Genomic DNA, 112,232 nt, shown 5'->3' on the forward strand with positions numbered 1-112,232 from the left:
TTGCTGCAACAGCGCGTCTTCATCGCGCAAATCCGCCTGCTGCGCGAAGCAACTGGTGGAAAACGTGACCAGAAAGGCAAGTGCCGCAACGGTACCTTTGAGATTGTGGATTGCAATGCTCATAACAATAGTCAGTGTAGCGTTGCGACCGGGGATGTCCATTCACGGCGCACTAACAAAATGAGGAAAAGCATGAGCGAGATTCTTGAAAAGGCAGCAGCCGCGCTGAATGAAAAACTGGAAGGCGGCGCGTTTGATGCTTCGGCCAAGTTTGCAATCGCCGATCTGGGCGCAATCGTTCTGGATTCTGACGGTGCCCGTGTCAGCGACGATGACGCTGATGTCACCATGAGCGCCGACGCCGACACGTTCGAACAAATCCTCAGCGGTGAACTGAACCCCACCGGTGCGTTCATGTCCGGTAAATTGACCATTGACGGCGACATGGGCGTTGCGATGAAGCTTGCGTCGGTGTTGGCCTGATGGAATTGACGCCGGCCCCTTTCTTTGAAGACGTGGCCGGCGGTCCCGCCGGTGGGAATGCCCATTGGGTGATGACCTCGGACCAGATTCGAATCCGCGTTGGCCATTGGCTGCCTGAAGGCGAAGCACAGGGCACCGTGCTGATGTTTCCCGGTCGAACCGAATACATCGAAAAATACGGAAGCACCGCTGCCGAGTTCATCCAACGCGGTTTTGCCATGCTTGCTGTTGATTGGCGTGGTCAGGGACTGGCAGATCGCTTGCTGGACGACCCTCGTGTCGGACATGTCGATCAGTTTACAGACTATCAGCGCGACGTTCAGGCCACGCTTGACCTTGCCCGAACGCTTGATCTGCCGAAGCCCTGGTTCGTAATCGGACACTCGATGGGGGGTGCCATTGGGTTGCGCGCCGTGATTGAGCAGAAGTGCTTTGCAGCCTGCGCCTTCACCGGTCCGATGTGGGGCATTTTCTTTACCCCGGTTATGAAACCCCTCAGCCGCGTAACGGCCTATTGGGGCACAGCGCTTGGTCTTGGCGAAAAAACGCCACCAACCACAACGCTGGAAAGCTATGTTCTGTCGCAACCCTTCGAGGGCAATATGCTGACCCGCGATCCGGCGATGTTTCGGATGATGCAGGATCAATTGAAAGCCCATCCTGAATTGGCGCTTGGGGCACCCTCGAATCTTTGGTTGCGCGAATCGCTGGACGAATGTGTCTGGCTGATGGAGCAGCCCGCACCTGACACACCTGGCCTGACCTTCCTTGGCAGCCATGAACAAATCGTCGACCGCAAGGCCATACGCGCGCGCATGAAAAACTGGCCAAACGGTACACTCGTAGAAATCCCAGACGGCGAACACGAAGTGCTCATGGAGGCCCCTGATGTACGCGGGCCGGTTCTGGATCAGTTGGCCGCGCATTTTCTGTCCAATCGAACCAGTTAAACTGCGATCCGAAAACCCTGCTTCCGTCTGGCCTCTTGTTGGACTGGCCGCTTGTGATCTGCGCGCACCAGCCCTAGATGTTTGCAAAAGCTATCTACAAAAGGTGATCCATGCGCGACCTTCCCTTTCCTGTCCGAGACGCAAACGCAATGGGCGGTGCCGACAATCTTGGCAACCTTCCGGAATGGGATCTGAGCGATCTCTACACCTCGGAAGACGCACCCGAGCTTGAGCGCGACTTGGGCTGGCTGGAAGGCGAATGCGCCGCCTTTGCCGCAGACTACGAAGGCAAACTGGCCGATCTGGACGCAGACGGCTTGCTGGCCTGTGTGTTGCGCAACGAAAAGATCAACTCCATTGCCGGCCGCATCATGTCCTTTGCCGGTCTGCGCTATTATCAACTGACCACGGATGCCGAGCGCGCCAAGTTCCTGTCGGACATGCAGGAAAAAATCACGATCTTCACCACGCCGCTTGTGTTTTTCACGCTAGAACTCAACCGTATCGACGATGACGTGCTCAAGGCGCATTTCGACGCCAATGCCGATCTGGCCCGTTATGAGCCCGTTTTCCGCCGCATCCGTGCGATGAAGCCCTATCAACTATCCGATGAGCTGGAAAAGTTCCTGCACGACTTGGGCGTTGTCGGCGATGCGTGGGAACGTCTGTTTGATGAAACCATAGCCGGGCTGACCTTTGACGTTAATGGCGAAGAACTGAACATCGAAGGCACCCTGAACCTGTTGACCGAGCAGGATCGCGCCAAGCGTGAAGCGGCCGCGCGGGAACTGGCATCGGTGTTTCAGGACAATATCAAGACCTTTGCCCGTGTCCACAACACCCAAGCCAAGGAAAAGGAAATCGTCGACCGTTGGCGCAACATGCCCAGCGCGCAAACCGGGCGTCACCTGTCGAACGATGTAGAGCCCGAAGTGGTCGAAGCGCTGCGCGAGGCGGTTGTGGCCGCCTACCCCAAGCTGAGCCACCGTTATTATGAGCTGAAGCGTAAATGGCTGGGTCTTGACGTGATGCAGGTCTGGGACCGCAACGCGCCACTGCCTATGGAAGACTCGCGTGTTGTCAATTGGGACGAGGCGGAAAAGACCGTCATGGACGCTTACAATGCCTTCGATCCACGCATGGGAGAGATCGCATCGCCCTTCTTCTCAAAGGGCTGGATTGATGCAGCGGTGAAACCCGGCAAAGCGCCGGGTGCTTTTGCCCACCCGACAGTCACTGACGTCCACCCCTATGTGATGCTCAACTATCTGGGCAAACCGCGCGACGTGATGACACTTGCACACGAGCTGGGCCATGGCGTGCATCAGGTGCTGGCCGCCGATCAGGGTGAGATGCTGTCCTCAACCCCGCTGACACTTGCTGAAACAGCGTCTGTCTTTGGCGAAATGCTGACCTTCCGCAAAATGCTGGAACAAGCCGAAACCCAAGAGCAACGCAAAGTCCTGCTGGCCGGTAAGGTCGAGGACATGATCAACACAGTGGTCCGCCAGATCGCCTTCTACGACTTCGAATGCAAGCTGCATGCGGCCCGTCGCGAAGGCGAACTGACCCCGGATGATATCAACGCCCTGTGGATGAGCGTTCAGGCCGAAAGCCTCGGCCCCGCGTTTGAATTCATGGACGGGTACGAGACGTTCTGGGCCTATATCCCCCACTTTGTGCATTCGCCCTTCTACGTTTACGCCTATGCCTTCGGCGATGGCCTCGTGAACGCGCTGTATTCTGTTTACGAAAGCGGCGCGGACGGGTTCGAAGACAAGTATTTCGAAATGTTGCGCGCCGGTGGGTCCAAACATCACAAAGAGCTTCTGGCCCCGTTCGGCCTTGACGCAAGCGATCCAAAATTCTGGGACAAAGGTCTGTCGATGATCTCGGGCTTTATTGATGAGCTGGAAGCGATGGAGGGGTGATTGCACTCCAACCTTTGAACCGCAATGAGGCAAATCGGGTCGCGGGTATCACGCTGCGGCCCGATCAGTTAAAATTCGCGGGTACTGTAGAAGAAGCTTTGGCCGAGCCTGCGGAACGGTTCGATCTCCATCAAATAATGCTGAACCAACGCCCTGTGGGCCTGTTCAAAATCGATCGCTTTTACTGGCAAGACTATCCTTTTGCCTCTCAAAACGATCTTGGATTAAGGGCTGTTATCCTCGACCATAGCGTTCAGGGCCAAGGGCATGGAACCGCCGCCATGCGCGAGTTGAGGACATACCTGCCTGCATTGTATCCGAAGGCGAACGCTCTGTTTTTGACCGTTAACCTCGAAAATCCCGTTGCCGTCGCTGTGTATCGCCGCGCTGGTTTCGAAGAGACCGGAGATATCTGGCCTCATGGCGAGGCCGGGCCCCAATACATAATGTCCCTGCCCTTATCAGCAACGGCAGTGTAGCGACGAACACCTATTCCGCTTTCTTCATTGATGTCAGAAAGATAGCCCCTACGATCAGCGTCGCCCCCACGATGGCATGCGGCGTGATTGTTGCGCCCAAAAACAAGGCCGAATTTACAAAAGTAAACACGACCGAAGCTGCAAATAGCAAAGTCGCTGTCAAAGTCGAAACCCGCGCGGCGGCCTCGTACCAAAGATAGTAGGCCAACGCGGTTGGCAGTACACCCAACAAGATCAAAAACAAAACGTCGTTAGCCGTTGGTATTTGCAATGAAAAGGCGGCCATTGGTATCAGCAATACTCCTGAACAAAGGAAAATGCCGAACAGGAAATTCAGTCTCTCTCCTGTTGATTTCGAACTGCGCATTGCACGGCTGCTGGAAATTAGAAACACGGCCCAACTGAGGCCCGCACCGATTTCCAGAAGATCACCGAACAACGGTTCGCCACCCCCCTGAAAATCCCGGTAAACTGTTAAAAAAACGCCAAAAATTGCAAGTGCCGTCGCCAAAACGTCTATGCGCGTCACCTTCGTATCTGCAAAGAAATAGAGGAAAACCAGAACAAAGAACGGCGCGGTATTCTCGAGCACCATCGCATTTGCCGCTCCTGTGTGCTCAAGGCCAATATGGAACAGGATGTAGTTGACCACAGTCGCCAGTACCGCCAGACGGAAATTCCAATCGCCCAGTTGGATCGACACAGAAACCCGCATCACCCGCAACATGCAATAAATCGCCAGAGCGGCGATAAACAGGCGTGTGACAGCAATCTGTAATCCGCCCAGATCACTTGTTAGATAGCGCACGATGACACTGTGCGTGCCCCAAAGGAACGCCGCCAGAAACCCCAGGACCAGACCGTTTTGCATCAGTTTGGTTCCGAGCATCACTGAGCCGCACTTACTTTAGCTGGCTGTCTTTAGAGCCCCGGCGGTTCATTCCGCCCCGAACTTTAGTCACGCCATCGCGGTCTTGCTGGCAATCCAGACACAGCTTAACGCCCGGCAGCGCAGCGCGTCGCTTTTCCGGAATCGGCTCTTCACACTCCGCACAATGGGTCAGGCTTTCGCCGACGGGGCGCTTCTGAGCTTGCATCCGCGCCAGTTCGTCCGAAATCGAAGCTTCGATTTGTTCGCTTACCGCTCCATCGCGTGCCCAGCCACCTGCCATGGGTTTCCTCCTGAAACATGGAACAACAGGATAGCCGAGCCCCTAGGCGCTGAGCAAGTTACAGCGACACCGCGTCTTCAAATACACGATCAATCACCTCTTGCGTGCCGCGCGAAAACTCTAGTGGGCAGGGATAATCCGCACCATCCCGGATCGACCGGCAGAACGCTTCTACCTGCAATTTGTAATGGTTTGCCGCTGGGAACCTGTTGACTTGAACTTCAAGACCTGGGCGGTGCAGCTCTACCCGTGCCTCGCCAAACACACGCGCATTGAAAGGCGTTGTCAGACGGATCAGACCACCCTCGCCATGAAACACCATTTCCTGATGAGGGTGCATTCGGATGGACACGTAGGCCGAATATGTAAAGCCAGGGAATTGGGCGCGGATTTCGGTAAAGGTGTCTATGTCGTTCTGCCAGCGGATTGCAGATTGAACCGCCACAGGCTCTGCCCCAGTGGCAAAGCGCGCGCCGCCGATGACGTAGACACCAATGTCCCGCAATCCGCCGCCGCCCGTTTCGGCCCGGTTGCGGATGTTCCCCGTGTCCGCCCGATTGTCAAAACTGAACGCGCCGGTCACATGCACCAAATTCCCGATGGCACCATCGGCGATCAGATCACGTGCCAGCTGCCACTGGGGGTGATGCACAATCATATAGGCTTCGGCCGCAAGCACCCCTGTCTGGTCGCGCTTGGCGATCAGTTGGTCAAACTCAGCGGCCTTCATGGTCATTGGTTTTTCGCACAGTACATGTTTACCGGCGTCCATTGCCCTTAGACTCCACTCGACATGCATGTGGTTCGGCAAGGGGATATAGACCGCGTCGATGCCGGGATCTGACAGCAAAGCCTCGTAGCTGTTCAATACGCTGAGGTCCGGGCAAAAGGACAGAAATGGATTTGCCTTTGCTGCGTCAGATGTTGCCAATGCAGCCAAACGAGCACCACTTGCTGCATGTATTGCCGGAGCCATATGCTCGCGCGCGAATTTCGCGGCCCCCAAAACGCCAAACTGAACAGGCTGTTGCATCGCACTCTCCATCCGTTTCTGTATGACCTCTCTGCCGCTTTTGACGTTCGCGAGTCAATTCACGGGTCGATCCGGTCACATAGATCAACGGTCCATAACGAATTTTCAAAGGGGTAAAACGAAACCAGCCCGCAGAGATTGCGGGCTGGTGTTTAGCTCAGCTGGTTGCCAGCATGCCTTTTTCGCGGGCAAGGTCCCGCATCTTCTTTTGCAGTTTCTCAAACGCGCGCACTTCGATCTGGCGAATACGTTCGCGGCTGACGTTATACTGCGTGCTCAGCTCTTCCAGAGTCACCGGCTGATCCATCAACCGGCGCTGAGTCAGGATGTCCTTTTCCCGATCGTTCAGCACATCCAGAGCAGCAGTCAGCAACTCGCGGCGTGCTTCCAGTTCGTCGCGCGCTTCATAGTCGCCCGCCTGATCGGCATCTTCATCTTCCAGCCAATCCTGCCATTGCATCGTGCCTTCACCTTCGGACCCCACGGTCGCGTTCAGCGAGGCATCCCCACCGGACATACGGCGGTTCATGCTGATGACTTCTTCTTCGGTCACGCCCAGATCATTGGCGATCTGTTTGACGTTTTCAGGACGCAGGTCGCCCTCTTCCAACGCGCCGATACGGGCCTTGGCCTTGCGCAGGTTGAAGAACAGCTTTTTCTGAGCCGAGGTTGTACCCAGCTTCACCAATGACCACGACCGCAGGATATATTCCTGGATCGAGGCACGAATCCACCACATGGCGTAGGTTGCCAGGCGGAAGCCTTTTTCAGGGTCAAACCGTTTCACCGCCTGCATCAGGCCGACATTCGCCTCGGAGATCACTTCGGCCTGCGGCAGTCCGTAGCCGCGATAGCCCATAGCGATTTTGGCCGCCAGACGCAGGTGAGATGTCACCATCTTATGTGCGGCTTCAGTATCCTGCTCTTCGACCCAGCGCTTGGCCAGCATGTATTCTTCTTCCGGCTCCAACAGAGGAAACTTGCGAATTTCCTGCATATAACGATTCAGGCCGCCCTCGGGCGTCGGTGCGGGGAGATTTGCGTAATTTGCCATTATGATGTCCCTCCGACAAATGTTTAAGTCTTTAACATAGGATATGGGTAAGGAACCCTGCCTATTCAAGAGGTGCTGTTATCAGTCTGAAATTAAACTTCTGTTAAGGGAAGATAAGAAACTCTTTCTCACGGGACTTTGCTTATTGTGACACTGGTGTGCGCAGCCCTGCAATCAGGGATTTCATGTCCTGCGGAAGGTCGACCTCGAACCGCAGGTTTTCGCCGGTCACCGGGTGTTCGAACCCCAAAACCGCTGCATGAAGGGCCTGACGCGGGAAATCGCGGACAGATTCAGCCGCCGCAACCGAAAACGCCTTGGCAGACAGCTTGCGCTTGCCGCCGTAAACCGGGTCTCCGACCAGCCCATGTCCTGCATGAGCCATATGGACCCGGATCTGATGGGTGCGTCCGGTTTCCAGCCAGCATTCGATCAGAGCCAGTCCTGCGGGTGTACCAAAACTCTCAACAACCCGTGCACGCGTTACTGCGTGGCGACCCCCATGGAAGAGAACAGCCTGCCTCTGACGGTCGGTCTTGTGGCGCGCAAGCTGCGTTGTCACACGCATGATGTTGCCGGGTTCGAAATTGACCCCTTTGACACCGCGCAAACGTGGATCGTTGGCGTCCGGCACCCCGTAGCACACGGCGCGGTAATACCGCTCGACGCTGTGATCGGCAAACTGCGCAGCCAAACCGTGATGCGCTGCATCCGATTTGGCCACCACCAAAAGGCCACTGGTTTCCTTGTCGATGCGATGCACGATGCCCGGGCGCTTGACCCCACCAACACCTGACAGATCATCCCCGCAATGGTGCAGCAGCGCGTTTACCAGCGTACCGCTGGGCGAACCCGGCGCGGGATGTACGACCATGCCTGCGGGCTTGTTCACAACAATCACATCCGCATCTTCAAAAACGACCTCAAGCGGGATGTCTTCGGGGCCGATATGGCTGTCTTCGGCCTCGGCCACGACAATGGTAATCTGCGCCCCTTCCGCAACTTTTGCCTTAGGGTCACGTGCCTCGCGCCCGTCGATCTGAACCGCACCCTCTTCGATCAAGCGCGCTAACCGGGTGCGCGACAGGTTTTCACCATCTGGCACATCCCTTGAAAGCGCCTTATCAAGGCGTGACGGCGGATCAGCCGCGATCTGAAACTCAATCTGGCGGGTGCCCATGACTGTCCCTTCCGAACCCCAAGAACCGCAGGAAACACCGCAGCTGCGATTGCTGCGGCGGATGGTCATGTTGTTGACCGCGGTGATGATTGGCGGGGTTCTAGTGACATTCGCCCTGATTGTCATCCGCCTATCGGACCGCACACCCACCCTTCCGGATCAGATCGAGTTGCCGGACGGTGCGAAGGCCCAGGCGCTGACCATCGGCTCTAACTGGTACGCGGTTGTCACGGATGACAACCGTGTTCTGATCTTTGACAAAACGACCGGAAAGCTGCGTCAGGAAATAGTGGTCGAGTAAGCAAGGGCGAACGCCTTGCCCCCATACCAGATTTGGCATGCAGCTTAATTTTCGTTCGGGAACAACGACGTACCAACCCACGCCGCGCCCAATCGCTGATCCAGCGCGTCTGACCGTATTTTCAGTTTTCCGACAAGCGGAGACAGAGTAACCTCGCGCAGGCAGATCCTTTCCCCCACCAAGCTCAAATCTACTCTGGCAAATTCGACGTCTTGCGCCAGAGCTTCTGCGATCCCGACCATCTCGTCGAATTGCGCGGGCCGCGGCTCTGTGTCCGAACTGGTTGGGAAAAACAACTCATCTGGTCGGAATGTATAGTCTCGGTCGTGCAGCATCTGAATGCGTCCGCGCCCCCGGTCACGGTCGACCTGCACCAAATGAACACAGCCAGCGATCACCCAGAACTTCCAATCGGTGACTGTGTGTTCACCGGCTGTCAGATCTTCCTCAAGACAATAGTTGGGCTGCCGGGTAACGCGCCACCAGTCCCCGGTCCAGAACCCTTCCGGCGTTTTGGTTTTGTGCCACGCGGCCATCTGATTGTTTGCCGCGTCGCGCTCAGCGTCATCCAGCGGAAGCGACACGCCAATCCTGTGCGCAACGCTGGCCGAGCCTTTCAGGCTGTATTCACCGGGCTCGTCAGAAAGCGCTTCAGGCAGGGTCGGTATGTGTGAATGCCATACACGCCTCGGCACAGTCAGACCGTCCGGCACCTGCTCCACTGTTTTGTCTTGTTCTGCAACAAACGCGTCGGGAACTGCACCAAACAGCTTCATCACCAACAGCTTTTCGGAAAAGGTTTTCGGCGCGCAGAGATCAGGTAGACGGCGGTGGCTTTCGGCATAGTTGAACAGCGACATGGCAAGCGCATTCAGACGCGCAGCCTCACTGCCGTAGTGATCCCAGCCACGCAGACGGCCCGGACGGGGCAGATCATTCCCGCCATAGAGATTGTCAGAATGGATCCTGTCCAGCTCTGCCTGCGCGACTTTCAAATAGTCTTCTCTGTCTGACAGCAGGGCCGTAGACATTGCACCGCCTGTGGCTTTTCGGATGTCTTCTGTTGTTGGCCGTAACGCGGGCAGGTCGGCCGGAAACTCGATCGGTTTGGGCCCCTTTCTGCCATGGCGCGGCAGAGGCGCATCGCTTGCTCGGATGCCCAGGTTTCGCAAGCGTCTGTCCAGGAAAGAATGCCTTTTGATGCCATTTGCGATCCACCACCGCATCCGGCGACCCCACAGGTGCACTGCAAGAGTGTCGTCCTTGATGTATGTCTTTCTGAACTCTCGGACGTGAATATCGTTGGCTTGCCCGGCCTGACGGAACGGCAACGGATAAAACACCGGGATTGGACTGGCATTTTTCAGTTCGTCATGTTGGCGCAGATACCATGTCATGACACCCGGTCCGTAAACGCTGTGCTCCTGATCCGAAGCATGCGGCAACTCGCCGGCGCGCTTCATCCGCTCAAGCTCTGCCCGTTCATCACCTTCGACCCAGGGACGGATCGGGTAAGGATCATTGCTGTACTCAATATACGCGTCCAGTGCCGGACTGTTCGAGGGCAGCCGCATCACGGCATTACAGATCGTGTCTCTGTTGAAGTAGCCAAAGATGTGATCAGCCCAAGGGATCGGAGACAGTGCCACCACATCCGTATCGCACCACAGGAAATCCGTCTTTTTCATCAACTGCAATCTGAAGATGTCAGATTGCGGAACCGGCGTTTTGAACTGGTTGTTCATGATGAACTGTTTCGGCTCATGCACTTCGTTGGCCGATACCAATTCAACGCCAGACGGTACGTTTTCGACCTGCCCATAGTGAAACAAAACCAGCCTGTGGCCCTGTTCGATAAAGGACAGCATGCACATCTGTTCCAGAAAACTCAGACGGCCTTCCATCCAGAGCATCCCAATCGTCGGAAGAGAGCGATCCGCAACCATAGTTTTTTCTCCGAGGGGTGATCTGTTAGGTTTCTGGCGTCTGTTCACCGGATGCAGGGGTGGGCTCTGCCGAAAGCCGCTCCCGCACAATGCGGTCTTTTTTGACAAACTCCACCGCCGGTTTTGCCAGCAGTTTCTGGTACAGTTCGTTGTAATCTGGCTGTTTCAGAAGATCGTTGATCAGCGCCTTGTGCCAGCGGAAAGACTTTCTGTGTAACCGTTTAAGCCGGTCATCCGCTCGAAACTCCTCTAACACCGCGTCAACCTCATCCTTGTATCGCAGGATAGTGTCATCCGTTGCGCCGCCGCGGTTCCAGCGATCCCAATAGTCCGTACCAAGCGTCTGAGATGAGTGGTTCGCCCTGCCCCGACTTCGTTTAGCCAGGTAAGCTTGAGTAGACCGTACCGCATAGTGATTTATTTGCGCGATTTCAAAGCCAAAGGGTGGCGAGACGTGATTGCCAAAAGGCGCGGGTTCTTTGGCATGCCCTCCGGGCACAGAACGGAAAACTGCCGCCTGATACTCGGCCCGGGGATGAGGGTTGTGAAGCCCATAGCGTAAATAGACTTCACCTTGCCGGAACATGGATTTCACAAAACGGCGCCCTGCCCCACCCTGTTCATAGTCCAACTCACCGTCAAAGAATTGCTGCGTCACAGGCGTATCACGCATCACGTGCCGACCGTTGTTCGAAAAAATCTTCCACGGAATCGAGATGACATCGACCCCCGGTGTCGCTTCGATCAGGTCGTCCAGCTTGTTATTGCCGACGTGAATGTTCAGGAACTCGTCCGCGTCGCCCACGTAAATCCACTTGGCCTCTTTCACGACCGGCAGACGGCGCGCCTGTCTGAGAGCGGACCGGTGAATCCCACCTGTTCCAACGCGGTTTTTGTGAAACTCGACATGGCCCAAGTCCTGCAAACGGCGAAGTATTTGGTTTGTGCCGTCCGTACAATCGTTGGTGTAGACAATGATCCGGTCGAACCCCAAAACCTTGTGATGGGCGACCCATTCCAGAATATAGGGCCCCTCGTTCTTCATCGCGGTGATGAGGATTTTTTCAGGCTTAACCATCGCTGCCACTCAATCCCGTCGCTTAACTGGCCTGCCCTTTGCTGTCATCCTGCGGAACAATCTTTTCAATGGCGATCTGAGCACCGGCAATTGCCCGGATGCGCAACGCGCGTGGATACTTGCCAAGAAACTCGTTCACCGCCCGGATGACGCCATCACCCCACCAGCCCCGACGGTGGTAGTCATCAAAGGCCATGATCCCACCAGGTTTGATCTTGGGAAACAGTGCCGCCAGATCGGCGGTCACGCCTTCATAAGAGTGGTCGCCATCGACATAGGCAAACGAGATGCTTTCGTCATCAAACAGTTCAAGCGCAGGCACCGAGAAATCCCGGATGATACCGACCTTGCCCTCTTCAATCTCTTTTTCGAACGACTTGACCACTTTCTGGAAGATGGCCTCCATCTTTTCGTCTTCGGTCCGGCCAACAAATGCGGTTGTGTGCGACTCTTCCCCGATGTGTTTCCAAGGATCGATAAGAAACAGCTGACTGGGCTCAATCAGTTTGAGAATGGTCGGCGAGAACTCTCCTTGCCAGACACCGATTTCAACTGCGACACCTCCTTTTGGAAGGCGCGACAGAAACGTGCGGCGGATTGCATCCTTGGTGTTCTTGCGCTTGGTTGCCTTGTCGGCCTGCGGCTTTTCCTTACGCCCCGGCGCGGCACCAATGATCTGGGGTTCGTTTGCCATCTCAACCTCGTTCTGTGTTCGAAGCAGGCATCAAAACGATGCGACCACCCCACTTTGTTCTTTTCTAGATCGCTACCACGACAACAGCGCAAGAGCCAGAAGCTTAGGTTATTCTTTATCGAGCGGGGGCAATTTGTCGATCCCAAGCCACGGTGGCTCTAAGCTGGTTATTCTGTAGGACCCGGCATTGCCCGCCAGGAACCGGTTGATCGCAGCAGACATCCCCGAATACGACCCCTTGCCGCGCCTGTAAGACGTGAAGGCGATGCTGCCACCCGGCGCAAGCACCCTGTCGATCCGTCTCAGCAATTGAAGCATAACGCGTTCGGCGCGAACGCCACGAATGACGACGACGCCAATGCTTTGATCTTTGAACAGTTTCAACATCAAGGCCGGCATCGCCCTGTACACACGCAACTTTCCCGACAGAATGGGCTCGCGGAAATACTCGAGAAACGCATAGAACGCGCGGTCAAGCGCCTGCGCGCCCTCATCTTGGGTCGTGTCCGGGCAGGCAAACCCGTTCCAGGACAAGCCCCAAGGCGCAATTACGGTCAATTGCGCAACAGTACCCAAATCCAGTATTTCCTGGACGATTTCTGGTTCAACCTGCCCGATCAGGACCCAGGATTTCTTTCCGCTGATCGACTTCAGGAATTTCTTGCGTTGCTTTGCCGTTCTTTCAACTTCCTTAGGTGTTTGCGGCAAAAAACTGGGATCTCTTGGATCAAACGGCAGATCGACCTGTTTCGGGTCAGTGATCTTGGCGTGTTCTGTCTTAGCCTGTTCACAATCCATTGGCGTGTCCAGGGCATCAAGCCGAACAAACCACGGGTAATTCAGCGTCTTATTGTTCGAGATTATCGCCATTTGCCCGATCCGGTTCCATTTCGCGACCTGCGCAAAACTGACCTCGGGGTCTTTGTACACTTCCACATCGAACGAAGTGTTGGCTTCTTCCAGGACCCCCAAATCCAAGGCTTTCAGGTTCTGGCCGCTGCGGAAATTCTGATACCTCCGAATAAAGCTCTTGGCGGCGTCGGTTTGGCGAACCGTGGCAATCCGGGACTTATGAAACTCAACAGCCTGTTCGTGGAGGTTTCGCAAGATTTCGTCCTGACACAGGCGTTCATATGCGTGACGCATACGGTCCAGCTTGGACAGAACTGACCGTTCCTCGACATCATTGAAGCAATGCATGTGCCAATAGGCCTGTCCGGTCGCCTCCATCTTGGGATGAAACGCCGTTGTGTTCACATCCCCGCGAAGCCGCTTCATCAGATAGCTTTCGATGGACCTGACGGCATAGTGGTTCATACGAAACAACGAAGTTCCAAAGGCCGCACCAGTTGTTGTAAACGCCCAGCCACGCCGACGCATTGCAGGTGGTAGCGGATCGCCGTCACCATCGACCCAAGCGAAGTTTTCAACTTTACCCTTGATCGGACCGCGCGGTCGATGCGTGTTGACCAAACGATAAGATCCATTGTTGCGGATCAGAGATTTGAACGCGCGCAAATTCTGCGGCATGACCATGCCCATCTCGCCGGCGCGCGTGAACTGTTCAATTACGAACTTGTCTTCGAACTCGACAATCCCGTTGTGCCCAAACATCTGCCATAGCGCCGCAAAACCATCTGCATGTGGCAACGTTCGGAAAAGATCGTCCAGCGTGCCTTCGCCGACGCGAATATCGAAGAATTCATCAACATCACACACCAGAATCCACTCGGCCTCGGACGACCAGGGATGCTTCATTGCGTTGGCATAAGCCGAGGCTTGCGGCCCGTGTTTCCACGGTCCCGGATTGTCGATATGCGCCAGAAAACCAAGCCCTTCACACCGTTTGAGGATCGCATCCGTACCATCCGAGCAGTCGTTCGAGTTGACGATGAAATGTGTGAAACCGATCGATTGGTAGTAGGCAATCCACTCGAGAATGAAAGGGCCTTCATCTTTCATCGTGGAAATGACTAATCTCATCAACGCATCCCGCAATCATGGCCCCGGCATTCAGAGATGCAGGAAAAACGCATCCGAGCAAAGGCATAGCTCGCATCCCTGAACAGGGCTGTGTTACGGGCCGTGGATTGGCAATGCAAGTGGGCAGCAGCTTGTTGCCCTTTCAGACGTCACAACCGTGTCCGAAGCGCACGTGCCTGGCAGCTTGCGAAAATGAGCGTGCCACAGGATTAAGGTATGATTTGGTGCGGTCGAGATGCATTGAAGACTTGAACACGCATAATTCTGACCGCTTCAGGTTGCCTCAAGAATTCTACTAAACCACTGCAAAACATAAAATTGTGCTTTCCATTCGCGTCAGAGCGGTTCACTGCGTCTCACACTATAAGGTGGACCAGAGGGTGAACCAATGCCAGCACTCAACAAGCTATCATCATTGCAGGTAAAGAATGCCCCACCCGGCAAATACTCGGACGGCGGGGGCCTCTGGTTACACAAAAAAGATGGTGATGACGGCAAGTGGTTCCTTCGGGTCCATGTCCACGGGCGTCGCAGAGAGATGGGTTTGGGCGCTCTGTCAGCCGTATCTTTGAAGGAAGCGCGCGAGGAAGCCGAGAAATGGCGACCCATAGCCCGCAAAGGCAAAGACCCCATCAAAGAACAAGAACGGATACGCCGGGAAGCTGCTTAGACCGATCACGCCTTGACCGTGATCGCGAAAGAAACCTTCAGGAAACTTCAGAGAGGCGAATACGCCGGATCTCGCATCAGATCAAATTTCGAGAAGAAGCTTACGGCTCTTTCTCCGAGTTGTTGCCGCCGGGTAGGCACTGAGAACGGACAAAGTAGGCCAAAAGCAAAAAAGGATGAACGTCTGATGAACGAGCTCGCGGATCTATTTTAACCAGCAAAATGAAAAACTCAGGGCGTTCTAATGTATTTTTCATCAGCAGCCTAGTCTCAAAAACGATCCACATATGCAGTTTTTTAACCGATATTCGCCGCTCGACCTTCCGACATTTCAACCATTTCGACGGCCTTGTCTATCAAGAACAACGCCTCCATCTTGGTTTTGGCTTTAAGCATAACTTCTTCGCTAACTTGGAAGCCAATTGGCCGACCTGAAGTGGTGTCACTGGAAATTTCTTTCAATGCTTCCGGAAGCGGAGCTCCCAACTGGTCCACGCTCAAATTAATTTGATTGTCGTAGATCACCAAGAACACGCCATTTCCCCAATAGGTCGCCACTTTACGCCCTTCCTGACTAGCTGACAGAACCGCTGTACCAGCTAAAGTCATGGCACTTCGGAATTCACTGACCGTGCTCTTCTCAAAGAGTTGTTCGGCGCCTATGCATTTCACCGCCACAAGCTTTGCAGCCATGGAGTGCATCGTTGAAAGCTGATTTACGTAGTTCTCAAATTCAGCTAACCCAATGAAACCGGGCAAATCTCCGAAACATTGCGGATCACTTAAGCGAACGTCCGGACTATTACCAAAACACAACTCAAAATCCGCTTCAGCTTCCAGCACTTCGATTGCGGCTCTGCGTTCCGCTGCCATTCTATAGGCGTCAGATAACCTCTGCTTCAGATCAGAGAACTCAAAAGGCTTTGTAACGTAGTCCGTCGCCCCAACTCCGAATGCTTCGTCGATGTACTCTTTTTGCACCATGGCGGTCACCATGATAATGGGCGTGTACGTGTATTCTGGTAATTTTCGCACTTCTTCGCAAAGAGTTATGCCATTCATTTGCGGCATCTGCACATCCAGTAGCAAGCAGTCGAACGCTTCGTTAGGTCGTGACAGTATTTCAATGGCCTCTGGCCCACTTCTGGCGGTGACGACGTCTTTATAACCGAACGCGTCTAGAACTCTATCTAGCAACTCCAGGATGCTAGGATCGTCGTCTACAGCAAGTATACGCATAACTTTTCACCAACCTTTTACATCTCACCAAACGTTGGGCATTGCAGACTTCAGGCAACGGTTGGCTCGCGAATGATACACTCAGGGTTTTCTCAGCCTCTCTTACGAAGGCGGCAAAACGGTGACATAAGGTGGGCTTCCTTATGTCTGTGCATTTTTTTAATTTGTACAATTCTTCCCGTGCGAGAGCGCATACTGAAAAGCAAATCTCTCCAATTCTTGATGCCGTTCTATCTTTGCTCCTATCAGCCGTCACGACGGCCTCGAAATACTATCGGATAGCTAAACCGCGCCTGATCCATCGAGAATTTGAAAAGAATACATAAGAGAAGCTGTATTTTTTCAAAGTGTTGCCAGACATAGGAAAAAAAACTGAACCTGCGGAAGAAAATAGAAGGCAAGAACTTTCTAGAGTTTTTGGTCAGTCAGCGAAGGTAACCAAAGGAAGGGAGGAGATTTAGACACACCTATCCATCTATTCGGGCAACTACCGCATAGGGTTGTGGACTAGCTGAGTTAAATCTTGCCATAAGTGTGTCAGAAATATGAGTAAAATATGGACCAACCACTCAGGTATAAGCAGACATACCCGGTCCCGGAAAAGCTTCCGGAACTAACACCTGCTAACGGCACTTCAGACGCACCAAATACTTTGGCGCGACTAGAAATTTTTGCTGTCAACAGCAGTCCGCCAATGCCACGTGGTAATATTGGCCATATTCGCGCGACTACACTTAATTTTCGCAATATTTCCGAGCATGGCACCCTTCTGACAAAATACCTTGAAACCAGAAAATCAATTTTCATTGACCAGTTAAAGTGGCAAGTTGGTGAAGCTGACGGGATGGAATTTGACCAATACGACACGCCAGCCTGTCGATGGGTTGTGTTGCATGAATTCGGTGAGGTCTTAGGAGGTGTGCGACTTCTGCCCACGACCGCAGAGTGCGGGGTATATAGTTATATGCTGCGCGACGCGCAAAGAGGTATCCTTAAAGGAATACCATCTGACGTTCTATTTATTGACGCCCCGGTAAAGCGCTCTGTTTGGGAAGCTTCCCGTTTCTTCGTGGCAAAGGATGTTGCATCGTCACGCAGGCTTCCGGTTCAACAAGAGTTGTTTCACCAGATGACTACTGTCGCGATGGAAGGTGGTGCAACCAGCATCCTGGGCATCGTCCCCTCAGTCTGGGCGCGGTGGTCACGGCGACTGGGCATCAATGCCTCGCCTGTCGGCGCAAAGTTTTCCATCGATGGCACCATCAGTCAGTCGGTTTTATTTAATATCCACAAGTAAATGGAACACCTCACCCACTAGATTGTCTTATTTGCTCTTGGACGCCCGACGCATATTTCATTGCAACCAAGGTTGATTTTAAGACTATTGGGAAAACTCGGCTGTGTTGCATTTTCGTGGGGTTTCCAGAGTCGATGCGTAGACTTCCAACCGTTGTTCAATCCCGTAGTTTTGCGATCGTAGACTGCCCTTTCGCGCCAACAGATTGCCGAAAAAATAAGGTTAAGAGAAAGCGACGCTAGCTCACAACAATAACTGGCAATTCGTTGTTGAGGCCGTTGGCGGCAAATAAAGGTCAAGAAAAAGCCCCTTTCTACGAAGACTTTCTCCATTTTTGCCGCTGTTTCGACCCACTCTCCTCATAAGTTTATCCCGTTATGAGGATATCGACGGTTCACCAGTTATGAGACATTCCACATTTGGCAGTGATCGGTTCCAAAGAAATTTAGAGCATCGAGCGCAAAGAAAGACCGCACTTACTGTACTGGCGGTTGATGATGATCCTGACATTTTGAAATTGCTCCAGTCAGCACTTCCTGAACTCGAAAACTGCAATGTGGCTGCTGCCAGTTCAGCTGATGAAGCGCTTGGGATGATAGAAGCAGCAGAATCCCCGTTCGACTGTCTGCTTGTTGACATTCAGATGCCTGGAACCTCAGGGATAGAGTTGCTTTCACAAATCCGAAACCTGCCGGAAAATCTGGAAACACCTGTCATAATGCTGACTGCACTGGATGACAGGCACAACATCGAGAAGGCATTTTTAGAAGGCGCATTTGATTATGTAACTAAACCCTTCGACTTCTTTGAATTGCGCAGCCGTATGAACGCTGCTCACCTTCTGATGATGGAAAGAAAGAAAACCCAATCCTCATCGGCGTCGATAGAAAATCTTCGCAGTGAATTGGATTTCAACCAGAAATTCAATTTCAAGGATCCTTTGTCTATCGACGAGCAGGAACAATGCTTGGGGTATATCGAATTCGACAACTATGTCCAGCAGCTTTCACGGAGGCGTCGATTTGACACCTGGGTCACCGCAATCAAATTTCGTGACGCCGAGTATCACTTTGATCTGAAGAATTTTGGTGATTTTCGGCGATCTGTTTCCGACATTGGATTCTGCATTGAAAGAACAACACAGGCTGCTGGAGGAATCTATTCCTATCGCGGGAGCGGCGTATTTCTTGTTGTTACACATGGGCGGGAACACACCCAGAATATTCCGACCGAAGCTTTCCTAAACCAAGAACTAGGGACTGTTCTCAGCAACCGCTGCGCATCTGTCCATCTTAAAGTAGTGAAAGGTACACCGGTATCGCTTCGTTCTATTACGAAGGTTGGAGCGTTCGCCTCTTTGGACATGGCTATCAAAAAAGTGAATTATCGTGAGGCCGATCTCAGAAAGGGTCTGGTTACAACCTCTTCCACATTTTCAGAGCCCACCCCGCATCGCAAAGAAATGGTCAACGATAGATTGTTTGATGTAGTCTTGCGTGAGCTGTACGGCGATAACACTTACCTCACTCGCCGGCAGTAAGCTAATTCTATCGCCAAGCCTGACGTCGAACAAAGGTCAGGCACTGGAGTTTAGATATCAACTTTATTCGCGAACCCGTTCGGCATTGAGGATGAGTGGGCCACTGGTACGCATGGTGAATGTCAAAACTGGTTCCGGTAATTCAGACTCTGTAATCGAGAAATTTATTCGACGGAGCACCGAAGCCATAAGTACCATGATTTCAGTTTCAGCGTACTGAGCACCAATGCAGATTCTTGGACCATCTCCAAACGGAATGTACTGACCTCGAGGTAGTGTAGATCCCAAGAACCGTTCCGGTCGATAGTGGTCAGGAGCATCCCATAGTTTTTCGTTTCTGTGCAAAGAGTAAACTGGGAAGAACAGCGCGTCACCATTTGCAATCTTTACCCCTTTGATTTCAAGGTCGGCAATTGCGTCTCTAGCAAAGAACGCGGCTGAAGGGTAAAGCCGCAGCGTCTCTTTTACATGGGCGCGCAGGAGTGGCATTGCCTCCAGATCAGAAAACTCCATTGGACCTTTTGGGCGTACCGACCGAATTTCTTGTCTAACCATAGCTTGCATATCTTGGTGCAACGCCAGCAGATAATACCCCCAGGCCAGAGCGTTGGCGGAAGTCTCATGACCAGCGACGACAAAGGTTAAAAGGTTGTCAACGGTTGTCGCTTCATCCTCGAAATCTGTTTTCAACGCCTCAATCATGAAATCGAGGAAATCCTGTGGCTCGCTGCGGCATTCGGAGCGACGCTGATCAATAACCTGTCTGGCAAGGTTCCGCATATTAGTGACCGGGGCCAGGCTGCGTAGCCAATTCTTGCGCGGCACCCACTTTGGCAAACCCATTAAATCGAAAAGAGACAAATCAGAGATGTACTCAAAATACTTGATCAGCCCCACGCGTATTTGCTCTGAACTGACTTTCTTGTTACCCGAAAAAATCACCCTGGAAATATTCGTCAACGTTGACGCAGGCGCAATTTGTGCAACATCTACGGGGCCTTCGTGTTCCGCCAATGAATCTGCAATCTCGAAACCAGTCTCTGCAAAATGCCGAGCCAGAACCGGGAGGTTCCTGGCGGCGAATAGTGGAGAATACCTACGCCGCTGCTGACGCCACTTTTCCCCTTCAGAGAGTATCAACCCGTTGCCTACAGCCGATCCAATAATGTCTTTAGTGAACTTGGCTTTAGGAAACGAACGACCCTGCCCGACAAGTAACTCGGTTATTATTTCAGGATCGCAGATATAGTGTATGTTCAAGGGCCCACGAACATAAGTTTCACGCAGAGTTTCGGCCGGGATGACTTCAAACATGTTTCGACCAGCGGACCTTGCAAACTGAAGCAGTGTCACCGGCTTTTTTGCAAGCCGAGCCGAAACAGGAGCGACTGCGCCCTGCCCCAACTTCGTAAATTCAACTGCAGTCAAACCCCAACCCTTTTAGATTTTCTCCTTCTTTCTGGCACATTAAGATAAAAAAAATTGCACTTAGCAACGAGATCGTCAATTTTGGGCGCCTCACACTGCATTTGCGCAACAAAAATTTTTCAACCTCTCACACCAGAATCTTGCGTGAAACGCCAACAATCACGGTGGCCTGCAAAGGATTAGCGCCAAACTGTGAACCCAATTCAGACCAACTAAGTCCTCATTGTGCCGCTAATGGTACTGTCCAAGCGCGAAAAACGAAGACATCTAGATGACAGCCATCGACGCCAATCTGCCGGACCGGGACTCTGGTGAAACGGAAAACCGGCTTCTGCAAAACATCAAAGATTATACTGCCATGAGCTTTGCGCTTCTGTGGCAGCGGCAGGCTATTTATCTGGCCACGACCATTTTGACTGCGTTCTTCTTCGATCCCATTAACGCCATGCTGTTCTACGGGACAATCCTAATTTGCGAAGCGCAAGATTTATTGCTGGCCAAACGCGTACCGCGCTTAAAGCCAGATCAGCACAAAGCAATTAGTATGATGGTTGTTTGGATTCTGTTGAATACGATCCTCAGCGCAACTGCAATCTGCCTGTATGCTGTTTCAGTTGCTTTCGCACAGCCCGCCGGTGGTCACTTTACTCCAATGTTCTTCTTGTTTGCTGCGGCGTTGTTTGCAGCAATGAACAACCATCAGTTTCTGTGGGCAATGATTATCCGTCTGACCATGTACGGCGTATCGTTCATGTTGATTGTCGTCAAGGATATCTGGATCGAACGCCCCGAGCTTTCATCTGAGCTCTGGCTGCACTTCTTCACCGTTATCTTTGTAATGTACTTTCTGATTGACTGTTCGATGGTGTTTCTGAAGCTCTATCGCAGGAATTTGGAACAACTTGAAAAGCTCAAAGCAGAGCACGAAAGAACAAAGGCGGCCTACATTGCGAAAACTCAGTTCATATCGACAGTTAGCCATGAACTGCGTACGCCTCTCACTTCGATCAAGGGATCACTTGACCTAATCAACACAGGCGCATTGGGTGAAGCTCCAGAATCAATGCAAAGCCTCATTCATTTAGCAGGTAAAAACTGCGAACGGCTCGCATCCCTAATCAATGATGTGCTGGACATTCAAAAAATGGAAGCGGGCGAGATGAACTACCGTGAAGGAATTGTTGATGTACATGCGCTGACTCAGGAAGCGATTGCCTGTAACATGGGATACACCAGTGCTCACAACGTAGAAATTGTAGAAGACTTGAGGGGAAACAATGATCTGTACGTTAAAGGTGATGCCTCCCGCCTTCTTCAGGTGTTGGCCAACATTATCTCAAACGCAGCTAAATTCTCCCTTGATGGTGGCGAGATAACCGTCGGATGCGAGAAAGTCGGCGGGAATATTCGCCTCTTCGTCAAAGACCATGGCATCGGGATTCCTGAGGGGTTCCATGACAAAGTTTTCGATCGCTTTTCTCAGATAGACTCCTCCGATGAACGTCACGCAGGCGGTACCGGACTCGGGATGCACATTTCAAAGGAAATTGTTGAGCATTTTGGCGGAACAATAGACTACAGCAGCAAACTTGGTGAAGGCACAGAGTTCTTTATTATGTTCCCCGCGATAAACGGGCACGAGGTAGATTCCGCCGGAGCCGAGCACACCTCACTACCGTGCACCGCGCAATCCAAGCAAATTTAGCCGAATCCCACTAATCAAGTCACCGTGCTTTTTCGAAGGAACCCCATGATTTTAGCGCGGATTTTTCGCCGTACATTTAACGCCAAAATTACATGACCTCATGGCAAGCTCGAATCCGCCTGCGGTAAAATGAGGGAGCCTGCATATTGCCAATGCAACTCCAAAAAAAAGAAAATGCTGTTCCGGTCATGAGATCGGAACAGCACACTCGTTACCAGATACATTTCCGAAGATGCAGTAGATTCACAACTTTCGGCAAATAGGCCTACTACTTGCAGGCCGCGATACTTCCACGAACATCATAAAGAATGAGCTGTCCAAGCACCGAGAATTTCTCGTGTTTTGTTCGTTTTAGTAGTTCTAATTGATGTAAACCGGAAACAAAGAAGCCAATGACCGCCGGACTGTCAACATATTCAGCTTCTTCATCGATTCATACCCCCATGTATCGGAAAGGTTTCAAAATGACCGAGCAGCCCTGCCCCACGACCGACCAAGCCCAACCCGATACCGAAGTTGTACATTCACCTGCAACAATGGTCCGGCAATCTGGTCGCCTCCGCTCAGAGCAACAGTGGGAAATTGTCAGACAACTACTGCACCCGATGTTGATGCAGAACTATTTCGGCCAAGCCATTGCCGATGCGTTCGGAATTTCCGTTGATACAGCATACAGATGGAAGCGGAGACTGTTGGATGACCTGCGCAAGGAAGCGGTATCCATGCAGCCACGAGACTTCGTGATGGAGAGCGTGTCCTCTCTCCGGCAAGTGCGTGCCGAAGCATGGGCCGGTTATCAAACAGCAAGCGACGCTAAAGAAAAGCGCGCCTTGGGTGCGTTACCCTCATCCTCGGCAAACTCAGGCAGTTCTCCTATGGCCTCTTCTAAGGCGTTACTCTGTCGTGCCTTCTCTTTGGCTTCGGCTTCTTCGGCCTCACGTTTCTTGTCCTCAGAGTTCAGGAACCTGTGGGCTTCTGCCAACCAACTTGCCCTAGGCTCAGAGCGAGAGATGACCTCACCAGAGGCAGGGTCAATCTCCGGGACACCGTAGGTCAGACCGTCGAGGAACTTCTCCCTCAGCAGAATGCGACCCTTGAGTCTCCCCTGATGGTGCCCCTTAGGAAGGGCGTGAACTAAAACTTTCATCTAACGGGCACGTGACCTTAAGCACCTTATTTATATGGTGAGAAGTGACCCCCAGGAGAGTTCATCTCTCCCCGTTTTTTTCCGCTACCAACTAGGACCAACCTACAGTGGGGGCCTTCAAGGGAAACAAAGGGACTGTCTGAAGATAGCACGCCTAGCAGACGTATTCAGAAGATAAACTGTGCCGTGCGGTCAGAATCTTTCTTTGCCGAAAGTACAGCTCATTCAATCTCGACTAGGAATGAATGAACCCATTCACGCTCATCATTCCAAGTTGGACTTAAAACCGTTTCTGTCTCTGTTAGAGACGGGAGAATTTGTGAATAAAATGATGCAGTTCGTTCGTTTACGCCTCCCCAATTATTGGGCTGACCTCGTGCCCAGTTTGTGTAAGAAATAGGCTCTCCATTCATCCAACTCCAACCACCAGACGGCTCTGGTGCCCCGTGTTTTTGGAATAGGCCTATTGTTGGTCCAATCCACGCTGATCCACTATCGCCAAGCACCCAGAACTTTGCATCACTGGTGGAGAGATCAAAGGCAAAGCTGTTTTCTTCACTTGATGAAATCGCGGCTAGATAACCGTTCGCTTGTTTCGAAAGTCGAACAGCATCGGACCACGGGGTTGAACCATTTGCCAAAACAGCAACATACAAGTGGTCATTAAAGTAACTGAAGGCAAACTCCATTCCTTCAAATACGGTAGCAACGCGACTTAGGCGCTGATCGTCTGTGAGAACCGAAAACACCTCTGGGTGCCGTATCATGGCTTTGCGGCGATTTGCTATGACATTATCCCAATCGGCACCCAGAATTCGCATTGGAACTCCTAGGGCACTAGCGGTGTCAGCGCATAGTATACCCGTCTCGGGGAGGCCGTGGTCCAACTGAAAATCAGCCAATGCCATCCTAGTGTTTACTCCAAAAATACCGGGGTCATATTCTACTAGGTAGTTTTCTTCAGTAAGTCGCTGTTGAGCATCACGCGCCATTTGTTCCAGGCGAAATTCCAAGTCCGGTAGATCACCACTAGAAGAAACAACCCAGAAGATGGGCCCTGCAAGCAGAATTGCCACTAAGGCTAGTACTGTCATGCCCGGTCGCGTGAAACGTCTAGACAGTTTCTTAGTTTCACTGTTCTGCAAATTGACTGGAAGAACTGAATAAACACGAACCGGAGACGCGATGTTCTTTAGTTTTTTCTTCCCAAGCGACTGATAGTCGACCTGCACTTGGTTCTTAAGCAGGTCGTAGGCTGCGCCAGAAATCACTAAACCCCCAGCGGGAGCAATGCTTTCGAGCCTAGCCGCCACGTTGACGCCGTCTCCAAAAATGTCACCGTCATCGAAGATTACATCCCCAAGGTTGACGGCCATGCGGTAGCTGATTTTTTTCGAAGCTTCGCGACCTTCTTCTCGTGCACTGATTTCTTGTTGAAGGTGTATGGCGCACTGAACGGCTTCGACTACAGAGGAAAACTCCGCTAGTAATCCATCGCCGGTGAACTTGATTATGTTGCCATTAAACTTCGAAATTGACGGCTCTATCAGCTCTAGTCGGTATCTCTTTTGCCGGGTTAGCGTCCCCTCCTCATCTGTTTCCACTAATCGGCTAAAGCCGACCATGTCACAGGCTAAAATTGCTGCAATCCGCCGTTCCAAGCGAGAAGACCTCCAACACAAATACTAATGCCTAGGATTCAATCTTCAGAACCCGGCAGTTCAACGAGTTTTCATTTTACTTTGGAAATGTGAAAACTGCAGTTCGGCTATTTCCAAAACGATGATCGTGCCAAAAGTAAGACAGCTCTCGATAACTAAAGACGCGCGACCTGTTCTTAGGCAATAAAGGGTCTCGTACGAAAACAACCTGACGGTTGTCATCAAATCCTGTTACCACAAAAGTGTGGCCATCATCTTGGTGAACATCAATTAACACCGGCATTCCCTTGGAGAGGTGCTTCTTAATCTGCTTAAGACCAGAGTTAAAGCCAGCGCTTGTCTTCGGAAAACTGCGAATTTTCCACTTGTAACCGAATTGCCTGAGAGCATGATCAAGATCTACAAAGTAAGTGAATTCAACGTTTCTGAGGTTCGGAGGCTTGTGGTCCTCAGCCAGCTTCTTTAGCTGAGTGGGATTTGCTTTTTCACCATAGTAACGGATAACCATTGCGGCAGAAGTGGGCACACACAGGTAGGGCTTTTGCTTGATGTGGGGTACATCCAATCGCACATAGCTTTTTGACATATCTGGCGGTGGAAGACTTCGATGTGCGACTGACCCGTCACGCCATGATAACTCAGCAAAGACATTAGCAGGCGCAAAAACAAGTACTGTAACCAGAAAAGAAACTGTAAGCAGGCTCCTGAATATACACGCGCTCAGAGCAGCGCACACATTTACCCTTTTTTCTGTCTCAAAAAATTTTGGCACAAGCATAAACGACTAACTTTCGAAAATGGCGGTAGTGTCTGATTAACAGTACCAAATATGCTCGAAAGCACAAATAGAGTAGGAAATGTGGCTATGGTTGAGTTCATGTCTGAAACAGCCAATACGGCAGGACAACGGCCTAATAACCAACTTAAAGTCCCGCTTTCACGCCCCACCTAGCGAACTCTCGAAGCCGTGCCTCACGTCCCCCATATGTATTCTCTGCTACCGATTGGGCGGAATGCCCAAGGTAACCATGACGCACCTCAACAGGTGCACCTGCGTCCCTCAGCTTATCGCTTGCTCTGTGTCGAAGCCCGTGGACCTTCATGCGCTTGTCGTCAGTGTTCTTTCTAACAGCTTTCATCAAAGCCGCAGAGGCAGCCGTAGGGCCTCCGTCACGGCCATAAGAAGGGAATAAAGGCTGGTTACCCTTATGCCCCTCAACACGCTCCCTGAGGCTGTCTGAGGCTATTGGAACGTACCTGTCACTGTTGCTGTTCTTGATGCCGTTTATTTCGTTCGGGGTGATAAGGATGGATGGAGTTTCCCCTGTCAGGTCCACATCGCTGATGCGCAGACCGCAGGCTTCGCCTAGGCGCATCCCGGTACCCTTCAGCACCCGCCACATAACAGGAAGGTCTTTGCTGCGACCACCCTCCAAGGTCTTTTGCACGGCGTCGACAACGCTGTCTGGTAGCGGGACGTTCTTATCCAGTGAGCTAACCTGTTCCTTAGGCCAAGGCAGACGCTCGAAATGGTTTCGCTCAGATGGTATCTCCAATTCCCTGACAGCATGGTTGTAGGCAGCGGCTACTATGATCACCTCACGTTGACACGACTTCAGGGCCAGAGGTTGTCCGTAGGCTTTCTTGAGGCCAAGCAGATGGTCCATAAAGCTACGCGCAGTCTGGCGGTCGATACTCTCAATGCTCACATCTTCAAGGGGCTTGCCTAGGGCGTCCTTCAGTCGGCCAAAGGTGCGGTCAATTCTCACCATCGCCTTTCGGTCTTCGGCCAAACCTTTGTCCTTTGCATAGGTGTCTCGCATGTCGGCCAGCGAGGGCTTCGGGGGCTCTCGATTAGGGTTCAGGACAGCCGCTACCACTTCTGGGTCCTCTCCACGGGCAGCCAGACTGTGCCCCACTACACCACGGGTCCAGCTATCTTCCGGGTCCAACCCTTGAACACCCTCCATGTATTGCTCTGCTAGGCGCTGGGTATCGATGAACTTCTGAGTGGCCGACCTGTTATCAACCTCAGGGTGCCGCCTAAGGGTGTCCTCAACAATGGCGTCAAAATTTCCTAGGTGAAACTGATACTCGCGCTGAAAGGCGGCTCCATCACGTGCCTTAATGTGCTTCTGGTAAGCGTCCTCACCAAGAATTTCGCGCACCCTCTTTGGCCACCTTCTGCGGAAACGCCACTGAGTGTCACTGATTTGGTCTACGTATTTGATAGTCAATTCAAAGGCCATTGTGTGCTGTCCGTGTGTGCTGTTTGCGTTATGCGACACACTCGGAAAATGCTGAATGCCCTTGTTTATAAGGCCAAAAACCAACTGATCAAGCTAGTTCTGGTGCGGTCGAGAAGACTCGAACTTCCACGGGAGTTACCCCACAGCGACCTCAACGCTGCGCGTCTACCAATTCCGCCACGACCGCACTGCCAGTGACTTGGTAGAGCGGCGTATAGACGTTGGCGCGCGCGATGTGAAGAGGCAAAAACGCTCTGGTTTAAATTACCGCGCAGCAGACCTATCTAGCTGAATGATCACCACACATCCGATCTGACAGGAACCCGAAATGACCTCAACCGAGAACCGCCCTATTGTACAGATCGACATCGTTTCAGACGTGGTTTGCCCGTGGTGCATTGTTGGCTTCAAACAATTGGACACGGCCTTGCAGCAAATGGGTGTTTTGGCCCGGCTGCGCTGGCATCCGTTCGAGTTGAACCCGAATATGCCACGCGAAGGTCAAAACCTGCGCGACCATATCATGGAGAAATACGGAACCACCGCCGAACAAAGCCAGCAAGCGCGGGACAGGCTCACGTCGATTGGCGCAGAGTTGGGGTTTACGTTCAACTTCGGCGACGAAAGCCGGATGGTGAATACGTTTGCCGCACATCAGTTGCTGGATTGGGCAGAAGGGCAAGGTCGACAACACCCGCTGAAACTTGCCCTATTTGATGCGTACTTTACCCGGCAGAAGGACGTCTCGGACACTGAGGTCTTGCTGGATGCCGTTCGATCAGTCGGGCTTGATGCGGAAGCTGCTCGGCAAGCGCTTGAAAGTGGCAAACACACGGGCCCCGTTCGCGAGAAACAGCAATTCTGGACCAGCCGAGGTATTTCCGGCGTACCGTCCATGGTGTTTGGCGGAAAATACCTGCTGACTGGGGCGCAAGGGACCGAAACCTATGCGCAAGTCTTGCAACGATGCCTGTCCGAGGCCGCCTGACCCCTTCCCCTGACCGCTATGGGCGGATATGAGGCCGGCATGGAATGGAAAATCACCGATGGTCTGACCAGCTATGACGACGCCGTGGCCTTCATGGAGGCCCGCGTCGCAGGGATCGCGCGTGGCGACGCTGAAGAATGCGTTTGGCTGCTGGAACATCCGCCCCTTTACACCGCAGGCACCTCAGCCAAGATTGAGGACCTGACCGATCCTGACCGGTTTCCGGTCTATGAAAGCAAGCGCGGCGGCGAATACACTTATCACGGGCCCGGTCAGCGTGTGGCCTATGTCATGCTGGATCTCAACAGGCGTGGACGCGATGTACGCCAGTTTGTGAAGCAGTTGGAGACCTGGGTGATCTCGGCGCTGGCTGAATTCAATGTACGCGGTGAGATTCGCGACGGGCGCGTTGGTGTTTGGGTCCGCCGCGATGACAAGCCGCTGACAGTGACCGGCAAGCCAGCAGAAGATAAGATCGCGGCCATCGGCCTGCGCCTGCGCAAATGGGTCAGCTTTCACGGCATCTCGGTTAACGTGGAACCGGATCTGGAGCATTTCTCAGGCATCGTGCCGTGTGGCATAACTGAGTATGGCGTGACCTCTCTGGTTGATCTGGGGCTTCCCGTCACTATGGCTGATCTTGATGCAGCTTTGGAGAAGACGTTTACTGAGGTCTTTGGCTCAAAAGACGCGTGAAAACCCCATCGAACCGCAAGGCGAATCGGTGTTAGCGCGCAAGTATCAGAACAATATGCTCAGGCGAATGGCTCTGTTTCCGAAGCCTTACGCAATTAACCCTGAATGCCCTGGGTTTATCAGTTTCTTCAGCTAATTTTTAACTCTTTTAGATACAAAGGGACCGTTAACGAGTAATATGAAACTGCCAATCAAGAGTGAGTGGTATGTTAACCGGTGATCCAGGGCTCGCCCTCGAAATCCGAGAAGTGTTTGGTTACGAGTCTGCCGTTCCGACCCCAAATCGGAACGGCAATTCTCTTTCCCCTGCCTGATAGACGACTGAACTTCGCGCCCCTTTAAAGAGTGCTGGTCAAAAATCCGTCGCAGGCGTAAAACTGAAACCCAGCTTTACAAAGCAGCTTTGATCTTTTCGGCGTGCTGCGCGATCTGTTCGAAGTCGCCCATGTTCCCCGGCGGGCGCATCGACACGCCTTCGTGACGCGGCAGAACGTGAAAATGAAGGTGGAAGACCTCTTGCCCGCCTGCCGCTTCATTGAACTGTTGGATCGTCACCCCATCCGCATCAAATGCCGCCTTGGCGGCCTGCGCCATTTTTTGAACGGTATTCATCACCGCCGCCAGTTGCTCGGGCGTGGCATCCAGAACATTGCGACATGGGGTTTTCGGAATCACAAGCAAATGACCATCGGATCGCGGCATGATGTCCATAAACGCCAGCGTCTCGTCATCCTCGTACACACGGGTCGAGGGGATCTCATTGCGCAGGATTTTGGCAAAGATGTTGTCTGGATCGTAGTCAGCCATATTCAGTCTCCGGATTGCGGGTGTCGGCGTAGTTCTGAGACGCCAGTTCATGACGGTCAAGGCGGATATCTGCCAAGCGCCTGTTTCAACCCGGTGCTTATGGCTTGAAAACCGGGCGAGCATCCCCAGATAGATGCCGTTCGAGGCCTGAAAATCGCGGGGCAGCCCCCTGCCCGCGACAATTAATCTTGATCCAGATCAAACTCGGCCATTGAAGGTGCTCTCTTCGCAATCTAAAACCAGCAGGAATCCCGCGCGTTGGAGAGGTCCGACTGCGCGGTGTAGTTGCAACAGGAGGCACCTATAATGGCAGACGCAGCCATTCATGGTCACGACCATGAAGACGAGCGCAGCTTTTTCCAGCGCTGGTTCATGTCGACCAACCACAAGGACATCGGGATTCTGTACCTGATCGTTTCGGCCCTGGCCGGTCTGATCTCGGTGGCGATGACCGTTTACATGCGGCTCGAGCTGATGCACCCGGGCGTTCAGTACATGTGTCTGGAAGGCTTCATGGCCGACCCATGTACCCCCAACGGGCATCTGTGGAACGTTATGATCACCTATCACGGTGTTCTGATGATGTTCTTCGTGGTCATTCCCGCCCTGTTCGGCGGATTTGGCAACTATTTCATGCCGTTGCAGATTGGCGCGCCGGATATGGCGTTCCCGCGGATGAACAACCTGTCCTTCTGGCTGTATGTCGCCGGTACGTCGCTGGGTGTGGCCTCGCTGCTCAGCCCCGGCGGTAACGACCAGCTTGGTTCGGGCGTCGGCTGGGTTCTGTATCCGCCGCTGTCCACGACCGAGGGCGGCATGTCCATGGACCTTGCGATCTTTGCCGTGCACGTATCGGGCGCCTCCTCGATCCTCGGCGCGATCAACATGATCACCACCTTTCTGAACATGCGTGCCCCGGGCATGACCCTGTTCAAGGTGCCGCTGTTCAGCTGGTCGATCTTCGTCACGTCGTGGCTGATTCTGCTGTCGCTGCCGGTTCTGGCAGGCGCGATCACCATGTTGCTGATGGACCGCAACTTCGGCTTCACCTTCTTTGACCCGGCCGGTGGTGGTGACCCGATCCTGTATCAGCACATTCTGTGGTTCTTCGGCCACCCAGAAGTGTACATCGTGATCCTGCCCGGCTTTGGCATCATCAGCCACGTCATTGCGACCTTCGCGCGCAAGCCGATCTTCGGCTACCTGCCGATGGTCTGGGCGATCATCGCGATTGGTGTTCTGGGCTTCGTCGTGTGGGCGCACCACATGTACACCGTTGGCATGTCGCTGCGTCAGCAGGCTTATTTCATGCTGGCCACGATGGTCATCGCGGTTCCGACAGGCGTTAAGGTCTTCTCGTGGATTGCGACCATGTGGGGCGGCTCGATCGAGTTCAAAACTCCGATGCTGTTTGCCTTTGGCTTCCTTTTCCTGTTCACCGTTGGTGGTGTGACCGGTGTGGTTCTGTCGCAGGCTGGTGTCGACCGTGCCTATCACGACACCTACTACGTCGTGGCCCACTTCCACTACGTGATGAGCTTGGGTGCTGTCTTCGCGATCTTCGCTGGCGTGTACTTCTACTTCTCGAAGATGACAGGCCGTCAGTATTCCGAGTTCTGGGGCAAGGTTCACTTCTGGATGTTCTTCATTGGCGCCAACCTGACCTTCTTCCCGCAGCACTTCCTGGGCCGTCAAGGCATGCCGCGCCGCTACATCGACTACCCCGAGGCATTCGCCCAGTGGAACTTCGTATCGTCGATTGGTGCGTTCATCTCGTTCGCCTCGTTCCTGCTGTTCTTCGGCATTGTGTTCTACGCCCTGTTCCGTGGCGCGAAAGAGACGCGTCCGAACCCGTGGAACGAATACGCCGACACACTGGAATGGACCCTGCCCTCGCCGCCGCCCGAACACACGTTCGAGCAGCTGCCCAAGCAGGAAGACTGGGACAAGGGCCACGCGCACTAACCCCAACATGATCCAAAGAAACCCCGCCCAAGTGGCGGGGTTTTTCTTTGCGCGTGCTTCACGTTCGCCAATTGCAGCAAAATCAGGTATCATATGCAGGCAAGACAGCCGGAGGGTCGTCTATGCCTGAAATCGACTTTTGGTACTCTATCGGCAGCACCTATACCTACCTCACCGTGATGCGTTTGGATGAGTGGTGTGCCGAACACGACGCCACCGTAAACTGGCGCCCCTTCAACGTGCGCACTGTCATGTCGGCCCAGCAGAACGTTCCCTTTGCAGGCAAACCCGTGAAATCAGCCTATATGTGGCGCGACATTGAGCGGCGCTGTGCCAAGTACCACATTCATGCCAAACTGCCCGCGCCCTACCCGGTCTCAGACTTGGCTTTGGCCAATCAGGTCGCCGTTCTGGGAATGAAAGAAGGATGGGGCAAATCCTTTACCCAGGCTTTGTACCGCATCTGGTTCGAGGAAGGTATCGAAGCCGGAAGCGAAAGCGCCCTGTCCGAGGCTTTGTTGCGCTGTCAGCAAGATCCACGCTTGGCGCTGGGACGAGCCCGCAGCGCAGACGTCATTGCAACGCTTGAGGCTGAAACGGAAACGGCCGTGAAACTGGGTGTATTTGGCGCGCCAAGCTTTGTTGTCCGGCAAGAAGTGTTCTGGGGAGATGACCGTTTGGACGATGCCCTGTCCTGGGCCCGTGTCGGGCACGTCATCTGATCAAAACCCGTCGACACAAGAACGTCCTGCGCTATGTTCGCGATATGCCGTATACATGGAATCAGACGTCCGAAACGGAACAAGAGCTGCGCCTGTGGCCGCACAACTCTCTGCCTCCGCGCGGAGCTATGATCACTATACTTTCGGTGTTCCTGTTTGGCCTAATCCCCTTGCTGGCCATGCTGGGGTCCGTGGTTCTGTGGGGGCTGTTACCCTTTCTTCTGATCACGGTGTTTGGCCTTTGGCTGGCCATTCAGACCAACTATCGCGCACGCAGCGTTTTCGAGGTTTTGACGCTGTCTGATACGCAAGCGCATCTGGTGCATTACACACCCGGCAAAGACCAGCAGGAATGGTCCTGCAACCGCTTTTGGGCAAGGACGGAAATGCACGAGAAAGGTGGACCCGTCCCCCACTATGTCACGCTTGTTGGAGATGGGCGCGAGGTCGAGATCGGTTCGTTTTTATCGGAAGATGAGCGGATAACGCTGTATGACGAACTCAGCACAAGACTGCGCGAACCGGTCGCGCAGTAGGTCATCGTTCATTTTGATGTCTCAGCAGTTGCCATTTGATGCGGCGCAGAGGTGATCTTTGACCATCGGGCCAACTTTGCCAAAATCCATCTGTCCGGTGTAACGAGTCTTCAACTCGCCCATGACTTTGCCCATGTCTCGGATGGATCCGGCCCCGGTTGCGGTGATCGCAGTCTGAATCGCCTTTGACACCTCGTCATCATCCAGCTGCTTGGGCAGAAATTCCTCGATGACCGCAACTTCCTGCATCTCTCGTTCGGCCAGATCCAAACGGCCGCCTTCTTCATAGGCACGCGCGCTTTCTTTGCGTTGCTTGGTCATTTTACCAAGGATTTCAAGCACCTCAGCGTCACCGCAGCCTTTGACTTCTTCGTTGTCCAAGGCGCGCGCCGCGATATCGCGGTCCTTGATGGCCGCGTTGATCAACCGCAACGTCGACAGACGCTCGGCTGCTTTGTCCTTCATTGCTTGCTTCAGGGCGGCATTCACCCGTGATCGCATGTCCATTTGGTTTGTCCATCCCCATGACAACGGAACCCCGACCATATCTAAACAAAAAGCCTGACACAACAGGGAGCGAATACCCCTAAGTCATTGAAAAACAACCATAGCCAAAAATTTGAACAGACTTGACCCAAGCGCCCAACCCCCTTAGGTATGCGCCGGTTTACCTTGCAGGAGAGTCGCGCCATGGCCCAGAACGCCCCGTCCAAGCCCACCGCATGTCTGGCATTGGCCGATGGGACATTGTTTTACGGCATAGGCTTTGGTGCCACCGGACAAACAGTGGCCGAGTTGTGTTTTAACACAGCCATGACCGGGTATCAGGAAATCATGACCGACCCATCTTATGCCGGTCAGATCGTGACATTCACCTTCCCGCATATCGGCAATGTCGGCGTGAACCCTGAAGATGACGAAACCAATGATCCGGTTGCTGCAGGCATGGTCGTTAAATGGGACCCGACCGAGCCTTCGAACTGGCGTTCGGCCGAAGAGCTTAAAGGTTGGCTGGCCCGTCGCGGTCGCATCGCCATCGGCGGCGTCGATACCCGCCGTCTGACACGTGCCATCCGCCAGCAAGGCGCGCCGCATGTCGCTCTGGCTCATGACCCCGAGGGCAATTTTGACATCGAAGCGCTGGTGGCAGCCGCTCGTGGATTTGCCGGCCTGGAGGGCATGGACCTGGCCAAGGACGTAACCTGTGCTCAAAGCTATCGCTGGGACGAAATGCGTTGGGCCTGGCCTGACGGGTACACGCGTCAGGAAGCCCCTGCGCACAAGGTTGTGGCCGTCGATTACGGTGCGAAACGCAACATTCTGCGCTGCCTTGCGTCTGCGGGATGTGATGTGACGGTTCTACCTGCAACGGCAACTGCTGCCGAAGTGCTGGCCCACCAGCCCGATGGTGTGTTCCTGTCAAACGGTCCCGGTGATCCGGCGGCGACCGGGGAATACGCCGTACCGATGATCAAAGAGATTCTGGACACCACAGATCTGCCTGTTTTCGGTATCTGCCTTGGCCACCAGATGCTAGCGCTGGCCTTGGGCGGCCAGACGGTCAAGATGAACCACGGCCACCACGGCGCAAACCACCCGGTCAAGGATCTGGACACCGGCAAAGTTGAGATCACATCGATGAACCACGGCTTTGCAGTTGATGCTCAGTCCCTGCCAGACGGCGTTGTAGAGACCCACCGGTCGCTGTTTGACGGCTCGAACTGCGGTATCCGCATGACAGACCGGCCTGTTTATTCGGTTCAGTATCACCCGGAAGCGTCCCCCGGACCTCAGGACAGTTTCTATCTGTTTGAGCGCTTCGCCGACGCCATGGAAAAGAAAAAGCAAAGCGCATAACACTCAAACTGTGCAGTGTTAACGGCACGTTAACCTTGATTGAACAACCCTGAGCACGGGTAACTGTGCCAGGGTTCTTTTTATGATTGAGCTAAATCTCCAAAATTTCACAACCGCGTCTCCAATCCCAGCCCCCGGATTTCGAAAACCGCTGGGCACCTGTCTGGTAGAAGGCGGAACTCTGACACAGTCGGAACTTGACCACGCCTTGCATTTGCAATCCCAGCAAAACGCGCCTTTGGGCGAAATTTTGGTGAGTGAAGGGTTTGCCACCAGGCAAGACGTCCTGAACGCCTTGTCTGTCCAGTCCGGTTGGCAGATTGCGGACTTGGAACAGATCCCGCCTATGCCGGGGCTGTGCGACCTGAAACCGGTAGGTTTTTGGTTGAAACACAACGTGATTCCGTGGATGCGGGTTGGCCCGCTCCTGTTGGTTGCGACCGCGCGTCCGGATCGGTTTCCAGCTGTCACAAACAACATGCGGGATTGCGACTACACGATCATTCCAGTTCTTGCGGCTTCTGATCAGATCGACCGCACTATTGCCCGACAGTTTTCACGCCCTTTGGCCGAGGCTGCAGAAACACGGGTTGATGCGGATCAAAGTTGCCGCAACTGGACGATTGGGTCGCGCATCGTACCGTCTGTTTCAGCGCTTGGAATTATTGCGTTGTTTTTTGCTTTCCCGTGGTTTGGGATGGCGACCCTGCTTGCCGCGGCTGTGGGAACTTTAATTCTCTTTGCTGTTCTTCGCCTTGCCGGTACTTTTGCCTATTTGCGCCACAGCTTTCGTCAGAAGCCAGAAGCGTCTGATGCAGCCATCCCGTTACGCCAGCCCTGCGTCTCAATCATGGTGCCACTGTACAAAGAGCGCGAGATTGCGAATGCGCTTGTGCACCGGTTGAAACGACTGACCTACCCCAAGGCGCTTCTGGACGTCATCTTGGTCCTGGAAGAAAAGGACGAAGTCACGCGCGCAACTCTGGCGCAAGTGGATCTGCCCAGTTGGATGCGGATCGTCGAGGTGCCCGAATTGGGCAGGCTGACCACCAAACCACGTGCCATGAACTATGCTTTGGACTTTTGCCGAGGCGACTATGTTGGCGTCTGGGATGCCGAAGACGCGCCGCAACCGGATCAGATCGAACGGGTGGTCGCACATTTCACGCTGGCCGCTCCGCAGGTCGTGTGTCTTCAGGGCAGCCTTGACTACTACAACCCGCGCACAAACTGGCGCTCTCGCTGCTTCACCATCGAATACAACAGTTGGTTTCGCATCATCCTGCCGGGAATTGCGCGTATGGGACTTGTCGTTCCACTGGGTGGGACCACCTTTTTCTTTCGTCGAGACAAGCTGTTGGAATTGGGCGGCTGGGATGCCCACAACGTGACCGAAGATGCCGATCTTGGCGTGCGGCTGTGCCGGGCCGGATACCGGACCGAACTGGTGGACACCACAACTTATGAAGAAGCAAATTTTCGCGCCTGGCCTTGGGTGAAGCAGCGTTCACGCTGGCTCAAGGGTTTCATGGTAACGTATCTCGTGCACATGCGATCCCCTCAGAAACTGCTGCGCGATCTGGGTGTCGCGCAGTTTCTAGGGTTTCAGGCGTTTTTTCTGGGCACGTTGGGGCAATTCTTACTGGCCCCTGTGTTATGGCTTTTCTGGCTGTCGACGCTGGGTTTGGTTAATCCAATGGCGCAAGTTGTTCCACAACAGGTAGCTACCGCACTTATAATTCTGTTTTTGACAACCGAGGCGCTGAGTGTTTGCGTCGGATGCATTGCCGTCTGGGCGCGCGAGCGGCGGTTTTTGTTGCCCTGGGTTCCAACCATGGCTCTGTACTACCCGTTGGGCGTGGTTGCCGCCTACAAAGCTTTGTGGGAACTGGCGACGAATCCCTTCTTCTGGGACAAAACCCAACATGGGCAAGCCAGCGAAGATCAGCCGCTGGCCTGATACTTATTTGTCGCGCAGGCTTGCATCCTGTTTCAGTCGCGTCATGAACGCGATCGAGATATGGTCCTTCAGTGCCCGTGCTGCGGCCTCTTCATCCCTTGCGGCAATGGCTTCGACAATGCCCTTATGTTCACTTTGGGCGATTTCTCCACGCCCCTGCACCGCCAGTGAGGTCGTTGCCATCAGAGCCATTGTCCGGTGCACAAGATCAAGTTGCTGCACCAGATAGCGGTTATGAGATGCCAGATGGATCTGCTCATGAAAGCGCCGGTTCGCGCGCGACAAGGCTGATGGGTCATCAACCAGTTTGTCGTCTTCGATGACCATCTCCTGCAGAACCTTGATCTCTTCTTCGGTCGCATGTTTGGCCGCGAGGCTCGCAGCCAACCCCTCCAGTTCCCGACGTACGATATACAGCTCAGCCATCTGGTTGTGATCCAGCGAGGCAACAATCAGCGACCGCCCGTCCCGTTCCAGCAGTGACTGTGTCTCAAGCCGCTGCAGCGCTTCGCGGATCGGCGTCCGTGACACTCCGAACCGTTCGGCCAGCTCGCTTTCCACCAGACGATCACCGGGCTTGTAGACACCCACATCGATAGCTTCGAGTATCAGGCTGTAGGCATCCTTGGTGGGGGATCGGGTCTGGCTCATGGGGTTCATTATCTCCTCGTTCGGACATGTCTATCCGTCCAAAGGGGGAACGATCAAGTAGAGCATTGAAAACATCGCGCCCGCGCCCTACACCCTGCTTATGGTCAAACCGGCTTTTTCTCATGTCACACAGTGGGTGTTCGATCTGGACAATACCCTTTACCCGCCACACATGCGTCTGTTCGATCAGATCGAAGTTCTGATGACGGATTATGTCATGCGGGCCATAGGTGTAGAGCAGGCCGAAGCGGACCGTTTGCGGGCGCATTACTGGCGCGAATACGGCACCACGCTGGCCGGATTGATGGCCGAACATGATCTGGACCCGGACCCGTATCTGCACGCCGTTCATCAAGTGGACATGAGCCATATGGACCCGGATGCGGCCTTGGCCGACCACATTCGCGCCCTGCCCGGGCGACGTATTGTCTATACCAACGGCAGCGCTCCTTACGCCGAACGGGTGCTTGAGGCGCGCGGCCTTTCCGGACTGTTCGATGCAATCTATGGCGTGGAACATGCAGGTTATCGGCCAAAGCCCGAAAAAGCAGCCTTTGAGGCCATCTTTGCCCAGGATGGTATCCAAGCTGAAAAAGCTGCCATGTTCGAGGATGATCCGCGCAATCTGGCGGCGCCGCACGAGATGGGAATGCGGACTGTGCACGTGGCGCCTGACCCGCATGACGCCGATCACATCCACCATCACACGGACGATTTGACGGCGTTTCTGGCCCGCCTGCGATAGGCTGTCACACTGCGACGATCCGCACATTCTGCACCTGCATCCTCGTCCCTATATGCACATCAGCGACGAACAGATGGAGACCTAAATGACCGCGATCGAGATGACCGGCCGCCTGCCGATGTGGCAGCGCCTTTTCTTTGCAATCCCTGTATTCGGGTGGCTGGCCCGCGATGCGGTCAATGGCAAGGCCGAAGATCTGTATTACACCGCCGGTGCGATTTTCAGCATGTGGGGCTGTTCCATCATGTTGTTCGGCCTGCCCGGTCTCTTCATACCTGCCCTGATGATGGTGCCGGTGATGTTTTTGATTCTCGTCCTGATTTCGCGGGGCTGAGGCACGGGACAGGATGTCACTTGGCGCTTGGGGTCGAACCGAACTAGGTTCTGCCCAAACCGATGAGAGGCGCCATGACTGACAGCTGTGACATCCTGATTTCCGGCGGTGGCATCGCCGGCCTGACCGCAGCAGCGGTTTTCGGAACAGCAGGCTTTGACGTGATCTGCGTGGACCCGACCCCTCCGATCACTGAGCGGGATGTGGACGGTTCAGACCTGCGCACCACCGCCTTTCTGCAGCCTGCGCACGGATTGCTCGAACAGTGCGGGCTTTGGGCGCGTCTGGACGCCCATGCAGCGCCTTTGCAAATCATGCGTATCGTAGACGCAGGCGGAGACGTGCCCGAACCGCGCGTTGTACGCGATTTCAATGCCGCCGACATTTCCGATCAGCCCTTTGGCTGGAACCTGCCCAACTGGCTTCTGCGCCGGGAAATGGTGGCGCGACTGGCAGACTTTCCCAATGTCGATTTCCGCCCCGACACAGCTACAACCAGCCTGTTCACGCGGACCGCCGAAGCCCGCGTTGGGCTGAGCGATGGCAGCCGCGTCCGGTGTAAACTGGTTCTCGCAGCCGATGGCCGCAATTCACCGATGCGAGAGGCCGCAGGAATATCGGTTCACACAACACGGTACGGGCAAAAAGCGCTGGCTTTTGCGGTGACCCACCCCATTCCACACGACAACGTCTCGACTGAAATTCACAGATCCGGTGGGCCGTTCACGCTAGTCCCCTTGCCCGATTGGCAGGGACAGCCATCCTCAGCCATTGTCTGGATGGAGCGTGGTCCGAAGGCCATCGACCTTCTGAACCTCGAGCCTGAAGCATTTGAGGCCGCTATGACCGAACGGTCCTGCGGGTTGTTTGGCCCATTGAAGCTGGCGTCGCGCCGGACGATCTGGCCGATCATCAGCCAGTCGGCGGAACGATTGTCTGGCGAACGCATTGCCATAATGGCCGAGGCCGCGCATGTTGTGCCGCCGATTGGCGCTCAGGGGTTGAACATGTCTTTGGGTGATCTGCGCTGCCTGATGGATCTGGCGCAAGCCCGCCCCGAAGGGCTGGGCGATGCTCAGATGCTGGACGCTTATCACAAGGCCCGCCATACCGAGGTCGAAATGCGGGTTAAGGGCATCGACCTGTTGAACCGCGCCTCGATGATCGAGGCGCGTCCGTTGCGCGATGCACGGGCCATGGGGTTGAGCGCGCTCTATTCCCTGCCGCCCGTACGCAAGACGTTGATGCAGATGGGCCTTGGCGTTCGCTAAGGCCCGGTCAGTTTACAGAACCTGATCCAACACCCGTTTCAAACGCGCGATGGTGCCATCCACATCGTAGAGCTTGTCCAGCCCGAACAGACCCAGTCGGAAGGTGCTGAACCCTTCGGGCTCATCACATTGCAGGGGCACGCCAGCAGCAATCTGCATCCCCAACGCCGCAAATTTCTTGCCGTTCTGAATGTCGGGGTCCGAAGTATAGCTGACGACAACGCCGGGCGCGCCAAAACCATCTGCAGCTACTGAAACGATGCCTTTGTCCTTCAACATGGACCGCACACCGTCACCCAGTGCCCATTGCGCCTCACGCAGTTTCTCGAACCCGTAATCTTTGGTCTCTGCCATGGTATCGCGGAAGGCCAACAACGCGTCGGTCGGCATCGTTGCGTGATAAGCATGACCGCCATTTTCATAGGCCTGCATGATCTGACGCCACTTTTTCAGATCCACTGCAAAACTGTCGGAGTCTGTTTCCTGTAAACGAGCTTCGCCCCGCTCGGATAGCATGACAAGGCCAGCACAAGGCGATGCGCTCCACCCTTTCTGGGGGGCAGAAATCAGAACATCGACGCCTGTCGCCCGCATATCCACCCAAGCGCACCCAGATGCGATACAATCCAACACCATCAGCGCACCAACCTCATGCGCGGCCGCTGCCAAAGCGGTCACATAATCATCAGGCAAAATCACACCGGCAGATGTTTCAACATGCGGGGCAAACACGACGCCCGGTTTTTGCGACCGAATGGCTTCGACAACCTCTTCAATGGGGGCTGGCGCAAAGGGCGACGGGCTGGAGTTGCCTGTCTGACGGGCCTTCATAACTGTAGCGCTTTGCGTCAGGGATCCGCTTTCGATGATCTGGCTCCACCGGTACGAGAACCACCCGTTCCGAACCACCAAAACATCCGCCCCCCGCGCAAACTGACGGGCTACGGCCTCCATAGCATAGGTGCCACCGCCAGGAATGACAGCGACGCCTTCAGCGTTATACACCTCTTTCAACATGTCCGAGATGTCCCGCATGACCTGTTGGAATTTCTGCGACATGTGGTTCAGCGAGCGGTCGGTGAACACCACCGAAAACTCTTCAAGTCCGTTCGGGTCAACGGTATCCAATAACGCTGGCATTCCTCATCCTTTCCAAAAACGTTTTCGAGAACCTGATCTCTTTGCCAGCCTCCGTAAAGCACTTTCGCGACAAAAAAGGTGACGCAACGGCATGCTGCGCTTAATCACAAATGCTGCGCCAGATCCTGCTGAATCACCCATAAATGACGCCAAGTAGTGTCACCTTCCCCTTTACACTTCTGCTTGCTTCTGAACAGATGCACACACTTTATACTTGAAGGGATAATTCCACCCGTGACTATACAAAAGCGGATAAGCTTCCAGTCCGTTCGAGACGAAGTTAAACGGCGTATTGAAAGCCGCGTCTGGCCACAAGGATCGCTTTTACCAACCGAAACGCAATTGGCCGAAGAGTTCAATTGCGCGCGTGCCACTGTGAACCGCGCCCTAAGGGAATTGGCCGAACAGGGTTTTGTTGAGCGCAAACGTAAAAGCGGAACGCGGGTCAAAAAGGAACCAAGCAAACACGCCAAGCTTGAGTTTTCTCTGGCCCGTCAAATGGTTGAAAGCCAAAACGCGACCTATCGCTATGCTTTGGTCGAGCGTAACGTCGTGGAAAGCCCCGGCTGGTTAGCTTCGCAATTGGATTTGCCCAATGACATGCGCGTTCTGCATGTCACATGTATGCACTACGCGGACAACCGACCGTTTCAGTTGGAAGAGCGCTGGATCAATATCGACGCGGTCCCGGATGTGGAAACCGCTGACCTGAGCGGACACGGGCCGCATGAATGGCTACTGCACGCAGCCCCATTCACCGAGGCAGAAATCGCCTTCTGCGCGATCTCGGCCGACGCAAAACTGGCAGAGTTTATGGGCACCACAACAGGCACCTCCATGATTCAGATGGAACGCACCACGTGGAAAGAGGATAAACCTTTGACGTTCGCCCGTATGACCCACCATCCGGGGTATTGCGTCCGTACAAAATACTGAGGCATCTCAACCAAGCGGTCCGGGCAAGCGTTCTTCGCTCAGCAAAACGTTTGCCTCGACATCCCCTGCACCGGGTAAGGTCATGATCCGGCGCCGCAACACACGTTCAAAATCAGATAAATCCCGTGCGACAACGCGCAGGCGATAATCATATAAGCCCAGAACATGCTCGACGGTCTGCACCTCGGGAATGGCACTTACGGCGCGTTCAAAATCCTCAAGACTGATCTGACCTTTTCGCCCGAGTTTCACACCCAGAAACACCGTTACCCCAAAGCCAAGCGCCTCGGCGTTCAAGCGCAAACGCCGCCCCTTGATGATCCCTGCTTCTTCTAACCGGCGGATACGCCGCCAGGTGGCGGGTTGAGACAATTCAAACCTGCGCCCCAACGCACCCGCGCTTTGTGTCGCGTCCTGTTGCAGAGCGCGCAGCAAGCGGCGGTCAACTTCGTCCAACTCGATCATACCGGCAGCACCTCATCCCGTTTGACCCGCGCGATATGCATCAGCGCTTCGATGTCGGCGATATGAGGTAAGGTCAGAATCCGATCGCGATACAGCTGTTGGTAGTGGTTCATGTCCTTGGCAATGACCGAAAGGCGTACATCCACACGTCCCAGAAAGGTCTGGATCTCAACTACCTCGGCCACATCGCGCGCTTCCTCGGTAAACTCGTCAAAGGCCCGCGCCTGTGTCTTATCCAGCGTGATCCGAAGCGAAACCTCGACCGCATAACCCATGGCGGTCCAATCAATCACGGCCTCTTGTCCTTCGATAATCCCGGCCGCCTGCATCTTTTCGATCCGCCGCCAACAGACCCCGGCGCTGATCCGGCACAGATCAGCCAGTTCTGCTGTTGTCAGGCTTGGCGCGGCCTGAAAATGGCGCAAGATGCGCCGATCAATGTCATCAAGCATGATTTTTTTACTTTTCTTACTCTTTGCGAATTATTCTTCACCTTTTTCACAAATACTCAAGCCCAACGCTATCGCCAAAATACGATCAGGCATGTAAAACCGCCGCAATCTAACCTGAAAGGACCGGCGAAATGCGCGTCTATTACGATCGCGATTGCGATATTAACCTGATCAAAGACAAAAAAGTGGCCATCCTGGGCTATGGCTCGCAAGGTCACGCCCACGCGTTGAACCTGCGTGACTCGGGTGCCAAGAACCTGGTCATCGCCCTGCGCGAAGGCTCGCCTTCGGCCAAGAAAGCTGAAGCGGAAGGTCTGGAAGTCATGGGCATCGCCGAAGCGGCAGCCTGGTGTGACGTCATCATGTTCACCATGCCCGACGAGCTGCAGGCTGAAACCTACAAGAAATACGTCCACGACAACATCAAGCCGGGTGCTGCGATCGCGTTCGCTCACGGCTTGAACGTCCACTTCGGCCTGATCGAGCCGAAAGAAGGCGTCGACGTCATCATGATGGCCCCCAAAGGCCCAGGCCACACCGTACGTGGCGAATACACCAAAGGCGGCGGCGTGCCCTGCCTGGTCGCAGTTGACAATGACGCGACAGGCAAAGCGCTGGAAATCGGCTTGTCCTACTGCTCGGCCATTGGTGGCGGCCGCTCGGGCATCATCGAAACCAACTTCCGCGAAGAATGCGAAACCGACCTGTTCGGCGAACAAGCCGTGCTGTGCGGCGGTCTGGTCGAACTGATCCGCTGCGGCTTTGAAACTCTGGTCGAGGCCGGCTACGCGCCGGAAATGGCCTATTTCGAATGTCTGCACGAAGTGAAGCTGATCGTTGACCTGATCTACGAAGGCGGCATCGCCAACATGGATTACTCGATCTCGAACACTGCCGAATACGGCCAGTATGTCACCGGCCCGCGCATCCTGAAATACGACGAGACCAAAGCGCGCATGAAAGAGGTTCTGAACGACATCCAGCAGGGTAAATTCGTTCGCGACTTCATGCTGGAAAACGCCGTTGGCCAGCCAACCATCAAAGCGTCGCGCCGCGCCAATGACGAGCACATGATCGAAGAAACCGGTGCGAAACTGCGCGGCATGATGCCGTGGATTTCGGCCGGCAAAATGGTCGACAAAGAAAAGAACTAAGTCTGACCTCTGTCAGCACAAGGGCGGCCCGAGTGGTCGCCCTTTTTCGTTTGCACAAAAAAGCGGCGCGGCACATAAACACCTGGTCAGATTAACCTTTTTTCCGTTTCACGCAGCCGCAGCAGGACGAACAAATGGTGCCACAGCCAACAAAACAGGATTGGAGCGGCGTTTTCACGCTGGGCCTCATCTGGGGCGCGACATTCATGGTCGTTGCCATGGCGCTTGAAGGCTATGGCCCGATCACAGTTGCGACCTCTCGGACGACGCTGGGCGCTGTGACCCTGCTGCTTTTGATGTGGGCGACCGGTCGCAAACTGCCGGTTCTGACACCAGCGCTCAGCACTTCGATTGTGCTGATCGGTGTCCTGTCCACAGCCGTTCCATTCATGTTGCTGAGTTGGGGACAGCAATTTGTGCCCTCGGCTTTTGCAGGTCTATCCATGGCCGCAATCCCGTTGATGGTGCTGCCGCTTGCGCATTTCTTCTCGGATGAACCGCTGAACCTGCGCCGCTTTCTGGGGGTGTGCCTTGGGTTCTCAGGCGCATTGGTTTTGATCGGCCCTGGCCTTGCAAAGTTGGGTCAAGGGGCGGAACCGTTGGCACAATTGGCCTGTATTACTGCGGCACTGTGTTACGCCAGTTCTTCTGTGATGACCCGGCGCTGCCCCCCGGTCGATCCCGTGGTGCTGGCGGCCCTGACACTGGTGGTCGGGGCCATACTTCTGTTACCGATCATGCTGCTCACCGAAGGTCTGCCGACGTGGCAAGGACCACGCCCGACAATCGCCTTGATTGTGTTGGGATTGGTCCCAACCGCTTTTGCTACCCTGCTGCGCGTTTCGATCACCCGCAGCGCCGGATCGGTTTTCCTGACATTGGTGAACTATCAGGTTCCAATCTGGTCGATGGTGTTCGGCGCATGGATCCTGTCCGAGGCCCTGCCCCTGCGCTTTTACATTGCCTTGGGCCTGATCCTGACCGGCATGGCGATCAGCCAATGGTTCAGCCTGCGCAAGGTTCTGTTCGGACGTTAACCCGTGGCGGCTTCGACCTCGGCTACGATGCTATCGACGACTTGAGTCAGCAACCCGTCGTCTTCGCACTCGGCCATGACGCGGATCAGCGGTTCGGTCCCGGATTTGCGGATCAGCAGCCGACCCTGCCCGTTCAGTCGCGCTTCGGCATCTGCGATGGCGGCCTGAACACTCTGAACCTCTAGCGGAGTTTGCCCGCTGGTATAGCGCACGTTTTTCAGCAACTGCGGCACCGTTTCAAACTGTTTCGACAAATCCGATGCCTTGCGCCCCGACAAGACCATTTCAGCCAGAAAATGCAGACCCGCCATAAGCCCGTCACCGGTGGTGGCATAATCGCTCATCACGATATGGCCGGATTGTTCACCGCCCAGGTTGAAACCACCTTCCCGCATCCGCTCGACCACATAGCGGTCGCCGACAGCCGTGCGCTCCAGACGCAACCCCTGCCCTGTAAGATGACGTTCGAGGCCCAGATTGGACATCACCGTCGCTACCAGAGCATCGCCTTTCAACTGATCCGACCTCTTCCAAGCCGTTGCAAGCAACGCCATGAGCTGATCGCCGTCGGCCACTTGACCGGTTTCGTCGACCACAACAACCCGGTCCGCATCGCCATCCAGACAGATACCGACATCTGCACCGTGGGCCACAACCGTTTCTGCGGCCAGTTGCGGCTTTGTGGATCCGCAATTGAGGTTGATGTTCTTTCCGTTAGGCGAAACGCCGACTGGAATGACATCAGCGCCCAGTTCCCACAAAACCTCGGGCGCAGTGCGGTGGGCCGCGCCGTTTGCGCAATCGATGACCACTTTCAGACCATCCAGACTCACGTCACGGGGCAAGGACGATTTCACACGCTCGCCATAGCGAAACCGCGCATCATCGACACGACGCGCCCGGCCGATATTTCGTGCCTGAGCAGGCTGGACGCCTTCGTCGATCAACCGTTCGATCTCGATCTCGGCCTGATCCGACAGCTTATAGCCATCGGGTCCAAAAAACTTGATGCCATTGTCTTCTGCCGGATTATGGCTGGCCGAGATCATGACCCCCAAGTCAGCGCGCATGGACCGCGTCATGAGACCAACGGCAGGCGTTGGTACGGGCCCCAGAAGCAGCACATTCATACCCGTCGAGGTCAGACCAGCCGTCAGCGCGTTTTCCAGCATGTAACCGGACAGACGTGTATCCTTACCGATGACAACCCGGTGCACACCGGTTGCGTCACGGCGAAAGTACCGCCCAACCGCAGCCCCGATGCGCAAGGCCATTTCCGCCGTCATCGGATGCGTGTTGGCGGTGCCCCGCACCCCGTCGGTTCCGAACAGCTTGCGCATACGTGTCACTCCGTGATTTGTCGTGAGACCGGATTACCGGACAGCAGCCCATAGGCGCAAGGCCTGAGAGGTCTCGGCCACGTCGTGCACGCGAACGATTTGCACGCCCTGAGACAATCCTGCCAGCGCCACGGCAATTGATCCCGGCGCGCGCGCAGTCTTGCGTGGCTCTTGCCCGATCGAACCAATGAAACCTTTGCGCGACACGCCCAGCAGGATCGGGCAGCCCAAACCGTGAAAAAGGCTGAGATTGCGCAGCAGGGTCAGATTGTGATCCTCGGTCTTGCCGAAGCCGATGCCGGGATCAATAATGATCAGATCGCGGCTGAGACCCAAATTTTCCAGCAGTGCAATCTGGTTTTCCAGAAAGTCGTACACATCCAGCAAAACATCGTCGTAATGCGGATTGTCCTGCATCGTGGCCGGATCGCCCTGCATGTGCATGACACAAACCGGGGCGCCCTGTGCTGCACAAAACGGTGCCAGATCTGGATCAAAGGTAAAGCCTGAAACATCGTTCACCAACCCGGCCCCGGCATTGCAGGCAGCTTTGGCCACATTGGCCTTGCGCGTGTCGATCGAGATCAGAGCATCCGTTTCAGCCCGGATCGCCTCAATCACAGGGCGTGTGCGGGCGATTTCTGTGTCAGCTGGCACAAAATCAGCGCCGGGGCGGGTAGATTCCCCACCAATATCCAAAATCGTGGCCCCTTGCGCGACCATATCTGCGGCGGCCGTACGCGCGGCTTCTGCCGAGCTGTGGACGCCCCCATCCGAGAAACTGTCCGGCGTGGCATTCAGAATGCCCATGATATGCGGCACCTGCATGTCCAAGCCCGCAATGTTTGCCCGCGCTTGGGTCAAACGGCCCAGATAGTCAGACGGAACCTCTGATACCGCAATAACCTCAGGGTCCGCCCCGCGCCGCAAGGCTTCAACATGGGTGAACCAAAGCGGTTGACCCGCCAGCGGCACGGCGCCTACAGGGCGTACAGGGCCATGCTGAACCATTGGTCTGTAATAGGTGCTCACAGCTGAGCCTGATCCACGGCAACCGCGCGCAAGGGCGTTTTGGGTTCTTTTGGCAATGCGCCGCCGATCACCAGCATTTCGCTGGCTTCAAAGGTTGCTGCGAACCAGGCAGCAAGGGCCACAGCATCAGATGGCGCAGCAGAAGGACCGTCAACCGCATCCAACACAATCTTGGACGGGGCCCAAACACAGATCTGTCCGTTCTTCATCGCCCAATCCAGTTCCGTCCGGGTGGAAACCACCACGCAGCGGTGATCTCGTGCAGCTAGAACCCATGCATTCTGTTCAATAGCCAGCAAATCGATACGGCGCTGCGTCATCGCGTGGCCAGTTTGGGGCGCGTCCAGATCCGACGCCCCGACGCACAGGATCAACGGGCGCTGGCGGTTCTCCAACTGATCGATCCAACCGGTCAGATTGTCCGAGGAAATGGCTTCGTTCGACAGGTAAACTAGACGCGGATGCGGGCGTTCCTCTTCGACCATTTCGTGATGGACCGAGTCCTTCCCACGTACGATTTCAACACCCAAAGCCCCCGGACCGCGATCCAGTTTTTCGATGCGAACAAAGACCCTTACGGCCTGAGGTTCAAGAAGAATGCGCTCCGCCACGCGTTCCGCCAGCGTCTCGAGCAGGTTCAAGCGTTCTGCAGCCAATTCAAAGGCTATGGCTTCGGTGACCCGGTCATAGGACAGGATCCGATCAACGTCGTCGTCAATATCGGCAGTCAGCGGGCGCACCTCGACCACGATGTTAAAGCAAATTCGTTGGGTTGTGCCCCGTTCGGCCTGAAAGGCACCGATTTCGACTTCAACGATGTGATCGCGCAGCGAAATGCGATCCAGCGGTCCTCGGGGAGAAGTCGCCTCGGACCTCTCAGAGGGGTGTGCAAATGCCAGGCGGATTTCAGAACTCATGGGTCAGGCCTTTTCGGGCTCGTTGCAAAGATTGCCTACTATAGGCTTTGCCGGGGCCTATAGCACTCAAACAAGCGCCATTCCAACCGCCGATTGCGGCGTCAGGCGACCCTAAACCAACTCATCATGCCGGATGCGGCATGTCCCAGCATATGGCAATGCAAAAGCCAGTCGCCCGGATTGTGCGCGACCAAAGCGATCTGGCGAGTTTGCCCCCGCCCCACCAGAACAGTGTCGCGCCAAGGGCCAAGGGAACCGTCATCCAGAACCAAGCGGAAGTGATGCCCATGCAAATGCATCGCGTGTGGAAAGGCTGTTTCATTCACGAACTCCACCCTGTGCAGGCTGCCGATAGCGGCATCCAGAAATGGATCATCGGGCCGTTCTGCATGACCGTTCAGCGCCCAGAACCGACCCAGCTGTGCCAGTTCACGGCCTGACAACTCGGTTGCGCCAAGCCGCGCGCTTTCCAACCATCGCATCGCGCCGCCCTGCAAAACCATTTTATGCAAGGGTGCATCTTCAATATTCTTGATTTCCGGCAAAGGATTGGGCGGCAATGCTGACACGCTCTGCCTTTGCGCCTTTGCGGCATCGCCTGTAACGTCGAACCGCGCCAGACCAAAGGCACCATCCCGTTCAACACTGACGAGACTGGCGGTATCACCTTCGGTGACGACGTCGACAATCAGATCCGCACGTTGTGCAGGTGCTAATGGGAACGATCCTGACAGTTGTAACGGAGTTTCCAGCGGCATGCCGTCGAGGGCAGCGATCCAACCTGAAAGACCGTCGAGATCCAGATCATAGACCCGGGCGTTAGAGGCATTGATCAAGCGCAGTCGAAGGCGTTCATGCCTTTGCACAGAAAAGGCTGGGTCAAACGACCCGTTTACGGTGACGATATTGCCAAGCCGACCCGCATGGCTCAGATCATGGCCGTTGTCGAAATCGTCTGTTATCTGCGCCGTTTCCGGGTTTAATCGCCAATCATCCAGCATCAGTATCAGGTCCTGATCGACATCTGGCGTTTGTGCCTCTTCCACGATCAGCGGCCCGTAAAGGCCCCGCGCAACCTGTTCGATTGACCTGTTATGCGAATGGTACCAATAGGTCCCGGCATCAGGCGCGACGAAGTCATAGTCAAAGGAACCTCCCGTTTCGACCGCATCTTGCGTCAAACCGGGCACACCATCCATGGCGTTTTCTATTCGGATTCCATGCCAATGAACCGAGGTCGGTTGGGGAAGCTGATTCACAAGCTTGCGCTGAACACGTCTGCCCTGCCCAACCCTTATGGTGGTTCCGGGGACAGAGCCATCGAAGCTCCAAACTGTTGTGTCAGGAAATCCGTCGGGCGCAACACGTTGCCGGGCTTCGCGCGCTTCAAGCGACGGGAAATCGGCCCGTGCCGCAAGCGGCAGCGTCGCGGCTGCAGCAGCCGTTTTCAGAATGTGTCTTCGTGTAAAAAGCATTACGGGCCTCCTGGCCCGTAATATAGACTGCAACTTTCCCCGCGCCATCAAGCTTCCAGCGCGGGTGCGTCAATCAGTTGCTCGCTGTCCGATAGTTGTGGCGATAGAAGATGTGCACACCAATCCGCGCAGTCTGCTTGTAAACGCGCGACCAGGACGGGCGCACTGCGGTGGTGTGATAGTGGGTCGCCCCTTCGGTCAGCTCTTTGGCTATACCGTCAATCGCCGCACGGGCTACTTTTGACACGCGCTCATAGGCTTTCTTTTCATGGATGACTTCCTTGCGGCCATCGCATGTGTATGTGAACTGGCACTGGTATTTTTTACCCGTACCCTGACGGATTACACCACAGAGTGAGTCCGGGAAGCGGCTGCTTTTGACCCGGTTCAGGATAACCTCGGCAACGGCGAACTGTCCGCGCACGCTTTCACCACGCGCTTCAAAGTACAGTGCCTCAGACAGGCACTTCCAGTTCTCGTCACCTGTGGCTTTCGGTTGCTGGTCAAGCCAATCCTTAGAATAGCTCACTTGGACAGGCGCGGCTTTGCGCGGCTGGAACAGCTTGAAGTAGTCACGAAAGCTCTGACCCGGCAATTCGTTACGGGCCACAAGCTCTTGCTTTGCGGTTTCGGTTGCTTCCCTCTCGGCGAAGGACGCACTTGGCAGCATGGTTGCCGCCAAAGTGGCAGCAGCCAGTATATAACGTAGCATCAGATAACCTCGCACAGGCACTTCTCGCGCCATACCCTCCCCCGGCGGGCGCGACGAGGCATCTAGCGCAATCGAGCGCAAAGGTCCAGTCTTTCGGAAAAAGCAAGTGAAAATCCGCCCGTAGCGAAGATTTAATTCGCCCACGAGTGATCAGATAACCCACTAATCCTTGGGATATCGTGCTCTGTCAACCCCCAAGTCTGGACGAAATCGCCAGTTGAGCGGCAGCCAGCCGAGCGACCGGAACCCGGAACGGAGAGCACGACACGTAGTCAAACCCCAGATCCCGGCAAATCGCGATTGATTCGGGGTTTCCGCCATGTTCGCCACACACAGACAAGGTCACGTCAGGTTTTGCAGAGCGCCCGCGTTCGGCCCCCAGTTTCAACAACTCCCCCACCCCGTCCGGGTCAAGGACGTGAAACGGATCTTCGCCAAAGACGCCCTGCCGCACATAAGCTGACATGAAACGACCGGCATCATCCCGCGACAGGCCATAAGTCATCTGGGTCAGGTCGTTTGTACCAAAACTCATAAACGCCGTTTGCGGGGCGATCTCTTCTGCTCGCAGACAGGCGCGCGGCGTTTCAACCATTACGCCCAGCCGGTAGTCGAATTCCTGTCCCTGCTCGGATGCAACAGCCGCTGCGACCGAGTCGATGCGGGATTTTACCAGCTCAACCTCGCGCTTTGCCGAAACCAGAGGGATCATGACCTCGGGCACAACTGCAGCCCCGTTTTTCCGGGCCTCCAACGTTGCTTCGAAAATCGCGCGCGCCTGCATGTCGTAGATTTCCGGCACGGTTACGCCCAGACGCACGCCGCGCAGACCCAGCATTGGGTTGTATTCGCTCATGGCAGCAACGCGGCGCTCTACATCTGAAACAGGCAGATCAAGTGCTTCGGCCAATTCTCTTTGCCCGCTGCGGGTCGTGGGCAGAAATTCGTGCAGCGGCGGGTCGAACAGGCGAATACAGACCGGCTTGCCTTCCATGATACGGAAAAGTTGCACAAAGTCCTCGCGTTGCATCGGCAACAATCGTTCCAGCACCGCCGCGCGACCAGATGAGGTTTGAGCAAAGATCATTTCGCGCATAACGATCAAACGGCCGGGATCAAAGAACATGTGTTCGGTGCGGCACAATCCGATCCCCTGCGCCTCAAAATTCCGGGCAGTCTGCGCATCGGCGGGTGTGTCAGCATTGGCACGAATATCAATGTCACGCTCTTCATCAGCCCAAGCCATCAACGTCTGAAAACAATCGTCCAGCGCAGCCTCGAGCATTGCAGGCTGCCCCGCCAGCACCTGCCCCGAGCTGCCATCGATGGTCAAAACATCGCCGGTTTTAAAGACGCGACCATCCGGTGCTGTCAGCATCTTCTTCTTGGTCTGAAACCGAATGTCAGACGCACCGACGATACAGGGCAACCCAAGTCCGCGCCCGATCACCGCCGCGTGGCTGGTCATTCCGCCTTTTTCCGTCAACACAGCCACAGCCGCGTGCATTCCACGCACATCCTCGGGCGAAGTTTCGCGACGCACCAGAACACAGGCTTCGCCACGCGCGGCACTTGCCTGCGCCTCAGCCGAGGTGAACACGATCTTACCGGTCGATGCACCGGGACTAGCGCCAATGGCAGTTGTCAGAACATCGCGTCGTGCATCCGGATGCACCTGCCGGTGCAGAAGTTCGTTCAGCGCGTGGGGGTCAACACGCATGACCGCCTCTTGCGGCGGGATTATCCCGTCCTCCGCCAGACGCACTGCGATCCGCATAGCCGCGCGAGCGCTGCGCTGTACGCGCACGCCATCCAGGATGTGCACGTCACCGTTCTGAATAACGAATTCGACCTGCATTTCTTCGCGCAGTTTTGCGCGCATCAAAGCGGCCTGTTGCTTGAGTTCAGAAAAGGCTTCGGGTGCAACTTCCTCAAGCGATGGGCCACGCGGGTCTTTTTCCAGAAACAGCGCGGCAACATCTTCACCCAACGCATCCCGGCCCTGACTTTGGCTCAGATAACGACCGGTGATCTGCTGCATCCCGGTTGTGGAATCGACCAGTTGCAAAACGCCAGAGCCACATTCGCCCTGCCCGACACCGGGGATCATTTCCTGAATGACCAGCCCCAACCCGGCATCAACCGGTGCCCCCTTGGCCTGCCGCAACAAGCGCGCCGAGGTTCCATCCCACGCCCGTGCCATAGACCGTAACACGCCGATTAACTGCTCTCCGCGGTCTTGCGGAAAGGCTTCGTCGGTTTCATCTTCATAGGCCCGCAACGAAAGGCGCAGGCCCTCGCTTCCGTCCAGTTCGATGTCGTCAAACACATCAGGATCCAGGCGTGCCACGTGGATGGCATAGCTTTGTACAAATCTCAGATACAGTGCGGCAGCCGCTTCGGCCCCCATGTTTTCCGACAGATCCACATAGCGTGCATCGTTCATGCCGATGTTCAGAACTGCCCCGGGTCCGCCCCAATCCGGGTCCTCGGAACTGGGTCGAACACATAGCAACGTCGCCGGGTCAAACTGTTCGAGGATCGCGGCCAGGTTCGGGATCTCGCCTTCGGCAATCTGGTGCACAGAGTCAAAAGACAGTGCGACGGTTCGCGGAACAGGCAGTTCAAGACGGACCAGCCGTTGCAGGCACTTGGCCCGCCCGCCATGGGTATGGGCCGTGACCGGCGCGTCGGAGGTTATGAGCGTGGTATGCGGATTATTCTGCACTGCAGCACCTTTTGGTTTGCGTGCAGCATAAGCGCTTGCGCCTTTCGCGCAAGGGCGTTCTGGGCGCGCATTTGCCGCGCGCCCAGAGATTTAACCTTCAATCTTGGTCAGATCGGCCACGCTGGAGCAGACCGTGCGGATCTGGCTGAGCAGGTTCAGGCGGTTGCGGCGCAGGATGTCATTGTCGGTGTTGACCTGCACATCCTCAAAGAACGCATCCACCGGCCCGCGAAGGGCGGCCATGGCGGTCATGGCAGTCGGGAAATCCTCAGCCTTGAGCGCGGGGTCAATCTGCGCCTGTGCCTGATCCAAGGCGGCAAACAGCGCCTTTTCGCTGTCCGTCTCAGCAAATTTCACATCCGCACCATAGGAGTATTCGACGCCATCCTTCTCTTCGGCCTGCGTCAGGATGTTGTTGGCGCGCTTGAAGCCCTGCACGAGATTCTCGCCATCCTCGGTCGAGATCACCGCATTCAGAGCACGGGCGCGTTTTACCAGCAGGTTGAGGTCGTCATTCCCCTCCATCGCGATACAGGCGTCGATGATGTCGTGGCGGATGCCCTCGTCGCGGAGAAAGACCTTCAGACGATCGTGGAAGAAGGAGAGGAGGTCATCGGATGCGTCAGGAACCTTTTCCTCTAACTCAAGAAATGCCGCCGCAGGCGATCCGCCAATTCTTTCTTTGACAGCCTGAAAAGCCCCGCCAAATACACCGTGATCTGCAATTTCCTCCAGAAGGTCGCGCACATTTGCATCCGGCAGCGCCTCATTGATGGCGTTCTCTGCCCGCACTAACTGGCTATCAAAGAAACGGTCTAAACTGATGCGCAGATCGTTACCCAGCACCAAACGAATAACTCCCAACGCCGCACGGCGCAGTGCAAACGGATCTTTCGAACCGGTCGGCTTCTCATCAATCGCCCAGAACCCAGCCAGCGTATCCAGCTTGTCAGCCAGCGCCACGGTCACCGAAAGCGGTGCGGTTGGTACGTCGTCCGATGGACCCAGCGGTGAGTAGTGCTCCTCCGCCACGGCAGCCACTGCGGCGTCTTCGCCTGCGGCTTCGATATAGTAGCGGCCCATAAGACCCTGAAGTTCAGGGAACTCATAAACCATCTCGGAACTCAGATCGGCCTTTGCCAGACGCGCGGCTTTCTCGGCCTGATCGGCATCCGCTCCGGTCACCGGGGCCAGTTCGCGGGCCAGCGCGGCGATGCGGTCGATGCGCTCGGCCTGGGTGCCCAGTTTGTTGTGGAAGGTCACATTCTCCAGCGCGCGGGTCCATTGGGCGATGTCCGACTTGGCAACGCGCAGGTCATTCTCCCAAAAGAACTTCGCATCCGCCAGACGAGCTGACAGCACCTTCTGGTTCCCCGCCAGAATGGTCGCGCCATTGTCAGCGGTTTCGCGGTTGGCGACGGTGATGAAGCGCTCGATCCGGCCCGTTTTGGGGTTCTTTACGGAAAAGAACTTCTGGTGTTCCTTCATTGAGGTTTGCAGCACCTCGGGCGGCAATTCGAGGAATTCCTCGTCGATCTGCCCCATCAGTACCACGGGCCATTCGACCAGCCCGGCGACCTCGGCCAACAGGCCCTTGTCTTCCACCACTTCCAGACCGGCGGCAAAGGCCATGTTCTGGGCGTCGTTCCAGATATGCTCGGCCCGTTCGTCGGGCGACAGCACGACAAATGCGCGTTTCAATTGGGCGGCGTAATCCTCGAACGACGATACCGAAAACCGGTTCGGCGCCATGAAGCGGTGGCCAGCGGTCGTGTCCCCGGATGCTATGCCCTCGACCTCAAGCGGCACGGTTTGCGAGCCTGCTTCATCATTCAGAATACACAGGATCGAATGCAGCGGACGGACCCAACGCATGGCACCACTGCCCCACCGCATGGATTTGGGCCATGGGAAGTTGCGGATGGTGGCTTCCAGCACCTCAGCGACAATATCAGCCGCTGGTCGCCCTGCCTTTTCGATGGTGGCAAAGTAAACCGCACCTTTGGGTGTGTCGCGCTCTTCTAGCTGGTCGCGGGTCAGGCCAGCGCCACGCAGGAACCCTTCGATGGCTTTGTCCGGCGCGCCGACCTTGGGGCCCTTGCGTTCCTCGCGAATGGTGGGGCTTTCCGCCAGCAGACCTTCGACCGCCAGCGTCAGGCGGCGCGGCGTGGTCAGGGCGGCAGCCCCGGCATAGGTCAGACCGGCCTCGACCAAACCATCGGTGATCCGCTTTTTCAGGTCCTCACCGGCGCGGGTCTGCATGCGCGCGGGGATCTCCTCGGAAAACAGTTCGATCAGCAGGTCAGGCATTGTTGGTCCTTAGAAATTGACGATCGTCTGAATGACGATGGCATTTGCGATATCCACAAAGAAGGCGGATACAAGGGGGAGCACAATAAAGGCAATAGGCGATGGACCATATCGCTTGGTCACGGCGGTCATATTTGCAATTGCGGTGGGTGTAGCCCCTAAAGCAAAGCCCCCAAAACCCGCAGCCAGCACCGCCGCGCGGTAGTTTGAACCCATAAGCGGAAACAGCACCCAAATTACAAAGACGACCGTGAACAGCGTCTGCGCCGACATGATAACCGCTATCGCCATCCCCAATTCGGCAATTGTCCAAAGCTGAAGGCTCATCAAGGACATCGCCAGAAACGCACCCAGTGCAAATTCCGAGATCAAGGCCAGCGAGGGCGTCCGTGCAACAGGTGGGGCGGACGGCACCAAGGCCGTTCTCAGGTTCGAAATCACGATGCCCATCAGAAGGCAGGGCACAAACAAAGGCAGTTTCAGCCCAGCAGCGGCAATGGCCTCGCCCAATATAAAGCCAAAAATGACCGCAAGATTCAGATGCAGCAGCACGCGCATGATCGAGATATGGTCGATGCCCGAAAGCTTTGGCTCATCATCGGGCAGCCCGACCGTGTGTTCCTCATCGGGTCGATCAGGCGTCAGATTGCGCGATTCAACCAACAGGCGCGCGATGGGGCCACCGACCAAAGCCGCCAGAACCAGGCCCAACGTCGCAACCGCAACGCCCAATTCGGTCGCGCCTTCCAAACCGGTCGCCCCTGCAACCTCTGGTGCCCATGCGATCGCGGTCCCGTGCCCGCCGATGAGGGCAGCGGATCCGAACAGAACGCCGGCTTGCGCGGGATAGCCAAACAACGACGCGCCTGCCGCTCCGATCACGTTCTGCGCAATGATCGTCACGAGCGTCAAAATCAGGAGAATGAGCAGAGGCTTACCGCCCGCAATCAAATCAGAAAACCGCGCATTCAGGCCAATCCCGGCGAAAAACAGAACCAGTAGGGAATCGCGGGTGTTCAGTTCGAAGGACAGTTCGAGGTTGAACACCAGATATAGGGCCAGAACGACAAGCGATGCCAGAAGTCCACCAGTGACCGGTTCAGGGATATTGAATTGCCGCAGCATCGCAACCCTGCTGTTGATCTGCGCGCCAAGCAGATAGACAGCAAAACCCATGGTCGCCGTGATGAAATCCGGGATTGTTACTGCGTCGGCCAAGGCAAGTTCCTCAGTTCTCGGGGCGCGGGGGGCACTCCTCTCCGACCACCGTACCGTCATAGGCCTTTTCGCCGCAATTGTTCAGAACGTGCCAGATAAAACCTTTGCCGTCCTGGGTGATGGCCACGATGCGATCAACGCCGTAATGCACATTTTTCTGGCCAATAAAGGCTTGGGCCTTGCCGGATTTCAGATCGTCAGCCAGGCCCACCGCATCATAACAGTCAAACCAGCCCGGCGCGGTCAGCGGTGTTGCCTCTTCCGCCGTCACATAAGTGGCCCGCAACTCGTCCAGCGCGATGTCGGTTTCAAAACAGGCGCGGTATCGGATCGGAGAGCTGTCTGCGTCTATGGCCTGAAACGAAGAATAAGGAATAGCAACCGGCGGCTGTGCTGCGTCAGCCAACAAGACAACATCCTCACCCGGACGGGGTTCAACATCGTAATAATACCCGTAGACCTGCAAGTAATACATGCCTGCGCCTGCAAGGGCTGCGGACAAAAGCAGGATGATCGCCAGAATTTTACCAGTCATCTTTCGATGCTTCCCTTCATGCAAGGACTTTCAAGTCTTTCAGAAATAGGCCACATTTCAACGCAGAACAGAACGACCCGAGGCGAAAAGTATGGATACCACCCTTGCCGTTGGATTTTTCGGCGCGCTTTTTGCCATCATGAATCCAGTGACGAACCTGCCGGTATTTCTGAGTGTCACGCAGAACCTGTCCGCCTCTGATCAGCGCAAAGTTGCGATCAAAACATCCCTCTACTGCCTGATCCTGGGTGGAGCGTTTGCAGCCGTGGGCAGTCAGGCGCTTGGCCTGTTTGGCATAACGGTCGATCACTTGCGGGTCGCGGGCGGTCTGGTCGTTCTGATGATCGGTTTCAACATGCTCAACGGCAACGAGAGTACGTCGCACCACGGAACCGAAGACGAGAAACAAGAATACCACACAGCTGAAACCGTCGCGTTTTACCCTCTGGCCTTTCCCATTCTTGTTGGGCCCGGAACCATTACAACTTTGATCTTGTACGCCCATCACGTGAAAAAGCCTGTCGAAGTAATTGTATTCGCAGGCGTATTCCTGGTGGTCGTCGCGCTTTTGCTGGTCACCTTCTGGAATGCAGCATGGCTGGCCGAACGCCTGTCGGGCAACGCGCGTGTGATCATGAGCCGCTTTATGGGTATGATCTTGTCGGCCATCGCGATCAGTATGATCGCGGATGGCCTCAAAGCGCTGCTGCCGGGGCTGGCCTGATTGGCCCATCAGGCTTGGAACCCGGCCGCCTCGGTCTGAACAAACGCATCCGCGCATTGCTTTGCCAGCGCCCGCACACGTCCAATGTAAGCCTGTCTTTCAGTCACCGAAATCACTCCGCGCGCATCCAGCAGGTTGAAGATGTGGCTGGCCTTGATGCATTGATCATAAGCCGGGTGCGCCATGATGATGCGCTTGCCGGTTTTAGGATCGTCATGCTCTTGCGCCAGAATGGCAGCACATTCAGCCTCGGCCTCTTCGAAATGACGCAGAAGAACCTCGGTATTGGCAACGTCAAAGTTCCAGCGTGCGTATTCCTCTTCGGTTTGCTTGAAGATGTCACCGTATGTCAGCGGGCTGGGGGATTGCGGGTCGTTGAACGGCATGTCCATCACATGGTCTACACCCAGCACATACATCGCCAGACGCTCCAGACCATAGGTCAGCTCACCCGAGACGGGTGCGCAATCATGCCCGCCGACCTGCTGGAAATAAGTGAACTGGCTGACTTCCATACCATCACACCAGACTTCCCAACCCAGACCCCAGGCACCCAGGGTGGGGCTTTCCCAGTCATCTTCGACAAATCGGATGTCATGCAGATCCATGTCGATGCCGATGGCCTCGAGGCTGCCCAGATAAAGCTCCTGCAGATCGGGCGGGCTGGGTTTGATCAGCACCTGGTACTGATAGTAATGCTGCAAACGATTTGGGTTTTCGCCATAGCGCCCATCCGTCGGGCGGCGCGACGGCTGAACATAGGCCGCGGCCCATGCTTTGGATCCCAACGCACGCAGAGTGGTCGCAGGATGGAACGTCCCTGCCCCGACCTCCATGTCATAGGGCTGCAAAATCGCACAGCCTTTCGAGGCCCAATAGGTCTGAAGCCGCAGGATAATCTCCTGAAATGAACGCGGTGCGCTGTTCGGTTCGGTCATGGCATTCCCTCTGGGCATTCTTACGCCCGGTTCCGGTCGGTTTGGCCCTTCCTATGCAAGGGGCCAAGGGGCGTCAACGGGGCTTTGCCCCATGGCTGTATCTGCGCGGCCACACCACAAATTCCCCGTACATGCGGCATGGTATTTAGCACTGGAAATCGCGTACCCTGCGCCAAAGCACAAACACTGCAAAACACGGGCAGACAATGACACGCGTATTTTCAGCAATTCTATTATTTCTTGTGGTCGGCCTGCGCGCCGCATCCGCTCAGCAAGACCCCGGCGTCTGGGTTCAAATTGAAGCCCAGCCAACCCTGCAAGAAGCGCAGGAACGGGCGCAGGCTTATGCGTCTGCGTTGCCTGATGTGAACGGTTTCAGACTGAACAGCGGGTGGTATGCAATCGTGGTCGGCCCATATGCGCGCCCGGATGCGCAACAGGTGCTGCAGGTCTATCGGTCCGAGGGTCAAATCCCCCGCGACAGTTTCATCGCCTTTTCCAGCGGACTGGGGCAACAATTCTGGCCTGTTGGGGCAAACGTGCTGAACCGTGGCACCGTCGCGGCACCGGTTGCGCCAGTTGCTCAGGCAAAAGATACGCTGACAATCGCGCCTACTCAGGACGCGGATGAAACGCGGGCACAAGCCTTGCAATCCGAACGTCTGCTGACCGCGCAGGAACGCAGAAACCTGCAAACGGCCTTGCAGGCGGCGGGGTTTTATAACTCGACCATTGACGGGGCCTTTGGTCAGGGAACGCGCCGCTCGATGGGAGATTGGCAGCGCTTTAACGGATATGAAGCAACTGGCGTTCTGACCACAGCGCAGCGCAAAGCACTGATGGACGACTATAACGCGCCGCTGACGAGTGTCGGCATGGCCCGATACAGCGATGACGCCGCCGGGATCACAATGGACTTCCCGCTGGGTGCCGTCAGCTTTGACCGGTATGAGGCCCCTTTCGTGCATTTCAACAGCGCATCCGATTTGAACGCCAAGGCACTATTGATCAGCCAGGACGGCGACAAGCGCACGCTGCGGGCCCTGTATGAGGTCATGCAGTCGCTGGAGATCGTTCCCCTGAATGGTCCGCGTGAGCTGCGCGGAGATCGCTTCACCCTTGAAGGGCGCGGAAACGGGGTTGTGTCCTTCACACAGGCGCGTCTGACCGATGGGAAGATCAAGGGGTTCACCCTGGTGTGGCCCGAGGGGGATGAAGCGCGTCGTTTGCGGGTTTTGGCAGCTATGGCGTCCAGTTTTGACACAACCGACGCGGTGCTTGACGCTGCAGCAGGTTTGAACGCAGAGCAGAGCATTGACCTTGTTTCCGGCCTTCAGATCCGCAAGCCCCGCCTGTCGCGTTCGGGTTTCTTTGCGGATGACAAGGGAACCGTCTTGACGGTTTCGGAAGCTGTTGAAAATTGCACCCGTATCACACTGGATGGCGATCAAGAGGTGCAGCTTGCCGTGGCAGACGACGAAGTAGGCGTTGCTGTTCTGCGCCCGGCCAAGGCGTTGGCGCCCATGAGCGTGGCCGCATTCAGCCCGGCCTTGCCGCGTCTTCAGTCCGACATCGCGGTGTCAGGCTTCTCGTATCAGGGCGCATTGGGCGCACCAACGCTGACATTTGGGCAAGTTGCCGATGTCCGCGGGTTGAACGGTGAAACTGGTGTCAAACGTCTGGCGCTAAGCGCACTGCCCGGTGATGCCGGTGGTCCGGTTTTTAATGACAGCGGCAATGTTGTGGGCATGTTACTGCCGCCGCCATCTGAAGGACGCAGTCTGCCTGCATCTGTCAGTCTGGCAGCCACCGGTGAGCGGCTGACAGAAATTCTGGCTCAAGCTGGCGTGTCCGGTCTGTCGGGCGAGGAAACCACACAGATTTCGCCCAATGAATTGAGCCGACGCGCAACAGGCATGACGGTTCTGGTGCACTGCTGGGAATAGACCGCAGCCACCTGCAAATTTCCAAGCGCCGCGCACCCGCGCGGCGCTTTTTTACAGAATGTCTGGCGTCACATGGATAAGCGTCGGGACCGGTGCGTCGAAGGCGGCGCGGGTGGCACTCTGCATTTCTGCCAATGTCGAAGGTGCCGCCGACAAGGCACCGAAAGCCTCAGCCAATTTGCAGAAATCCGGGTTTCGAGCAACCACAGCATTCGGTGCGATCTGACTGCGCACCATGCTGTCTTCAATCTCTTTCAGCTTGCCATTGTCCCACAGGATGATCGGCAAAGACAAACCCAACTCAACCGCAACACCCAGTTCCTGCATCGTATAATGAAACCCATAGTCCCCGGCGATAACTGCCGTTGGCTTTCCAAGTCGTGCCACTGCTCCACCGATTCCGGCAGGTAACCCGTAGCCAAGGGTGCCGAACCCCGTAGGGTGATGCCAGTGATGAGGATAGGCCATGTCCCAAACCTCTTTCGCGACATAAGCGAATTGGGTCATGTCCGAATAGATCATTGTATCAGCTGGCATGGCTTCGCGCAGCGCGTCCGCAACCGGCACAATTCCGGGCCGCTCGGCATCTACCTCGGCGCGCCAGCGGGCACGCGCAACGGCGACCTCATCGGCCGACCATCCGGTCGCGGGTTTCATGTCAGCAGTCGCGTGCCACAATGCGCGGGCAAAGCTTTGGCTGTCTGTCTGGAGCTTGATTGCGGCCCGGTGGCGATCAGATAGAACTTCGGGGTCCAGATCCACACGGATCAGCGTCGCTTTGTGTCCAAGCTCATGCCGCCACAGATCAACCTCGCCCAGCTCAGCGCCAACAGCAATCACTAGGTCCGCCGAGGCTATGACTTCGGCGCTTCTAGGGCGCGGCAGCATGGATCCGAAATCCAGCGGGTAGTTCGCGCCCGGCATCCCGCGCCCGGCGTAGGTGGTAAAGCAAGCAGCGCCCAACTGTGTCAAAATTTGCCGCCAGTCGTTGGACTTGCAGCCCCCGCCCAAAATGAACAATGGCCTGCGTGACAGGTTCAGCATCGAAACAACGGATGACACATCAGGCGGCAACGCCTTGGTGCGCAGCGCTGGCTGGTTTGGAAATGGCGCGGGCTCAGCATCTGCCTCCAACTGCGCAATTGGCACCTGAATGTGTTTGGGTCGTGGTCGCGATAGCTCGAACTCTTCAAAAGCACGTTCCACCAGCCCATAGGCTGCTGTGGCGGATTCGGCCTGTGCCGACCAATCGGCAACCGTCCCGGCAGCGACACGCTGATCGTTCATCTGATGCAACTGGCCACGCATTGCCTGCGTTTCATCAAGGCAGGAAGACAACACCAGCATCGGAACAGAGTCGCTGTAGGCCTGACCAATCGGTGTCATGATATTGCACAAACCGGGCCCGGTGATGACATAGGCAACACCCGGCTGGCCCGTGGCGCGCGCGTAGCCATCTGCCATGAACCCCGCCCCTTGCTCATGCCGCGCCAAAACATGGGTAATGCCCGCCTCTTCGATGCCGCGATACATTTCCTGATTATGGACGCCCGGAATGCCAAAGATCACATCCACGCCACGATCCTTGAGCATATGCGAAATTTGCGCGCCAAGGGGTCTTTTCATCAGTTTCTCCAGAATTGAACGGTGAAGATCGCGTAAACGGCCAGAAGTTCGAGCCGCCCAACCAGCATTCCGATCGTGAGCAGCCACTTGGCCGTATCATTGAGGCCCGCGAAATTGCCTGCGGGCCCAATCTGGCTGCCCAGACCGGGGCCGACATTGGCCAATGCGGTTGCTGCCCCGGACACGGACGTGATGAACTCCAGCCCCGTCAGCGCCAGTGCCCAGGACAACACGCCCATCGACAGAACGAAGAACATGAAAAAGCTCATGACCGAGGTCAGAACATCGCGCCCCACGGGCCGACCGTCGTAAAGCGGGACAAAAACTCCGTGAGGGGACCGGATCCGCCTGATCTGAGTTTTGATTGACGCCAGCAGCAGTTGATATCGGAAGATCTTGATCGAACATGCTGTGGATCCTGCGCAGCCGCCAATAAGCCCGATCAGGAAAAACAACATAACCGGAAAGCTGCCCCATCCCATGTAATCAACACTGGCATACCCGGTGCCCGAGATGATCGAGGTGATGTTGAACAGGGACTCGCGGAAAGCTTGTTCCCAATGGTGCGGGAAGACCGAAGTAAGAAAGATGGTCATAATCACGACCAGCACCAGAACGGTCGCGATAAAGGCACGGATCTGGCTGTCCTCCCACAAGGAAGAGGTCTGGCCATTGGCAAGCTGAACATACCGTACGAAAGGCAACGCCGCCAGAATCATAAACACCGCAGCCGCGTATTCCACCGGGCCCGAGAATGTTGCAAATGACGCGTCATAGTTGGCAAATCCACCCGTCGCGATGGTGGTCATCGAATGGACGGTGGCATCAAAAAAACTCATCCCGAATGCAGCGTAGACCAGCGCGCATACTACAGTCAGGAACACGTAGATCAGGGAAATCTGGCCTGCGATCTCTTGCGCGCGCGGAAGGATTTTCCCCATGGTTTCAAACCCTTCCGAACGGAAGATTTGCATACCACCCACCCGCAATTCCGGCAGGAACACCATCGCGACCACGATGATACCGATGCCGCCCAACCATTGCAGAATACCGCGCCACAGCAAAAGCCCCCGTGGCAGTGTATCCAGCCCGGTTATGACGGTTGAGCCTGTTGTTGTGAGGCCGGACATGGCCTCGAAATAGGCATCGACAAAGCGCAGTTCGGTTTCACCGAACAGAAACGGGATTGCACCAAATACCGGCAGCGCGACCCATACGCCGGTTGTCAGCAAAAAGGTCTGCCGAATGGTCAGTCCCTCGCCCACGCCGTTGGAACAACTCATCGCCAGAACCGACCCGGTCAGCATCGTGATGATCGCGCTTTCCAGGAACACATGCCATTCCCCCCGCCCCTCGATCATGTCGGCGAGCATAGGAAACAGCATGGTCGCCCCAAGAATGGCGACCAGCAAGCCAATCACATATCCGACCGGGCGAAGATCCATCATGACGCGCAGCGTTGGCGCGCCAACCCGACCGTGTCAAGCAGATGATCCGGGTTAAGCGTCGGATTTCGTATCTGCCCCGGGCATCGCCGGAGGTTTGGACGGTGCACGGGTTCTACGCGTCTGCGGGCTGGGCTTCTCTGCTGTCGCCTCGGGCTTTGACTGGGTGGCAGACGGTGCAGGTTTGGGTGAAGCCGCTTTGCGTGTGCGGGGCGCAGGTTTCGCGCGATTCGACACCGCTTTTTCCAACTGCGTAGCGGTTTTTGGCTGGACCGCAGGTGTCTTGGCTACAGGCGCTGCAGCCCGGGCCGGAGATTTTTTCGCCGGAGTTGCCTTAACGGTAGAAGACGATGCGGGGGTCGCCTTTCGCGCCGCAGGTTTTGCTGGCTTGGCAACGGGTGCGGCAGGTTTTTCTTCTGTTTTGGCCTGCGGGGCTGGTTTTGGCGCGGGCTTGGCCTTCACGACCGGCTCAACCTTTGCCACAGCGGCAGCGCGCGGCTTGGCGGAAAACTCAACCGGTTTTGTTTTGGGCGCAGCCGCCACAACCTTCTTTACTGGTTTTTTCGCAACCGTGGCCTTTTTGGCCGCTGGTTTTTGCACACGCGAAGCAGCAGGTTTGGCCTTAGAAGCAGCAGGTTTGGCCTTGACCGTCGGTTTTCTGACTGGCTTTTCAGCGACCGGCGCCGGAGCTGATGCGGCCGCATGCAGTGCTTGCACAGGTGCCATCGGCAATTCGAACGCTGAACGAGCTACGATTTGCATGATCTTCATTTGATTGACCACGGCATAGCCCGCCAATCGAAACGCCGCAGCCTGAAGCTCCAACGGTTGGGTAATCGGATTCATTACATGTTTCTCCTGTAAAAACGATGCAGCCCGAATTTTTTGGGTAAGGTGCCCTGCCCGCACCGATGTATCGGGCGGTGATCCAGGTCTTGCAGTCCAAGGCGTGTCACGTCTCGGTTTCCTTTCGGGGACGCACACCTTCCCGAAGGCAGGCATACGTCTGCTGCATTCCCTTCGAATATACAGGCAAAGAATGCGCAAGTGCAGCATTTTTGCTGCATTGCGGCGAAAGAACGCTTGCGGCCAGAAACTCTGATTAAATTCTAACCGCTTACACGGCGCGATTCACCCAACATGAAACAGGGTTGTGAACAACCTGGGGTCCAGGCTGGATGCCTCAAACGTTGGGCCCTCGGTCAGAATCGACACGGCGTCATGGCTGTGCAAGCTTTCTTGGTGACTGGCGACAACGCGGAAATCGCCCACATGGTGATCCGCCAACAGTTCAGCGCAGAAAAGGCGCGCAGCGTCTTCGACAAAGATGGGGTTTGCGGCGTTCAGCTCGGCAAAGGCCTGTTCGTCCTCACGTTTGACCATGACTTGCGTCTCGGTCGGAACAGCACGACGACACAGCGCAATCAGATCTTCAAACCACAGGCAATCTGCATCGCAGTCCACCACAACGGAAACCCGCGCGACCGAGCGCTGAGAATGCGGCGTTGCAAGCTGCCCGCGCATCGAACGAGCGTGTTCGCTCAGTTCCAGCGAGCACGGACATGTCGAAGAGTACACATAGTCCAGATGCATAATCTTCTGGCGCACACCGTTTTTTTCGACCAATTCCAGGGCAATGTCGTAATATTGGTAGCCTTCCAAACCCGAGCGCAGGCTCTTTACCTTGTCCGGGTAAGAAAACCGCATCTGAATCCGGGCATCGAAACTGTCCAGATCTGTCATGTAGTCATCAAGCGCCGCTTCCATGACCTCGAAGCTGAACGTACGTTCTGCATGTTTGTAAAACGACCGCATGATCCGGGACATGTTGATGCCCTTTTTTTCGGCCTCCAGACTGACAGTACCTGTGATCGAAGTCTCAAGCGTCAGGTCATCGCCCTCTTTCCGATGGAAACGGATAGGCAGGCGGAAGTTCGAAATGCCCACATGCTGGATTTGCTGCTTGGCCCCACGGATCAGGCTGGACGGGCCATTCTGCAAATCTGGCAGTGACGCGCGATACGCGGCATCGATTGCAAAATCCTCAGGATACTCGCGAGAAAGAGATGGGTAATTCACCGAAGTCAGCCCGGGCACCAACCTGGCCACAGCCGGGTCCAATTGGCTGATCTCGGATGCAGACGCCGATTGAGCCCATTGCCGAAGAACTTTAAGAGCCTCGGCGGCCTTTTCCCGATCCGGAGTTTCATCAATGTCGCGCGGGTGAACGTTCATCGGCTGCTGTTCCTCGATTGATCGTCGGACTATATACGACTGATGTTCATTTTCCAGTCTACCCAGATACGTGGCCAATAGCAGTCCGGATCGAAAAAAGCGGTGCAAAACCGTCAATTCGCAACGATTTGCGCCCTTTGATGGTGCAATCAGCAAGAAACAACGCAACAGGCAATCCGTACGAACACACAATTACGCTGCAGTTTGACGTCAAGTCACGCCCCGGCACGATAAAGACGCCAGGGGCGCGGCAGATTACTTTTGCGAGACCTCCAACGCCTGCCGGATATCGGACAGCAGGTCATCAGCGTCCTCCAGACCAACAGAGAACCGAATGAGGCCGGGTGTGATACCCAATTCGTCTTTCTGCGCGTCACTCAGCCGTTGGTGCGTCGTTGTAGCCGGGTGCGTTGCGATGGATTTGGCATCGCCCAGATTGTTGGAAATCACTGGGATCGTCATCGCATTCAGGAAAGCAAAAGCCGCATCCTTGCCACCCTTGATGTCCAGAGACAGAACCGTGCCGCCCTTGCCTCCAAGCTGCGTCTGAACCAGCGCGTTCTGCGCATGGGTTTTCAGGCCGGGATACAGGGTACGCTCAAGCGCCGGGTGCCCTTCCAGTGCCTCAGCAATCTTTTGCGCGCTTTCAGCCTGCGCATTGACCCGCAGAGCCATGGTTTCCAGACCCTTCAGCATGACCCAGGCGTTGAACGGGCTAAGCGCGCCGCCGGTGTGCTTCAGGTACGGCTCGACCGTTCCGCGGATGAAGTCACGAGTACTGATAATCACGCCGCCCAGCGCGCGGCCTTGGCCATCAATGTGCTTGGTCGCCGAATAGATTACAATATCTGCACCCTGCGCAATCGCGCGCGAAAACACCGGGGTCGAGAACACGTTGTCCACCACAACAAGGGCACCGACAGCGTGGGCCAGTTCGGCCACAGACGCGATATCGATCACCTCCAAAGTCGGGTTCGACATGGATTCGAAGAATACCGCTTTGGTGTCGGGCCGGATTGCGGCCTTCCATTGCTCAAGATCAGTGCCATCAACAAAGGTCACATCCACACCAAAGCGGGTCAGGATGTTTTCGACGATGTACAAACAGGATCCAAACAAGGCTTTGGCAGAGACGATATGATCGCCTGCCTTCAACATCGAGGTCAACGCACCGTTGACAGCGGCCATACCCGATGCCGTTGCAAAGGCGTCTTCGGCCCCTTCCAACGCTGCGATACGCTGTTCGAACATGGATACAGTTGGGTTGCCGTAACGGGCATAAATGAACTCGTCAGGTCCGCACTCCAGAAACCGGGCTTCGGCCTGTTCTGCGTTTTCGTAAACGAAGCCCTGCGTCAGGAAAATCGCCTCGCTCACCTCGTTGTATTGGCTGCGGCGGATGCCGCCATGGACGGCTTGGGTGCGTTTGTTCCAGTTCTCGCTCATCTCAATCCTTTCAGCCTCTGGCAGAGGCAAACAAAAAACCCCAGACGCGGCCAAGCGAAAGGGGTCTTTCATCCTGACCTTTTAGCGGTGTTGTTTAGCGTGGCCCGCAATCCGGTAACAAATCGCCACGTGGTCTGTGATGTTGGCCTTACGCCGCACATGCAGAGTCGTCAACCCCGACAAACCCATCGTCACAGATCTGTAATCAAAGGTTCGACGGGCCTTCCCCTGCGATGGCATCGCCCGAAGTCACAGCTTTTTGCGCTTCGCCTGCCGCAAGCCCTCTTGCCGATTGCTCAGAAACCCTCATGATCTCATCAACCTGAGGAGAGACCATGATCGATCTGTATTTCTGGCCCACGCCAAACGGCTGGAAAGTGTCCATCGCCCTGGAAGAGATGGAGCTGCCCTACAAGACTCACCTGATCAATATCGGCAAAGGCGATCAGTTCGACCCGGAGTTCCTGAAGATCGCCCCCAACAACCGGATGCCTGCCATTGTTGACCCCGACGGTCCTGATGGTGAACCCGTTTCCGTATTCGAGAGCGGTGCGATCCTGATGTATCTGGCCCGCAAGACCGGGCGGTTCTATGGCAAGACCGAGCGTGACCGGATCGCTGTTGAGGAATGGCTGATGTGGCAGATGGGCGGTGTCGGACCCATGGCCGGTCAAGCGCATCACTTTTTGAAATATGCCCCTCAACTGGACCCACCACAGGACCTGCCCTATGCAAAGGACCGCTATCGCACCGAGGTCGCCCGCCTTTACGGCGTGCTGGATCGTCGACTGGCGGATAATGAGTACGTTGCGGGCGATTTCTACTCCATCGCAGATATGTCGATCTGGGGTTGGGCCAGCCTTTGGGAAGGTCAGCAGCATGTACTGGACAACACACCCCATTTCGCCCGCTGGCTTGAAACCGTAAGCGCCCGTCCTGGCGTTCAGGCTGGTCGCGCACTACACGCCGAATTGCGTGGGGATCACAGGGACAAGCAGTCGCAAGGGGTTTTGTTCAAACGATAACCCCAATCACGGCGAGCACATGATCTTTGGGTGATGTTCATTGTTTGGCAAAAAAACATTGGCCACAGCACAATGGGTCAGCGAAACTTGAATTCCGGCTCTGCTGGGAAGCGCATTGGTTTGCCAGCCCATTGCTGACCACGCAGCGCTGTAACCTTCCTGCTTTCGATACGCATTCCGGCTGTCAGGACAAAAGCTCTCTGCCCCTGCGACTCAACTGATCGCTGGGCAACATCGGAACGGAAGTATTCCGGTTTTCTAGAGCGCCTCGACCGAAAACTCGGACCTCCACTTTGCTTCATTTCCGAAGTTTCCGACGACCGCGAAATCTCGAAACCCGTCAAGTTCAATAACTCGGAACGGTACATTTCAGCGGCTGCAAGGTGCTTGCTCTCGAAAGCGTATGCTTTCTGAGCTTCTTCAATCATTCTTGCAGAATGCACATACCCTTTTGACCGGCTGAGCACTGAAAGCTCTGCAAGACGGTCTAATATTTGATCTTCATCCAGACCGACGGTTTTTTTGAACGATCCGTGCTGTGTAACGTTTGGCATCCCGATTGACTCTGAGAAGACGTTGAGTGATGCGCGACCAAGCCCACCCCCGGGCCTCGGCTGACGCAAAAAGACATGAGCAAATACCCACCCGATGTCGGAGAGTCGACCAACTGTCGCCAAATTGGCGGAAAAGCGCCTTTTGCTCACTCTTGGTGGATGCAAACACGTCTATGTGGCCATTCCCAAAAGAGCGGAATCGGACACCAAGCTGCTGAAAAAGCGTCTGACTTGCACCCGGCGCTGAGTTTCTTCGCACATAGTCACCAGCCACCGAAAACCGACGCAATTATCACCCAGGAACTCAGAACGATCCACGTTCCGGTGATAAGCCAGAACATCCAAGGTCGAGTCGCCCGATCAATCGGCTCAACAATATCGGCGCGCCCGGATCTTAGTGCCAGCCATGTCCAGATCAGGAACAGCACGCCCCAAAACACCTGTAAATCCATGATCACGGCAAGCCATACGCAAACCAACGCGATCAGCGACTTCCAGGCCACTCCCACAGGCGTGCCGTTGGCGCTTGAATCCGATCTTTCGCCGACCGCAGCGCCGTTTGGATCCAGAGTCTGGATCATAAAATGAGCCCCTTGCCGGTCTGATACCAATACGCGGCCCTCCGGCAGGTCATTGTGGTGCTGCCCGGACCGCGCCTCGATTTGCCGTAGGGTATCGCCGACCGATTTGACGCCAAAACACGGCATCCAATAGCGAAACTTTCCACGAATATCCTCGGGCACCTCTTCGGCCCAGGCAACAACTGTTCCGTCGGGATGGCGTATATCATAGCGCGGCCATGGGCTTGCTGAGCTTTTCTCAAAGCGCCACCCGAACAGGTCCGCATAGAATGGCGCGATCAGCGCTATGTCAGGAACGTGGTGAAAGCGGCCTATGATCTTACCAGCGCCTGGGGCACCGGTCTGGATGTCAGGTCCTTCGTACATCGTAAACCCCGCGCCGGACGGGTCCCGAACCAACGCGATACGGGCCGCTTCACTGAAGGGTTGGGGCTCAACTTCGATGATGACCCCCTCGTGTGTCCGAGCTTGTTCGACCTTTGCGTCCAGATCATCAACATGGATGTAGGACATCCAAAATGATGGCATGTTCATTTTCGCCAAACGATCCGGCATCGGGAAGATTGCTGCAACCTCCTGACCGCCGATGGTGGCAAATTCATACGCCTGTTCTTTGCCAAAGGACCAATTGAAAAATTCAGCATAGTCCGTTCTGGCAGTGCGCATGTCGTAGGTGGACAGGTCCGTCCACAGAAAATGTCCGTTTGCCATCGCGCCCTCTGACCCGTTTCAATACCTATCCGAGCTATGACCGGGGCAGCGCCCTGTCCAGAGGCAGCACTATACGCAGATTGCTTTAATGCCCTTCCCCCCGCACCAGCACATCCAACATGCCCGAGATATCTTCGATCTCTTCCGCGATCACATGAGTCACCGAATGCGCCCGCTGCATCCGACCTGTCACCTTCAGCAAACGCCCTGAAATCACCGCGCGACGGAATTGTTCGTAGATTTTGCGCCACACCACCACATTCACGATCCCGGTCTCATCCTCAAGCGTCAGAAAGATCACCCCCTTGGCCGTCCCCGGCCTTTGCCGCAGGATCACCAGCCCGGCCACGGCCACCCGCGCGCCCTCGGGCGGTGCAGTTAACTGGTTTGAGGGCAAACAGGATGGCGGGCGCGGCCAGCCCTGGTTTGGCGCGACAGTGCGAACAGGAGCAACAAGCATGAGAACAAAGATAGAACAAACGCAAGGAAAGTCCAGACACGGCGCGATGAGTCGCAAATGAGGCTGGAAAGACCTAAATGCCTTGACTAAGGAAGATTCGAACATCGCAAAAGGAAGACGCACGCAATGGCAAAGATCACCTATGTCGAGCACGGCGGTACCGAACACACTGTCGAGGTCGCCAACGGACTGACCGTCATGGAAGGGGCCCGTGACAACAACATTCCCGGCATCGAAGCCGACTGCGGCGGCGCATGCGCCTGCTCGACCTGCCATGTCTATGTCCACCCCGACTGGGTAGAGAAAATCCCGGGCAAGGATGACATGGAAGAAGACATGCTGGACTTTGCCTATGAGCCCGACCCGGCCCGTTCGCGCCTGACCTGCCAGATCAAGGTCACCGATGCGCTGGACGGTCTGGTCGTTCAGATGCCTGAAAAACAGATCTGATGCATTCCAAAGCGCCGCGCACGCCCGCTCGCATTTGGCAAGACCGGGCGCGCGGCGCACTTACGTCTCTGTGCCTTTGGGTATCGACCTTAGGCACAGCAACTGGTGCCGAGCAAATTAAAGCGGCCAAGTTTACAGAACCCACTACACGCTATGCGCATGGGGTCTTGGGCGACGCTGTTGAATACGGTGCATTGGAACTCCGCGTTCAAATCACCGGCTCAAACCCAAAGACCGTGACCGTTCGTCTGACCCAAGACCGCGTCTTCGAAGATCTCGCACCACGGCTTATCGATATTGATGCTGACGGAACTCTCGAAGCGATTGTTGTCGAATCTCAGGATCAACAAGGCGCGCAACTCGCCATTTATAACGCAAGCGGCACTAAAATCGCCGCTACACCTCACATCGGCACCCACTTCCGCTGGCTCGCCCCAATTGGCGCAGCCGATCTGGACGGTGACGGCCATATCGAAATCGCCTATATCGACCGTCCGCACCTTGCCAAAACACTGCGCGTCTGGCGCTATAAAGACAACGCCCTGACCGAGATCGCTTCGATACCCGGTCTGACCAACCACAAGATCGGTGAGGATTTTATCTCAGGCGGTCTGCGCGCCTGTGGCGACCGCCCGGAGTTGATCGTGGCCAGCGCCGACTGGTCACGGATCATCAGCGTTTCTTACGACAATGGCTGGACCAAAACCGATCTCGGCCCATTCAAAGGCCCAAACAGCCTCGCCCAAGCGTTGAACTGCTGATCCGTCTCTTCATCTGGCTAAAAATACCTTGGGGGTGAGGCCGCAGGCCGAGGGGGCAAAGCCCCCTGCCCGATCAACCATCCAAAGCACGCCACCCGATATCGCGCCGGTAAAATCCTTCGGGCCATTCCACCCCAGCAACCATCTGGTACGCCCGGTCCCGCGCCTCTTGCAACGAGTCTCCGCGCGCCGTTACGTTCAACACACGCCCACCTGCGGCCTGCACCTGACCCTCAACAGCCTTGGTCCCCGCATGGAATACCATGTTGCTGCTGTCCTCGGGCAATGCGTTCAACCCTTTGATGACTGAACCCTTTTCATAGGAACCCGGATAGCCTTTGGCCGCCATCACAACCGTCATCGCGTGATCATCGGCCCAGTTCACCCGCATCTCGCCCAGCCGCCCTTCGGCTGCGGCATGCATCAAATCCATCGCCTGCGCACCAAGGCGCATCATCAGCACCTGACATTCTGGATCGCCAAAACGCACATTGTATTCCACCAGACGTGGCTGACCGCCCTTGATCATCAACCCAGCGTAAAGGACCCCCTGAAACGGCGTACCCCGGCGCTTCATCTCGGCAATGGTTGGCCGCACAATCTCTTCCATCGCACGTGCTTCAACCTCTGCACTCAACACCGGTGCGGGAGAATACGCACCCATACCGCCCGTGTTCAGCCCGGTATCGCCCTCACCAACCCGTTTGTGGTCCTGAGCCGTCCCGACTGAGAGGATGTCCTCACCATCACACAGAACAAAAAGCGAGGCTTCTTCGCCTTCCATGAACTCTTCGATGACAACTTCCGCACCAGCACCGCCAAAAGCGCCGCCGAACATGTCGTCAATTGCGTCCAGTGCGGTCTGTTCGTCCATCGCGACGATCACGCCTTTGCCTGCAGCCAGACCGTCAGCCTTCACCACAATCGGCGCGCCTTGTTTGCGGATATAGGCCTTGGCAGGCTCGGCCTCGGTGAACCGGGCATAAGCTGCGGTGGGCGCATTGGCCGCGTCGCAGATTTCCTTGGTGAAGCTTTTCGACGCTTCGAGCTTCGCCGCCTCGGCGGAGGGACCAAAAACCAGAACTCCGGCCTCGCGCAAGCGATCAGCCACGCCAGCCGCCAAAGGTGCCTCGGGCCCGACAATCACAAAATCAATCGCGTTTTCTTCGGCAAAGCTGACTACAGCCCCGCCATTTTCAATATCCAGCGCCGCACAATCCGCGATTTGAGCGATCCCGGCATTGCCCGGAGCCACGATCAGACGGTCGCATTTTGGGTTTTGCAACACCGCCCAGGCGAGACTGTGTTCGCGTCCGCCGCTGCCGAGAATGAGGATGTTCATGAATGCTCTCCGATCTGCTTGGCCTTGCCTGCGCGGCGTTCTAAGCTGGCCCGGCATTTGAAACAAGGCGCTGAAATGTCCGATCTGCTCGATGACCCGATTCCGGGCCAAAATACCCCCGAATACACCGTTTCCGAGATCTCAGGAGAGGTGAAACGGACGCTCGAAGGCTCTTTCGGGCGAATCCGAGTGCGGGGTGAGGTCGGGCGCGTGTTCAAAGCGCGTTCGGGGCATTTGTACTATGACATCAAAGATGACCGGAACGTTCTGGCCTGCACCACATGGAAAGGACAGATTTCCGGCCTTTCCGTTGTGCCAGAAGAAGGGTTGGAGGTTGTCGTCACGGGCCGCCTGACCGCATTTGGTGCGCAATCGAAATACAATCTGAATGTCGATGAGGTATCCGTCGCCGGACAAGGCGCATTGATGGCCTTGCTGGAGAAACGCAAGAAGCAGCTTGAAGCCGAGGGTTTGTTTGCGCCCGAGCGAAAGAAGCCGTTGCCCTATCTGCCGAATATCATCGGTGTGGTGACATCGCCTTCGGGTGCTGTGATCCGTGACATTCTTCATCGCCTCAGGGACCGGTTCCCACGTAAGGTGCTAATCTGGCCCGTGGCCGTCCAAGGGGCGAATTGCGCACCAGAAGTCGCTCGCGCCATCGAAGGCTTCAACCAATTGACGCCTGGCGGAGCCCTGCCCCGGCCCGACTTGATCATCGTAGCCCGCGGTGGCGGGTCTATCGAAGACCTCTGGGGCTTTAACGAAGAGGTCGTCGCCCGCGCCGCAGCTGCATCAGAAATTCCGCTGATTTCAGCCGTCGGGCACGAAACCGATACAACGCTGATCGACTTTGTCTCGGACCGCCGCGCGCCCACGCCCACTGCCGCAGCAGAGCTTGCCGTGCCCGTCCGCATGGAGCTGCTTGCATGGACCGGAGAGCAAGGGGCGCGGTTGTCCCGTGCGGCAACGGATGCAGTTCAACGCCGAACGCAAAGGCTGCGCGATCTGTCCCGCGCCTTGCCGCGCCCAGACAGCTTGTTGAACTCCCCACGCCAACGTCTTGATTTGATTGCAGATCGCCTGACACCCGCCTTGACCCGCGGCGTGCAAAACCGCCGTCTGCAAGTCGTCGAACTGTCCGCCCATCTACGCCCTTCGACCCTACGTGGTTTGGTAACAACACGTCAGGAATCGCTGCGCAACCTGTCGTCGCGCCTGTCTCTGCGCCCGATTCAGCGCGAGATCGAGCAGCAGCGGCAGAGCCTTGCCCGGCTTAATGATCGAATGAACACCGCTCAGACCACGCGTCTGGAACGCCTTCAGCAACAACTTGAGGCCACCGACCGCCTGCGCGAAACGCTCAGTTACAAAGCCACTTTGGAGCGGGGATATGCGGTCGTCCGTGCGGAAGGTGACGTGATCACCACCAAAGCCCAGGCGGCCACACATGCGGCGCTTGAGATCGAGTTCGCAGATGGTGTTCTGAGCACTGGCACAGCCGCAAAACCGACGCCCAAGAAACCCAAACCGGACGCCCCGGATCAGGGATCACTGTTTTAAGCCATGCTGACCATCTGGGGCCGCAAAACGTCGTGAAATTAAAGGGCTCTGAGGTCTTGTGCTTGCTTTGATCACACACCAACCTCAGGCCCATAGCACACCATTTCCTCGCCAAGTTCCTCAGCCTCATACAGCTCAGTCGCCTCTGGGTTGCCTTCAAACTGCGCAACCAGCCCGCCGCCAGATTGCGTAAAAACCCAGCATTGAGGGTCGAGCCTGTCTTCGTAGACAAAGCAGATCTGCTCGTCCCGCTGATACCAGACACCTTCCTTGCAATTGCCATCCAGAAAAGACCAGATCACACGCCGGTTCGGCAGATACCGCTCGACCCCGTAAACCTGCCCGTCGAACCCGTAGAACAAGGTTTTACCTTGCGTGTATCTGTCGAACTCCGTGCCAGATAAAGGCGTCTGGGCCGCAACGGCCTGCGCGGCAAAACTTGCGAGAATCATCCAATACCTGAGCATATACGCACCCTGCCAGAAGCTTCACTTCGATTCCATTTACCGTTTGATGCTGGGACCTCATAAGAAAATTAACTTAACGTAAGCAATTGATTTCAAAACCCGCACCGGCTGAGATCGGTCGTGAGCAGTCGGAGGCACTCATGACCAACATAGTTTTCTTGATCGCACTTGGCTGCGCCCTTGTCTATCTGCCGCTGACAGCGCGCCCGGCCTCGGCCTTGCGAACGGTATTTAAGACCACCTCGGTTGCCGCTTTGGCCGTTGCAGCCCTTGTACAAGGCGGGCCATGGTTACTTGTTGTTGCGCTCATTCTTTGTGCGACAGGCGATGCATTGTTGTCTCGCGAAACGGATGCCACGTTTATGGTGGGGATTGCTTCCTTCGCTGGCGGACATCTGGCCTATATCGCGCTATTCCTGACCTATCCGACCAGTAACGCTGATCTGATTTGGAACGCGCCCGCGACGGTGTGGTCTCTGATTATTCTGGGCATCGTCATGGCCACCTTGCTGGCGCCACGCGCGGCTGATCTGAAAGGCCCTGTTCTGGCCTACATACCCATCATCCTGGGAATGGGTATAGCTGTTATGGCACTGCCGGAAACAGGTGTATTGCGCAGGGCCTTTCCTGCCGCCATCGCCTTTATCGCGTCCGATCTGATCCTTGCGACCGAGAAGTTTCTACTGCCTCCAAACCATCCGGCCCTCAAGGCAACGCCCTATCTCATCTGGCCCCTATACTGGGGCGCACAGCTCGGCTTTGTCCTTGCATTCGCGTGACCCTTTGCAACTGCCGCAAATCCGCATTAGGTGAAGGGAACACCTGCGGAGACACTACATGGCGTTTTTCTCAAAGCTAAAGGATAAGCTGTTCAAATCCTCCTCTCGTCTGGAAGAGGGGCTGGAAGCAATCGTCGAAGATGGCGGCGAGGAAACGGCCGCGCCTGACCCGGTGATCCCAGAACCACAGCCCGAACCGGAACCGGTCCCGGAAATCCCGGATCCAGCCCCGGCACCACTACCTACTGAACCGCCCGCCCCTGTCCCCGCTGATCCAACTCCGGTCGCTCCTCCACCCGAAATCCCTGAATCGAAGGGCATTCTGAACCGCCTGTTCAATCGCGGCGGCGGCACGACGGAAATGCGCCGCACCTTGGACGATGACATGCTGGAGCAACTCGAAGAGCTGCTGATCGCCTCTGACATGGGTGTCGACACGGCCTTGCGCGTCACCTCGAACATGGCCGAGGGGCGCTTTGGCCGCAAACTCTCAACTCGGGAAATCAAGCAATTGCTTGCACAAGAAGTCGCCCGCGTGATGGAACCCGTGGCCAAGCCCCTGCCGATCTATCCCAAACGCCCGCAAGTGGTGCTGGTCGTCGGGGTCAACGGCTCGGGCAAGACCACCACAATCGGCAAGTTAGCCAGCCAGTTCAAGGAAGCGGGCAAAAAAGTTGTAATCGCCGCCGGTGACACGTTCCGCGCCGCTGCAGTTGAACAATTGCAAGTCTGGGGCGATCGGGCCGGGGTTCCGGTGCTGACCGCGCCAGAAGGCTCGGACCCTGCCAGCCTGGCGTTCGATGCTCTGAATCGCGCACAGGCCGAAGGTGCAGATCTGCTGATGATCGACACCGCAGGCCGTTTGCAAAACCGTGCTGACCTGATGGAAGAGCTAGCCAAGATTGTCCGCGTCATCCGCAAAGTCGACGATACCGCCCCGCACAACACCCTGTTGGTCCTCGACGCAACAACAGGCCAGAACGCGCTGAGCCAGGTGGAAACCTTCCGCAAGCTGGCTGACGTCTCGGGCCTTGTCATGACCAAACTGGACGGCACCGCCAAAGGCGGCGTTCTGGTCGCTTTGGCAGACAAATTCGGCCTGCCCATCCACGCCATTGGTGTGGGCGAACAGATCGACGACCTCGCCCCCTTCGATCCCGAAGAATTTGCCGCCGCCCTGACCGGTCTCGACAAAGGCTGATCCGCCCCTTCATCTGGCTAAAAATACCTTCGGGGGTCTGGGGGTGGAAAACCCCCAGCCTCACCGCCCAGCAAAAGGTTGGCATCTTTGAGCAACTGGCTGATCTCATTGGAAGGGACGGAAGCGGGCCACCAACTTGCACTAGGGTTGGCCCTGATGGCGGCCTTTCTTCATGCCGTGTTTGGGGCTCTGCAAAAGGGGCGTCATGACCCGTGGCTGTCTCGTGGCGCCATTGATGCCAGTTACTGCCTCATGGCCGCACCTTTCGCCCTTTTTGTTGTGCCCTGGCCCGAACCGCATATGTGGCCGATCTTCGCGCTCGTCTGGCTGATTCACATCGCGTACAAGACGCTTCAGGCCATGGCCTATACCAAAGGTTCCTACACAGTGGTCTATCCGGTCGTGCGCGGAACCGGTCCGCTTTTTACAGTCATCGGAGCTTATCTTCTATTCGGAGAGACCTTTTCTGCCGTTCAATGGCTGGGCGTTGCGACCTTGCTAGCCGGAATCTTCGGGTTGGCCGCGTATAATTTCCGGTTTCTGGAAACCAATCGCGACACACTTGGCATCGCGCTCACTCTGGCGATCATCACGGGCCTTTTTGTGGCCCTGTACACCACCTATGACGCCTACGGTATCCGCGCCACTGCCGACCCTTTCACCTTTCTGGCTTGGTTCTTCATGATCGATGGCGCGGCCATGCCGATCTACGCTTTCCTCAGGTGGCGTGCCATGATCGACCGCCCTGCTATTGGCCCTCTCATGCTGCGCGGTCTGGCGGGTGGAATTATTGCCCCTCTGTCATTTGGTGCGATCATGCTCGCCACCCGGCTGGACAAAGTGGGTGAGGCCGCCGTTCTTCGCGAAACCTCAACGGTCTTTGCGGCCCTGATCGGTTGGCTTGTGCTAAAGGAAACTGTAGGGCCCCGACGCATTGCCCTTATGGCATTGATTGCACTCGGCGCCGTAATAGTTGAAATGGGCGGGTAAACAGCAGGACGTACAGATGACAGCCAAAAAAGACATCAACCCGTTTTTGAAACAGGTGCTGGAACTTGGCCCCCCCTTGGCCTTCTTCTTCATCTACCTGCGTTTGCGTGACGACAGTTTTCTGATCGGTGGTATCGAGTATTCCGGCTTTATCGTTGCAACGATCATCTTTGTGCCCCTGATGCTCGGCGCGATGGGTATCCTGTGGTACCTGACCGGCAAACTCAGCCGAATGCAGATATTCACCGCCTTCATGGTCCTTTTCTTCGGTGGCCTCACCGCCTGGTTCAATGACGAGCGGTTCTTCAAGATGAAAACCACGCTGGTCTATGGTCTGTTTGCTTTGATCCTGGGCATTGGCCTGATGCAAAAGAAATCTTACCTGGCCTATGTTCTGGAAGAGTTGCTTCCGATGAAACAGGAAGGCTGGATGATCCTGACCCGCCGCTTGTGCGCCTGTTTTGCCATTTTGGCCGCCGCCAACGAATTTGTCTGGCGCACAATGTCGACGGACATGTGGGTCAAGATTGAGACCTTTGGCTTTCCCATAGCGCTGATGGCCTTTTTGATGCTGCAATTCAGCATGTTGCAGCGCTACATGGAGGATCCGGAACAGAAATAAGTCCCGTTGCGTCAGCCAGGTCTGCCAAAACAAACAAAATTCTTGGATAATGCGCCGAGCTATGTGAAGTTGTATCACCACCCGCACACTCACCTTGCCCAAGATCGGTGCATACATGACGGCCTTTCCCAACAGCGGCTTCTTGTCCGAAGCCTCCGACGGACTCAGAGAAATGCTTTCGGCTCAAGCGACCGAAATTTCCCTGACCCAAGGCGAAACACTTTTTGAACAAGGCGACGAGGGCGACGCGCTGTACGCCATTTTGGAAGGCACCCTCGAAGTGTCTTTTCTCGCCATGAGCGGGCGCAAGCTGACCCTGACCCTGATGCGCCCAGGCGAAGTCTTTGGCGAAATCGCCCTGTTCGACAACGGTCCCCGCACAGCGACCATTGCGGCGGCCGAAGCCTCGCGCGTTTTGCGAGTGCGCCGCAATGACGTCCTGAAACAGATCCGGCACTATCCTGATCTTGCAGAGGATTTAATCCGGCTGGCCGGATTGCGGATGCGGTACATGGGGTCTCAGTTGAACGAGCAAGTCTTTTTGCCCATGCCCATTCGTCTTGCGCGAAGGCTGCTACACCTGTCAGGTTTGCAGGACAACCCGTCCGAACGCATTACACTGTCGCAAAGTGAACTGGCCGAGTTTGTCGGGGCGACGCGCGAAGCTGTGTCCAAGACAATCTCAGGCTGGAAACGCGACAATGTTGTGGAAGCATCCCGCGGCGGACTGCTGATTCAGGACTTTGTGGCACTACGTGAGTTGGCCGAATCTGACCTGATCTGAGCGGATGTGATCTGGTTCACAGACCTGTTTCCAAACATAACCTACGGTGAAGTTGTTACCGTAGGAGGTCAGAGAATCATCCCCGATATCTGTCCACTGACCTCTCCCTGTATCTGAGCCATACGCAATTTCTGCGTATGGCTCATTTTTTTTCAAATACTCTGCCCCTTAATCGGTAGGCAAAGAAAAAGGCCGGGATTTTATCCCGGCCTTTTTCGTTTACTCTTCGAGGCTCAGCGCCACAAACCGCGGATCTCCGCCCCTGCGTACCAAGAGCAGCAAGGATTTCCTGCCGGCTTCGCGCGATTCTTCCATTCTCTCTTCCAGATCACCGATGGTCTCAACTTTTTGCTGTCCTGCTTCGGTGATCAGATCACCGGCCCGCAATCCTTTGGCATAAGCTTCAGACGCCTGATCCACGTCGGAAATCACCAGACCTTCGGCATCTGCGTCCAGACCCAGATCCTCGCGCAGCGTGTCGGTCAGGGGAGATATCGTCAGGCCAAGAATATCCGCGTCCTCGTCGACCGGCGCCTCTTCAGGTTCCTGTTCGCCACTATCGGCACGCTCAGCATCTTCGCGACGCCCCAGTGTGACCAACACGGTCTGGGTTCCGCCGTCCCGATGCACGATGACACGCACAGATTTTCCAACTTCTGTTTCACCGACCTGACGCACCAGACCGCGTGTGTCTTCAACCTCGACGCCGTCAAAACTGGTGATCACATCACCCGCCTTCAAACCTGCTTCTTTTGCCGGACCTTCCGGGACATCACTGATCAGAGCACCGCCAGGCTTTTCAAGCCCCATTGCTTCTGCCATGTCCGGCGTCACGTCCTGAATACGCACGCCAAGCCACCCGCGGCGCGTTTCCCCAAACTCACGCAATTGGTCGACAACTTTGACCACAACGTTGGACGCCATCGAAAATCCAATCCCGATTGACCCCCCGTTGGGAGACAGGATAGCCGTGTTCACGCCGATCACTTCGCCATCCATGTTGAACAACGGACCACCTGAGTTGCCTCGGTTGATCGCCGCATCGGTCTGAATGTAATCGTCGTAAGAGCCACTCAGCTCTCGATTACGGGCCGACACGATCCCGGCTGAAACCGAAAAGCCCTGCCCCAGCGGGTTGCCCATGGCAATCACCCAATCGCCCACACGCGCGACGTCACTATCGCCGAAGGTCACGTATTTCAGCGGGCCCGACGCTTCGACCTTGAGCAATGCGATATCGGTCTTCTCATCCGTACCGATGACTTTGGCGACCAGTTCTTGTTTGGGCTGACCGTCGCCCGGGAAGAATTCCACAAGGATTTCATCGGCTTCGGCAATAACGTGATTGTTGGTGACGATAAATCCGTCTTCCGAAATCACAAAGCCCGAACCCAAAGCGTTGCTGCGCCTTGGCGCGTCGTCGTCATCTCCGTTTCGGTCCTGAAATTCACGAAAGAAATCCTCGAACGGGGACCCTTCGGGAACAATCCCCTGTGGACCAGCCTGACTTTCGATCAGGGTACTTGTTGTGATGTTTACCACGGCCGGGCTGATCTTTTCCGCCAGCGGCGCAAGACTTTCACCCCGGGCCTGTACGGCAACTGTTTGCGCCAGCAAAAGCAGCATTCCGGCAAAAGCCAGCCACATCACCCGCATCCACTCACCCCTTTCGTCCCACCGGACGGACACACTGCGCGCTTTCGCCTGCACTTGAGCTCTCCTTGTCGACAGTCTTCCCCAGACCGCTAAGAAACAGTCTTGCTTATCGACCAATGTAGTCAGTTTGATCGGACGAGCAACTCAGGATCGCGGGGAATTCACTGCCAAGTGAAGGCATACCCTCAAAAACCCAGCTGATACGCCCCCCAAAGCAGGATCAACCCACTTATGACGCAAAGCAGCCCCATCAACCGGCGCGCCTGTTCTGGAACTGAACGAAGCGCTTCGAGCATACGTTCAATAAGCGAAGGGGCCAGCGCATAGGCCAGCCCCTCGACAATTAGCACCAGCCCAAAGGCCAGAAGGATCATGCCCATTACTGGGTCGCCTGCCCTGTGGGCGATTTCAGGTAGTTGAAGAACTCGGAATCCGGGCTCAGCACCATTGAGCTGTTGCTGCCGCCCAGCGCGCGTTCATAGGCTGACAGCGAGCGATAGAACTCGAAGAACTCCGGGTCCTTGCCAAAGGCTTCGGCGAAGATTGCGTTGCGCTCGGCGTCAGCCTCACCGCGAATGATCTCGGCTTCGCGGTTGGCGTCCGACACCAATTCGACCACGGTCCGGTCGGCTTGCGCGCGCACACGCTGCGCGGCCTCGTTACCTCGGGCGCGTTCGTCGGTCGCCTCACGTTCCCGTTCAGCCTTCATCCGGTCGAAAGTGGCCTCAAGGTTCGCCTGTGGCAGGTCGGTTGCCTTGAGACGCACGTCGATCACGTTGACACCCAGCGCGCGCGCTTCGGCTATCGCGCTGTTACGGATGCGCAGCATCAAAGCCGCACGGTCTGAACTGAGGATGTCACGCGAGGACACCGAACCCAGAACTTCCCGCGTTTCCGCGCGCAGGATACGGTCCAGACGGTCTTCGGCGACAGGAACGCCACCAACACCAACAGCCTGACGGAACTGCTCCAGATCAGAAATCCGGTAACGTGCGAACGCATCGACCACCAGACGACGGTCATCCAGAGGTGTTACCTCAAGTGGTTGAACGTCGATGGAAAGGATACGGTCGTCGTAGCGAACCACTTCCTGGATCAGAGGAATCTTGAAAGCCAGACCGGGCTCTTCCTTCACAGCCACAACGCGGCCGAATTGCAGCACCAACGCGCGTTCGCGCTCGTCCACGATAAAGATCGAGGACAGACCAACTACGCCCAGAATGGCAATGACGATAAGGATAATAGGCGACTTACGCATCAGTTGCTCTCCGCAGGTTGGTTGCGACGCAGTTCGTTCAGCGGCAGATAGGGTACGACGCCCTGCCCCTGACCGGTCGAGTTCTCGTCCAGGATGATCTTGTCGACATCACCCAGAACCTGCTCCATCCGCTCCAGGTACAGACGCTTGCGGGTCACATCCGGCGCTTTAGAGTATTCTTCCAGAACCGCGCTGAAACGGCTCGCCTCACCCTGTGCACTGTTGATCTGCTGGGCGCGATACGCTTCGGCCTCTTCCAGTACCTGCGCGGCTTCACCACGGGCTTCCGCCAACACGCGGTTTGCATAGGCGTCGGCCACATTTTGCAGACGGTCACGTTCCTGCGCAGCGGCCTGAACGTCACGGAATGCGGCAATCACATCCTGCGGCGGGTCGGCCTTGTCAAAGTTCACACGGACGATGTTCACGCCGGAATCATAGCTGTCCATTGTTGCCTGAATAAGTTCCTGTAACCGGTCGGCGATAACACCACGATCCCGGTTCAGGATTGGAGCCAATTCGCTTTGCGCGATGATCTCGCGCATCGCCGATTCCGAAACCGCGCGGATCGTCTGACGCGGGTCGCGCAGATTGAACAGGAACTTGGCCGGGTCGTTGATGTTCCAAACGACCTGATAGTCGATGTCGACCACGTTTTCGTCGCCGGTCAGCATCAGACCATCGTCGCTGCCACGGGCACCGCCCATATCCTCGTTCTGTTCACGCGTAACCGGAATTACCTCGGCTGTAACAAAAGGCCACGGCGCGAAGTTCAGACCAGGATTTCCAACAGCGGAAAATTCGCCCAGAAACAGCTCAACAGACTGTTCTTCCGGCTTAACCGTGTAGAAACTTGCCGCAGCCCAAAGACCAACAGCCACTAAGCCACCAATAATAACGGTGCCCTTGGTAAAGATCGGGCCGCCACCGCCTGACCCCTGACCATTACTGCCACGGCCACCCCCGCCGCGACCGCCCATCAGGACGCGCAGCTGCTCTTGGCCTTTTTTCATCAGCTCGTCGATCTCGGGGATCTGCGGGCCGTCGCCTTCGGGTGGCTTGCGCCCGTCCCCGTTATTTCCCCGATTTCCTCCACCACCGGAAGAGCCTCCGCCCCCCCAGGGGCCACCGCTGTTGCCCGCCATATGTATATGTTCCCTTGTGTTTGACCGTGTGATCACGGCGTCCTTTGTAACTTGTGTGCGCGCGGTTGCAAATCAAGCCGTGCGCACAGGTTGCCGCATTGTCACCAGTTCTTCGGCCATCACCGGATGCACGGCGACAGTACGGTCAAAATCTTCTTTGGTCGCGCCCATCTTTACGGCAATACCTGCAAGCTGGATCATCTCACCCGCACCGGGGGCAACAATGTGGCACCCCAGTACCTTTCGCGTGGCCTGGCTGACCAACAGCTTCATCAAAACCCGCTGCGTTCCGCCAGCGAATGACTTTTGCATCGGCTTGAACGACGTGGCGTAGACTTCGATCGGTTCTTGCGCTGCCGCTTCTTCTTCGCTGAGGCCAACAGTGCCAAATTCCGGCTGCGTAAAGATCGCGGTTGGGATCAATTCATGATCCACAGGCGTCGGATTACCTTTGAACACTGTTTCGACAAATGCCATGCCTTCGCGGATCGCAACGGGCGTCAGATTCACCCGGTCCGTGACGTCGCCAATGGCATAGATCGAAGGCACGGCGGTCTGGCTGAATTCATTTACAATGATTTCACCCTTGCGCCCGCGTTCGACGCCCAAGTCTTCCAGCCCCAGATTATCCGCATTTGGCACACGGCCCGTTGCGTACATCACCACGTCAAAACGATCTTCGGTACCATCGGTTGCCTTGACACGGATCTGGCCGCTGTCTTGGGTCATTTCCAGCACATTTGTGCCCAGACGGACGTCGATGCCGTTTTGGCGCATCTCTTCACAGATCAGCCCCCGCGCCTCTTCATCAAAACCGCGCAGGATTTGCGCGCCGCGATAGAATTGCGTGGTCTTGACACCCAGCCCGTTCATGATCCCGGCGAATTCGCTGGCGATATAGCCACCACCGACGATCAGAATACTCTGGGGCAGCTTATCCAGATGGAAAATCTCGTTCGAAGTGATCGCCAGCTCTGATCCCGGGAAATCAGGCACGACCGGACGGCCACCCGTGGCGATCAGGATGTGCTTGGCGGTTTTACGGGTACCGTCGGTCAACTCGACCGTATGCGCATCCACCAAACGCGCGCGCTGATCAAAGCTTTCAACACCGTTGTTTTTCAGGATGTTGCGATAGATCCCTTCCAGCCTATCCAGTTCCGTCACCAGCTTGTCGTGAAAGGTGTTCCAGTTGAATGCACCGGGTTGAATGTCCCAACCATAAGCCTGCGCATCGCCAACCATGCCAGAGTATTCACTGGCAAAGACCATCAGTTTCTTGGGGACACAGCCGCGGATCACACAGGTCCCGCCATAGCGGTCTTCTTCCGCCAGAGCGACCTTGGCACCAGTTTCACCCGCTGCCACGCGCGCTGCGCGGACCCCGCCCGAGCCTCCGCCGATGACAAAAAGATCATAGTCAAAGCTCATGCCGGTTTCCTTCGTTCAACTTGCAAAAATTCTCTGGATATCTGGGCGCGAAAACCCCGGTGCCAACCCCCGGGCACTGAAATTTCGAACATTCACTGGCGCTTGTCGGGGATAAGGGCATTAAAGTCAGTCCGAAACATCGGAAAACAGGTTGTCACGAGAGCCCCCAAGCAACTGATCCAGTTGGATGGTCCCTGCATTTATATCCCTCAATTCGACACGACCGTCGCCGTGGCCAATCACGACTTTGTCACAGATATCGATGAACAAGCCGTTTTCGACGACACCCGGCACCTGATTGAGGATCAGCGCCATCTGGCGCGGATTGCCGATGCGCTGCAGATGAAGGTCCAGAATATGATTTCCCTCATCCGTTACAAACGGGGCCTCACCGTTCATGCGCAGCACTGATGTCGTCCCGAGAACATCCATGGCATCCAGTGCCTCTTCGATCAGGGTGCGTGTGGTTTGCCATCCGAACGGAACGACTTCGACCGGCAAAGGGAAAGCCCCCAGCGTTTCGACCTCTTTGCCGGAATCAGCGATGACGATCATCTGGTCGCTGGCAGTCGCTACGATCTTTTCCTGCAAATGCGCGCCACCGCCGCCCTTGATCAGGTTCAAGTCGCTGTCAAACTCGTCTGCTCCATCGATTGTCAGGTCCAGCCATCCGGCCTGGTCCAACGAAATCACCTCAATCCCGACCTCTCGGGCAAGTTGCGCGGTTCGTGTTGACGTTGGCACACCCTTGATCCGCAAGCCGTCCTGCTGAACCCTCTCGCCCAGGCGTCTCACCAGCCATGCGGCCGTGGAACCCGTGCCCAGGCCGACGCGCATTCCGTCCTCGACCATCTCGGCCGCGCGGCGCGCAGCCACGAATTTCGCAGTGTCGATAGGCGAAAGATCTCCGGTCATGGCAGCTGTCCTAAATTGGCTTGCCCGAGTTATAGGGAATGCGCAGCGTAACTGCGACCCCAATTCGCGGTGCGGCGAACCCAAAGATGGCCCTGGACTACGCGTTTCCTATCGGAAACGTCGCAATCATGTCTTACAAGTTCATCTTAGAGCTATAAGTTGCCGCCATGTTGACGCCCTACCGCCTGCACTATGCCCCTGATAACGCCTCGCTGGTGATCCGCCTGGCGCTGGAGGAGATGATTGTTCCCTATGAAACCGTTCTGGTGGATCGCCGCAGCAACGAACAGGACAGTGCCGCATACCGTGCCCTGAACCCCAACGGGTTGATCCCAGTTCTGGAAACACCCCAAGGGCCGATCTTTGAAACTGCGGCGATCCTGCTGTGGCTGTCCGAGCATCACGGTCAGCTTGCACCTGCGCCGGGTGACCCTGCGCGTGCGGACTTTCTGAAGTGGTTGTTTTTTGCGTCCAACACGTTGCACGCGGACCTGCGTATCCTCTTTTACGCTGAGAAATACATCGACCCATCACAGGCCGACACATTGCGGACTGGCATTCGCCCGCGTCTCAGGCGCCACCTGCAACTGCTGGATACTTTAGCAAAACGCGCGCCGGACTGGTTCTGCGCTGACCAACCATCGGTGCTGACTTATTACGTTGCGTGCATGATGCGCTGGATGGCGCTGTACCCCGCTCAGGCAGACCGCAGTTGGTACCAGCTGGCCGATACACCTTGTCTGCAAACACTGCTGGCGCACCTTGAAACACGCCCCGCGACCCGTTCGGCCATAGCCGCAGAAGGTCTTGGGGCCACCCCGTTCACATCCCCTGTTCACGCCAACCCTCCAGAAGGCTCAGCTATCTGATATGTTCCTCTCTGTCTTCGATATGTTCAAAGTGGGCATCGGCCCGTCCTCATCTCATACCATGGGCCCCATGGTCGCTGCCGCGCGCTTTCTTGACATGATGCGCGCGTCGCCGTTTGAGTTTTCCGGCCTCAAGGGGTCATTGCACGGCTCGCTGGCGTTTACCGGTGTCGGCCACGCGACCGACCGTGCAACTATCCTTGGCCTGGCCGGGTTTGTGCCCGACACGTATGACAATGACAAAGCCGAGGCTGCGCTTGCTGCCATTGCCGACACGCATACCGTGTCGCCCGAAGGTCTGCCGACACTGACGTTCGACCCGAAAACCGATCTGGTCTTTGACTACGACAACAACCTGCCCGGGCATGCCAACGGGATGATCCTGATGGCAACGGATGCGCAGGGCGACGTGATCCTGAGGCAGGTATTCTATTCCATCGGTGGCGGCTTTGTTCTGACCGAAGAGGAACTGGCCGAAGGCAAAGCCACCGAAGAAGGCGATCCAGTCCCCTACCCGTTCAAATCGGCAGCCGAGATGCTGGAAATGGCAAATTCCAGCGGCAAATCCATCGCCGAAATGAAGCGCGCCAACGAAATCGCGCGCGGCTGCGCGGATAGTTTTACCAAGGGCTCGGCCCGCCTTTGGCAGGTAATGAACGACTGTATCGAGCGCGGCCTGCGGACCGATGGTATTCTTCCAGGTGGCCTGAGCGTGCGTCGCCGTGCCAAAGGGATCTATGACGCTCTGATGGCCGAGCGCGGGATGAACCTGACCGCGCCTCACACAATCAACGACTGGATGAGCGTTTATGCGATGGCGGTCAACGAAGAAAATGCGGCCGGCGGGCAAGTTGTCACGGCCCCAACCAACGGCGCGGCGGGTGTGCTGCCTGCAGTGCTGCGATATTACCTCGACCACGTGCCCGGTGCTTCGGAAAGCCATATCGAAGATTTCCTGCTGACTGCCGCTGCAATTGGCGGGCTGGTCAAGTTCAATGCTTCGATTTCGGGCGCTGAAGCGGGCTGTCAGGCTGAAGTTGGAAGCGCTTCTGCCATGGCTGCAGCCGGGCTTTGCGCGGTGATGGGCGGCACACCCGAGCAGGTGGAAAACGCCGCCGAGATCGCGCTGGAGCATCATCTGGGCATGACCTGCGATCCCGTCGCGGGTCTGGTTCAGGTACCCTGTATCGAGCGTAACGGGTTGGGCGCCATCAAGGCAGTCTCTGCAGCGTCGCTCGCGCTGCGAGGTGATGGTCAGCATTTTGTGCCTTTGGATTCGGCAATTGAAACCATGCGACAAACCGGGCTTGATATGCACGAGAGGTACAAAGAAACTTCGCTGGGCGGGTTGGCTGTAAACATCCCGAACTGTTGAGGTCGGAAAGGAGTCTACCGGATGCGTGGACATTGCCTGTGCGGCAAAATCAAATACGAAGTCGACTCTCCTGCTCTGTCTTGTGTGACGTGCCATTGCGACAGTTGCCGCCGCCAATGCGCAGCTCCGATGACAATCTATTTCGCGGTTCGCGACGGGCAATGGCGTTGGACCGGGGAAGAACCTAAGCGCTTCAACTCCTCACCAGGAGTTGAGCGCAGCTTTTGCCCGCATTGCGGCACACCGATCTCGTTCCGTTCGGCCAAGATGTCAGATGTACTGCATCTGTACGTGGCGACATTAGAGAACCCAGAGGTGTTGCACCCAACACTTCATGTCTCTCACGAGGAAAAGCTGAGCTGGCTGCACTTTGATGACGGTTTGCCCACCTGTGTTGGGCCAGATTACACCAAGGTTCAGCCTCTGCCGAAAGCCTAACGTCGGACCTTTCCACTCTTTCGCGAAACGGCTAGCGTCGCAGGCATGACTCAGGATCGTCCCGTCTTTGGCATTGTTTTGATGCTTGGTTTCTGCGTGCTTGCGCCATTGGGTGATTCAATGGCCAAGCTGTTGGGCGAGACGACTCCGTTGGGATTGCTGGTTACAGTCCGCTTTGCTGTGCAAGCCTTGATCCTGATCCCGCTGGTTGCCTTGACAGGACGACCATGGCGCATGCGCGGGCGTATTCTGCGCCTGACTGTGATCCGCACATTTCTGCATATCGTCGGCATCACGGCGATGTTCAGCGCGCTTCAGTTCCTGCCTCTGGCGGATGCTATCGCAATCGCTTTTGTCATGCCGTTCATCATGTTGTTGTTGGGTAAATACGTGCTGGGCGAAGAAGTTGGTGCCCGCCGTCTGGTCGCGTGCATCGTTGGATTTATCGGCACGCTTCTGGTCATCCAACCCAGCTTTGCCGAGGTCGGCGCTCCTGCGCTATTGCCCCTGATCGTCGCTGTTGTCTTTGCCTTGTTCATGCTGGTCACGCGGCAAATCGCGAAAGAGACTGACCCTGTGTCATTGCAGGCCGTGTCGGGCGTTCTTGCCACATTGGTTTTAACGCCGGTTCTGGTGATTGGAACGCACCTTGACGTATGGGAGATCTCAGCCACGCTGCCTGCCGCTGACATGTACTGGCTTTTGCTGGCAATCGGCGTGTTGGGCACGGTGGCCCATCTGCTGATGACCTGGTCGTTGCGTTATGCGCCTTCGGCCACGTTGGCCCCGATGCAATATCTGGAAATTCCCGTTGCAACCCTGATCGGCTGGGTCATCTTCAGCGACTTGCCGGACGGGCTTGCAGCGATTGGCATTTTGATAACCATCGCTGCGGGCCTCTATGTCATTCTGCGCGAGCGGGCCACCGCCCGGTCTGCCCCGACAGAAACACCTGCATAAGCCGATCCAGCGCGGAGCGCGGGATCATAACCAAAAGCCCCGGCCCGTCCATTTGCAACTCAACCTCGGCCCGTGCGCGGTTGGAAGTGCCTACCTGACCGTTTGGCTGAAACTCCAACCCTTCGATTGGCCATTCCAGCCCGGTGCTGCGTCCTGTAACCGGGCACATTGGAAACAGCGAAACGACATCTCCGGGATCAACGGGCAGGTGAATGCACGGCGGCGCGTGAAAGACCACCTCATGCTCACCCAATAGAATGCACGCCTGATCCTGCCTTCTGACCAAAGTATTCAAAACAGCCAGTTGATGATCCAGCCGCCCACCCAGAAACCCCACCCCTAGAACCAATGGGGTCTGCACACTACGCAGGGCTTTGTCGAAGTCAGTGCTGTCTTGTTCGCGGACCGGAAAGAGACGCTCGGGAGGTATTTTCGCTTTTTCCACTGCGTCTAGCGAATCGAAATCACCTATGACCGCATCCGGGATCTGACCTGATTCTGTTAGAACAGCCGCACCACCATCAGCAGCTACAAGGGATTTGACGCGATTCAGCACCAGATTCAGGTCTTCTGCGCCGACAAATCCCCCCCCAAACAGTCCAATTGGATCCGTTGAGCGTACAATTGGCTCATTTTTCACAAGATTGGCCATTTTTCCCGGATTTGGACACATTAAGACCACAAAATGATAGGTTCATGCGAAGAGTTCCGAGCCAGTGTGTGCTCCCGAATCCGGGTAAGCTGGCTCTCGTAGTTTGTAAAGGACGTGCGTCTGATGGTACAGAATAACAAGGTATTGACCGTTTCTTATGGAACCTTCTCCTGCACTTTGGAAGGATTTGACGATTCCTTTGAGACGATGAAAGCCATCGCCGAGTATTTTCGTGACCTCGCTGCGGATGACCGCTATTTCGGCTCAGAGCCCCCTCAACCTGATGCCGAAATGCTGACCCGCATTGCCCGGCGCGATGCGTCGCAGCGGGTAGAAGCAAGCCAGAACGAATCTGGACTGCTGCTGCGCGCCACGCAGACACCGGAAGCCACGTACCAGGAACCGGTTTCGCACACCGCCGCTCCGCCTGTTGCACACACCCCTACTCACGAACAGCCGACACCAACAGCGTTTTCCGAGGCGGAACCCGTCAAAGATACTTCTCCTCCGGCAGCTGACAGCATCGCGTCTAAGCTGCAGCGTATTCGCGCGGTCGTCTCTCATTCGGACGTTCCCCCTTCGGCTTACTCCGAAGATGAAGACACATCTTTACTGGCAGGCTCCACCCCCCAAGTGGACGCAGTCGCCGCAGCTTTTGAGGCCGGTGCGCTGAGCGCTGAAGACTTTGAAAAGCCCGCTGCTCCAGTGGCCGAAGAACAGCAGACACCTGCTGTGGAAGAGTTCGAGCCCGAAGAAACAGACGACTTGACCGTGGATGTAACGGCGGAGGCACAAGAGACTGAAGACAAAGACGAAGCCGAAACCGTCGAAACAGAAGCCCCAACGAGTGACGCTGACAACCTGCACGTGCCCATGACCCCCGAGCACGTGCAGGTCGACAGCCTCGAAGACGCCCCCGAAATGCAGCAACTTCCTGCCGAACCGCTGTTCGCGGATCTGGAAGAAGACGTAGCAGACGAGGTCGAAGAAGAGGACGTTCCAAACATCCTGAATGTAGAGGACGTGGCGATTGAAACTTCGGATGAAGCATCCCAGGACTCACAGGACGATCAGACCCATGGTTTGTTGACGGCCGAAGATGAAGAGAACCTGCTGAGCGAGATTTCCGAGATCGAGTCAGAGTTCTCTGAGCGCTCGAGCCAAAAACTGGCGGATGACGCCGATCCGGATCAGGATGTCCAGCGTTTGATGGCCAAAACCGGCGAACATATGGATGATCCGTCCAGCAGCGATGCGCGCGAAACCTATTCGCACCTGCGTACAGCTGTCGCTGCGACCGAGGCAGAGCTGGATGACGCAGACACTGCATCCTCAAAGGCCGACGAATACCGTGGCGACTTGGAATCTGTGGTCAGCCCCCGCCGCCCCGAAGTGAAGGTGACCAGTGCGCGTCCGGAAGCAGATGCTCCGGCCCCGCTAAAACTGGTGGCTGAACAGCGCGTTGACGATCAGAGCGAACCAACCGGCCCCGTGATGCCCCGTCGCGTCACCACTGAAATGGAAGACAGCGGTTCGGAAGAAGGCGGCTTTGCCCAGTTTGCACAGGACCAGGGCGCTCAATCACTGCCTGACCTTCTGGAAGCAGCAGCAGCTTATCTGTCCTTTATTGAAGGTCAGGAACAGTTCTCGCGCCCGCAACTGATGAACAAAGTCCGCTCTTTGAAGCAGGATGAGTTCAATCGCGAAGAAAGCCTGCGTTCATTCGGTCAGTTGCTGCGCGACGGCAAAATCGAGAAAGCCGGCGGTGGCCGTTTTGCGGCCTCCAATCTGATCGGCTTCCGCCCGGATGATGAACGCGCAGTGGGCTGACTGACGCGCCTATAGACAAGCAGGGCCGGTTAAATCCCGGCCCTTTTTTTGCGAACTCAACTGTGCAAGGTGCACCGTTATTCAGGCAGCGCGTCAAAACGGTTTATGCTGCAGCGCAGAATTATGGTATAGTCTCACGGTAAAACTCTCGTCACGAGATCCGTTTCAGACTGAGGCAGTGCTATGCAAGACATCGTAATTCGCCGACTTCGAAGACATGATCACGCTTTAATTTCAAGCCATTTCAACAGCTTGGATGAGGACGTATTGCTTTCGCGCTTTGGCACACCTGTTCAGCCGCAGGGGGTGCAAGACTACCTGTCCAATATGTTTGCCGACGCAGCATTTGTTTTCGGAGCTTTCCCGGATTCTTGTCTACGCGGCGTGGGAGAATTGCGTCTGATACCTGACCACAAATACCACGTCGCCGAAGCGGCATTTACTGTTGAAAAAGCTTGGCAAGATCAAGGGATTGGAGATGCGTTGCTATCCCGCCTCATTACGATCGCTCAAAACCGAGGGATCAGAGAAGTCCATATGCTATGCCTTGCGACCAATCAGAAAATGAGACGCCTGGCCGCAAAGCACAACGCAGAGCTAACCCTTGTACCGGGTCAGGTCGAGGCGACCCTGACCACACCATGGCCCACCCCTTTCAGCATGGCCAAAGAAATCACAAGTGAGTACCGCGCATTTGCACGCGCAGTTCTCAGTTGGCCGAACCCGACACAGGCTTCTCAAGAGGGTCAGGACTGATCCGGGTCTTCTTTCCCGACGCCGCGAAAAACGAACTTGAACGGCAAAGCCCAAAGAACGCCAAGTACGACATAGACCAGAAGCTCAACCCAGATCGGGGGGCGATCCAGCCAGTTCACAACCGTCACCACAGCCACAATGTACAGCGGCAAGCCAATAACAAGGATCACCAGAGACCACCGCCGACGCGCCTTGTAACTCAGTCCCGGTTTCTTTTCCTCGGCCATCAGTCGGCAAACGGGTCTGTCACCAAAATGGTGTCGTCCCGCTCCGGGCTGGTGGACAAAAGCGCCACTGGGCATTCAATCAGTTCTTCCACACGACGTACGTATTTGATCGCGTTGGCCGGAAGTTCGGCCCAGCTGCGCGCGCCTTCCGTCGATTCGCTCCACCCCGGCATTTCTTCATAGATGGGGGTGCACCGTGCCTGTTGATCGGCCGCGGTGGGCAGATAGTCCAGCCGTTCGCCATCCAGCTCATATCCGGTGCAGATTTTCAGCGTTTCAAACCCATCCAAAACATCCAGCTTTGTCAGAGAGATGCCGTTCACGCCGCTGGTCGCACAGGTCTGGCGCACCAGACAGGCGTCGAACCAGCCGCAGCGACGTTTGCGGCCTGTCACCGTTCCAAATTCGTGCCCCCGGGTTCCAAGGCGATGGCCGTCGTCGTCGTCCAGCTCTGTTGGGAACGGGCCTTCGCCGACGCGGGTGGTGTAGGCTTTGACGATACCCAGAACAAAATCAACCGATCCAGGCCCGATTCCCACGCCGGTGGCGGCCTGCCCGGCGATCACATTGGACGAGGTCACAAATGGATAGGTTCCGAAATCGATGTCCAACAGAGCACCTTGCGCCCCTTCGAACAAAATGCGTTTGCCCGCCTTGCGCTTTTCGTTCAGCACTTTCCAGACCGGAGCGGCAAAGGGAAGGATTTCCTGCGCGATCTCCTTTAGTTGTGCAATCAGGGCGTCCCTGTCGACAGGCTCAATGCCCAGACCTTTGCGCAACGGATCATGGTGCTGCAACGCACGATCCACCCGGGCCTCAAGCGTTGCCTCATCCGCCAGGTCAGCCACACGGACCGAACGGCGCCCAACCTTGTCTTCATATGCAGGGCCAATTCCGCGACCGGTGGTTCCGATCTTGGTGCCTTTGCTGGCAGCTTCTTCCCGCGCACGGTCCAATTCACCATGGATTGGCAGGATCAATGGCGTATTCTCGGCGATCATCAATGTCTCGGGCGTGATCTCAACGCCCTGCTGACGGATCGAGGCAATCTCGTTTACCAGATGCCAGGGGTCCAATACGACACCGTTGCCAATAACACTCAGTTTACCGCCGCGCACAACCCCCGACGGAAGGGCATTCAACTTGTAGACCTCACCATCAATCACCAGCGTATGACCGGCATTATGCCCGCCCTGAAAACGCGCGATCACGTCCGCCCGTTCGCTGAGCCAGTCGACAATCTTGCCTTTTCCTTCGTCGCCCCATTGAGCGCCGACAACAACCACGTTGGCCATATCCGGTCCTTTTCGTGCTGAGTAATCAAACTCGGCTCGTATAGCCGGGCACAAACGGCAGGGAAACCGATTTTTCGCCGCAGATTGAAATCGCGCGAATGCGCGATGCCTCCGGCAGAGGTATTTGGGGCCAGATGAAGACGGATCCCCAGCTTCATCTGGCTAGAAATACCTCGGGGGAGTCGCCCGGAACGGGCGGCGGGGGCAGAGCCCCCGAACAATGGTCAACGCAGATGCACCGGATGCCCGTGGGGTGTCGTCAGATAAGCCTCTTCCCACGCCCGGTGCAGGTCAGTCACATCCTGTGGCAGAGCGGCACCCTGCTCGGCGAGCATGTCCTCAAGTGTTTCCAACCAAGCGTGAAAATAGTCGTCGCCACCATCCAGTTCCCGCGCAAAGCCATGACGCTTGAGTGTATTCGAGAATCGATTTGCCCAGTCGGACCAACCGAACCGACCAGCCTCGTTCAGGGCAACGGTGACAGCAAAGACCTGCGCGTGCCAGGGTTCGGCAAAGACAGGTTCCGGGGCCGTATGGATGACGCATTCGCTCATGCTGGAACCAGATAGCTTTGCCACAAATCCAGCACCACTTCGTCTTTGGGATGTTCTGGGTTGATCCACAGTTCAGACGCCGGGAAGGCCACTGCATACAGCGGTTCAGGTGCTTCGCCCAAACCGTGGGCGTTTGCGTCGGGTAAAACGTGCGTCCCATGCAAACGCAGGATTCGCCCTTTGGCGCCTGATGCGTAGATCGGCAAACGGGTATGGCCCCCATCCACAAGCCGGTTTGCAGCAGGTCGATTCGTGATGACGTCTTGCCCAACAGAGTACAGCACCGCGACGTTCGACGGTCTGTCCGCTGGTCCACCTTTAGCCAAAGCAGCAGAAACGGCTTCGGCTTTAAGCACTTTCTCGGTCAGCGGGTGTGCTCTCTCCTCACCGCCACCCCGCAGGTCATCCAAACTGAGAACACCTTTTTCAACCAGCAGGTCGGCTAGGCCAGAGATCCATTTTTCGTAATATGAAAATCGCGCGTAGTCTTTTGGAGACAGCCGTTCGCGCGCATGTCGCGACACATCGATGTTCCACTGCCCCAGAAACCCTGCGGCAAGTGTCACCGCCAATGCCCGAGCGTGCCACTCTTCGGCAAAAACCGGCGCGCCCTCTGCTTCTGGATCAATCGGGCCATCTCCAAAACGGCCGCCCATGTCATGAACGCGGGTCATGAGGACACCATGGGAAGGCCGGTACCGATCATGCTGTCGCGTGTCACCAGCGCGGCAAGTTCGTCTTCGCTCATCCCTTCTGTGCCTTCAGGTCGCATGGGCAGAACGAGGTAGCGAATCTCGGCAGTCGAATCCCAAACCCGCACAGATGTACCCTCGGGCAGAGTGACGTCAAATTCGGCTAGCACTTTACGCGGTTCGCGCACGGCGCGGGCACGGTAGGCGTCAGACTTATACCAGCCGGGCGGGATACCCAGCAATGGCCACGGGTAGCAACTGCACAAGGTGCAGACGACCATGTTGTGCTGGTCGGGTGTGTTCTCAACAACCACCATGTGCTCGCCTTGCCGACCGTAATAACCAAGATCCGCCACAACGGGTGTGGCATCTTCCAATAAAGCCGCCTTAAACACAGGATCGTTCCATGCTTTGGCAACAACCCGCGCGCCATTTTGCGGTCCAATCTTGTTTTGATACGTGTCGATGATTTCATCCAGCGCAGCCGGATCGATCAGCCCTTTACGGGTCAGAATCGTTTCCAGCGCCTTGACGCGCAAAGCGGGTTCCGGTGGTAACAATGCGTGCGGGTGGTCGTGGTCGTCATGTGGCATACGGCGCAGCCTGCGTCACGCATTGGTGTTCTGTCCAGTCCCGTTGCCGTGATATGATGTATCACGTGTGGTGATGTGAACTCCTGACTTGCCCCCGCGGACAAACTTGCATAAGTACCACGCGATACACGCCACGCTGTACAGGACCACCATGGAAAACGTCGTTCTCATCATCCACCTTCTGTTGGCCTTGGGCCTGATTGCCGTTGTTCTGATGCAGCGGTCCGAAGGCGGTGGCCTTGGCATGGGCGGCGGCGGTGGCGGCGCAATGACGGGTCGCGCAGCGGCAACCGCCTTGGGCAAGCTGACCTGGATTCTGGCGGCCTGCTTTATCGTGACCTCGATCACACTGACCATCCTCGCGGCTCAGAAGTCGTCGGGCAGTTCGGTGATCGACCGTCTGGGCGTTCCGGCTCCGGCTTCCACCGAAGAAAGCACTCCGGCGATTCCGTCGGCAGATGATCTTCTGCCACCGGCACAGGGCGACAACGCGCCACTGATCCCGCAAGCGGACTGATCCACAAAACCTAGAAACCTGAAAGAGGACTGCAACAGCATCTTGCGGTTCTCTTGCGCTTTTGGCGCGAATCCTTTATACGTGAAGTCCCGTGATGCAGCGGTTTTTCGGAACCGTCGGGCAGCTGATTTTGACGTCTCACGGGAGCAGCCGAAAAACTATGGCGCGTTTTATTTTCATCACTGGTGGTGTGGTTTCGTCCTTGGGCAAAGGACTGGCTTCGGCGGCTTTGGGATCGCTGCTGCAAGCGCGGGGGTACTCCGTTCGCCTGCGCAAGCTGGACCCCTATCTGAACGTCGACCCAGGCACAATGTCGCCTTTCGAACACGGCGAGGTTTTTGTCACCGACGATGGGGCCGAAACCGATCTGGACCTTGGCCACTATGAACGCTTCACCGGCGTAGCAGCGCGGAAAACCGACTCGGTCAGTTCGGGGCGGATTTATTCGAATGTGCTCGAGAAAGAGCGCCGTGGCGATTACCTGGGCAAAACCATTCAGGTCATCCCGCACGTCACCAATGAGATCAAGGATTTCATCGCCATCGGCGAAGATGAGGTTGATTTCATGCTGTGTGAGATCGGCGGCACCGTCGGCGACATCGAGGGCCTGCCCTTTTTTGAAGCCATCCGTCAGTTCAGCCAGGACAAGCCGCGCGGTCAGTGTATCTTTATGCACCTCACATTGCTGCCCTACATCAAAGCGTCGGGTGAGTTGAAAACCAAGCCGACCCAGCACTCGGTGAAAGAGCTGCGGTCGATCGGTCTGGCACCCGATATTCTGGTCTGCCGGTCTGAAGGTCCGATCCCGACGAAAGAGCGCGAGAAACTGGCGCTGTTCTGTAATGTCCGCCCCGACAGCGTGATCGCGGCGCAGGACCTGAGCACCATCTATGACGCTCCGTTGGCTTATCACCGGGAAGGTCTGGATCAGGCGGTGCTGGACGCGTTCCAGATCAGCCCTGCCCCGAAACCCGATCTGGCCAAATGGGAAGACGTCAGTGACCGCATCCACAATGCCGAAGGTGAGGTCAAAGTTGCCATCGTCGGCAAATACACTCAGCTTGAAGACGCCTATAAGTCAATTGCCGAGGCGCTGACCCATGGTGGTATGGCCAATCGGGTTAAGGTGAAAATCGAGTGGGTCGATGCCGAGGTGTTCGACACAGAAGACGCGGCCCCGCATCTGGAAGGCTTCCACGCGATCCTTGTCCCCGGTGGATTTGGCGAACGCGGCACCGAAGGCAAGATCAAGGCTGCTCAGTATGCGCGCGAACACAAGGTCCCCTATCTGGGCATTTGTTTGGGCATGCAGATGGCGGTGATCGAGGCGGCGCGAAATGCCGCTGGCATCACCGAGGCGGGTTCAGAGGAATTCGACCACGAGGCCGGGAAAAAACGTTTCGAGCCAGTTGTTTATCACCTGAAAGAGTGGGTACAGGGCAACCACAAGGTTGAACGCAAAGTCGGCGACGACAAAGGCGGCACCATGCGGTTGGGCGCGTACAACGCGGTTCTGGCCGAAGGATCCAAAGTTGCCGGCGTCTATGGCAGCACCCAGATCGAGGAACGCCACCGTCACCGCTATGAGGTCGACATCAAGTATCGCGAACAGCTTGAGAAGGCGGGCCTGAACTTTTCAGGCATGTCGCCGGACGGCCGTTTGCCCGAAATCGTGGAATGGTCAGATCATCCGTGGTTCATCGGCGTTCAGTACCACCCGGAACTGAAGTCCAAGCCTTTTGACCCGCACCCGCTGTTCCGCGATTTTGTGCGCGCTGCAAAAGACACCTCGCGTCTGGTGTAATCCGCCGCTGTGTCGGTCTGTCACCCCCACGTTGTTTTGTGGGGGCTGACCTCTTAACTGTATGAGGATGCGAAGTTTCTGCTTCGCGCCTTGGATACAGTTCAGAGATTCAGGAGATTTCCGATGAGCAACGCAACAACGATCACCAACCTCCAACAAGCACTGCATATGGAGCTGACGGCGGCGCATCAGTATCAGCTGCACGCCCATGTGCTAGAAGACTGGGGCCTTGATATTCTAGCCGAAAAGATGCGGGGCGAAATGCAGGAAGAGTTGGGCCACTCTGACGCGTTTATCGAGCGCATCCTGTTTCTGGGTGGCGTGCCCGAGCTTTCGTTTCAGAAAAGCCCGGCCGCGGCAGGTTCTTTGGAAGAGATGTTCTCTGCCGATCTGAAAGACGAAACCGAAGCTGTTGATTTCTATACCCAAGCCGCGCTGCAAGCAGCTGAAGTCGGCGATGTCGGTTCACGTACGCTGTTCGAACGCATTTTGTTGGAAGAGGAAGGTCATAAGGACTGGCTGGACACTCAACTGAGCTTGCTGAAGCGTCTGGGCGAAGCCAATTTCAGTGCGAAATTCGTATCTGGGGCAGCGGACGAGGCATAGGCTGCTTACATTCGGCTTGCCGCAAATCACCCGCATAGCTCAGTCCGATAGGAATTGAGCGATGCAGGGCCCGTCACCTCAAAGTGACGTATCAAAGGAAAAAAAACCTACTCGGTCGGACATCGTAACGTTAACTGTTGGTCACGTTACAACAGGAGAGTTCCGATGGCCGACCAGATCCAGAACGCGAAAACCTTCACCAGCCTTCACAAACAGGGCGATCCGGTCATCCTTTTCAACATCTGGGACGCAGGCAGCGCCGGTGCGGTTCGGGATGCCGGTGCGCAGGCAATTGCGACTGGCAGCGCCCCGGTTGCCATGGCTCAGGGGTTCAGCGACGGACAAAACGTCCCGCTTGAGGCTGCCTTGGACAACGCTCGCCGCATTGTGGCAGCAGTCGATCTGCCGGTGACACTGGATTTCGAAGGCGCTTATGCCGAAGACGCGCAGGGTATTTCAGAAAACGTGAAACGCGCTCTGGATTGCGGTGTGGTTGGTTTCAACTTCGAAGATCAGATTATTGGCGGCGCGGGGCTTTATGATGTGGCGGTTCAGGCCAAGCGCGTCGAAGCCATGCGAGAGGCGTGCGACAGCACGGGCATCCCCGCTTATGTCAATGCGCGCACCGATATCTTTCTCAAAGCTCCTGCAGAGACCCACAGCGAGGCTATGCTGGACGATGCCATCACGCGGGCCGCGTCCTATGAAGCGGCCGGTGCCAGCGGCTTTTTTGCACCGGGCCTGAAAGACGAAGCTTTGATTGGTCGTTTGTGCGAAGCAACTAACTTGCCGGTTAACATCATCGCCCTGCCCGGCACGCCTGCTACGTCCAAGCTGGCTGAACTGGGCGTTGCTCGTGTCAGTTACGGGCCTGTGCCCTATCGTCAGATGATCAAATGGCTGACCGAGCAGGCGCAGGCGGCTTTGAACTATGAAGGCTAAGCGCCGTTGGTGGGATGGCATTGCCTTCGGTCAGTATTTCCCTCATCTCTTGGTTGAACGCATCAAACGATGAATGCAAGTTCATAGCGGCCTGCTGTCGATCGGCAATCTTGTGATCATTCAGGTCTATGGCAGGTAGTCTTCGCTTGGCGGACCACAAAATATGGAATAACCTGACCTTATGTTGAAAAAGTTCTTTCAGGCGCTCAGACCGCCTCAACATAAACACCTGCCCGATCCGGATGCCGAGCTTGCCCTGGGCGCGCTCATGGTGCGTGTGGCGCAGGCGGACCGGGACTACAAACTGGAAGAGATCAGTTTGATCGACAAAATTCTGGCCCGCCTTTACCAGCATAACGCGATTGAAGCCGCTAAAGTGCGTGCGACTTGCGAAAAGCTTCACGCAGCTGCGCCGGAAACGGATACCTTTGGCAAGCTGATCCGCGAAACGACCGACTTGAAGGAACGTCTGGCCGCGCTGGATGCGCTTTGGGAAGTTGTTCTGGCTGATGGCAGCACAGACGAAGGCGAAATGAAAATCGTCGAAGAAGCCCGCGTCGCCATGGGGTTGAGCTTCAACGACAGTAAGGCCGCACGTGAACGCGTTCAAAGCCGCTTGGATGTGAGGTAGGCGCTCGCTATATCTATCCCATGTTCAGTGACTTTCTTTCCAGGCTCACGCAGCCTCAGCCCGACCCGCTTGTCGAAGACGACGCCCGCCTTGCCCTGACGGCCCTGCTGGTGCGTCTGGCCCGTTCTGACAATGATTATTCCGATACCGAGATGGCGCGGATCGACCGCATTTCGGCGGAACGCTTTGGCCTGTCGCCGTTCGAAAGCGCTGCATTGCGCGCGCAGGCCGAGGATTTGGAGGCCGAAGCCCCCGACACGGTCCGCTTTACCCGTGCCATCAAAGAGGCTGTCGCCTATGAGGACCGGCTGGCCGTGGTCCAGGCCCTGTGGTCCGTAGCGCTTGCTGACGGTCATCGCACTGGCGAAGAAGATTCTCTGCTGCGTCTCGTGGTCAGCCTGTTGGGTGTAAGCGACGTGGATTCGGCCTTGGCGCGCCAAAGGGCTGCAAAATCGTGATTGCAATGCTTGGCATGTACGACATGCCTGCGCTTCAAGCTGCCAATGACCGGTTCTGGGGGCTGATACGCAATCATCTGGGTTTCGGCCCGGATCACCTGACCCGAGATCAGGACATGTGGGAGGTCTGGCAGGACCCGAATCTGATATTGGCTCAGACCTGTGGGATGCCGTATCGAACCCGACTACATGGTCATGTGCAATTGATTGGAACGCCAGATTATGGCCTGCCCGATTGTCCGGCTGGCCATTACTGCTCGGTTTTTGTCAAACGTCGGGATGACGCCCGCGATCTACCAGATCTGGCGAACGGCACCTTTGCCTATAACGAGGCCCTATCTCAGTCCGGTTGGGCGGCCCCAATCACGCATTTGACAAAGTTGAATCTGTGCCCCGCTGCAGTTTTGGAAACCGGCGGGCACGCGCTATCGGCGCAAGCCGTGGCCGAGGGACAAGCCGACTTTGCCGCGTTGGATGCGTTAACATGGCATCTGCTGCAGGATCACACTGACCTGAATGACCGCGTGCAAGAGGTGACGAGGACCGCGCCGACCCCAACGTTGCCCTTCATTACCGCACAAGGGCAAAACGCTGCGCAAATCGCGCATGCCGTTCGCGCAGCCATTGAAAGCCTAGAGGACGCGGATCGACAACAGCTGTACCTGCGGGGCCTAGTGGACATTCCGGCGTCCGATTACCTGTCTGTTCCCAACCCACCGACCCCAAACGCCTTACTTTCGAACAGCTGACCAAATTGTCGAATGCATTTGGCCATTTTGGGCGTTTGAGGTCTTGATTCTGTCATTTGCGCATTGCATTGACCTATTTTTTCGGTCCTAGTACCGCACCAACACCACCAACCACTGGACTGCCCGTGACAGAAACCGCTCCCGTCATCGAAATCAAAAACCTTCACAAAAGCTTCGGCAATCTCGAGGTGTTGAAAGGGGTGGATATCACGGCTCATCGGGGCGACGTGGTCTCGCTGATCGGATCATCGGGATCCGGAAAATCGACGCTGCTGCGCTGCTGCAACCTTTTGGAAGACAGTCAGCAGGGTGAAATTCTTTTCAAGGGTGAACCAGTCAAATGGTCTGGTGAAGGCCATTCGCGCCGTCCGGCGGACCCCAAGCAAGTCATGCGCATTCGCACCAATCTGTCGATGGTGTTTCAGCAATTCAATCTTTGGGCGCATATGACCATCCTACAAAATGTGATGGAGGCCCCAGTGACCGTTTTGGGCCGTGACCGGGCCGAAGTGGAAGACAGCGCACGAAGGTACCTGGACAAAGTGGGCATTGGTGACAAATGCGATGTCTACCCGGCCCAATTGTCCGGTGGTCAGCAACAGCGTGCAGCCATTGCGCGTGGCCTTTGCATGGAACCCGAGGCGCTGCTGTTCGACGAACCAACCTCGGCACTGGATCCCGAGCTTGAACAAGAGGTCATCAAGGTGATTAAGGATCTGGCCTCCGAAGGGCGCACCATGATCATCGTGACCCACGACATGAAAATGGCCGCCGACATCTCAAGCCACGTGGTGTTTCTGCACCAGGGCCTTATCGAGGAAGAAGGCACGCCCGAAGATATCTTTACGTCACCCGAATCCGAACGGCTTCGGGGCTTTCTCTCCGCCACTCAGGCGGCTTAACTTCAAATACAGAACCAAACTGGGGAGTAACCAATGAAAAACCTGATTCTGTCCACCGCGGCACTGGCGCTGACTGCCGGTATCGCCATGGCCGACACCGTCCGCATGGGCACCGAGGGCGCCTACCCTCCGTATAACTTCATCAACGACGCCGGTGAGATCGACGGTTTCGAGCGTGAGGTCGGCGACGAGCTGTGCAAACGCGCAAACCTGGAGTGTGAGTGGGTTAAGAACGACTGGGATTCGATCATTCCGAACCTAGTGTCGGGCAACTACGACACCATCATCGCTGGCATGTCGATCACCGACGAGCGTGACGAGGTTATCGATTTCACCCAGAACTACTTCCCGCCTGCGGCTTCGGCCTACGTCGGTGCAGCGGAAGGCGTTGATGTTGCCGGTGGTATCGTCGCCGCGCAAACCGCAACCATTCAGGCCGGTCACGTAGCCGAATCCGGCGCGACTTTGGTTGAATTCGCAACCCCGGAAGAAACCATCGCAGCCGTACGTAACGGTGAAGCCGACGCGGTCTTTGCTGACAAGGACTTCCTGGTGCCGATCGTTGAGGAGTCGGGCGGTGAGCTGGTTTTCGTAGGCGATGACGTGCCTCTGGGCGGCGGTATTGGCCTGGGCATCCGTGAATCGGATGGCGAACTGCGTGGTAAGTTCGACGAAGCAATCACGTCGATGAAAGCAGACGGTTCGCTGAACGAACTGATCGTCAAGTGGTTCGGCGAAGGCGTGCCGACCTACAACGCTGACGGTTCGGTCGTTACAAACTAATCCGTATCAAGCGGTTCGGCGCGTTTGTCGCGCCGAACCTGGCCCGTCAGAAACGCGGGCACGACGTTCGAAAGACGCTACATGTTTTCCTTTTGCGCTGATCCAGACACGCTCGGAACATTCCGTTGGTTTTCTTGTTACCTGACCAACGGTGTCCACTGGTCCTTCTACTTATCTTTCCTCAAAGTATTGGGATTGCTGGCCGTGACCGCGCCTGTTGCGTTGGCGTTTGGCTTTATGGGTGCAATGGCAGCCCGGTCGCATTTCCCACCACTAAGCTGGCTGGGAAAAGGGTACATCGCCATTGTGCGCGGCGTCCCCGACATCGCATTCTTCCTGTTTTTTGTCATTGCCCTGGATCAGGCGTTCGAATGGACGCGGCATAAAATCCTGTGCCCCGAATGGACCGACCCGATCCGTCAGGGAAATGACTTCATCGTGTGTCAGGCGGCCAAGCTGCCATTGGGAACAGCGCCGGAATGGGTGCATGAAACTTATGGGTTCTTTCTGGCCATCATCACTTTCTCAATCGTTTTCGGGGCCTTTGCCGCCAACGTCCTGTTCGGCGGTATGCGGGCTGTTCCACACGCGCAACTTGAAACAGCCGAAGCCTATGGCATGACCCGTCGTCAGACTTTCTGGCGCATCCTTGTGCCGCAGATGTGGGTCTATGCCCTGCCCGGCCTGTCGAACCTGTGGATGGTACTGATCAAGGCGACGCCGCTTCTGTTCCTGCTGGGGATCGAGGATATCGTCTATTGGGCGCGCGAGCTTGGTGGCACCAAGACCTCCAGATTCACACAATATCCCCACGGCGACTGGCGCATGTGGTACTTCCTGTTCCTGCTGATTTTCTATTTGGGTATGACCCGCGTATCCGAGATTGGATTGGAAAAACTGATGCGCAAGCTGTCGCACGGACAGGCCACCTCGGGCGGTGAATTGCTACGCAAGGAGACCACGGCATGAGCTGCTTGCAGACCATTCAGGACTATGGCCTCCGTTCTCTTGGCATTGGCGAGCGCCTGTTGCCCAAGAACGATTTCACCCTGTGCGAGCAGTTTACTCTGATCGGGTCAGGTATGATCTGGAATGTGTATTTCGGGATCATGGCACTGGCGACCGGTTTCTTTCTGGCCACCGCCCTGGCGGTCGGCAAAGCCTCGACGAACAAGTGGCTGCGAAAACCTTCGGAATGGTTCATCTTCCTGTTCCGTGGCTCGCCCTTGTTTATCCAGTTCTTCTTTGCCTACTTCTTCTTCCTGTCGCTAAAGAAATCCTACCCCATGTTTGACGCCTTCACCTCAGCCTGGCTGGGGGCGCTGATCGTGCTCTTCCTGAACACCGCTGCCTATTCGGGCGAAATCTTCTATGGTGCGCTCAGATCCATTCCCAAAGGCGATATTGAGGCCGCAGATGCCTATGGCATGACCGGTTGGGCTCGTTTCCGCCGGATCGTCTGGCCAACTATGCTGCGCCTGGCGTGGCCCGCTTATACAAACGAGGCCATCTTTCTGTTCCACGCCACCACGCTGGTTTTCTTCTCGGCTTTCCCAGCCTGGCAACAACGCGGAGACGCGCTGTATTACGCCAGCTACTTTGCCGACAAGACGTTCAACCCGTTCGTTCCATATCCGATTCTGGCGTTCTATTTCATTCTGCTGACATTGGTGATCGTCTGGGGTTTTGGCATGATCAACAAGCGCTTGAACCGGCATCTTCCAGTGGCCAGACAAACCAAGATGCGTTTCAAACTGAACCTCGCGCGCTGATCTTCAGCGCGCGCATCGCATCAACTTTCAAGGCCATTCCAATGGCGTAACGCGTGCAGTCGCATGAAAACAAACCTGTTTTGAGAGAAGTGGTACCGCCTCCCTGGCTTGAACAGGGGACCTCTGGATCCACAATCCAGCGCTCTAACCAACTGAGCTAAGGCGGCACTCGTGAGGGGCGATGTACCGAACGCGCCGGGGGAATGCAAGAGGATTAAAGCCGAAATTTCCAGCTTTGTTCGACAAGATCGACCCCAAAGGAATGCACCGATTTGCTGTCTGTCAGTTCCCACCCAAACGCCTTGTACAGCGCACATGCCGCCCTGTGGCTTTCATGGGTCCACAGAACCATTTCCTGATAACCGGCGTCCCTTGCAAAGCCTGTACAGGCTTCCAGCAGCCGTTTCCCAACCCCATGACCGCGTGCCTCGGGGACAACCAGAAACAAGCGCAGTTTTGCGGTGTGTTGATCGACACCTACACAAAAAATGCTGCCCAGCCGTCGCCCGCCCTGCTCTGCAATCCACCCCTTTTCGCGGGTGGGATCGTGGGATGCGATGAACTCGTCAAGGATACGTGCAACCAAAGGCGCGAAACTGTCGTCAAACCCTTCATCGCGCGCATAGAGCGTACCGTGCTGTTCGACCAGCCAGGCGGCGTCGTCAGGTTGAAAGGTTCTGAGTATGACATCATCCATGATTTATCTGACCGCAAAGGTGACTTGATTCTCAACCCTGCGCGCGCTAGCAGGAATGCTCAGTCTCGGAGGCACAGATGGGCATCAATACCGAACGCGACATTCAGGCGAATCTGCAAATCGGCCCAACCGATCAGGGTATGGTACGCTTGTTCATCGAAGCTGACGGTGTGGAAATTCCGATGGATTTCGACCCGGAAGAAGCCGAAGAAATCGCGGATGAGATCCGCGCAGCTGTCCAAGCCGCTCTGGCCGTCAAAGGCTGACGCTAAAGCCGCGGATCGCGCAGCGCGTGCAGACGACGTGCTGCATCTGTTGCAAACTTCTGGATCATCTTCTTCCGCCGTGCCGGGGCCAATTTGTCCTCAGGAGACATGCGCACAATTTCTGCGTCATACGCGTCGGCGATGATCAAACCGGTTTCCGCGGGCAAAAGATCGACCGGAAAATCAGTGTCGACAGCCCAGAAAAACCTATCACACCACTCCAAATAGCCCTGCCATTTCGAATCTGACTGATAATCCGCCCGGCTGGATTTGCATTCGATTACCCAAAGCTCACCCTTGGGGCCTAACCCCATCACATCGACGCGCAAGCCGCGTGCCGGGACAAATTCCTCAACAGATACAAAACCATGCGTCGCAAGGTGTCGCGCGACACCCCGCGCCAGTTTCTGTCCAGGTTGCAAATCCAAAACCATTTCTCAAATGTGAACAATTGGTGAACAAAAGTAAAGCGTCCCTTCAGACTTGACATGATACCTTTTGGTACTGCATTAATATGATACCAAATGGTATCTCATTTGAGGGTGCTTATGGAAAACCAAACTCAAAACGCGTTTCGTGCGCTGGCTGATCCAACCCGCAGGGACATCGTGCAACTGCTTGCAGTTCAGGACATGACAATCGGGCAATTGACCGACCGGTTCGACATGACCCGAGCTGCGGTCAAGAAACACCTGACTGTTCTTTCTGACGGTGGCTTGATCTCGGTCGAAGTGCGCGGTCGGGAACGCATTAATCGACTTGAACCACTGGGGATGGCCCCTGTTCTGGATTGGCTCAGCTATTTTGACCAGTTCTGGGGCGACCGCCTCAACTCTCTCAAGGAAGCTGTTGAAAGGAAATCAAAATGACCGATTCTGTATTGAAGAAATCAATATTCCTCAGGGCCGAACCGGAAACCGTATGGGCTTATCTTACAGACCCTGGCCATTTGGCGGAATGGTTTCACAAACCGGAACGGCCGTTGGTCGAAGGTCAAAAGCTTGAGATGTTTGGCACCACAAGCGGCGACTTGCTGATCTGGGGCGAAGTTCGCGTCGCTAAGCCTCCCAAATATCTTGAATACACGTTCACAGTGAAACCTATGGGCGATGCTGTAAGCACCGTGAAATGGACCTTGGAGCCTGTGGCCGGTGGTACGCGTCTTGATCTGCTGCACGAAGGCTTGCCGCAGGGTGCCGATGCCTTCGAACTGATCCTGGCCTTGGACAAAGGGTGGGACGAACACTTTGGCAAGATGCGCGTGGCATTGCACGAAACTGTTGATGCCTGACCCCTTGTGCGAACCCGCCAGACACCCTAGTTAAACGCGTGGCGGGTTCTGCCCTTCTTGTGACAGGTAGCATTCTGGTGGCCTTAAGCAATTCCGAGGGGGCTGGCTCTGTTCAGGTCCTGGCCTGATTACCTGGCGCCCACCTGTACATACAGGTCCTCGGGAATCACACCGCACGGTTGACTGGTGGTCCCGCCGCAATTTTCCCTGAATTTCAGCGCTCTGCGCGGGCTTCCTGCTTGGCAAGTGCAGGCTTGAAGCTGTGCACGACAGGCGATCCACGCCGTGGACCACCGGGCTTTTCGGCCATGCTCATGATCTTGTAGGCAAATTGCACCCCGGCAAAGACGATGCCATTCATGAACCAGATCATGACCAGCGCGATCAGGCCGATTTCCGAGCCGGTGATCAGGTGGCGCAGATTCGCCACGTTCAGCGCCAATAGTACGCCGACAAACACTGCCGAGATGACAAAACCCCAAGCGACTTGCGTGATATACAGACGGATCAGTTTCGGCATCGTATCTCTCCTTGCGCTGATATCAGAAGTCTAGCGCTTGGGAGGCGACGGTAAAGGCGTCAGAACGCCTCGGGCTGAGCCTCACGTGCCATGTGGTCCAATACGGCGTTGACGAATTTGGGCTCTTTGCCCTCGGGGAAGAAGGCACGCGCAACGTCAACGAACTCGGTGATGACCACTTTGGGCGGCGTGTCGCTTTGGGTCAGCTCTGCCCCAGCTGCGCGGAACAAGGCACGCAATGTCGGGTCAATACGCGCAATCGGCCATTTGGCAACCAGAGCGCGGTCGGTCATCTGATCGATCGGCGCTTGAAAGTTCACCGCGTTGTCGACCAGCGACCGAAACACGCTGATATCGCCGTCCAGCATTTCTTCGCCCTCATAGACGGCGCCAAAACGGTGATCCAGAAACTCATTCACGACGGCTTCCGTCGTCTGGCCCGTTTGCTCCATCTGGAACAGCGCCTGCACGGCATAAAGCCGGGCGGCGGATTTCATCAGGCGTTTCTGGTTGGCCGGCTTCGGCGCGTCTGTCTGGGTCATGCTGTCGTGGGTCCGTTGTTGTCGCCCGCCACAAGGATGGACTCGGACGGCGGCTTGAAACCAACGCCCTTTTTGGAAGAGCCCCACTTACGGCTGAGTGCGATCAGATGCAAGGCCGCAGCAGCAGCCCCGCCGCCTTTATTCATCTTTTCTGGATTGGCGCGGACTTCGGCCTGTTCGTCATTCTCAACCGTCAGGATGCCATTGCCGATGCACAGCCCTTGCAGACCCATCAATTGGATCGCGCGGCTCGAGTCGTTGCAGACGGTCTCATAATGCGTGGTCTCGCCACGAATGACGCAGCCCAGCGCGACATAGCCGTCGAAATTGCACTGGCGATCGGCCATCGCGATGGCGGTCGGGATCTCCAGCGCGCCCGGAACCTCAACCACCTCGCAGGTACCGCCGGCCGCTTCGATCTCGGCCTTGGCTCCGGCGATCAGGTTGTCGGCAATCGCGCGATAGAACGGGGCCGCCACGATCAACAGCTTCACCGGCTTGTCGAAACTGGGTGTCGGCAGAATGCCGTATTTGTCTTGTTCAGCCATAATCAGTCTTCCTTCAGGATCGAACGGGTGCCCACGATGGACAGGCCAAACGCGTCGAGCCCCAAATACACGGTTTCAGGCGAGTCGGTCAGCAGCACCAGCTCCTGAATGCCCATCTTGGACAGGATCTGCGCGCCCAGACCAGTTTGCTTGATGGTGCGTGGGCCATCATCATCGATGGCATAAAGCGAGTTGCGTGGTTGCCGGAACAGGCAGACGACACCGCGCCCTTCTTCGGCGATCTTTTCCATCGCACGGGGCAACTCGCGCGAAGATTTCGGCCCGAGGCCCAGGATATCCGGCGCTTCGTGCAGCGCGTGCGTGCGGGTCAGAACCGGTTCGGGCGTGGCGATGTCGCCTTTGATCATCACGACATGTTCGATGCCATGAGTCTGGTCCGTGAAAATCCGCATTTCCCATTCGCCGCCATACTCAGACGTAACAGTCTGACGCGATGTTTCCACCACCAGATTGTCGTTGCGCGAACGATAGCTAATCAGGTCGCTGATCGTGCCGATCTTCATGTTATGCTCTTGCGCAAACTCAACCAGGTCAGGCAGACGCGCCATGGTGCCGTCGGGCTTCATGATCTCGCAGATTACGCCGGACGGGTTCAACCCTGCCAGACGCGAGATATCAACGGCTGCCTCTGTATGGCCCGCGCGTACCAGCACCCCACCCCGCTTGGCCCGCAATGGGAAGATATGGCCGGGCGTCGCGATATGCGCCATTGTGTTCTGCTCATTGATCGCGGTGGCCACGGTCAGCGCACGATCAGCAGCGGAAATTCCAGTGCTGACGCCTTCGCGCGCTTCAATCGATACGGTGAAGGCCGTCTCGTGCCGGGACGAGTTGTTGACGGCCATCATCGGCAGCCCCAGCGCATCCACGCGTTCGGCTGTCATCGGCAGACAGATCAGGCCGCGCCCATGGGTCGCCATGAAGTTGATTGCCTCGGCATCGGCGAATTCAGCGGCAATGACCAGATCACCTTCATTCTCACGATCTTCGTGGTCGACGAGGATATACATCCGGCCGGCACGCGCTTCTTCGATGATGTCTTCGATCGGGCTGATCGCGTCGCGCAGCTGGGCCTCGACCGGTCCTGGGGTTTCAAAGCTCATGGGGCAGCCTTTCAGATGGCATGTTTGCACGGCGGCATAGACCACTCAGACCCCAAAGGCCAGCCTGCAAACGGCGCAGATCGGGCGCGACGCGACGTATCAGGACATCTCGGCCAAACGCGCGACGTAGCGGGCCAGCGTATCGATCTCAAGGTTGACACGATCACCTACATGAACGTCGCCCCAGGTGGTCACCTCTTTGGTATGCGGAATGAAGTTGATACCAAAATCGCAATCATTCACATCGTTGACCGTCAGAGAGGTTCCGTTCAGCGCAACCGATCCCTTTGGGGCGATAAACCGCGCCAAGTCTTTGGGCGCGCGCAGAGTCACACGGGTGCTGTCGCCTTCATCTTCGACGGCAACAACCTCGGCCACCCCGTCCACGTGACCGGACACGATATGGCCACCCAACTCGTCGCCGACCTTCAGCGCACGTTCAAGATTGACGCGTTTACCAACAGTCCACGTATCCAGGTTGGTTTTCGACACAGTTTCAGCGCTTATCTGTACATCATACCAATCATCCCCCAGTGCAATCACGGTCAGGCACACGCCATCACTGGCAATCGAAGCCCCGATATCAATACCGGACGTGTCATAGGCTGTTTTGATCCGTGCGCGCAGGTCTCCCTTCTGCTCCAGTTCAGTGACGGTGCCCATGTCGGTTACGATCCCTGTAAACATTCCGTTAACCCTCAGTCCCTACGCTGTACGTGTCTCACCGCCGAGGTAAGCCTATCAGACCGCGCGAGCAAGCCCTGCCTTGCCGTGCCTCGCCCAAACGGGCATAGTTTCGACAATAAAACCAAACGAGCAGTCCAAATGCAGCATACGCCCTTAGATCCAAAAGATCGCGTATTCCTGTTTCTGCAGGGACCACATGGGCCGTTTTTCTCGGCGCTGGGAAAAATGCTGCGCGCCGCTGGGGCTCAGGTCTGGCGCGTTGGGTTCAATGCCGGTGATCAGGCATTCTGGTTCGAAAAGGCAAGCTTTTTACCGTTCCTAGAACGACAAGAAAACTGGCCTGATACCCTTTGCCGGATCATGGAGGATAAGGGCGTTACCGATATCGTACTGTACGGGGACACCCGCCCGGTTCACGCTCAGGCAGTTCAAATTGCGAAGGCGCGTGGCGTTATAGTTCATGTGTTCGAGGAGGGTTATCTGCGCCCATGGTGGATCACTTATGAGCGCAACGGGTCAAACGGGAACTCTCGGCTCATGTCCCTGGATGCCGAACAAATGCAGCAGGCTTTGGAAGTCGCGGACAGCAAATCGCCTCCACCGCCCTCACATTGGGGGGATATGCGGCAGCATATCTTCTACGGCGCCCTCTATCATTGGTTCGTAATGTTCCGGAACGGGCGATACAAAAACTTCCGCCGACATAGGGAACTGCCCGTATCACAAGAGTTCAGACTTTACTTCAAACGCCTGATTTTGATGCCTTTTCACCGGCTGCGCCGCAGCGTTGCAACGGCTCAGGTCAGACGGGGCGGTTATCCTTATCACCTTGTCTTGCTGCAGTTGGGGCATGACAGCTCAGTCCAGGCACATTCCGGGTATTCTGGCATGTGTGAAT

The 112,232-nt window shown here is 56.1% G+C and carries 115 protein-coding genes, 2 tRNA genes and 1 riboswitch (2 of these 118 running past the window's edge); of the genes, 55 read left to right on the top strand and 62 right to left on the bottom strand.

The genetic code is table 11. The annotated features are described in order from the left end of the window. Positions 1-162, bottom strand: partial view of a tetratricopeptide repeat protein gene (locus tag ACR3EH_RS02230; protein WP_171646813.1) — the beginning only. It extends 447 nt beyond the left edge of the window; only the first 162 of its 609 coding nucleotides appear in the window; it begins with the start codon at positions 160-162; the stop codon falls past the left edge of the window. Positions 163-192: 30 nt separating this feature from the next. On the opposite strand from ACR3EH_RS02230, the gene ACR3EH_RS02235 reads away from it, so the two are divergent. The 4 genes from ACR3EH_RS02235 (at position 193) to ACR3EH_RS02250 (ending at position 3,843) form a co-directional block, all read left to right on the top strand. Beyond that, positions 193-483 carry an SCP2 sterol-binding domain-containing protein gene (locus ACR3EH_RS02235; RefSeq protein ID WP_171089449.1) on the top strand — a complete coding sequence of 97 codons (291 nt, stop codon included), beginning with the start codon at positions 193-195 and terminating at the stop codon, positions 481-483. Beyond that, positions 483-1,433 (top strand): alpha/beta fold hydrolase, encoded by a 951-nt coding sequence (locus tag ACR3EH_RS02240; protein ID WP_171182770.1) that lies wholly within the window; start codon positions 483-485, stop codon positions 1,431-1,433. The genes ACR3EH_RS02235 and ACR3EH_RS02240 overlap by 1 nt, the downstream gene beginning before the upstream one ends. A 110-nt stretch (positions 1,434-1,543) precedes the next feature. Then, on the top strand, positions 1,544-3,364 hold the full coding sequence (locus ACR3EH_RS02245; RefSeq protein WP_171182768.1) for a M3 family oligoendopeptidase: 1,821 nt from the start codon (positions 1,544-1,546) through the stop codon (positions 3,362-3,364). After that, on the top strand, positions 3,361-3,843 hold the full coding sequence (locus ACR3EH_RS02250) for a GNAT family N-acetyltransferase (protein WP_171182766.1): 483 nt from the start codon (positions 3,361-3,363) through the stop codon (positions 3,841-3,843). The genes ACR3EH_RS02245 and ACR3EH_RS02250 overlap by 4 nt, the downstream gene beginning before the upstream one ends. A 10-nt stretch (positions 3,844-3,853) precedes the next feature. Here the strand turns inward: ACR3EH_RS02250 and ACR3EH_RS02255 are convergent, their stop codons facing one another. The 5 genes from ACR3EH_RS02255 to ACR3EH_RS02275 form a co-directional block, all read right to left on the bottom strand. Beyond that, the gene (locus ACR3EH_RS02255; protein ID WP_171182764.1) at positions 3,854-4,732 is read right to left on the bottom strand and encodes a DMT family transporter; all 879 of its coding nucleotides are present in this window, start codon (positions 4,730-4,732) and stop codon (positions 3,854-3,856) included. 13 nt (positions 4,733-4,745) lie between these two features. Then, a complete protein-coding gene (locus ACR3EH_RS02260) occupies positions 4,746-5,015 on the bottom strand; it encodes a DksA/TraR family C4-type zinc finger protein (protein WP_171089440.1) in 270 nt (89 codons plus the stop codon). A 58-nt stretch (positions 5,016-5,073) separates the two neighbouring features. Continuing rightward, positions 5,074-6,048, bottom strand: coding sequence for a Gfo/Idh/MocA family protein (locus tag ACR3EH_RS02265; RefSeq protein ID WP_171182762.1), 975 nt, complete (start codon positions 6,046-6,048; stop codon positions 5,074-5,076). Between the two features lie 157 nt (positions 6,049-6,205). Further along, positions 6,206-7,102 carry an RNA polymerase sigma factor RpoH gene (gene rpoH / locus ACR3EH_RS02270; RefSeq protein ID WP_171089435.1) on the bottom strand — a complete coding sequence of 299 codons (897 nt, stop codon included), beginning with the start codon at positions 7,100-7,102 and terminating at the stop codon, positions 6,206-6,208. Between the two features lie 142 nt (positions 7,103-7,244). Further along, the gene (locus ACR3EH_RS02275) at positions 7,245-8,282 is read right to left on the bottom strand and encodes an RluA family pseudouridine synthase (protein WP_171182760.1); all 1,038 of its coding nucleotides are present in this window, start codon (positions 8,280-8,282) and stop codon (positions 7,245-7,247) included. Here ACR3EH_RS02275 and ACR3EH_RS02280 point away from each other — a divergent pair. After that, on the top strand, positions 8,281-8,583 hold the full coding sequence (locus tag ACR3EH_RS02280; RefSeq protein WP_171089432.1) for a DUF6476 family protein: 303 nt from the start codon (positions 8,281-8,283) through the stop codon (positions 8,581-8,583). The genes ACR3EH_RS02275 and ACR3EH_RS02280 overlap by 2 nt on opposite strands. A gap of 44 nt (positions 8,584-8,627) precedes the next feature. On the opposite strand, the gene ACR3EH_RS02285 is transcribed toward ACR3EH_RS02280, so the two are convergent. The 4 genes from ACR3EH_RS02285 to ACR3EH_RS02300 form a co-directional block, all read right to left on the bottom strand. Then, positions 8,628-10,529: an ATP-grasp fold amidoligase family protein gene (locus ACR3EH_RS02285; RefSeq protein ID WP_171182759.1), complete on the bottom strand. Its 1,902-nt coding sequence runs from the start codon at positions 10,527-10,529 to the stop codon at positions 8,628-8,630. Between the two features lie 25 nt (positions 10,530-10,554). Further along, positions 10,555-11,607 (bottom strand): glycosyltransferase family 2 protein, encoded by a 1,053-nt coding sequence (locus ACR3EH_RS02290; protein WP_253746378.1) that lies wholly within the window; start codon positions 11,605-11,607, stop codon positions 10,555-10,557. Positions 11,608-11,629: 22 nt separating this feature from the next. Further along, on the bottom strand, positions 11,630-12,301 hold the full coding sequence (locus tag ACR3EH_RS02295) for a class I SAM-dependent methyltransferase (RefSeq protein WP_171089425.1): 672 nt from the start codon (positions 12,299-12,301) through the stop codon (positions 11,630-11,632). A 108-nt stretch (positions 12,302-12,409) separates the two neighbouring features. Next, positions 12,410-14,284 (bottom strand): glycosyltransferase family 2 protein, encoded by a 1,875-nt coding sequence (locus tag ACR3EH_RS02300; protein WP_171182757.1) that lies wholly within the window; start codon positions 14,282-14,284, stop codon positions 12,410-12,412. 388 nt (positions 14,285-14,672) lie between these two features. Between ACR3EH_RS02300 and ACR3EH_RS02305 the strand changes: the two genes are divergently transcribed. Beyond that, positions 14,673-14,954: an Arm DNA-binding domain-containing protein gene (locus ACR3EH_RS02305; RefSeq protein WP_171182755.1), complete on the top strand. Its 282-nt coding sequence runs from the start codon at positions 14,673-14,675 to the stop codon at positions 14,952-14,954. Positions 14,955-15,250: 296 nt separating this feature from the next. Here the strand turns inward: ACR3EH_RS02305 and ACR3EH_RS02310 are convergent, their stop codons facing one another. After that, positions 15,251-16,192 carry a response regulator gene (locus tag ACR3EH_RS02310; protein ID WP_171646803.1) on the bottom strand — a complete coding sequence of 314 codons (942 nt, stop codon included), beginning with the start codon at positions 16,190-16,192 and terminating at the stop codon, positions 15,251-15,253. 556 nt (positions 16,193-16,748) lie between these two features. Here ACR3EH_RS02310 and ACR3EH_RS02315 point away from each other — a divergent pair. Continuing rightward, the gene (locus ACR3EH_RS02315) at positions 16,749-17,489 is read left to right on the top strand and encodes an acyl-homoserine-lactone synthase (protein WP_253746376.1); all 741 of its coding nucleotides are present in this window, start codon (positions 16,749-16,751) and stop codon (positions 17,487-17,489) included. A gap of 403 nt (positions 17,490-17,892) precedes the next feature. Continuing rightward, the gene (locus ACR3EH_RS02320) at positions 17,893-19,029 is read left to right on the top strand and encodes a response regulator (protein WP_171182751.1); all 1,137 of its coding nucleotides are present in this window, start codon (positions 17,893-17,895) and stop codon (positions 19,027-19,029) included. A 63-nt stretch (positions 19,030-19,092) separates the two neighbouring features. Here ACR3EH_RS02320 and ACR3EH_RS02325 read toward each other — a convergent pair whose 3' ends face one another. Continuing rightward, positions 19,093-20,457 (bottom strand): cytochrome P450, encoded by a 1,365-nt coding sequence (locus tag ACR3EH_RS02325; protein ID WP_171182749.1) that lies wholly within the window; start codon positions 20,455-20,457, stop codon positions 19,093-19,095. 271 nt (positions 20,458-20,728) lie between these two features. Here ACR3EH_RS02325 and ACR3EH_RS02330 point away from each other — a divergent pair, with 271 nt between their 5' ends. Beyond that, positions 20,729-22,162 (top strand): sensor histidine kinase, encoded by a 1,434-nt coding sequence (locus ACR3EH_RS02330; protein ID WP_171675496.1) that lies wholly within the window; start codon positions 20,729-20,731, stop codon positions 22,160-22,162. Positions 22,163-22,958: 796 nt separating this feature from the next. Here ACR3EH_RS02330 and ACR3EH_RS02335 read toward each other — a convergent pair. From ACR3EH_RS02335 to ACR3EH_RS02355, 5 genes are all read right to left on the bottom strand, one after another. Then, the gene (locus tag ACR3EH_RS02335; protein ID WP_171182745.1) at positions 22,959-23,309 is read right to left on the bottom strand and encodes a hypothetical protein; all 351 of its coding nucleotides are present in this window, start codon (positions 23,307-23,309) and stop codon (positions 22,959-22,961) included. 221 nt (positions 23,310-23,530) lie between these two features. Then, positions 23,531-24,970, bottom strand: coding sequence for a peptidoglycan-binding protein (locus ACR3EH_RS02340; RefSeq protein ID WP_171182743.1), 1,440 nt, complete (start codon positions 24,968-24,970; stop codon positions 23,531-23,533). A 76-nt stretch (positions 24,971-25,046) separates the two neighbouring features. Beyond that, positions 25,047-25,748 carry a C39 family peptidase gene (locus tag ACR3EH_RS02345; protein WP_171182741.1) on the bottom strand — a complete coding sequence of 234 codons (702 nt, stop codon included), beginning with the start codon at positions 25,746-25,748 and terminating at the stop codon, positions 25,047-25,049. A gap of 145 nt (positions 25,749-25,893) precedes the next feature. Then, positions 25,894-27,138: a tyrosine-type recombinase/integrase gene (locus ACR3EH_RS02350; protein WP_171182739.1), complete on the bottom strand. Its 1,245-nt coding sequence runs from the start codon at positions 27,136-27,138 to the stop codon at positions 25,894-25,896. 181 nt (positions 27,139-27,319) lie between these two features. Beyond that, a tRNA-Leu gene (locus tag ACR3EH_RS02355) sits at positions 27,320-27,406 on the bottom strand. Positions 27,407-27,547: 141 nt separating this feature from the next. On the opposite strand from ACR3EH_RS02355, the gene ACR3EH_RS02360 reads away from it, so the two are divergent. Together ACR3EH_RS02360 and lipB are read left to right on the top strand one after the other, a co-directional pair. Then, positions 27,548-28,207: a DsbA family oxidoreductase gene (locus tag ACR3EH_RS02360; RefSeq protein ID WP_171182738.1), complete on the top strand. Its 660-nt coding sequence runs from the start codon at positions 27,548-27,550 to the stop codon at positions 28,205-28,207. Positions 28,208-28,246: 39 nt separating this feature from the next. Continuing rightward, a complete protein-coding gene (gene lipB, locus ACR3EH_RS02365; RefSeq protein ID WP_171675494.1) occupies positions 28,247-28,903 on the top strand; it encodes a lipoyl(octanoyl) transferase LipB in 657 nt (218 codons plus the stop codon). A 390-nt stretch (positions 28,904-29,293) separates the two neighbouring features. On the opposite strand, the gene ACR3EH_RS02370 is transcribed toward lipB, so the two are convergent. Then, a complete protein-coding gene (locus tag ACR3EH_RS02370; RefSeq protein WP_171646797.1) occupies positions 29,294-29,710 on the bottom strand; it encodes an HIT family protein in 417 nt (138 codons plus the stop codon). A 306-nt stretch (positions 29,711-30,016) separates the two neighbouring features. Between ACR3EH_RS02370 and ctaD the strand changes: the two genes are divergently transcribed. The 3 genes from ctaD to ACR3EH_RS02385 all read left to right on the top strand — a co-directional run bounded on the left by ctaD (position 30,017) and on the right by ACR3EH_RS02385 (position 32,933). After that, a complete protein-coding gene (ctaD, locus tag ACR3EH_RS02375) occupies positions 30,017-31,675 on the top strand; it encodes a cytochrome c oxidase subunit I (protein ID WP_171089416.1) in 1,659 nt (552 codons plus the stop codon). Positions 31,676-31,797: 122 nt separating this feature from the next. Beyond that, positions 31,798-32,397 carry a 2-hydroxychromene-2-carboxylate isomerase gene (locus ACR3EH_RS02380; protein ID WP_171182733.1) on the top strand — a complete coding sequence of 200 codons (600 nt, stop codon included), beginning with the start codon at positions 31,798-31,800 and terminating at the stop codon, positions 32,395-32,397. Between the two features lie 44 nt (positions 32,398-32,441). Beyond that, complete coding sequence (locus tag ACR3EH_RS02385; RefSeq protein ID WP_171182731.1) at positions 32,442-32,933, top strand: DUF2244 domain-containing protein; 492 nt, start codon at positions 32,442-32,444, stop codon at positions 32,931-32,933. 21 nt (positions 32,934-32,954) lie between these two features. On the opposite strand, the gene ACR3EH_RS02390 is transcribed toward ACR3EH_RS02385, so the two are convergent. Then, complete coding sequence (locus ACR3EH_RS02390) at positions 32,955-33,440, bottom strand: GatB/YqeY domain-containing protein (RefSeq protein WP_171089410.1); 486 nt, start codon at positions 33,438-33,440, stop codon at positions 32,955-32,957. A gap of 183 nt (positions 33,441-33,623) precedes the next feature. Here ACR3EH_RS02390 and carA point away from each other — a divergent pair, with 183 nt between their 5' ends. Further along, a complete protein-coding gene (gene carA, locus ACR3EH_RS02395) occupies positions 33,624-34,790 on the top strand; it encodes a glutamine-hydrolyzing carbamoyl-phosphate synthase small subunit (protein WP_171182729.1) in 1,167 nt (388 codons plus the stop codon). 82 nt (positions 34,791-34,872) lie between these two features. Further along, positions 34,873-36,750: a glycosyltransferase gene (locus ACR3EH_RS02400; protein WP_171646795.1), complete on the top strand. Its 1,878-nt coding sequence runs from the start codon at positions 34,873-34,875 to the stop codon at positions 36,748-36,750. Positions 36,751-36,753: 3 nt separating this feature from the next. Here ACR3EH_RS02400 and ACR3EH_RS02405 read toward each other — a convergent pair whose 3' ends face one another. Beyond that, positions 36,754-37,401, bottom strand: coding sequence for a GntR family transcriptional regulator (locus tag ACR3EH_RS02405; protein ID WP_171089400.1), 648 nt, complete (start codon positions 37,399-37,401; stop codon positions 36,754-36,756). 100 nt (positions 37,402-37,501) lie between these two features. Between ACR3EH_RS02405 and ACR3EH_RS02410 the strand changes: the two genes are divergently transcribed. From ACR3EH_RS02410 to ACR3EH_RS02420, 3 genes are all read left to right on the top strand, one after another. Beyond that, positions 37,502-38,146, top strand: a complete 645-nt coding sequence (locus ACR3EH_RS02410) for a pyrimidine 5'-nucleotidase (protein WP_171182726.1) — start codon at positions 37,502-37,504, stop codon at positions 38,144-38,146. A gap of 85 nt (positions 38,147-38,231) precedes the next feature. Continuing rightward, on the top strand, positions 38,232-38,480 hold the full coding sequence (locus ACR3EH_RS02415) for a hypothetical protein (protein ID WP_171182724.1): 249 nt from the start codon (positions 38,232-38,234) through the stop codon (positions 38,478-38,480). A gap of 74 nt (positions 38,481-38,554) precedes the next feature. Then, positions 38,555-39,751, top strand: a complete 1,197-nt coding sequence (locus tag ACR3EH_RS02420; protein WP_171182722.1) for a UbiH/UbiF family hydroxylase — start codon at positions 38,555-38,557, stop codon at positions 39,749-39,751. A 12-nt stretch (positions 39,752-39,763) separates the two neighbouring features. Here ACR3EH_RS02420 and ACR3EH_RS02425 read toward each other — a convergent pair whose 3' ends face one another. Further along, positions 39,764-40,891, bottom strand: coding sequence for an aminotransferase class V-fold PLP-dependent enzyme (locus tag ACR3EH_RS02425; RefSeq protein WP_171089395.1), 1,128 nt, complete (start codon positions 40,889-40,891; stop codon positions 39,764-39,766). 234 nt (positions 40,892-41,125) lie between these two features. On the opposite strand from ACR3EH_RS02425, the gene ACR3EH_RS02430 reads away from it, so the two are divergent. After that, entirely contained in the window at positions 41,126-41,827 is a 702-nt protein-coding gene (locus ACR3EH_RS02430) for a GntR family transcriptional regulator (RefSeq protein ID WP_171182720.1), read from the top strand. Positions 41,828-41,833: 6 nt separating this feature from the next. Here the strand turns inward: ACR3EH_RS02430 and ACR3EH_RS02435 are convergent, their stop codons facing one another. Beyond that, on the bottom strand, positions 41,834-42,292 hold the full coding sequence (locus tag ACR3EH_RS02435; RefSeq protein WP_171182719.1) for an Lrp/AsnC family transcriptional regulator: 459 nt from the start codon (positions 42,290-42,292) through the stop codon (positions 41,834-41,836). Beyond that, entirely contained in the window at positions 42,289-42,744 is a 456-nt protein-coding gene (locus ACR3EH_RS02440) for an Lrp/AsnC family transcriptional regulator (RefSeq protein ID WP_171182717.1), read from the bottom strand. Before ACR3EH_RS02440 ends, ACR3EH_RS02435 begins: the two co-directional genes overlap by 4 nt. 131 nt (positions 42,745-42,875) lie before the next feature. On the opposite strand from ACR3EH_RS02440, the gene ilvC reads away from it, so the two are divergent. Both ilvC and ACR3EH_RS02450 read left to right on the top strand, forming a co-directional pair. Beyond that, the gene (ilvC, locus tag ACR3EH_RS02445; protein WP_039534886.1) at positions 42,876-43,898 is read left to right on the top strand and encodes a ketol-acid reductoisomerase; all 1,023 of its coding nucleotides are present in this window, start codon (positions 42,876-42,878) and stop codon (positions 43,896-43,898) included. 134 nt (positions 43,899-44,032) lie between these two features. Continuing rightward, the gene (locus ACR3EH_RS02450) at positions 44,033-44,935 is read left to right on the top strand and encodes a DMT family transporter (protein WP_171182715.1); all 903 of its coding nucleotides are present in this window, start codon (positions 44,033-44,035) and stop codon (positions 44,933-44,935) included. Here the strand turns inward: ACR3EH_RS02450 and glmM are convergent. The 9 genes from glmM to ACR3EH_RS02495 all read right to left on the bottom strand — a co-directional run bounded on the left by glmM (position 44,932) and on the right by ACR3EH_RS02495 (position 57,202). Continuing rightward, the gene (glmM, locus tag ACR3EH_RS02455) at positions 44,932-46,275 is read right to left on the bottom strand and encodes a phosphoglucosamine mutase (protein ID WP_171182713.1); all 1,344 of its coding nucleotides are present in this window, start codon (positions 46,273-46,275) and stop codon (positions 44,932-44,934) included. The genes ACR3EH_RS02450 and glmM overlap by 4 nt on opposite strands. 33 nt (positions 46,276-46,308) lie before the next feature. Continuing rightward, complete coding sequence (folP, locus tag ACR3EH_RS02460) at positions 46,309-47,307, bottom strand: dihydropteroate synthase (RefSeq protein ID WP_371732066.1); 999 nt, start codon at positions 47,305-47,307, stop codon at positions 46,309-46,311. Next, positions 47,304-48,224 carry a dihydroneopterin aldolase gene (locus tag ACR3EH_RS02465; RefSeq protein ID WP_171646790.1) on the bottom strand — a complete coding sequence of 307 codons (921 nt, stop codon included), beginning with the start codon at positions 48,222-48,224 and terminating at the stop codon, positions 47,304-47,306. The genes folP and ACR3EH_RS02465 overlap by 4 nt, the downstream gene beginning before the upstream one ends. A 101-nt stretch (positions 48,225-48,325) precedes the next feature. Further along, on the bottom strand, positions 48,326-49,699 hold the full coding sequence (locus tag ACR3EH_RS02470) for a multicopper oxidase family protein (RefSeq protein ID WP_171646788.1): 1,374 nt from the start codon (positions 49,697-49,699) through the stop codon (positions 48,326-48,328). Positions 49,700-49,772: 73 nt separating this feature from the next. Continuing rightward, positions 49,773-50,411, bottom strand: a complete 639-nt coding sequence (locus ACR3EH_RS02475) for a cell wall hydrolase (RefSeq protein ID WP_171089376.1) — start codon at positions 50,409-50,411, stop codon at positions 49,773-49,775. A gap of 187 nt (positions 50,412-50,598) precedes the next feature. Continuing rightward, on the bottom strand, positions 50,599-53,139 hold the full coding sequence (locus ACR3EH_RS02480) for a putative PEP-binding protein (RefSeq protein WP_171182704.1): 2,541 nt from the start codon (positions 53,137-53,139) through the stop codon (positions 50,599-50,601). A gap of 90 nt (positions 53,140-53,229) precedes the next feature. Further along, the gene (gene glyS, locus ACR3EH_RS02485) at positions 53,230-55,449 is read right to left on the bottom strand and encodes a glycine--tRNA ligase subunit beta (protein ID WP_171182702.1); all 2,220 of its coding nucleotides are present in this window, start codon (positions 55,447-55,449) and stop codon (positions 53,230-53,232) included. A 9-nt stretch (positions 55,450-55,458) separates the two neighbouring features. Next, positions 55,459-56,625 carry a sodium/glutamate symporter gene (gene gltS / locus ACR3EH_RS02490; RefSeq protein WP_253284738.1) on the bottom strand — a complete coding sequence of 389 codons (1,167 nt, stop codon included), beginning with the start codon at positions 56,623-56,625 and terminating at the stop codon, positions 55,459-55,461. 52 nt (positions 56,626-56,677) lie between these two features. Next, positions 56,678-57,202, bottom strand: a complete 525-nt coding sequence (locus ACR3EH_RS02495; protein WP_171089367.1) for a DUF6446 family protein — start codon at positions 57,200-57,202, stop codon at positions 56,678-56,680. Between the two features lie 91 nt (positions 57,203-57,293). Between ACR3EH_RS02495 and ACR3EH_RS02500 the strand changes: the two genes are divergently transcribed. After that, a complete protein-coding gene (locus tag ACR3EH_RS02500; protein ID WP_171182701.1) occupies positions 57,294-57,926 on the top strand; it encodes a MarC family protein in 633 nt (210 codons plus the stop codon). 8 nt (positions 57,927-57,934) lie between these two features. Here ACR3EH_RS02500 and ACR3EH_RS02505 read toward each other — a convergent pair whose 3' ends face one another. Next, complete coding sequence (locus ACR3EH_RS02505; protein WP_171089363.1) at positions 57,935-58,864, bottom strand: glycine--tRNA ligase subunit alpha; 930 nt, start codon at positions 58,862-58,864, stop codon at positions 57,935-57,937. 206 nt (positions 58,865-59,070) lie between these two features. On the opposite strand from ACR3EH_RS02505, the gene ACR3EH_RS02510 reads away from it, so the two are divergent. Continuing rightward, a complete protein-coding gene (locus ACR3EH_RS02510) occupies positions 59,071-60,810 on the top strand; it encodes a serine protease (RefSeq protein ID WP_171675492.1) in 1,740 nt (579 codons plus the stop codon). A gap of 51 nt (positions 60,811-60,861) precedes the next feature. On the opposite strand, the gene ACR3EH_RS02515 is transcribed toward ACR3EH_RS02510, so the two are convergent. Further along, complete coding sequence (locus tag ACR3EH_RS02515; RefSeq protein WP_171182697.1) at positions 60,862-62,436, bottom strand: thiamine pyrophosphate-binding protein; 1,575 nt, start codon at positions 62,434-62,436, stop codon at positions 60,862-60,864. Then, positions 62,436-63,884, bottom strand: a complete 1,449-nt coding sequence (locus ACR3EH_RS02520; protein WP_171675490.1) for a TrkH family potassium uptake protein — start codon at positions 63,882-63,884, stop codon at positions 62,436-62,438. Before ACR3EH_RS02520 ends, ACR3EH_RS02515 begins: the two co-directional genes overlap by 1 nt. Positions 63,885-63,978: 94 nt before the next feature. Here ACR3EH_RS02520 and ACR3EH_RS02525 point away from each other — a divergent pair, with 94 nt between their 5' ends. Next, on the top strand, positions 63,979-64,656 hold the full coding sequence (locus tag ACR3EH_RS02525) for a hypothetical protein (protein ID WP_171182696.1): 678 nt from the start codon (positions 63,979-63,981) through the stop codon (positions 64,654-64,656). 356 nt (positions 64,657-65,012) lie between these two features. On the opposite strand, the gene folE2 is transcribed toward ACR3EH_RS02525, so the two are convergent. Continuing rightward, entirely contained in the window at positions 65,013-66,116 is a 1,104-nt protein-coding gene (gene folE2, locus ACR3EH_RS02530) for a GTP cyclohydrolase FolE2 (RefSeq protein WP_171182694.1), read from the bottom strand. Positions 66,117-66,371: 255 nt separating this feature from the next. Beyond that, the gene (gene metZ / locus ACR3EH_RS02535; RefSeq protein WP_171646782.1) at positions 66,372-67,562 is read right to left on the bottom strand and encodes an O-succinylhomoserine sulfhydrylase; all 1,191 of its coding nucleotides are present in this window, start codon (positions 67,560-67,562) and stop codon (positions 66,372-66,374) included. A gap of 61 nt (positions 67,563-67,623) precedes the next feature. Continuing rightward, a riboswitch (SAM riboswitch) is annotated at positions 67,624-67,701 on the bottom strand. Positions 67,702-67,897: 196 nt separating this feature from the next. Here metZ and ACR3EH_RS02540 point away from each other — a divergent pair. Further along, the gene (locus ACR3EH_RS02540; protein WP_171089352.1) at positions 67,898-68,587 is read left to right on the top strand and encodes a glutathione S-transferase N-terminal domain-containing protein; all 690 of its coding nucleotides are present in this window, start codon (positions 67,898-67,900) and stop codon (positions 68,585-68,587) included. A gap of 77 nt (positions 68,588-68,664) precedes the next feature. Here the strand turns inward: ACR3EH_RS02540 and ACR3EH_RS02545 are convergent, their stop codons facing one another. From ACR3EH_RS02545 to ACR3EH_RS02555, 3 genes are all read right to left on the bottom strand, one after another. Next, complete coding sequence (locus ACR3EH_RS02545; RefSeq protein ID WP_171675488.1) at positions 68,665-69,291, bottom strand: hypothetical protein; 627 nt, start codon at positions 69,289-69,291, stop codon at positions 68,665-68,667. A 113-nt stretch (positions 69,292-69,404) separates the two neighbouring features. Further along, a complete protein-coding gene (locus ACR3EH_RS02550) occupies positions 69,405-70,433 on the bottom strand; it encodes a VOC family protein (protein ID WP_171182686.1) in 1,029 nt (342 codons plus the stop codon). Between the two features lie 85 nt (positions 70,434-70,518). Next, positions 70,519-70,893, bottom strand: a complete 375-nt coding sequence (locus ACR3EH_RS02555) for an OB-fold nucleic acid binding domain-containing protein (protein WP_171182684.1) — start codon at positions 70,891-70,893, stop codon at positions 70,519-70,521. Between the two features lie 126 nt (positions 70,894-71,019). Between ACR3EH_RS02555 and ACR3EH_RS02560 the strand changes: the two genes are divergently transcribed. Further along, the gene (locus ACR3EH_RS02560) at positions 71,020-71,343 is read left to right on the top strand and encodes a 2Fe-2S iron-sulfur cluster-binding protein (RefSeq protein ID WP_170715918.1); all 324 of its coding nucleotides are present in this window, start codon (positions 71,020-71,022) and stop codon (positions 71,341-71,343) included. Next, positions 71,343-72,104 carry an FG-GAP repeat domain-containing protein gene (locus tag ACR3EH_RS02565; RefSeq protein ID WP_171182683.1) on the top strand — a complete coding sequence of 254 codons (762 nt, stop codon included), beginning with the start codon at positions 71,343-71,345 and terminating at the stop codon, positions 72,102-72,104. Before ACR3EH_RS02560 ends, ACR3EH_RS02565 begins: the two co-directional genes overlap by 1 nt. A 73-nt stretch (positions 72,105-72,177) precedes the next feature. Here ACR3EH_RS02565 and purD read toward each other — a convergent pair whose 3' ends face one another. Continuing rightward, positions 72,178-73,446: a phosphoribosylamine--glycine ligase gene (gene purD / locus ACR3EH_RS02570; protein ID WP_171182681.1), complete on the bottom strand. Its 1,269-nt coding sequence runs from the start codon at positions 73,444-73,446 to the stop codon at positions 72,178-72,180. A gap of 75 nt (positions 73,447-73,521) precedes the next feature. Between purD and xseA the strand changes: the two genes are divergently transcribed. After that, positions 73,522-75,006 carry an exodeoxyribonuclease VII large subunit gene (xseA, locus tag ACR3EH_RS02575; RefSeq protein ID WP_171089340.1) on the top strand — a complete coding sequence of 495 codons (1,485 nt, stop codon included), beginning with the start codon at positions 73,522-73,524 and terminating at the stop codon, positions 75,004-75,006. Positions 75,007-75,077: 71 nt separating this feature from the next. Here xseA and ACR3EH_RS02580 read toward each other — a convergent pair whose 3' ends face one another. Next, positions 75,078-75,473 (bottom strand): hypothetical protein, encoded by a 396-nt coding sequence (locus ACR3EH_RS02580; protein ID WP_171089338.1) that lies wholly within the window; start codon positions 75,471-75,473, stop codon positions 75,078-75,080. Positions 75,474-75,613: 140 nt separating this feature from the next. Here ACR3EH_RS02580 and ACR3EH_RS02585 point away from each other — a divergent pair, with 140 nt between their 5' ends. The 5 genes from ACR3EH_RS02585 to ACR3EH_RS02605 all read left to right on the top strand — a co-directional run bounded on the left by ACR3EH_RS02585 (position 75,614) and on the right by ACR3EH_RS02605 (position 79,849). Further along, positions 75,614-76,252 carry a lysoplasmalogenase gene (locus tag ACR3EH_RS02585; protein ID WP_171182679.1) on the top strand — a complete coding sequence of 213 codons (639 nt, stop codon included), beginning with the start codon at positions 75,614-75,616 and terminating at the stop codon, positions 76,250-76,252. 58 nt (positions 76,253-76,310) lie between these two features. Continuing rightward, positions 76,311-77,453, top strand: a complete 1,143-nt coding sequence (gene ftsY / locus ACR3EH_RS02590; protein WP_171182677.1) for a signal recognition particle-docking protein FtsY — start codon at positions 76,311-76,313, stop codon at positions 77,451-77,453. A gap of 87 nt (positions 77,454-77,540) precedes the next feature. Next, positions 77,541-78,443, top strand: coding sequence for an EamA family transporter (locus tag ACR3EH_RS02595; RefSeq protein WP_171646774.1), 903 nt, complete (start codon positions 77,541-77,543; stop codon positions 78,441-78,443). 16 nt (positions 78,444-78,459) lie between these two features. Beyond that, positions 78,460-79,065, top strand: a complete 606-nt coding sequence (locus ACR3EH_RS02600; protein WP_171089330.1) for an inner membrane-spanning protein YciB — start codon at positions 78,460-78,462, stop codon at positions 79,063-79,065. Positions 79,066-79,180: 115 nt separating this feature from the next. Further along, on the top strand, positions 79,181-79,849 hold the full coding sequence (locus ACR3EH_RS02605; protein ID WP_171089328.1) for a Crp/Fnr family transcriptional regulator: 669 nt from the start codon (positions 79,181-79,183) through the stop codon (positions 79,847-79,849). Positions 79,850-80,068: 219 nt separating this feature from the next. On the opposite strand, the gene ACR3EH_RS02610 is transcribed toward ACR3EH_RS02605, so the two are convergent. The 6 genes from ACR3EH_RS02610 to rpiA all read right to left on the bottom strand — a co-directional run bounded on the left by ACR3EH_RS02610 (position 80,069) and on the right by rpiA (position 86,254). Continuing rightward, positions 80,069-81,559 carry a Do family serine endopeptidase gene (locus tag ACR3EH_RS02610; protein WP_171089326.1) on the bottom strand — a complete coding sequence of 497 codons (1,491 nt, stop codon included), beginning with the start codon at positions 81,557-81,559 and terminating at the stop codon, positions 80,069-80,071. Between the two features lie 131 nt (positions 81,560-81,690). After that, complete coding sequence (locus tag ACR3EH_RS02615) at positions 81,691-81,885, bottom strand: DUF2065 domain-containing protein (RefSeq protein ID WP_171182673.1); 195 nt, start codon at positions 81,883-81,885, stop codon at positions 81,691-81,693. After that, on the bottom strand, positions 81,885-82,763 hold the full coding sequence (gene hflC, locus ACR3EH_RS02620; protein ID WP_171105184.1) for a protease modulator HflC: 879 nt from the start codon (positions 82,761-82,763) through the stop codon (positions 81,885-81,887). Before hflC ends, ACR3EH_RS02615 begins: the two co-directional genes overlap by 1 nt. After that, on the bottom strand, positions 82,763-83,908 hold the full coding sequence (gene hflK, locus ACR3EH_RS02625; protein ID WP_171182671.1) for an FtsH protease activity modulator HflK: 1,146 nt from the start codon (positions 83,906-83,908) through the stop codon (positions 82,763-82,765). Before hflK ends, hflC begins: the two co-directional genes overlap by 1 nt. Positions 83,909-83,980: 72 nt before the next feature. Then, on the bottom strand, positions 83,981-85,339 hold the full coding sequence (gene gor / locus ACR3EH_RS02630; RefSeq protein WP_171675486.1) for a glutathione-disulfide reductase: 1,359 nt from the start codon (positions 85,337-85,339) through the stop codon (positions 83,981-83,983). Positions 85,340-85,465: 126 nt separating this feature from the next. Next, the gene (gene rpiA, locus ACR3EH_RS02635; protein WP_171089315.1) at positions 85,466-86,254 is read right to left on the bottom strand and encodes a ribose-5-phosphate isomerase RpiA; all 789 of its coding nucleotides are present in this window, start codon (positions 86,252-86,254) and stop codon (positions 85,466-85,468) included. 167 nt (positions 86,255-86,421) lie between these two features. Between rpiA and ACR3EH_RS02640 the strand changes: the two genes are divergently transcribed. From ACR3EH_RS02640 to ACR3EH_RS02655, 4 genes are read left to right on the top strand one after another with little or no spacing between them, the layout of a single operon-like run. Next, positions 86,422-87,123 (top strand): glutathione S-transferase family protein, encoded by a 702-nt coding sequence (locus ACR3EH_RS02640; protein WP_171675484.1) that lies wholly within the window; start codon positions 86,422-86,424, stop codon positions 87,121-87,123. A gap of 1 nt (position 87,124) precedes the next feature. Next, positions 87,125-88,498: an L-serine ammonia-lyase gene (locus ACR3EH_RS02645; protein WP_171182665.1), complete on the top strand. Its 1,374-nt coding sequence runs from the start codon at positions 87,125-87,127 to the stop codon at positions 88,496-88,498. A 21-nt stretch (positions 88,499-88,519) separates the two neighbouring features. Beyond that, positions 88,520-88,936, top strand: coding sequence for a GFA family protein (locus ACR3EH_RS02650; protein ID WP_171089308.1), 417 nt, complete (start codon positions 88,520-88,522; stop codon positions 88,934-88,936). Between the two features lie 45 nt (positions 88,937-88,981). Beyond that, the gene (locus ACR3EH_RS02655) at positions 88,982-89,896 is read left to right on the top strand and encodes a DMT family transporter (protein WP_171182662.1); all 915 of its coding nucleotides are present in this window, start codon (positions 88,982-88,984) and stop codon (positions 89,894-89,896) included. Here ACR3EH_RS02655 and ACR3EH_RS02660 read toward each other — a convergent pair. After that, positions 89,841-90,548, bottom strand: coding sequence for a thiamine diphosphokinase (locus tag ACR3EH_RS02660; protein ID WP_171182660.1), 708 nt, complete (start codon positions 90,546-90,548; stop codon positions 89,841-89,843). The genes ACR3EH_RS02655 and ACR3EH_RS02660 overlap by 56 nt on opposite strands. A 123-nt stretch (positions 90,549-90,671) precedes the next feature. Here ACR3EH_RS02660 and ACR3EH_RS02665 point away from each other — a divergent pair, with 123 nt between their 5' ends. After that, a complete protein-coding gene (locus ACR3EH_RS02665; RefSeq protein WP_171182658.1) occupies positions 90,672-92,378 on the top strand; it encodes a hypothetical protein in 1,707 nt (568 codons plus the stop codon). A 183-nt stretch (positions 92,379-92,561) separates the two neighbouring features. Further along, the gene (locus ACR3EH_RS02670) at positions 92,562-93,134 is read left to right on the top strand and encodes a GNAT family N-acetyltransferase (protein WP_171182656.1); all 573 of its coding nucleotides are present in this window, start codon (positions 92,562-92,564) and stop codon (positions 93,132-93,134) included. Here ACR3EH_RS02670 and ACR3EH_RS02675 read toward each other — a convergent pair. The 5 genes from ACR3EH_RS02675 to nthA all read right to left on the bottom strand — a co-directional run bounded on the left by ACR3EH_RS02675 (position 93,125) and on the right by nthA (position 96,495). Beyond that, entirely contained in the window at positions 93,125-93,361 is a 237-nt protein-coding gene (locus tag ACR3EH_RS02675) for a DUF2842 domain-containing protein (protein ID WP_171089298.1), read from the bottom strand. The two genes, ACR3EH_RS02670 and ACR3EH_RS02675, sit on opposite strands and share 10 nt — an antisense overlap. Beyond that, the gene (locus ACR3EH_RS02680; RefSeq protein ID WP_171182652.1) at positions 93,361-94,656 is read right to left on the bottom strand and encodes an adenylosuccinate synthase; all 1,296 of its coding nucleotides are present in this window, start codon (positions 94,654-94,656) and stop codon (positions 93,361-93,363) included. The genes ACR3EH_RS02675 and ACR3EH_RS02680 overlap by 1 nt, the downstream gene beginning before the upstream one ends. A 224-nt stretch (positions 94,657-94,880) precedes the next feature. After that, entirely contained in the window at positions 94,881-95,210 is a 330-nt protein-coding gene (locus ACR3EH_RS02685) for a nitrile hydratase accessory protein (protein ID WP_171182650.1), read from the bottom strand. Continuing rightward, on the bottom strand, positions 95,207-95,884 hold the full coding sequence (gene nthB, locus ACR3EH_RS02690) for a nitrile hydratase subunit beta (protein ID WP_171675482.1): 678 nt from the start codon (positions 95,882-95,884) through the stop codon (positions 95,207-95,209). Before nthB ends, ACR3EH_RS02685 begins: the two co-directional genes overlap by 4 nt. After that, a complete protein-coding gene (gene nthA, locus ACR3EH_RS02695) occupies positions 95,881-96,495 on the bottom strand; it encodes a nitrile hydratase subunit alpha (RefSeq protein WP_171646769.1) in 615 nt (204 codons plus the stop codon). The genes nthB and nthA overlap by 4 nt, the downstream gene beginning before the upstream one ends. A gap of 151 nt (positions 96,496-96,646) precedes the next feature. On the opposite strand from nthA, the gene secG reads away from it, so the two are divergent. From secG to ACR3EH_RS02750, 11 genes are all read left to right on the top strand, one after another. Further along, on the top strand, positions 96,647-97,012 hold the full coding sequence (gene secG / locus ACR3EH_RS02700; RefSeq protein WP_171174800.1) for a preprotein translocase subunit SecG: 366 nt from the start codon (positions 96,647-96,649) through the stop codon (positions 97,010-97,012). Positions 97,013-97,172: 160 nt separating this feature from the next. Then, positions 97,173-98,816, top strand: coding sequence for a CTP synthase (locus ACR3EH_RS02705; RefSeq protein WP_171089286.1), 1,644 nt, complete (start codon positions 97,173-97,175; stop codon positions 98,814-98,816). 123 nt (positions 98,817-98,939) lie between these two features. Next, positions 98,940-99,422 carry a bacterioferritin gene (locus ACR3EH_RS02710; RefSeq protein ID WP_171089284.1) on the top strand — a complete coding sequence of 161 codons (483 nt, stop codon included), beginning with the start codon at positions 98,940-98,942 and terminating at the stop codon, positions 99,420-99,422. Between the two features lie 165 nt (positions 99,423-99,587). Continuing rightward, positions 99,588-100,364, top strand: a complete 777-nt coding sequence (locus ACR3EH_RS02715) for an isocitrate lyase/PEP mutase family protein (protein WP_171182644.1) — start codon at positions 99,588-99,590, stop codon at positions 100,362-100,364. Between the two features lie 181 nt (positions 100,365-100,545). Next, positions 100,546-100,995 (top strand): tellurite resistance TerB family protein, encoded by a 450-nt coding sequence (locus tag ACR3EH_RS02720; RefSeq protein ID WP_171182643.1) that lies wholly within the window; start codon positions 100,546-100,548, stop codon positions 100,993-100,995. Between the two features lie 20 nt (positions 100,996-101,015). Then, positions 101,016-101,453 (top strand): tellurite resistance TerB family protein, encoded by a 438-nt coding sequence (locus tag ACR3EH_RS02725; RefSeq protein WP_171089278.1) that lies wholly within the window; start codon positions 101,016-101,018, stop codon positions 101,451-101,453. Further along, the gene (locus tag ACR3EH_RS02730) at positions 101,450-102,202 is read left to right on the top strand and encodes a phosphate/phosphite/phosphonate ABC transporter substrate-binding protein (protein WP_171182641.1); all 753 of its coding nucleotides are present in this window, start codon (positions 101,450-101,452) and stop codon (positions 102,200-102,202) included. The genes ACR3EH_RS02725 and ACR3EH_RS02730 overlap by 4 nt, the downstream gene beginning before the upstream one ends. Positions 102,203-102,327: 125 nt before the next feature. Continuing rightward, positions 102,328-103,104: an ABC transporter ATP-binding protein gene (locus ACR3EH_RS02735; RefSeq protein ID WP_171182639.1), complete on the top strand. Its 777-nt coding sequence runs from the start codon at positions 102,328-102,330 to the stop codon at positions 103,102-103,104. A gap of 33 nt (positions 103,105-103,137) precedes the next feature. Beyond that, on the top strand, positions 103,138-103,887 hold the full coding sequence (locus ACR3EH_RS02740; protein ID WP_171089272.1) for a transporter substrate-binding domain-containing protein: 750 nt from the start codon (positions 103,138-103,140) through the stop codon (positions 103,885-103,887). A gap of 81 nt (positions 103,888-103,968) precedes the next feature. After that, the gene (locus ACR3EH_RS02745) at positions 103,969-104,856 is read left to right on the top strand and encodes an ABC transporter permease (RefSeq protein WP_171089270.1); all 888 of its coding nucleotides are present in this window, start codon (positions 103,969-103,971) and stop codon (positions 104,854-104,856) included. Further along, positions 104,853-105,659, top strand: coding sequence for an ABC transporter permease (locus ACR3EH_RS02750; RefSeq protein ID WP_171182637.1), 807 nt, complete (start codon positions 104,853-104,855; stop codon positions 105,657-105,659). Before ACR3EH_RS02745 ends, ACR3EH_RS02750 begins: the two co-directional genes overlap by 4 nt. Positions 105,660-105,749: 90 nt before the next feature. Here the strand turns inward: ACR3EH_RS02750 and ACR3EH_RS02755 are convergent. Then, positions 105,750-105,826, bottom strand: a tRNA-His gene (locus ACR3EH_RS02755). Positions 105,827-105,873: 47 nt separating this feature from the next. Next, complete coding sequence (locus ACR3EH_RS02760) at positions 105,874-106,356, bottom strand: GNAT family N-acetyltransferase (protein WP_171182635.1); 483 nt, start codon at positions 106,354-106,356, stop codon at positions 105,874-105,876. A gap of 77 nt (positions 106,357-106,433) precedes the next feature. Here ACR3EH_RS02760 and ACR3EH_RS02765 point away from each other — a divergent pair, with 77 nt between their 5' ends. Beyond that, positions 106,434-106,622, top strand: a complete 189-nt coding sequence (locus ACR3EH_RS02765; protein WP_171089264.1) for a DUF6324 family protein — start codon at positions 106,434-106,436, stop codon at positions 106,620-106,622. 2 nt (positions 106,623-106,624) lie between these two features. Here the strand turns inward: ACR3EH_RS02765 and ACR3EH_RS02770 are convergent, their stop codons facing one another. Beyond that, on the bottom strand, positions 106,625-107,056 hold the full coding sequence (locus ACR3EH_RS02770) for an MmcB family DNA repair protein (protein WP_171174837.1): 432 nt from the start codon (positions 107,054-107,056) through the stop codon (positions 106,625-106,627). A gap of 114 nt (positions 107,057-107,170) precedes the next feature. Here ACR3EH_RS02770 and ACR3EH_RS02775 point away from each other — a divergent pair, with 114 nt between their 5' ends. Both ACR3EH_RS02775 and ACR3EH_RS02780 read left to right on the top strand, forming a co-directional pair. Beyond that, on the top strand, positions 107,171-107,491 hold the full coding sequence (locus ACR3EH_RS02775) for an ArsR/SmtB family transcription factor (protein WP_171182633.1): 321 nt from the start codon (positions 107,171-107,173) through the stop codon (positions 107,489-107,491). Beyond that, a complete protein-coding gene (locus ACR3EH_RS02780) occupies positions 107,488-107,913 on the top strand; it encodes an SRPBCC family protein (RefSeq protein ID WP_171182631.1) in 426 nt (141 codons plus the stop codon). The genes ACR3EH_RS02775 and ACR3EH_RS02780 overlap by 4 nt, the downstream gene beginning before the upstream one ends. A gap of 214 nt (positions 107,914-108,127) precedes the next feature. Here ACR3EH_RS02780 and ACR3EH_RS02785 read toward each other — a convergent pair whose 3' ends face one another. The 5 genes from ACR3EH_RS02785 to ACR3EH_RS02805 form a co-directional block, all read right to left on the bottom strand. Continuing rightward, positions 108,128-108,433 carry a hypothetical protein gene (locus ACR3EH_RS02785; RefSeq protein ID WP_171089256.1) on the bottom strand — a complete coding sequence of 102 codons (306 nt, stop codon included), beginning with the start codon at positions 108,431-108,433 and terminating at the stop codon, positions 108,128-108,130. Positions 108,434-108,492: 59 nt separating this feature from the next. Beyond that, complete coding sequence (nusB, locus tag ACR3EH_RS02790) at positions 108,493-108,975, bottom strand: transcription antitermination factor NusB (RefSeq protein ID WP_171182630.1); 483 nt, start codon at positions 108,973-108,975, stop codon at positions 108,493-108,495. Then, the gene (locus ACR3EH_RS02795) at positions 108,972-109,523 is read right to left on the bottom strand and encodes a 6,7-dimethyl-8-ribityllumazine synthase (protein ID WP_171182628.1); all 552 of its coding nucleotides are present in this window, start codon (positions 109,521-109,523) and stop codon (positions 108,972-108,974) included. The genes nusB and ACR3EH_RS02795 overlap by 4 nt, the downstream gene beginning before the upstream one ends. A 2-nt stretch (positions 109,524-109,525) precedes the next feature. Beyond that, positions 109,526-110,647 carry a 3,4-dihydroxy-2-butanone-4-phosphate synthase gene (ribB, locus tag ACR3EH_RS02800; protein ID WP_171182626.1) on the bottom strand — a complete coding sequence of 374 codons (1,122 nt, stop codon included), beginning with the start codon at positions 110,645-110,647 and terminating at the stop codon, positions 109,526-109,528. Between the two features lie 99 nt (positions 110,648-110,746). Beyond that, positions 110,747-111,334 (bottom strand): riboflavin synthase, encoded by a 588-nt coding sequence (locus ACR3EH_RS02805; RefSeq protein WP_171089247.1) that lies wholly within the window; start codon positions 111,332-111,334, stop codon positions 110,747-110,749. Positions 111,335-111,472: 138 nt separating this feature from the next. Here ACR3EH_RS02805 and ACR3EH_RS02810 point away from each other — a divergent pair, with 138 nt between their 5' ends. After that, positions 111,473-112,232 carry the 5' portion of a capsule biosynthesis protein gene (locus tag ACR3EH_RS02810; protein ID WP_171182624.1) on the top strand. 566 nt of this gene lie beyond the right edge of the window, so 760 of the gene's 1,326 nt are visible here — the first part of the coding sequence; the start codon lies at positions 111,473-111,475; its stop codon lies off the right edge, out of view.

This window comes from Ruegeria sp. BG7 (assembly GCF_056535685.1).

Excerpts from the sequence above, each read along its gene's own strand:
- ACR3EH_RS02235 (WP_171089449.1), top strand. The coding sequence starts at position 193 with ATGAGCGAGATTCTTGAAAAGGCAGCAGCCGCGCTGAATGAAAAACTG.
- ACR3EH_RS02240 (WP_171182770.1), top strand. The coding sequence starts at position 483 with ATGGAATTGACGCCGGCCCCTTTCTTTGAAGACGTGGCCGGCGGTCCC.
- ACR3EH_RS02245 (WP_171182768.1), top strand. The coding sequence starts at position 1,544 with ATGCGCGACCTTCCCTTTCCTGTCCGAGACGCAAACGCAATGGGCGGT.
- ACR3EH_RS02255 (WP_171182764.1), bottom strand. The coding sequence starts at position 4,732 with ATGCTCGGAACCAAACTGATGCAAAACGGTCTGGTCCTGGGGTTTCTG.
- ACR3EH_RS02260 (WP_171089440.1), bottom strand. The coding sequence starts at position 5,015 with ATGGCAGGTGGCTGGGCACGCGATGGAGCGGTAAGCGAACAAATCGAA.
- ACR3EH_RS02265 (WP_171182762.1), bottom strand. The coding sequence starts at position 6,048 with ATGCAACAGCCTGTTCAGTTTGGCGTTTTGGGGGCCGCGAAATTCGCG.
- rpoH (WP_171089435.1), bottom strand. The coding sequence starts at position 7,102 with ATGGCAAATTACGCAAATCTCCCCGCACCGACGCCCGAGGGCGGCCTG.
- ACR3EH_RS02280 (WP_171089432.1), top strand. The coding sequence starts at position 8,281 with ATGACTGTCCCTTCCGAACCCCAAGAACCGCAGGAAACACCGCAGCTG.
- ACR3EH_RS02275 (WP_171182760.1), bottom strand. The coding sequence starts at position 8,282 with ATGGGCACCCGCCAGATTGAGTTTCAGATCGCGGCTGATCCGCCGTCA.
- ACR3EH_RS02285 (WP_171182759.1), bottom strand. The coding sequence starts at position 10,529 with ATGGTTGCGGATCGCTCTCTTCCGACGATTGGGATGCTCTGGATGGAA.
- ACR3EH_RS02290 (WP_253746378.1), bottom strand. The coding sequence starts at position 11,607 with ATGGTTAAGCCTGAAAAAATCCTCATCACCGCGATGAAGAACGAGGGG.
- ACR3EH_RS02295 (WP_171089425.1), bottom strand. The coding sequence starts at position 12,301 with ATGGCAAACGAACCCCAGATCATTGGTGCCGCGCCGGGGCGTAAGGAA.
- ACR3EH_RS02300 (WP_171182757.1), bottom strand. The coding sequence starts at position 14,284 with ATGAGATTAGTCATTTCCACGATGAAAGATGAAGGCCCTTTCATTCTC.
- ACR3EH_RS02305 (WP_171182755.1), top strand. The coding sequence starts at position 14,673 with ATGCCAGCACTCAACAAGCTATCATCATTGCAGGTAAAGAATGCCCCA.
- ACR3EH_RS02310 (WP_171646803.1), bottom strand. The coding sequence starts at position 16,192 with ATGCGTATACTTGCTGTAGACGACGATCCTAGCATCCTGGAGTTGCTA.
- ACR3EH_RS02315 (WP_253746376.1), top strand. The coding sequence starts at position 16,749 with ATGGACCAACCACTCAGGTATAAGCAGACATACCCGGTCCCGGAAAAG.
- ACR3EH_RS02320 (WP_171182751.1), top strand. The coding sequence starts at position 17,893 with ATGAGACATTCCACATTTGGCAGTGATCGGTTCCAAAGAAATTTAGAG.
- ACR3EH_RS02330 (WP_171675496.1), top strand. The coding sequence starts at position 20,729 with ATGACAGCCATCGACGCCAATCTGCCGGACCGGGACTCTGGTGAAACG.
- ACR3EH_RS02335 (WP_171182745.1), bottom strand. The coding sequence starts at position 23,309 with ATGAAAGTTTTAGTTCACGCCCTTCCTAAGGGGCACCATCAGGGGAGA.
- ACR3EH_RS02345 (WP_171182741.1), bottom strand. The coding sequence starts at position 25,748 with ATGCTTGTGCCAAAATTTTTTGAGACAGAAAAAAGGGTAAATGTGTGC.
- ACR3EH_RS02360 (WP_171182738.1), top strand. The coding sequence starts at position 27,548 with ATGACCTCAACCGAGAACCGCCCTATTGTACAGATCGACATCGTTTCA.
- lipB (WP_171675494.1), top strand. The coding sequence starts at position 28,247 with ATGGAATGGAAAATCACCGATGGTCTGACCAGCTATGACGACGCCGTG.
- ACR3EH_RS02370 (WP_171646797.1), bottom strand. The coding sequence starts at position 29,710 with ATGGCTGACTACGATCCAGACAACATCTTTGCCAAAATCCTGCGCAAT.
- ctaD (WP_171089416.1), top strand. The coding sequence starts at position 30,017 with ATGGCAGACGCAGCCATTCATGGTCACGACCATGAAGACGAGCGCAGC.
- ACR3EH_RS02380 (WP_171182733.1), top strand. The coding sequence starts at position 31,798 with ATGCCTGAAATCGACTTTTGGTACTCTATCGGCAGCACCTATACCTAC.
- ACR3EH_RS02385 (WP_171182731.1), top strand. The coding sequence starts at position 32,442 with ATGCCGTATACATGGAATCAGACGTCCGAAACGGAACAAGAGCTGCGC.
- ACR3EH_RS02390 (WP_171089410.1), bottom strand. The coding sequence starts at position 33,440 with ATGGACATGCGATCACGGGTGAATGCCGCCCTGAAGCAAGCAATGAAG.
- carA (WP_171182729.1), top strand. The coding sequence starts at position 33,624 with ATGGCCCAGAACGCCCCGTCCAAGCCCACCGCATGTCTGGCATTGGCC.
- ACR3EH_RS02400 (WP_171646795.1), top strand. The coding sequence starts at position 34,873 with ATGATTGAGCTAAATCTCCAAAATTTCACAACCGCGTCTCCAATCCCA.
- ACR3EH_RS02405 (WP_171089400.1), bottom strand. The coding sequence starts at position 37,401 with ATGAGCCAGACCCGATCCCCCACCAAGGATGCCTACAGCCTGATACTC.
- ACR3EH_RS02410 (WP_171182726.1), top strand. The coding sequence starts at position 37,502 with ATGGTCAAACCGGCTTTTTCTCATGTCACACAGTGGGTGTTCGATCTG.
- ACR3EH_RS02415 (WP_171182724.1), top strand. The coding sequence starts at position 38,232 with ATGACCGCGATCGAGATGACCGGCCGCCTGCCGATGTGGCAGCGCCTT.
- ACR3EH_RS02420 (WP_171182722.1), top strand. The coding sequence starts at position 38,555 with ATGACTGACAGCTGTGACATCCTGATTTCCGGCGGTGGCATCGCCGGC.
- ACR3EH_RS02425 (WP_171089395.1), bottom strand. The coding sequence starts at position 40,891 with ATGCCAGCGTTATTGGATACCGTTGACCCGAACGGACTTGAAGAGTTT.
- ACR3EH_RS02435 (WP_171182719.1), bottom strand. The coding sequence starts at position 42,292 with ATGATCGAGTTGGACGAAGTTGACCGCCGCTTGCTGCGCGCTCTGCAA.
- ACR3EH_RS02440 (WP_171182717.1), bottom strand. The coding sequence starts at position 42,744 with ATGCTTGATGACATTGATCGGCGCATCTTGCGCCATTTTCAGGCCGCG.
- ilvC (WP_039534886.1), top strand. The coding sequence starts at position 42,876 with ATGCGCGTCTATTACGATCGCGATTGCGATATTAACCTGATCAAAGAC.
- ACR3EH_RS02450 (WP_171182715.1), top strand. The coding sequence starts at position 44,033 with ATGGTGCCACAGCCAACAAAACAGGATTGGAGCGGCGTTTTCACGCTG.
- glmM (WP_171182713.1), bottom strand. The coding sequence starts at position 46,275 with ATGCGCAAGCTGTTCGGAACCGACGGGGTGCGGGGCACCGCCAACACG.
- ACR3EH_RS02465 (WP_171646790.1), bottom strand. The coding sequence starts at position 48,224 with ATGAGTTCTGAAATCCGCCTGGCATTTGCACACCCCTCTGAGAGGTCC.
- ACR3EH_RS02470 (WP_171646788.1), bottom strand. The coding sequence starts at position 49,699 with ATGCTTTTTACACGAAGACACATTCTGAAAACGGCTGCTGCAGCCGCG.
- ACR3EH_RS02475 (WP_171089376.1), bottom strand. The coding sequence starts at position 50,411 with ATGCTACGTTATATACTGGCTGCTGCCACTTTGGCGGCAACCATGCTG.
- glyS (WP_171182702.1), bottom strand. The coding sequence starts at position 55,449 with ATGCCTGACCTGCTGATCGAACTGTTTTCCGAGGAGATCCCCGCGCGC.
- gltS (WP_253284738.1), bottom strand. The coding sequence starts at position 56,625 with ATGGGTTTTGCTGTCTATCTGCTTGGCGCGCAGATCAACAGCAGGGTT.
- ACR3EH_RS02495 (WP_171089367.1), bottom strand. The coding sequence starts at position 57,202 with ATGACTGGTAAAATTCTGGCGATCATCCTGCTTTTGTCCGCAGCCCTT.
- ACR3EH_RS02500 (WP_171182701.1), top strand. The coding sequence starts at position 57,294 with ATGGATACCACCCTTGCCGTTGGATTTTTCGGCGCGCTTTTTGCCATC.
- ACR3EH_RS02505 (WP_171089363.1), bottom strand. The coding sequence starts at position 58,864 with ATGACCGAACCGAACAGCGCACCGCGTTCATTTCAGGAGATTATCCTG.
- ACR3EH_RS02510 (WP_171675492.1), top strand. The coding sequence starts at position 59,071 with ATGACACGCGTATTTTCAGCAATTCTATTATTTCTTGTGGTCGGCCTG.
- ACR3EH_RS02515 (WP_171182697.1), bottom strand. The coding sequence starts at position 62,436 with ATGAAAAGACCCCTTGGCGCGCAAATTTCGCATATGCTCAAGGATCGT.
- ACR3EH_RS02520 (WP_171675490.1), bottom strand. The coding sequence starts at position 63,884 with ATGATGGATCTTCGCCCGGTCGGATATGTGATTGGCTTGCTGGTCGCC.
- folE2 (WP_171182694.1), bottom strand. The coding sequence starts at position 66,116 with ATGAACGTTCACCCGCGCGACATTGATGAAACTCCGGATCGGGAAAAG.
- metZ (WP_171646782.1), bottom strand. The coding sequence starts at position 67,562 with ATGAGCGAGAACTGGAACAAACGCACCCAAGCCGTCCATGGCGGCATC.
- ACR3EH_RS02540 (WP_171089352.1), top strand. The coding sequence starts at position 67,898 with ATGATCGATCTGTATTTCTGGCCCACGCCAAACGGCTGGAAAGTGTCC.
- ACR3EH_RS02550 (WP_171182686.1), bottom strand. The coding sequence starts at position 70,433 with ATGGCAAACGGACATTTTCTGTGGACGGACCTGTCCACCTACGACATG.
- ACR3EH_RS02555 (WP_171182684.1), bottom strand. The coding sequence starts at position 70,893 with ATGCTTGTTGCTCCTGTTCGCACTGTCGCGCCAAACCAGGGCTGGCCG.
- ACR3EH_RS02560 (WP_170715918.1), top strand. The coding sequence starts at position 71,020 with ATGGCAAAGATCACCTATGTCGAGCACGGCGGTACCGAACACACTGTC.
- ACR3EH_RS02565 (WP_171182683.1), top strand. The coding sequence starts at position 71,343 with ATGCATTCCAAAGCGCCGCGCACGCCCGCTCGCATTTGGCAAGACCGG.
- purD (WP_171182681.1), bottom strand. The coding sequence starts at position 73,446 with ATGAACATCCTCATTCTCGGCAGCGGCGGACGCGAACACAGTCTCGCC.
- xseA (WP_171089340.1), top strand. The coding sequence starts at position 73,522 with ATGTCCGATCTGCTCGATGACCCGATTCCGGGCCAAAATACCCCCGAA.
- ACR3EH_RS02580 (WP_171089338.1), bottom strand. The coding sequence starts at position 75,473 with ATGCTCAGGTATTGGATGATTCTCGCAAGTTTTGCCGCGCAGGCCGTT.
- ACR3EH_RS02585 (WP_171182679.1), top strand. The coding sequence starts at position 75,614 with ATGACCAACATAGTTTTCTTGATCGCACTTGGCTGCGCCCTTGTCTAT.
- ftsY (WP_171182677.1), top strand. The coding sequence starts at position 76,311 with ATGGCGTTTTTCTCAAAGCTAAAGGATAAGCTGTTCAAATCCTCCTCT.
- ACR3EH_RS02600 (WP_171089330.1), top strand. The coding sequence starts at position 78,460 with ATGACAGCCAAAAAAGACATCAACCCGTTTTTGAAACAGGTGCTGGAA.
- ACR3EH_RS02605 (WP_171089328.1), top strand. The coding sequence starts at position 79,181 with ATGACGGCCTTTCCCAACAGCGGCTTCTTGTCCGAAGCCTCCGACGGA.
- ACR3EH_RS02615 (WP_171182673.1), bottom strand. The coding sequence starts at position 81,885 with ATGGGCATGATCCTTCTGGCCTTTGGGCTGGTGCTAATTGTCGAGGGG.
- hflC (WP_171105184.1), bottom strand. The coding sequence starts at position 82,763 with ATGCGTAAGTCGCCTATTATCCTTATCGTCATTGCCATTCTGGGCGTA.
- hflK (WP_171182671.1), bottom strand. The coding sequence starts at position 83,908 with ATGGCGGGCAACAGCGGTGGCCCCTGGGGGGGCGGAGGCTCTTCCGGT.
- gor (WP_171675486.1), bottom strand. The coding sequence starts at position 85,339 with ATGAGCTTTGACTATGATCTTTTTGTCATCGGCGGAGGCTCGGGCGGG.
- rpiA (WP_171089315.1), bottom strand. The coding sequence starts at position 86,254 with ATGACCGGAGATCTTTCGCCTATCGACACTGCGAAATTCGTGGCTGCG.
- ACR3EH_RS02640 (WP_171675484.1), top strand. The coding sequence starts at position 86,422 with ATGTTGACGCCCTACCGCCTGCACTATGCCCCTGATAACGCCTCGCTG.
- ACR3EH_RS02645 (WP_171182665.1), top strand. The coding sequence starts at position 87,125 with ATGTTCCTCTCTGTCTTCGATATGTTCAAAGTGGGCATCGGCCCGTCC.
- ACR3EH_RS02650 (WP_171089308.1), top strand. The coding sequence starts at position 88,520 with ATGCGTGGACATTGCCTGTGCGGCAAAATCAAATACGAAGTCGACTCT.
- ACR3EH_RS02655 (WP_171182662.1), top strand. The coding sequence starts at position 88,982 with ATGACTCAGGATCGTCCCGTCTTTGGCATTGTTTTGATGCTTGGTTTC.
- ACR3EH_RS02660 (WP_171182660.1), bottom strand. The coding sequence starts at position 90,548 with ATGGCCAATCTTGTGAAAAATGAGCCAATTGTACGCTCAACGGATCCA.
- ACR3EH_RS02665 (WP_171182658.1), top strand. The coding sequence starts at position 90,672 with ATGGTACAGAATAACAAGGTATTGACCGTTTCTTATGGAACCTTCTCC.
- ACR3EH_RS02670 (WP_171182656.1), top strand. The coding sequence starts at position 92,562 with ATGCAAGACATCGTAATTCGCCGACTTCGAAGACATGATCACGCTTTA.
- ACR3EH_RS02675 (WP_171089298.1), bottom strand. The coding sequence starts at position 93,361 with ATGGCCGAGGAAAAGAAACCGGGACTGAGTTACAAGGCGCGTCGGCGG.
- ACR3EH_RS02680 (WP_171182652.1), bottom strand. The coding sequence starts at position 94,656 with ATGGCCAACGTGGTTGTTGTCGGCGCTCAATGGGGCGACGAAGGAAAA.
- ACR3EH_RS02685 (WP_171182650.1), bottom strand. The coding sequence starts at position 95,210 with ATGAGCGAATGCGTCATCCATACGGCCCCGGAACCTGTCTTTGCCGAA.
- nthB (WP_171675482.1), bottom strand. The coding sequence starts at position 95,884 with ATGACCCGCGTTCATGACATGGGCGGCCGTTTTGGAGATGGCCCGATT.
- nthA (WP_171646769.1), bottom strand. The coding sequence starts at position 96,495 with ATGCCACATGACGACCACGACCACCCGCACGCATTGTTACCACCGGAA.
- secG (WP_171174800.1), top strand. The coding sequence starts at position 96,647 with ATGGAAAACGTCGTTCTCATCATCCACCTTCTGTTGGCCTTGGGCCTG.
- ACR3EH_RS02705 (WP_171089286.1), top strand. The coding sequence starts at position 97,173 with ATGGCGCGTTTTATTTTCATCACTGGTGGTGTGGTTTCGTCCTTGGGC.
- ACR3EH_RS02710 (WP_171089284.1), top strand. The coding sequence starts at position 98,940 with ATGAGCAACGCAACAACGATCACCAACCTCCAACAAGCACTGCATATG.
- ACR3EH_RS02715 (WP_171182644.1), top strand. The coding sequence starts at position 99,588 with ATGGCCGACCAGATCCAGAACGCGAAAACCTTCACCAGCCTTCACAAA.
- ACR3EH_RS02720 (WP_171182643.1), top strand. The coding sequence starts at position 100,546 with ATGTTGAAAAAGTTCTTTCAGGCGCTCAGACCGCCTCAACATAAACAC.
- ACR3EH_RS02725 (WP_171089278.1), top strand. The coding sequence starts at position 101,016 with ATGTTCAGTGACTTTCTTTCCAGGCTCACGCAGCCTCAGCCCGACCCG.
- ACR3EH_RS02740 (WP_171089272.1), top strand. The coding sequence starts at position 103,138 with ATGAAAAACCTGATTCTGTCCACCGCGGCACTGGCGCTGACTGCCGGT.
- ACR3EH_RS02745 (WP_171089270.1), top strand. The coding sequence starts at position 103,969 with ATGTTTTCCTTTTGCGCTGATCCAGACACGCTCGGAACATTCCGTTGG.
- ACR3EH_RS02750 (WP_171182637.1), top strand. The coding sequence starts at position 104,853 with ATGAGCTGCTTGCAGACCATTCAGGACTATGGCCTCCGTTCTCTTGGC.
- ACR3EH_RS02760 (WP_171182635.1), bottom strand. The coding sequence starts at position 106,356 with ATGGATGATGTCATACTCAGAACCTTTCAACCTGACGACGCCGCCTGG.
- ACR3EH_RS02765 (WP_171089264.1), top strand. The coding sequence starts at position 106,434 with ATGGGCATCAATACCGAACGCGACATTCAGGCGAATCTGCAAATCGGC.
- ACR3EH_RS02770 (WP_171174837.1), bottom strand. The coding sequence starts at position 107,056 with ATGGTTTTGGATTTGCAACCTGGACAGAAACTGGCGCGGGGTGTCGCG.
- ACR3EH_RS02775 (WP_171182633.1), top strand. The coding sequence starts at position 107,171 with ATGGAAAACCAAACTCAAAACGCGTTTCGTGCGCTGGCTGATCCAACC.
- ACR3EH_RS02780 (WP_171182631.1), top strand. The coding sequence starts at position 107,488 with ATGACCGATTCTGTATTGAAGAAATCAATATTCCTCAGGGCCGAACCG.
- ACR3EH_RS02785 (WP_171089256.1), bottom strand. The coding sequence starts at position 108,433 with ATGCCGAAACTGATCCGTCTGTATATCACGCAAGTCGCTTGGGGTTTT.
- nusB (WP_171182630.1), bottom strand. The coding sequence starts at position 108,975 with ATGACCCAGACAGACGCGCCGAAGCCGGCCAACCAGAAACGCCTGATG.
- ACR3EH_RS02795 (WP_171182628.1), bottom strand. The coding sequence starts at position 109,523 with ATGGCTGAACAAGACAAATACGGCATTCTGCCGACACCCAGTTTCGAC.
- ribB (WP_171182626.1), bottom strand. The coding sequence starts at position 110,647 with ATGAGCTTTGAAACCCCAGGACCGGTCGAGGCCCAGCTGCGCGACGCG.
- ACR3EH_RS02805 (WP_171089247.1), bottom strand. The coding sequence starts at position 111,334 with ATGTTTACAGGGATCGTAACCGACATGGGCACCGTCACTGAACTGGAG.